Source organism: Gordonia polyisoprenivorans NBRC 16320 = JCM 10675, from assembly GCF_000241325.1.
GTDB lineage: Bacteria > Actinomycetota > Actinomycetes > Mycobacteriales > Mycobacteriaceae > Gordonia > Gordonia polyisoprenivorans.
Genome location: NZ_BAEI01000031.1, coordinates 172,593 through 287,935 on the forward strand (window position 1 = coordinate 172,593; position 115,343 = coordinate 287,935).

96 protein-coding genes and 1 pseudogene (2 of these 97 cut by a window edge) are annotated in these 115,343 nt (G+C 66.6%); 54 read left to right on the top strand and 43 right to left on the bottom strand.

All coding sequences use genetic code 11. From position 1 onward, the window contains the following. The 5 genes from GOPIP_RS08255 to GOPIP_RS08275 form a co-directional block, all read left to right on the top strand. Positions 1-282, top strand: the 3' portion of a protein-coding gene (locus tag GOPIP_RS08255) for a S49 family peptidase (protein ID WP_006369164.1). The gene continues 567 nt to the left of window position 1, outside the view; 282 of the gene's 849 nt are visible here — the last part of the coding sequence; the start codon falls outside the window, past its left edge; the stop codon is at positions 280-282. 468 nt (positions 283-750) lie between these two features. Next, positions 751-1,083, top strand: coding sequence for a rhodanese-like domain-containing protein (locus GOPIP_RS08260; protein WP_006369165.1), 333 nt, complete (start codon positions 751-753; stop codon positions 1,081-1,083). 92 nt (positions 1,084-1,175) lie between these two features. Further along, positions 1,176-2,123, top strand: coding sequence for a DUF4328 domain-containing protein (locus tag GOPIP_RS08265; protein ID WP_231386808.1), 948 nt, complete (start codon positions 1,176-1,178; stop codon positions 2,121-2,123). Continuing rightward, positions 2,120-2,911: a glycerophosphodiester phosphodiesterase gene (locus GOPIP_RS08270; RefSeq protein WP_006369167.1), complete on the top strand. Its 792-nt coding sequence runs from the start codon at positions 2,120-2,122 to the stop codon at positions 2,909-2,911. Before GOPIP_RS08265 ends, GOPIP_RS08270 begins: the two co-directional genes overlap by 4 nt. Before the next feature lie 53 nt (positions 2,912-2,964). Further along, entirely contained in the window at positions 2,965-3,957 is a 993-nt protein-coding gene (locus tag GOPIP_RS08275; protein ID WP_006369168.1) for a DUF5926 family protein, read from the top strand. Positions 3,958-3,997: 40 nt separating this feature from the next. On the opposite strand, the gene GOPIP_RS08280 is transcribed toward GOPIP_RS08275, so the two are convergent. The 5 genes from GOPIP_RS08280 to GOPIP_RS29410 all read right to left on the bottom strand — a co-directional run bounded on the left by GOPIP_RS08280 (position 3,998) and on the right by GOPIP_RS29410 (position 8,220). Further along, positions 3,998-4,312: a hypothetical protein gene (locus GOPIP_RS08280; RefSeq protein ID WP_133092131.1), complete on the bottom strand. Its 315-nt coding sequence runs from the start codon at positions 4,310-4,312 to the stop codon at positions 3,998-4,000. A gap of 115 nt (positions 4,313-4,427) precedes the next feature. Beyond that, entirely contained in the window at positions 4,428-4,970 is a 543-nt protein-coding gene (locus GOPIP_RS08285; protein WP_006369170.1) for a ferritin, read from the bottom strand. A 94-nt stretch (positions 4,971-5,064) separates the two neighbouring features. After that, positions 5,065-6,429, bottom strand: a complete 1,365-nt coding sequence (locus GOPIP_RS08290; RefSeq protein ID WP_006369171.1) for an LCP family protein — start codon at positions 6,427-6,429, stop codon at positions 5,065-5,067. Between the two features lie 160 nt (positions 6,430-6,589). Continuing rightward, on the bottom strand, positions 6,590-7,387 hold the full coding sequence (locus GOPIP_RS08295) for a CPBP family intramembrane glutamic endopeptidase (RefSeq protein ID WP_006369172.1): 798 nt from the start codon (positions 7,385-7,387) through the stop codon (positions 6,590-6,592). Positions 7,388-7,614: 227 nt separating this feature from the next. Beyond that, complete coding sequence (locus tag GOPIP_RS29410) at positions 7,615-8,220, bottom strand: cold-shock protein (protein WP_035727493.1); 606 nt, start codon at positions 8,218-8,220, stop codon at positions 7,615-7,617. Between the two features lie 871 nt (positions 8,221-9,091). Here GOPIP_RS29410 and GOPIP_RS08305 point away from each other — a divergent pair. The 3 genes from GOPIP_RS08305 (at position 9,092) to GOPIP_RS08310 (ending at position 12,249) form a co-directional block, all read left to right on the top strand. Next, a complete protein-coding gene (locus tag GOPIP_RS08305) occupies positions 9,092-9,817 on the top strand; it encodes a hypothetical protein (RefSeq protein WP_240524073.1) in 726 nt (241 codons plus the stop codon). A gap of 990 nt (positions 9,818-10,807) precedes the next feature. Continuing rightward, the gene (locus GOPIP_RS28695) at positions 10,808-11,392 is read left to right on the top strand and encodes a hypothetical protein (protein WP_006369177.1); all 585 of its coding nucleotides are present in this window, start codon (positions 10,808-10,810) and stop codon (positions 11,390-11,392) included. A gap of 239 nt (positions 11,393-11,631) precedes the next feature. Further along, the gene (locus GOPIP_RS08310; protein ID WP_006369178.1) at positions 11,632-12,249 is read left to right on the top strand and encodes a hypothetical protein; all 618 of its coding nucleotides are present in this window, start codon (positions 11,632-11,634) and stop codon (positions 12,247-12,249) included. On the opposite strand, the gene GOPIP_RS28700 is transcribed toward GOPIP_RS08310, so the two are convergent. The 6 genes from GOPIP_RS28700 to GOPIP_RS08340 all read right to left on the bottom strand — a co-directional run bounded on the left by GOPIP_RS28700 (position 12,190) and on the right by GOPIP_RS08340 (position 16,650). Continuing rightward, the gene (locus tag GOPIP_RS28700; RefSeq protein ID WP_006369179.1) at positions 12,190-12,624 is read right to left on the bottom strand and encodes a hypothetical protein; all 435 of its coding nucleotides are present in this window, start codon (positions 12,622-12,624) and stop codon (positions 12,190-12,192) included. The two genes, GOPIP_RS08310 and GOPIP_RS28700, sit on opposite strands and share 60 nt — an antisense overlap. 294 nt (positions 12,625-12,918) lie before the next feature. Next, positions 12,919-13,215 (bottom strand): hypothetical protein, encoded by a 297-nt coding sequence (locus GOPIP_RS08315; RefSeq protein ID WP_006369180.1) that lies wholly within the window; start codon positions 13,213-13,215, stop codon positions 12,919-12,921. A 917-nt stretch (positions 13,216-14,132) separates the two neighbouring features. Next, positions 14,133-14,522 (bottom strand): DUF6924 domain-containing protein, encoded by a 390-nt coding sequence (locus GOPIP_RS08325; protein WP_006369182.1) that lies wholly within the window; start codon positions 14,520-14,522, stop codon positions 14,133-14,135. 151 nt (positions 14,523-14,673) lie between these two features. Next, the gene (locus tag GOPIP_RS29415) at positions 14,674-15,204 is read right to left on the bottom strand and encodes a hypothetical protein (protein ID WP_035727498.1); all 531 of its coding nucleotides are present in this window, start codon (positions 15,202-15,204) and stop codon (positions 14,674-14,676) included. 30 nt (positions 15,205-15,234) lie between these two features. After that, entirely contained in the window at positions 15,235-15,906 is a 672-nt protein-coding gene (locus GOPIP_RS29420; RefSeq protein ID WP_006369184.1) for a DUF6461 domain-containing protein, read from the bottom strand. Between the two features lie 348 nt (positions 15,907-16,254). After that, positions 16,255-16,650 (bottom strand): hypothetical protein, encoded by a 396-nt coding sequence (locus GOPIP_RS08340; RefSeq protein ID WP_244421124.1) that lies wholly within the window; start codon positions 16,648-16,650, stop codon positions 16,255-16,257. Positions 16,651-17,337: 687 nt separating this feature from the next. On the opposite strand from GOPIP_RS08340, the gene GOPIP_RS08345 reads away from it, so the two are divergent. Continuing rightward, positions 17,338-17,622 carry a hypothetical protein gene (locus GOPIP_RS08345; RefSeq protein WP_006369187.1) on the top strand — a complete coding sequence of 95 codons (285 nt, stop codon included), beginning with the start codon at positions 17,338-17,340 and terminating at the stop codon, positions 17,620-17,622. 612 nt (positions 17,623-18,234) lie between these two features. Here GOPIP_RS08345 and GOPIP_RS08350 read toward each other — a convergent pair. Further along, the gene (locus GOPIP_RS08350) at positions 18,235-18,624 is read right to left on the bottom strand and encodes a winged helix-turn-helix transcriptional regulator (protein ID WP_006369188.1); all 390 of its coding nucleotides are present in this window, start codon (positions 18,622-18,624) and stop codon (positions 18,235-18,237) included. A gap of 31 nt (positions 18,625-18,655) precedes the next feature. Between GOPIP_RS08350 and GOPIP_RS08355 the strand changes: the two genes are divergently transcribed. The 5 genes from GOPIP_RS08355 (at position 18,656) to GOPIP_RS28570 (ending at position 23,798) form a co-directional block, all read left to right on the top strand. Next, on the top strand, positions 18,656-19,489 hold the full coding sequence (locus GOPIP_RS08355; protein WP_238534825.1) for an NAD(P)H-dependent oxidoreductase: 834 nt from the start codon (positions 18,656-18,658) through the stop codon (positions 19,487-19,489). 133 nt (positions 19,490-19,622) lie between these two features. Continuing rightward, positions 19,623-19,973: a cupin domain-containing protein gene (locus tag GOPIP_RS08360; protein ID WP_006369190.1), complete on the top strand. Its 351-nt coding sequence runs from the start codon at positions 19,623-19,625 to the stop codon at positions 19,971-19,973. Positions 19,974-20,138: 165 nt separating this feature from the next. After that, complete coding sequence (locus tag GOPIP_RS08365) at positions 20,139-21,674, top strand: hypothetical protein (RefSeq protein ID WP_035727500.1); 1,536 nt, start codon at positions 20,139-20,141, stop codon at positions 21,672-21,674. Continuing rightward, on the top strand, positions 21,665-22,234 hold the full coding sequence (locus GOPIP_RS08370; RefSeq protein ID WP_244421125.1) for a hypothetical protein: 570 nt from the start codon (positions 21,665-21,667) through the stop codon (positions 22,232-22,234). The genes GOPIP_RS08365 and GOPIP_RS08370 overlap by 10 nt, the downstream gene beginning before the upstream one ends. An 898-nt stretch (positions 22,235-23,132) precedes the next feature. Continuing rightward, the gene (locus GOPIP_RS28570; RefSeq protein WP_138944092.1) at positions 23,133-23,798 is read left to right on the top strand and encodes a hypothetical protein; all 666 of its coding nucleotides are present in this window, start codon (positions 23,133-23,135) and stop codon (positions 23,796-23,798) included. Between the two features lie 21 nt (positions 23,799-23,819). Here GOPIP_RS28570 and GOPIP_RS08385 read toward each other — a convergent pair whose 3' ends face one another. The 3 genes from GOPIP_RS08385 to GOPIP_RS08395 form a co-directional block, all read right to left on the bottom strand. Then, on the bottom strand, positions 23,820-24,446 hold the full coding sequence (locus tag GOPIP_RS08385) for a winged helix-turn-helix transcriptional regulator (RefSeq protein WP_006369198.1): 627 nt from the start codon (positions 24,444-24,446) through the stop codon (positions 23,820-23,822). Between the two features lie 183 nt (positions 24,447-24,629). Then, positions 24,630-25,334: a hypothetical protein gene (locus tag GOPIP_RS08390; protein ID WP_244421126.1), complete on the bottom strand. Its 705-nt coding sequence runs from the start codon at positions 25,332-25,334 to the stop codon at positions 24,630-24,632. A 224-nt stretch (positions 25,335-25,558) separates the two neighbouring features. Then, positions 25,559-26,332, bottom strand: a complete 774-nt coding sequence (locus GOPIP_RS08395; RefSeq protein ID WP_006369201.1) for a DUF2470 domain-containing protein — start codon at positions 26,330-26,332, stop codon at positions 25,559-25,561. Between the two features lie 153 nt (positions 26,333-26,485). Between GOPIP_RS08395 and pheA the strand changes: the two genes are divergently transcribed. Continuing rightward, on the top strand, positions 26,486-27,454 hold the full coding sequence (gene pheA / locus GOPIP_RS08400; protein ID WP_006369202.1) for a prephenate dehydratase: 969 nt from the start codon (positions 26,486-26,488) through the stop codon (positions 27,452-27,454). Continuing rightward, entirely contained in the window at positions 27,454-28,155 is a 702-nt protein-coding gene (locus tag GOPIP_RS08405; RefSeq protein ID WP_006369203.1) for a histidine phosphatase family protein, read from the top strand. Before pheA ends, GOPIP_RS08405 begins: the two co-directional genes overlap by 1 nt. A 24-nt stretch (positions 28,156-28,179) precedes the next feature. On the opposite strand, the gene GOPIP_RS08410 is transcribed toward GOPIP_RS08405, so the two are convergent. Both GOPIP_RS08410 and GOPIP_RS08415 read right to left on the bottom strand, forming a co-directional pair. After that, the gene (locus GOPIP_RS08410; RefSeq protein ID WP_006369204.1) at positions 28,180-28,530 is read right to left on the bottom strand and encodes a metallopeptidase family protein; all 351 of its coding nucleotides are present in this window, start codon (positions 28,528-28,530) and stop codon (positions 28,180-28,182) included. Positions 28,531-28,536: 6 nt separating this feature from the next. Next, complete coding sequence (locus GOPIP_RS08415) at positions 28,537-29,871, bottom strand: septum formation family protein (RefSeq protein ID WP_006369205.1); 1,335 nt, start codon at positions 29,869-29,871, stop codon at positions 28,537-28,539. Between the two features lie 63 nt (positions 29,872-29,934). Here GOPIP_RS08415 and GOPIP_RS08420 point away from each other — a divergent pair, with 63 nt between their 5' ends. From GOPIP_RS08420 to GOPIP_RS08440, 5 genes are all read left to right on the top strand, one after another. Next, complete coding sequence (locus tag GOPIP_RS08420; protein WP_006369206.1) at positions 29,935-30,333, top strand: ankyrin repeat domain-containing protein; 399 nt, start codon at positions 29,935-29,937, stop codon at positions 30,331-30,333. A 65-nt stretch (positions 30,334-30,398) separates the two neighbouring features. Beyond that, on the top strand, positions 30,399-31,655 hold the full coding sequence (serS, locus tag GOPIP_RS08425; RefSeq protein ID WP_006369207.1) for a serine--tRNA ligase: 1,257 nt from the start codon (positions 30,399-30,401) through the stop codon (positions 31,653-31,655). 99 nt (positions 31,656-31,754) lie between these two features. Continuing rightward, positions 31,755-32,780, top strand: coding sequence for a DMT family transporter (locus GOPIP_RS08430; RefSeq protein WP_006369208.1), 1,026 nt, complete (start codon positions 31,755-31,757; stop codon positions 32,778-32,780). A gap of 3 nt (positions 32,781-32,783) precedes the next feature. After that, complete coding sequence (locus GOPIP_RS08435) at positions 32,784-33,644, top strand: DMT family transporter (RefSeq protein ID WP_006369209.1); 861 nt, start codon at positions 32,784-32,786, stop codon at positions 33,642-33,644. A gap of 37 nt (positions 33,645-33,681) precedes the next feature. After that, positions 33,682-34,929, top strand: a complete 1,248-nt coding sequence (locus tag GOPIP_RS08440) for a lipase family protein (RefSeq protein ID WP_425558230.1) — start codon at positions 33,682-33,684, stop codon at positions 34,927-34,929. Between the two features lie 41 nt (positions 34,930-34,970). On the opposite strand, the gene GOPIP_RS08445 is transcribed toward GOPIP_RS08440, so the two are convergent. Next, the gene (locus GOPIP_RS08445; RefSeq protein ID WP_035727504.1) at positions 34,971-35,906 is read right to left on the bottom strand and encodes an AraC family transcriptional regulator; all 936 of its coding nucleotides are present in this window, start codon (positions 35,904-35,906) and stop codon (positions 34,971-34,973) included. A 189-nt stretch (positions 35,907-36,095) separates the two neighbouring features. On the opposite strand from GOPIP_RS08445, the gene GOPIP_RS08450 reads away from it, so the two are divergent. Then, a complete protein-coding gene (locus tag GOPIP_RS08450) occupies positions 36,096-37,034 on the top strand; it encodes an NADP-dependent oxidoreductase (protein WP_006369212.1) in 939 nt (312 codons plus the stop codon). Positions 37,035-37,075: 41 nt separating this feature from the next. Here GOPIP_RS08450 and GOPIP_RS08455 read toward each other — a convergent pair whose 3' ends face one another. Both GOPIP_RS08455 and GOPIP_RS08460 read right to left on the bottom strand, forming a co-directional pair. Beyond that, entirely contained in the window at positions 37,076-37,723 is a 648-nt protein-coding gene (locus GOPIP_RS08455; RefSeq protein ID WP_006369213.1) for a response regulator, read from the bottom strand. Next, positions 37,720-38,946, bottom strand: coding sequence for a sensor histidine kinase (locus GOPIP_RS08460; RefSeq protein ID WP_006369214.1), 1,227 nt, complete (start codon positions 38,944-38,946; stop codon positions 37,720-37,722). Before GOPIP_RS08460 ends, GOPIP_RS08455 begins: the two co-directional genes overlap by 4 nt. 74 nt (positions 38,947-39,020) lie before the next feature. On the opposite strand from GOPIP_RS08460, the gene GOPIP_RS08465 reads away from it, so the two are divergent. Both GOPIP_RS08465 and GOPIP_RS08470 read left to right on the top strand, forming a co-directional pair. Then, positions 39,021-39,644 carry a hypothetical protein gene (locus GOPIP_RS08465; RefSeq protein ID WP_006369215.1) on the top strand — a complete coding sequence of 208 codons (624 nt, stop codon included), beginning with the start codon at positions 39,021-39,023 and terminating at the stop codon, positions 39,642-39,644. Between the two features lie 295 nt (positions 39,645-39,939). Beyond that, positions 39,940-41,230, top strand: a pseudogene (locus GOPIP_RS08470) (HNH endonuclease). A 616-nt stretch (positions 41,231-41,846) separates the two neighbouring features. On the opposite strand, the gene GOPIP_RS08475 reads toward GOPIP_RS08470, so the two are convergent. After that, positions 41,847-43,442: a Rieske 2Fe-2S domain-containing protein gene (locus tag GOPIP_RS08475; protein ID WP_006369218.1), complete on the bottom strand. Its 1,596-nt coding sequence runs from the start codon at positions 43,440-43,442 to the stop codon at positions 41,847-41,849. A gap of 118 nt (positions 43,443-43,560) precedes the next feature. Beyond that, the gene (locus tag GOPIP_RS08480) at positions 43,561-44,295 is read right to left on the bottom strand and encodes a YoaK family protein (protein WP_006369219.1); all 735 of its coding nucleotides are present in this window, start codon (positions 44,293-44,295) and stop codon (positions 43,561-43,563) included. Between the two features lie 231 nt (positions 44,296-44,526). Between GOPIP_RS08480 and GOPIP_RS08485 the strand changes: the two genes are divergently transcribed. The 3 genes from GOPIP_RS08485 to GOPIP_RS08495 are packed head-to-tail and all read left to right on the top strand — an operon-like array spanning position 44,527 to position 47,003. After that, on the top strand, positions 44,527-45,306 hold the full coding sequence (locus GOPIP_RS08485) for a lysophospholipid acyltransferase family protein (RefSeq protein ID WP_006369220.1): 780 nt from the start codon (positions 44,527-44,529) through the stop codon (positions 45,304-45,306). A gap of 48 nt (positions 45,307-45,354) precedes the next feature. After that, positions 45,355-46,149: a lysophospholipid acyltransferase family protein gene (locus tag GOPIP_RS08490; protein ID WP_006369221.1), complete on the top strand. Its 795-nt coding sequence runs from the start codon at positions 45,355-45,357 to the stop codon at positions 46,147-46,149. Positions 46,150-46,169: 20 nt separating this feature from the next. Further along, on the top strand, positions 46,170-47,003 hold the full coding sequence (locus tag GOPIP_RS08495; RefSeq protein ID WP_170320185.1) for an HAD family hydrolase: 834 nt from the start codon (positions 46,170-46,172) through the stop codon (positions 47,001-47,003). 30 nt (positions 47,004-47,033) lie between these two features. Here GOPIP_RS08495 and GOPIP_RS08500 read toward each other — a convergent pair whose 3' ends face one another. Beyond that, on the bottom strand, positions 47,034-48,500 hold the full coding sequence (locus GOPIP_RS08500) for a peptidoglycan recognition protein family protein (protein WP_050955243.1): 1,467 nt from the start codon (positions 48,498-48,500) through the stop codon (positions 47,034-47,036). Positions 48,501-48,714: 214 nt separating this feature from the next. Here GOPIP_RS08500 and GOPIP_RS08505 point away from each other — a divergent pair, with 214 nt between their 5' ends. After that, positions 48,715-50,289 (top strand): SpoIID/LytB domain-containing protein, encoded by a 1,575-nt coding sequence (locus GOPIP_RS08505; protein ID WP_035727507.1) that lies wholly within the window; start codon positions 48,715-48,717, stop codon positions 50,287-50,289. A gap of 19 nt (positions 50,290-50,308) precedes the next feature. Here the strand turns inward: GOPIP_RS08505 and GOPIP_RS08510 are convergent, their stop codons facing one another. The 5 genes from GOPIP_RS08510 to GOPIP_RS08530 form a co-directional block, all read right to left on the bottom strand. Beyond that, on the bottom strand, positions 50,309-50,986 hold the full coding sequence (locus GOPIP_RS08510) for a GAF and ANTAR domain-containing protein (protein WP_006369225.1): 678 nt from the start codon (positions 50,984-50,986) through the stop codon (positions 50,309-50,311). A 107-nt stretch (positions 50,987-51,093) separates the two neighbouring features. Further along, a complete protein-coding gene (locus tag GOPIP_RS08515; RefSeq protein WP_006369226.1) occupies positions 51,094-51,735 on the bottom strand; it encodes a class I SAM-dependent DNA methyltransferase in 642 nt (213 codons plus the stop codon). Then, the gene (locus GOPIP_RS08520) at positions 51,735-52,517 is read right to left on the bottom strand and encodes a PIG-L deacetylase family protein (protein WP_006369227.1); all 783 of its coding nucleotides are present in this window, start codon (positions 52,515-52,517) and stop codon (positions 51,735-51,737) included. Before GOPIP_RS08520 ends, GOPIP_RS08515 begins: the two co-directional genes overlap by 1 nt. Beyond that, complete coding sequence (locus GOPIP_RS08525) at positions 52,514-53,545, bottom strand: acyl-CoA dehydrogenase family protein (protein ID WP_006369228.1); 1,032 nt, start codon at positions 53,543-53,545, stop codon at positions 52,514-52,516. Before GOPIP_RS08525 ends, GOPIP_RS08520 begins: the two co-directional genes overlap by 4 nt. Continuing rightward, positions 53,542-54,279 carry a glycosyltransferase family 2 protein gene (locus tag GOPIP_RS08530; RefSeq protein ID WP_006369229.1) on the bottom strand — a complete coding sequence of 246 codons (738 nt, stop codon included), beginning with the start codon at positions 54,277-54,279 and terminating at the stop codon, positions 53,542-53,544. Before GOPIP_RS08530 ends, GOPIP_RS08525 begins: the two co-directional genes overlap by 4 nt. A 225-nt stretch (positions 54,280-54,504) precedes the next feature. On the opposite strand from GOPIP_RS08530, the gene glf reads away from it, so the two are divergent. The 13 genes from glf to GOPIP_RS08595 all read left to right on the top strand — a co-directional run bounded on the left by glf (position 54,505) and on the right by GOPIP_RS08595 (position 77,110). Beyond that, the gene (gene glf, locus GOPIP_RS08535) at positions 54,505-55,728 is read left to right on the top strand and encodes a UDP-galactopyranose mutase (protein ID WP_006369230.1); all 1,224 of its coding nucleotides are present in this window, start codon (positions 54,505-54,507) and stop codon (positions 55,726-55,728) included. A gap of 57 nt (positions 55,729-55,785) precedes the next feature. After that, the gene (locus GOPIP_RS08540; RefSeq protein ID WP_035727510.1) at positions 55,786-57,732 is read left to right on the top strand and encodes a glycosyltransferase; all 1,947 of its coding nucleotides are present in this window, start codon (positions 55,786-55,788) and stop codon (positions 57,730-57,732) included. After that, positions 57,713-58,450: a phosphatase PAP2 family protein gene (locus GOPIP_RS08545; RefSeq protein WP_006369232.1), complete on the top strand. Its 738-nt coding sequence runs from the start codon at positions 57,713-57,715 to the stop codon at positions 58,448-58,450. The genes GOPIP_RS08540 and GOPIP_RS08545 overlap by 20 nt, the downstream gene beginning before the upstream one ends. Further along, positions 58,447-59,373 (top strand): decaprenyl-phosphate phosphoribosyltransferase, encoded by a 927-nt coding sequence (locus tag GOPIP_RS08550; protein WP_006369233.1) that lies wholly within the window; start codon positions 58,447-58,449, stop codon positions 59,371-59,373. Before GOPIP_RS08545 ends, GOPIP_RS08550 begins: the two co-directional genes overlap by 4 nt. A 46-nt stretch (positions 59,374-59,419) precedes the next feature. Then, positions 59,420-61,708 (top strand): arabinofuranosyltransferase AftB family protein, encoded by a 2,289-nt coding sequence (locus GOPIP_RS08555; RefSeq protein WP_006369234.1) that lies wholly within the window; start codon positions 59,420-59,422, stop codon positions 61,706-61,708. 335 nt (positions 61,709-62,043) lie between these two features. After that, positions 62,044-63,066 carry an alpha/beta hydrolase gene (locus tag GOPIP_RS08560; protein ID WP_006369235.1) on the top strand — a complete coding sequence of 341 codons (1,023 nt, stop codon included), beginning with the start codon at positions 62,044-62,046 and terminating at the stop codon, positions 63,064-63,066. 399 nt (positions 63,067-63,465) lie between these two features. After that, the gene (locus GOPIP_RS08565; RefSeq protein WP_006369236.1) at positions 63,466-64,890 is read left to right on the top strand and encodes an alpha/beta hydrolase-fold protein; all 1,425 of its coding nucleotides are present in this window, start codon (positions 63,466-63,468) and stop codon (positions 64,888-64,890) included. 247 nt (positions 64,891-65,137) lie between these two features. Next, positions 65,138-65,680, top strand: a complete 543-nt coding sequence (locus GOPIP_RS08570) for a hypothetical protein (RefSeq protein ID WP_026920402.1) — start codon at positions 65,138-65,140, stop codon at positions 65,678-65,680. Between the two features lie 13 nt (positions 65,681-65,693). Then, the gene (locus GOPIP_RS08575) at positions 65,694-66,698 is read left to right on the top strand and encodes a cutinase family protein (RefSeq protein ID WP_006369238.1); all 1,005 of its coding nucleotides are present in this window, start codon (positions 65,694-65,696) and stop codon (positions 66,696-66,698) included. Between the two features lie 190 nt (positions 66,699-66,888). Then, entirely contained in the window at positions 66,889-67,902 is a 1,014-nt protein-coding gene (locus GOPIP_RS08580) for an LLM class F420-dependent oxidoreductase (RefSeq protein ID WP_006369239.1), read from the top strand. A gap of 320 nt (positions 67,903-68,222) precedes the next feature. Continuing rightward, positions 68,223-70,145: a long-chain-fatty-acid--AMP ligase FadD32 gene (gene fadD32, locus GOPIP_RS08585; protein ID WP_006369240.1), complete on the top strand. Its 1,923-nt coding sequence runs from the start codon at positions 68,223-68,225 to the stop codon at positions 70,143-70,145. Positions 70,146-70,241: 96 nt separating this feature from the next. Further along, positions 70,242-75,527, top strand: coding sequence for a polyketide synthase Pks13 (gene pks13, locus GOPIP_RS08590; protein WP_006369241.1), 5,286 nt, complete (start codon positions 70,242-70,244; stop codon positions 75,525-75,527). Between the two features lie 35 nt (positions 75,528-75,562). Then, positions 75,563-77,110 carry an acyl-CoA carboxylase subunit beta gene (locus tag GOPIP_RS08595; protein ID WP_006369242.1) on the top strand — a complete coding sequence of 516 codons (1,548 nt, stop codon included), beginning with the start codon at positions 75,563-75,565 and terminating at the stop codon, positions 77,108-77,110. 225 nt (positions 77,111-77,335) lie between these two features. On the opposite strand, the gene GOPIP_RS08600 is transcribed toward GOPIP_RS08595, so the two are convergent. From GOPIP_RS08600 to GOPIP_RS08625, 6 genes are all read right to left on the bottom strand, one after another. Then, positions 77,336-78,094, bottom strand: a complete 759-nt coding sequence (locus GOPIP_RS08600) for a VIT1/CCC1 transporter family protein (protein ID WP_006369243.1) — start codon at positions 78,092-78,094, stop codon at positions 77,336-77,338. 86 nt (positions 78,095-78,180) lie between these two features. After that, positions 78,181-79,425: a DICT sensory domain-containing protein gene (locus GOPIP_RS08605; RefSeq protein ID WP_006369244.1), complete on the bottom strand. Its 1,245-nt coding sequence runs from the start codon at positions 79,423-79,425 to the stop codon at positions 78,181-78,183. 197 nt (positions 79,426-79,622) lie between these two features. Further along, on the bottom strand, positions 79,623-79,898 hold the full coding sequence (locus tag GOPIP_RS08610; RefSeq protein ID WP_244421127.1) for a hypothetical protein: 276 nt from the start codon (positions 79,896-79,898) through the stop codon (positions 79,623-79,625). Positions 79,899-79,908: 10 nt separating this feature from the next. Next, complete coding sequence (locus tag GOPIP_RS08615) at positions 79,909-80,451, bottom strand: Dps family protein (RefSeq protein WP_006369246.1); 543 nt, start codon at positions 80,449-80,451, stop codon at positions 79,909-79,911. A gap of 137 nt (positions 80,452-80,588) precedes the next feature. Beyond that, positions 80,589-83,870: an arabinosyltransferase domain-containing protein gene (locus GOPIP_RS08620; protein WP_006369247.1), complete on the bottom strand. Its 3,282-nt coding sequence runs from the start codon at positions 83,868-83,870 to the stop codon at positions 80,589-80,591. Positions 83,871-83,946: 76 nt separating this feature from the next. Then, on the bottom strand, positions 83,947-87,306 hold the full coding sequence (locus GOPIP_RS08625; RefSeq protein WP_006369248.1) for an arabinosyltransferase domain-containing protein: 3,360 nt from the start codon (positions 87,304-87,306) through the stop codon (positions 83,947-83,949). 113 nt (positions 87,307-87,419) lie between these two features. Here GOPIP_RS08625 and GOPIP_RS08630 point away from each other — a divergent pair, with 113 nt between their 5' ends. Both GOPIP_RS08630 and GOPIP_RS08635 read left to right on the top strand, forming a co-directional pair. Beyond that, positions 87,420-90,764 (top strand): arabinosyltransferase domain-containing protein, encoded by a 3,345-nt coding sequence (locus GOPIP_RS08630; RefSeq protein ID WP_006369249.1) that lies wholly within the window; start codon positions 87,420-87,422, stop codon positions 90,762-90,764. Continuing rightward, positions 90,757-94,170, top strand: coding sequence for an arabinosyltransferase domain-containing protein (locus tag GOPIP_RS08635; RefSeq protein WP_006369250.1), 3,414 nt, complete (start codon positions 90,757-90,759; stop codon positions 94,168-94,170). The genes GOPIP_RS08630 and GOPIP_RS08635 overlap by 8 nt, the downstream gene beginning before the upstream one ends. A 403-nt stretch (positions 94,171-94,573) precedes the next feature. Here the strand turns inward: GOPIP_RS08635 and GOPIP_RS08640 are convergent, their stop codons facing one another. Together GOPIP_RS08640 and GOPIP_RS08645 are read right to left on the bottom strand one after the other, a co-directional pair. Next, a complete protein-coding gene (locus tag GOPIP_RS08640; RefSeq protein ID WP_006369251.1) occupies positions 94,574-95,848 on the bottom strand; it encodes an HNH endonuclease in 1,275 nt (424 codons plus the stop codon). Between the two features lie 537 nt (positions 95,849-96,385). Continuing rightward, positions 96,386-99,721 (bottom strand): arabinosyltransferase domain-containing protein, encoded by a 3,336-nt coding sequence (locus tag GOPIP_RS08645; RefSeq protein ID WP_020172660.1) that lies wholly within the window; start codon positions 99,719-99,721, stop codon positions 96,386-96,388. A 57-nt stretch (positions 99,722-99,778) separates the two neighbouring features. On the opposite strand from GOPIP_RS08645, the gene aroQ reads away from it, so the two are divergent. The 3 genes from aroQ to GOPIP_RS08660 all read left to right on the top strand — a co-directional run bounded on the left by aroQ (position 99,779) and on the right by GOPIP_RS08660 (position 101,138). Continuing rightward, a complete protein-coding gene (aroQ, locus tag GOPIP_RS08650) occupies positions 99,779-100,255 on the top strand; it encodes a type II 3-dehydroquinate dehydratase (RefSeq protein ID WP_020172659.1) in 477 nt (158 codons plus the stop codon). A gap of 78 nt (positions 100,256-100,333) precedes the next feature. After that, complete coding sequence (locus tag GOPIP_RS08655; RefSeq protein ID WP_006369254.1) at positions 100,334-100,786, top strand: SRPBCC domain-containing protein; 453 nt, start codon at positions 100,334-100,336, stop codon at positions 100,784-100,786. Continuing rightward, positions 100,779-101,138 (top strand): ArsR/SmtB family transcription factor, encoded by a 360-nt coding sequence (locus GOPIP_RS08660; RefSeq protein ID WP_006369255.1) that lies wholly within the window; start codon positions 100,779-100,781, stop codon positions 101,136-101,138. The genes GOPIP_RS08655 and GOPIP_RS08660 overlap by 8 nt, the downstream gene beginning before the upstream one ends. Here GOPIP_RS08660 and GOPIP_RS08665 read toward each other — a convergent pair. Continuing rightward, a complete protein-coding gene (locus GOPIP_RS08665; protein ID WP_006369256.1) occupies positions 101,135-101,911 on the bottom strand; it encodes an MBL fold metallo-hydrolase in 777 nt (258 codons plus the stop codon). The genes GOPIP_RS08660 and GOPIP_RS08665 overlap by 4 nt on opposite strands. A 4-nt stretch (positions 101,912-101,915) precedes the next feature. Beyond that, the gene (locus GOPIP_RS08670) at positions 101,916-103,910 is read right to left on the bottom strand and encodes a galactan 5-O-arabinofuranosyltransferase (RefSeq protein ID WP_006369257.1); all 1,995 of its coding nucleotides are present in this window, start codon (positions 103,908-103,910) and stop codon (positions 101,916-101,918) included. Between the two features lie 108 nt (positions 103,911-104,018). Between GOPIP_RS08670 and GOPIP_RS08675 the strand changes: the two genes are divergently transcribed. The 3 genes from GOPIP_RS08675 (at position 104,019) to GOPIP_RS08685 (ending at position 105,898) form a co-directional block, all read left to right on the top strand. After that, positions 104,019-104,852 carry a MerR family transcriptional regulator gene (locus tag GOPIP_RS08675; protein WP_006369258.1) on the top strand — a complete coding sequence of 278 codons (834 nt, stop codon included), beginning with the start codon at positions 104,019-104,021 and terminating at the stop codon, positions 104,850-104,852. Beyond that, on the top strand, positions 104,849-105,154 hold the full coding sequence (locus GOPIP_RS08680) for an MmcQ/YjbR family DNA-binding protein (protein ID WP_006369259.1): 306 nt from the start codon (positions 104,849-104,851) through the stop codon (positions 105,152-105,154). The genes GOPIP_RS08675 and GOPIP_RS08680 overlap by 4 nt, the downstream gene beginning before the upstream one ends. Positions 105,155-105,307: 153 nt before the next feature. Further along, positions 105,308-105,898: a hypothetical protein gene (locus GOPIP_RS08685; RefSeq protein WP_006369260.1), complete on the top strand. Its 591-nt coding sequence runs from the start codon at positions 105,308-105,310 to the stop codon at positions 105,896-105,898. Positions 105,899-105,917: 19 nt separating this feature from the next. Here GOPIP_RS08685 and GOPIP_RS08690 read toward each other — a convergent pair whose 3' ends face one another. Beyond that, positions 105,918-106,538, bottom strand: a complete 621-nt coding sequence (locus tag GOPIP_RS08690; RefSeq protein WP_006369261.1) for a TetR/AcrR family transcriptional regulator — start codon at positions 106,536-106,538, stop codon at positions 105,918-105,920. Between the two features lie 73 nt (positions 106,539-106,611). On the opposite strand from GOPIP_RS08690, the gene GOPIP_RS08695 reads away from it, so the two are divergent. Both GOPIP_RS08695 and GOPIP_RS08700 read left to right on the top strand, forming a co-directional pair. Then, positions 106,612-107,241 (top strand): NADPH-dependent FMN reductase, encoded by a 630-nt coding sequence (locus tag GOPIP_RS08695; protein WP_006369262.1) that lies wholly within the window; start codon positions 106,612-106,614, stop codon positions 107,239-107,241. Further along, positions 107,238-108,647, top strand: a complete 1,410-nt coding sequence (locus tag GOPIP_RS08700) for a DHA2 family efflux MFS transporter permease subunit (protein ID WP_231386796.1) — start codon at positions 107,238-107,240, stop codon at positions 108,645-108,647. Before GOPIP_RS08695 ends, GOPIP_RS08700 begins: the two co-directional genes overlap by 4 nt. Position 108,648: 1 nt before the next feature. On the opposite strand, the gene dprE2 is transcribed toward GOPIP_RS08700, so the two are convergent. From dprE2 to GOPIP_RS08720, 4 genes are read right to left on the bottom strand one after another with little or no spacing between them, the layout of a single operon-like run. Further along, a complete protein-coding gene (gene dprE2, locus GOPIP_RS08705; protein WP_006369264.1) occupies positions 108,649-109,410 on the bottom strand; it encodes a decaprenylphospho-beta-D-erythro-pentofuranosid-2-ulose 2-reductase in 762 nt (253 codons plus the stop codon). A gap of 54 nt (positions 109,411-109,464) precedes the next feature. Next, complete coding sequence (gene dprE1, locus GOPIP_RS08710) at positions 109,465-110,907, bottom strand: decaprenylphosphoryl-beta-D-ribose oxidase (protein ID WP_006369265.1); 1,443 nt, start codon at positions 110,905-110,907, stop codon at positions 109,465-109,467. A gap of 60 nt (positions 110,908-110,967) precedes the next feature. After that, on the bottom strand, positions 110,968-112,560 hold the full coding sequence (locus GOPIP_RS08715; RefSeq protein ID WP_006369266.1) for a phytoene desaturase family protein: 1,593 nt from the start codon (positions 112,558-112,560) through the stop codon (positions 110,968-110,970). A gap of 6 nt (positions 112,561-112,566) precedes the next feature. Then, the gene (locus GOPIP_RS08720) at positions 112,567-113,778 is read right to left on the bottom strand and encodes an alpha/beta hydrolase family protein (protein WP_006369267.1); all 1,212 of its coding nucleotides are present in this window, start codon (positions 113,776-113,778) and stop codon (positions 112,567-112,569) included. 128 nt (positions 113,779-113,906) lie between these two features. On the opposite strand from GOPIP_RS08720, the gene GOPIP_RS08725 reads away from it, so the two are divergent. The 3 genes in view from GOPIP_RS08725 to GOPIP_RS08735 are tightly spaced (at most 34 nt apart) and all read left to right on the top strand, a layout consistent with a single transcriptional unit that may run on beyond the window. Next, the gene (locus GOPIP_RS08725; RefSeq protein WP_006369268.1) at positions 113,907-114,737 is read left to right on the top strand and encodes an aldo/keto reductase; all 831 of its coding nucleotides are present in this window, start codon (positions 113,907-113,909) and stop codon (positions 114,735-114,737) included. 34 nt (positions 114,738-114,771) lie between these two features. Further along, on the top strand, positions 114,772-115,296 hold the full coding sequence (locus GOPIP_RS08730; protein WP_006369270.1) for a GtrA family protein: 525 nt from the start codon (positions 114,772-114,774) through the stop codon (positions 115,294-115,296). Continuing rightward, positions 115,293-115,343: the beginning of a phytoene desaturase family protein gene (locus GOPIP_RS08735; RefSeq protein ID WP_006369272.1), read on the top strand. It continues 1,365 nt past the right edge of the window; only the first 51 of its 1,416 coding nucleotides appear in the window; it begins with the start codon at positions 115,293-115,295; its stop codon lies beyond the right edge, outside the window. Before GOPIP_RS08730 ends, GOPIP_RS08735 begins: the two co-directional genes overlap by 4 nt.

Genomic DNA, 115,343 nt, shown 5'->3' on the forward strand with positions numbered 1-115,343 from the left:
CGCCGCGGCAAACGACTTGCCGCCGACGACGAGGTCCTTTTCACGGGGGACGTGTGGATCGGCGAGCGGGCCGCCGAACTAGGACTCGTCGACGGCGTCGGGGTCATGCGATCGGTGGTGGCCGAGCACTATCCCGACGCCGAGATCACCGTCGTCGACGCCCCCAAACCGTTGCTCGCGCGGATCGTCGGGGATCAGGTCCGGGCATCGGTGGTCGCCGAGGAGTTGATCGGCGGCGCCGTGAGTGCGCTCGAACGCGCCAGCGCGGTGCGTCTGCGCTGACCGGGCCGGACGCCCCGCTGGTGCGACATCGGGCCGTAACACGCGCTGATGTGATGCGAATCATTCGTCCGGCCGACTGTTGTCCCCACGTTATCCACAGGTGATGGGGATGAATGTGAACTCCGCATTTCGCTCATGCGCTGCACTGTCGTGAACTGTTTGACGCGCTGCTGTTGCGAACTCGTGACCGTCGTCACACTGGGTCGGTTGACCGTGTCCAATTCTCCACAGATTCCACAGTCTCATCCACACCTTGATGGTCTGCTGTGCTGCAGGTCACAGCGGGAGTGGACGCGCATGTGGATAGCGTTATGTAGACCTACATAGAGGGCCGGTCGGGTTTGGACTGATGTCAAGTCGGGGTGTAGTGCGTCGACTCGACGGCCGGACCGGTCCCTCGGAGGTGACCACCTTCGTGCGGCGGCGCGGTCGGCATCGCCGCGCCTGTGCGACGATGGATCGGTGAGCATGGGCGAGATTCCACAGGTTCCCGTGACCGAGCTGCCGGATGACTTCAGCACCGCCACCGACAAGGTACTGCTCGATGTCCGCGAGGACGACGAGTGGGCCGACGGCCACGTCCGCGGCGCCGTGCACATCCCCCTCGGAGAGGTCCCCGGCCGACTCGACGAGATCGATCCCGACACCGACCTCTACGTCATCTGTCACTCCAGTGGGCGGTCGATGCGCGTCCTGCAGTACCTGCTGCAGGTCGGCTATGACGGCAGCTGTGTGCGTGGCGGGATGCTGGCCTGGCGCGAGAACGGCAAGCCGGTGGAGTCCGGATCGGGGCCGGTCTGAGGATGCTCGACCTCTGCCCGCGTTGCCGCATCCAGGCTCCGCACCGCGACGGACGTGACCGCTGTCCCCGGTGCGGCGGTCCGCTGACCCTCGTGGCCTCCGACGTCGAGGCCGCCGCGGTCGTCGCCGCCTACCAGCAGTCGCCGAGCACGCCGCCGCTTCCCGCCGCCTACAGTCCTCCGGCCCGCCCGCCGTCCGGTGCGCGACCACCGTCCGGTCCGCCGCGGATGTACGGCGGCCGTCGAGTGCGATGGGTGGCCCGCCGCCCGGCCGACACCCTGCCGCCGCCGCGACCGCCACGGAGCACCGGCCCGCGGCTGATCCCGCGGTACGTCTACCTCCCTCGGTGGGGTCTCGTCGACACCCCGGTCACCGAGAACGAACCGCGGAACTCTCCCGCCCGCCTGGGGATGGCGCTGACCGGCGCCCTGCAGCTCGCCGGGGCCGCGTTCGTTGCGTCGATGTGCGCGCACCTGCTCCGTTATCTCCTGCTGGTGATCAACCGATCGACGACGCTGCCCGGTTGGCTGATCGGCCTCAGCACGGTGCTGGTGTTGGCCGCCGGACTGCTGGCGCTCGCCGGATTCGTCTATGCGACCGTCGTCTTCGTCCGGTGGTTGCTGGCTGTGCGAACCGAAACCTACGGCGCGCGAGGGTTTTTCGATCCGCGCCCGCGGTGGCAGAGCATCCCGCTGGCCGCGATCCCGCTCGTCAACGTCGCCGGTGCCGCGTTGCTGTTACGTGAACCCGCCGAGATGCTCGACGACGTCGCCCGCAGCGCCGCACGTACCCGGCTGCACAAGCTTTGGGTGGGTTGGACGGTGGTCAACGTGATCGCCGTGCTCACCGGGATCACTTGGTGGGTGGGCGCGGCGTCCGGCTCCATCCAGACCGGCGCCAACGCCCTGTTCATGGTCGTGCTCACCGCGGCGGTCTCGGCGGCGTTCGCCCTCTGGGCCGCACATCGGTTGCCCGCGGTGTTCTCGGGGAGCTCCGCCGACCAGAAAGTCCCCGCACACCGATGGGTGGTGGTCGCATGAACCTCGCCGAGCAGGTCTCGCGGTCGGGTAAACCGGCCGTCGTCGCGCATCGCGGTGCGTCTGCGGATGTGGCCGAACACACCTTGGCCGCTTACGAACTCGCGCTCGAACAAGGTGCCGACGGACTCGAGTGCGACGTCCGCCTGACCGCCGACCACGAGTTGGTCTGCATTCACGACCGCACGGTGGACCGCACCTCCGACGGCACCGGCATCGTCAGCGAGATGCCGCTGGCGCAACTGCGTGAACTCGACTTCGGTAGCTGGCACGCCGGGGGTGGTCCGGCCAAGGTCCTGACCCTCGCCGAATTGCTGACCCTGACCCTCGACTGGCGTCGCCCGGTCCGGTTGTTCATCGAGACCAAGCATCCGGTGCGCTTCGGCAGCCTCGTCGAACAACAACTGCTGTCGACCCTGCACGACTTCGGTGTGGCGACCCCACCGTCGGCGGATCACAGTCGGGCCGTGGTCATCTCGTTCTCTTCGGCGGGGGTGTGGCGAATCCGCCGGCACGCGCCGATCCTGCCGACCATCCTGCTCGGCGAGACCGCGCGCGTCCTCGGCGGCAGCGCCGCGACCGCCGTCGGCGCCACCGGCATCGGCCCGTCGGTGGAGACGCTGCGGATGCATCCCGAACTCGTCGACAAGGCTGCCGCCGCGGGCCGCGTCACCTACTGCTGGACCGTCGACGAGGCGGCCGACGTCCAGCTGTGTGCCGACCTCGGCGTCCGCTGGATCGCCACCAACCACCCGCAGAAGGTGCGCGACTGGCTCGTCACCGTCGACTGACGTGCAGCAGGCGCACGCGTCGGCGCCGTCGGCGTCCGTGAGAGGGTGGTCCCATGGGCAAGAAGAGCAAACGCGGTAGCGGGCCGCGTCCGGGAAGTAATCGAGCCGAGCGGGTGGCCGCACGCAAGGCGCGGGCGGCGGCAGCGCTCGCGCCGTCGCCGCGTCCGTTCGCCGGCCTCGCCGCCGAGTGCGACCTGGTGGCGTTGCGCGCCTTCGTCCCGTCGGCGACCGCGGTGCTCGACCTCATCGAGCCGGGACCACCGCAACCGGAGTTGACGTCGGTGATGCCCGACGACACCACGCCAATTCCGCCGGCACCGGACGCGACGCGCAACAACGTCGTGCTGGCCACCATCCTGCCCGGCGCGGTCGCGGCGATCACCCGTGAAGTACGCGGCGCCACAGAGGGTTTGGCGGCGCTACAGACCGATCCCGACCCCGACGACCTGAATCGGGCGCTCGCGGCCGCCATCGAATGGGCCGCACACACCGGTCCCGGCAACGAGTACCGGCACATCGGGGAGGAGGCCGACGGCCCCGAGCTCGCCGACATCCTCGACGTCGATGCGCAGTTGCCGATCATCGTGCACAACGACTTCTCGTGGTGGTTCCCGCCGGGCAACGAGGTGCCGCCGGAGATCGCGGCGATGCTCGAGCGCGCCAACGAGACCGTGCTGCCCACCGCACGCATGCACGTCGACAGCGGCAACGGGGCGCCCTGGTGGGTCGACGCCGGAGAACGAGCCCACCTGCGCTGGGTCCGACCCGAACCGGAGGACGACGTCATGACCGCCCTCGCGCGTCTGCACGCCGCGGGGCGGCTGACCCTGGGTGAGGGCTCGCGGTTCGCCGGATCGTTCCGTACCCACGGACTGCTGGTGCCGGTGTTCGACCTCGACAACGAGCGTCATCACGAGGAGTGGTACGACGCGCTGGATCAGTTCGACGGGTGGCTCACCGATGCGCTCGCCGAGACCACTGAGCTGACCATCGAGGAACGCAGTTCGCGCGACGGCATCCGCGGTCGGCAGGTCACGCTGCGCTGATCAGATCACGCTGCGCCGATGCGCAACGCGCTTCGTGTTGTCAGACGCGTGGCAAGCGCGCCCGCGCGCGGGTGCGGCGTCGACGCGAGGCGGCGGCACCGAAGGTGACCAGGACGATCGCCACGATCGCCGCGGCCAGGCTCGCCGATGGCCACCAGCGGGCGAAGCCGTCGGCGATGGCACTGCCGCTGGCCGAATGCGACCACGTACTCGCCCCCAGCAGGAACGCCACGGCCAGGAAGGTCACGGCCGTTCCGTACACCGCTGCCATGGCGGCGAACCAGCGTGGCACCGTGGTGCGTCGGTCGGCTCGGGAGCTGATGCCTCTCTGAGGGTTCATACGCGATGAAGCCATGGGCCCACCCTGCCCGACGCTGCTGAAGAATGGCTGAATATCGGCAGAGTTTCTTTCCGATCAGGGAACGAAACCGACTATTCGGACTTCGGGCAGGGTGGATGACGGCGGATCGTCAGAGGTTGCCGCCGGCCGCGGTGGGGGCCGTGGCATCGGGTGCGGCCGGGCCGTTCACCTCGCGCTCGACGAAGTTCTCCATATCGAACAGGTTGCCGTTGGCGCGCTCGGCGATGGTCTGCAGCGTCGTCATCGTGGCGACCTCCTCGACCTGCTCCTTGAGGAACCACTGCATGAACTGCTCGCCGAGGTAGTCGCCGCTGTCGCGGGCCGACTTGGCCAGGTCGACGATCTGCTGCGTCACCCGGCGTTCCTGCTCGAGAGCCAGGTCGATGGGTGACCGGTAGTCAGCGAAATCGTTTCGCGGAGCATCGATTCCGGGGATCTCCACCTCCATGTCGCGGTCGAGGAAGTACTGCACGACCATCATCGCGTGGTTGCGTTCTTCGACGGCCTGCGCATAGAAGTGCTTGGCCAGCTGCGGCATGTCGTGGTTGTCGTAGTAGACCGCGACGGCGATGTACTGCTGCGACGCGGCGAACTCATTGCCGATCTGATCGTGCAGCAACTGGTGGAACTTGGTGCGTTCGGGAGTGCTCATAGCGGACAGGGTAGAGTGCGTGAGCAGGGCATTTCATCCCAGTGAAGCCTTAGAAAGGCAAGTCTCGCCTACCTTTTGGGCTTCCCTGATCGGGTCAGCCGGCTGGTTGGTTGAGATATTCCTGGGGGATCTGCCGGCCCTGACGCAGAGCGTCGAAGAACTGTTTTGTCGTGTCGTCGACGGCCAACGAACTGCCGTCGTCGGTGTCGACGGGACCTCCGTTGGGGGTGGTGATCGTCTGCGGTGAACTGCGTAGCCACCACGCGAGCCGGGCGAGATCCCAGATGTGCGTGCCGTTGTCGACGGTCAGGGTGTCGACCGTGCCGTTGACGAACGGGAACAACCGGAACGGATTCAACAGCACCGACGGGCTGGTCGCCTTGGCCATCAACGCCGCCAAGAACTTTCGTTGGTTCTGCACGCGCATGAGGTCGGCGTCGGCGAAGGCGCGGGTGCGCACGAAGCCCAATGCCTGTGTGCCGTTCAGGGTCTGGCAGCCGGCCTTCAGGTTCAACCCGGCCTTGGGGTCTCGCAGTGGGGTGTCGATGCACATGTGTACGCCGCCGACGGCGTCGACGAGGGTGTCGAAGCCGCCGAATCCGATCTCGGCGTAGTGGTCGATGTGCACCCCGGACAGTCCTTCGACGGTCTGTATCAACAGTGTCGGGCCGCCGAAGTTGAAGGCGGCGTTGATCTTGTGGCTGCCCTGCCCGGGAACCGGGACGTAGAGATCACGCGGGATGCTGATGATCGTCGCCTTCCCCGACGGGGGCTTGTAGATCAACATCATGGTGTCGGTGCGCGCTCCCGAGTCGTCACCGGTGGACAACTGTTTGCGTTGCTCCTCGGTGAGGCCGCTGCGCGCATCGGTGCCGACGATCAGCCAGGTGGTCCCCGGGGTGCTCGCGGGCTTGCCGGCGTACGGGGCGAGTGCGTCGACCCGGTGCAGTTTGGAGTCGTAGTAGAACATCAACGCCACCGGTGTGATCACCAGGACGAGCAGCAGCACCAGCAGGATGGTTCCGACCCTGCGGCGGGTCAATCGTCGAGTGCCACGCGGACGACGCAGCGCGCGTTTGCGGCGTTCGGGTTCCTTGGGGGCGACCGGACGTGGGGCGTCGGGACGCGGCCTGCGCGGCGGCGCGTCGGAGGCCGAACGGCTCTGCGCCGGCACCGGCTTGCGGGTCGGGCGCTCGCGCCCGGGGATCGGCTCGGGCTGTTGTGGTGGCGCGTACCCGGGGACACCCGAATAGGCCTTCGGTGGTTCGTAGACATCACCGCGCGGACGGTTCGGTGGCGCGACCCGGCGCGTCGGGTCGGCGGCATCGGGTGCTGGAGGTGTGGAGCGTCCGGACGGTCGCGGGTTCTGTGGGATCGGGGGTCGGCGATCGGCGCCGCGCGGGAATTGGCCCGGCGCGTACGGACCCCGGGGGCCCTGGTGCGGTGGGGGCGGGCCCATCGGTGCCGGATTCCGCCGCGGCGGGGCGGGCGGAGGACCGCCGCGTCGTCCCGCATTCGGCGGTTCTGGCTGGTTCACCTCATTGAATGTACCGACGGCTCAGGCGTGTCCGTGTCATTCGTGCGGTTGTGTTCGGGGTCGACGACGCAGCGGGCGCAGCTCACCCCACCCACGACAGGTGGTTGTGCAGCAGCGCATATCCGACAAATGCGACGACGTCGATGACCGCGTGCGCGATGACCAGCGGCCACACCCGGTTGGTGAGCTGGTAGTACCGGCCGAAGATCACTCCCATCACGACGTTTCCGATGCCCGCGCCGACGCCCTGGTACAGGTGATATCCGCCACGCAGTATCGCGCTGGCGGCCAGCGACCCGTTCTCCGACAGTCCGAGTTGGCGCAGGCGGGTGATGAAGTACGCGACGACGACGATCTCCTCGGCGGCCGCGTTCCCGATCGCGAGCAGGATGTAGAGCGCCCAATGCCACCATGGGCCCGGCTCGCTGGGGATGAGGTGGGCGTTGATTCCCAGTGCGCGGGCGGCCGCCACCAATCCGAGGCCAGGCAGGCCGATGACCGCGGCCAGTAGCAGGCCGGGCGGGATGTCGGGGGTGCGAATGCGGCCGAGGCCCACACGGCCGAGGATGACACCGCCGCGCCACAGCAGATACGCGCCGAGAGCGGCGATCGCATACAGACGGATGGCGCTCATGAGTTGTCGGAGGAAGTCGATCGCGCCGACCGTGGACTGGCTGGGATTGAGTGCCACCGTCGCGTTGCCGACGCCGCTGGTCAACTGCAGCTCGATCAGCGACAGGATCGCCGAGATCGCCGAGAAGCCGAAGGTGAGGATGCCGACGATCACCAACTCGATGGTCAGCCCGCGGCGCTCGCGCTGGTCGGTGACCACGTCGACGACCTGCTGGGCCGCAGGACGCACGAGGGACGAGAGTCGCATGAGACGTCAGCCTACGGGGCGGGTCTGTGAGGCGCGGAGATCCGGCGGGTGGGGTGCGGATAGGGCGTTGTGTGCGGTCGGTCGCCTGTTTTCAGTCATCGGGTGAGGTATCCGAGCGCCGCGACCTGGGGTTTTGCGCCGAGGCTACTTCGGGAATGACTGAAAACAGGCGAAGGAGTCGCGTGTCGGCCGGGCGGGCTCGCCCTTTCGGCCTCAGGTGGCCGTGGCTATCGCCCTCGAATGTTGTTCGCCCGGTACGGGTACTCGTCGACGGCACGTTCTTCGTACTCGAACTCCACCTCCTGTCCGGGTGTCAATGACCGGAATCCGTCACCGACGACCTCGCTGAAGTGCGCCCACGCACCACCCGGTGTGGCCTCGGAATCGAGCACACCCCAACCGTCCTCGCTATGCCAGACGCGAACGGTACCCACGGTGCTGGGCAGACTCGGCTTCTCTACGCGCGGAACCTGCGAGTCGTCGATAACGGCTTCGCGCATCGTCGTCAAGCCGTCGGGCCCGGCCTTGCCGACGCTGTTCCACAGCGCTCCTGAGTAGGGAGAGGGAGAACGCTTCCGCGGGGTAACGCCAACCGGCCACACGGAGTGGATCAGGAAATCGCATCCGTTCACCGGGGATTCGGCACGTGAGTATTCGAACTCGACCTCGGTTCCCGGCCGGAGACCCAACAGGGGCCCGACGCTGTGGTCGGCGACAGCTTCGCCCCTGATGCCGAAAACGTCTGCCGAGGCAGCACCCGGCAGGGAAGGGGATTCGACGATGCCCCAGCCCTCGGCCTGGTGCCAGACGGTCACGACTCCTGTTGTCGACATGCCCTCACGCTAAAGGGCGGAATGGTTCGGCGAAAGTGATTTTCGGCTGGGCGCGGATACGGAACTTCATTGCCCATACGGATTCCAGGGCAACATGATTCATGTGCCGTTGTCGGGGTTGAATGGTGGGGGCGCTGTGTCTCCGCCTCCACCTGTTGATTTGGCATCGCGCTGCTGGGCGGGGATGGCGCGGACGATGGCAGTAGTCGTCAGAGTTGGCACTATTCAGGGCTGGAAGATCCTTTCTCCTTCTGGTCGATGCCGATGAGTGCTGATCGTGTTGACACTGTGCAACAGTGGGGTGTACGAAACGCAGGGGTGTGGATTCCGTTGGCAGTGGCTGCAGTCGTCCTCGCTTTCGTCGCCGTCGCAGGGTGGCTGGCGTTTCGGTGGTTCGAGGACGGAATGTCCGGCGTGTATGTCACCGAGGACGCCGGCGAGGCCGTACGCATCGCAGGAGTGATGGGTGTGCGGCTGGATATCAGCGATGTCGAGTACGGCGAGGTGACCTCGCAGTTTCAGGGATGGCCAATGGCATTTCTCATTGTCAAAGCCGATAACGCCTCTGCGCGAGACACGATCATTCGGGACTCTCGGACTCGGTGCCATGCCGGCAGTCCTGAAGATTTTGCGAAACTGCGTGCACCTACTCGACATGGTCCATTGCCCTCAGCGAGCCTGAGGACCTGCACGCGAGCAACAGATAGTTTGAACCCGCCGCCGACTGGTGAGCGAGCAGGCAATCTCAGCATGTGGTTCGATCCGGAGTCACGTGATCGTGGTGCGTGGCTCTATATGTCCGTCGTGCCATATTGATGGTGTTGACTCGCACCGTCATTGCACGTGTGGCCGACGGACCCAGGGTGTCAGTATGACGATGCGACCGCAAACTGTTGCAGTGGAACCTGGTTGGAGAGATCGTCGGAAGCGGATCGATATGGAGCAGAACTGGCGAACTATCGCAAAACTAGTCCTGTCAGTAGTGCTCGTCGCACTGGCGACGACGGTGGCGACCGGATGCGCTCAGACATTGGTCAATGAAGGAATTCCACCCACTGAGCCGGCGACCGCAACCGTCACTGTCCATCCCGACTCGGCCATTCGCATCACCGATCTGCGCGGCCTCATGGCCAACTCGACTCACGTCTTCACCGGACGGGTGGAATCGACCGCTGGCACCATCGCACTCGACGACACCCCTCAGACCCAGTACAGCGCCATGGTTGGGATCGCGCTCAAAGGCGATGTTCCCCAGAGCGTGATCGTGAATCAACAAGGCGGTACACGAGATGGCGTCTACACGTCCGTCGGCGGAGACAAACCACTGACGATCGGTCAGTGGTATCTATTCGCCACCCGCTACCTGGGCACTCGCGCGTGGTACACCGTCATCCCGGTGCCCGGCCGTGAACCCATGACCGAACAGCAGGCCCGAGATACCCACTCCGAACCGCTGGCCGCTGCGCGTAATGCGTTGCGTGCCAGCCCACAGAGCAACGTCGCACCACCCGAGACGCCAAGCCCGACGATGACGTTTCCGATTCCATCCCCGGGCGACCAGCACCCGCCACCCCCGTCGACACCGCACCAGCGCTGACATGAGTGGTCGCTCAGCGAGCTCGACATGAAGGCCGCTGGTACAGACTCGTCCCACGCGGTGTATCCGTCGGGAGTGGCGTCGTCACCATCCGGAACGGCAGTCCGTGCAGAGGTGACCTATGCGAGCGACCGGGCGGGTGCGGTCGCGAGTCGCCACCCATACAGCCGTGTCATCGATTACTTTGGCGTGCAGCACGTCCCAGCCTGCTGAGGGCCAATCGATCCGTGCGTGTCCGGTGAGGTCTCCTTGGAGCTCATCGGCGAGAGATGCGGTCGTTCGCGTGGCCGATAGATTCGCATCGAGAGGGTACCCAGTCGAGAGGAATCCATTCCATCCCGACTGATCGCGGTGGCGAAGCAGGACATGCACGAGACCAACCTCGCCGACGATCAGCACATCCCACTCGCAGTCGGCGAAGTCAGGCAACGGTCCTCTGTCAATCCAGCAGCCCAGATCGCGCTCAATAGCTGCCACCGCGCTCGACCAGGCGGGCGAGATCTCGGATGGACCTTGCCACATCTGTGTGTGCCAACGCCGTGTCCACTTGGCCGTGACGTCGAAAGGGAACTCACTCATCGCTCGGAGCTGCCTGGTCCGAGGGCATGGTACGCCCAGTGGACACTGAGGTGATTCGACAGTTGACTAACGATAAGCCCGCCGGTTCCATTCAGCTGTCGCCATGTGGGAGTGGTTGCAGCGTTGGGTAACATGGGTCTCATTGTCACATCTCGATGCAGTTGGCAAGAACTGTTATCCGATGTCTGGCTGATACGGCACGGCATCACAAGAAGGCGACGCACATTTTTGGAGAAGTGAATTGAGCTTCCGCAATAGCTGGGCCGGTGAGTGGAACGTCAATGAGGGTGGCCGGCCAACGGAGGAGGTAATCGTGAGCGGCGTCCGCATGGCCATGCCACGGAATGGCACCGTCGGCGTCGCGCAAGGCGCTTTCGCCGTCGAGCCAGCGGACTGAACGGTTTCGGATTCATGGCTACAGCGATTCTCGGCGACGACCAGCGCCGCCCACACGCAACTCTGACCTTTGCGTCTTCGCTGACTATATGTCTGCTCGTCCGGCAGTGGGCGCTGCCGGCAGCTGATCGTCCTGGTGGCGGACATGCGGCGCCAACCACGCCGCTGGACCAGATGCGGGTTACCAATCCGTGCGAACGTCCGGCCGATCCGCTGTGGTCAGAGTTTCCGCCCTCAGTAGTAGCGGTGGCATGGCAGCATTGGTGGGACCTTATGGTCGGAATGGCTCTGCAGCGCAGTATTTTTGATCCGTCTGTTACGCCACGAATCGATACCAGGTTGACCGATCTGTCCGAACGTCCGTATGTGCAACGGTGGGTTGCGCGGGAGAAGCGGGCGTTCACCCGGACCCGTCCGCGAGTCCTTCCGCCTGGAATGACGGGGCGGCTGACCGGCCCGCTCTCGATTCATGTTGTGGCGGCATCCGGGGTGCAGTTGTTACCGCTCGCTGCCGACAACTTTTTGGCCACAGCCGATCTCGTTGCCGACCCTGACGAGTACTCTCGGCAGCTATCTGCATATATCGATAACCTGCACTGACCCAACCGAACTGACCCGGAGGACGAAGCCTCCTCACTGCTTGCCGACTCGCAGCTTGCTGATTCGCATCTGTACCCATCCGCCTGGCACGCTATACGAAACGCAGCACACCGGCGTCTGCGTCGACTGCTAGAAGTTGTCGGTGGTTGCGGGCACAATCAGACTACGACCGGTCGGCCCCGGAAGAGAAGAGCCGCGGCGGCGATAACGCTGCTTGTCAGTGACTTACGGAGGTCCGTATGGCGATAACACTCGAAGACACGTTGGTCGCGATCAGCCTGCTCCAGAACGCCGAAGTGTGTTCACGAGTATCTGGGACCGCCCAATACCGCCAGTGGGGTAAGAACGACTTGACCGGTCCGCCAAGAAATATTCAGACCGTGCACTTTTCTCTCGACAACGAATCCGGCCGTTGGACTGAAGATATCGTCAAGTATGAAGAAAGAAGTCGACACTCGACAGAATCCGGGCAAGAGGACGCCGATCAAGGGGAAGTTGTCGACCATCTTTCCGAAATCTCGGAATATCCAAGACTGATCAAGATGTTGCGGCCGAGCAAGTTCGAGATCTGGGGACGGCCTGGAGACAAATGGAAGATGGTAGGTGCCGAATCCATCGAGCACGGCTACCTTCTCCACCTAATTCGCGACACGTCGTCGGCAGAGGCTGAGTTGTTCATAGATACCACCTTTTCGTTACCGATCCGCTGGACGGAGGTTCATCCCATGGAGCCTGCTGCCGGAGCGAAGATAGAGGTGGAGATCCTTGGCCTGCACATACCTCTAGAATGGAAGCAACTAACGGGTATGGACCTGTCCGAAGTCGGCGTAGATATGGCCATGGTCGAAGGACAATAAGGCGGCGGGGCGCGGCTGATGGTTCACCCCGGGCGTCTGCGAGTCGGGTAGCGCGGTAGGCATTGGGTGACTGTAACGCTGCATTTCCTCGTTTCTCAGGTCATTGGTTAACCAGAGGATCGGATTCGTCTGTCGGTCTAGGATGTCAAGCTGCGATTTCTGTTGGGGTGGCGGCGAACTCTGCGAGCATCCGGGCACGCTCATCGTCGAGGGTGTTTCACCACGGTCAGCAACGGCGAGCGCGGCTTTGTCTTTGTCGGTCAGCCGCATTTGGGCCATGGTGTGGCCGGCGTCGACCGCGGCGATGATCCGTTCGGTCGAGCGATGAACGAGCGCATCGCGAATCTCCTGGCGGCGGGTGGTGATGTCACCCATTGTGCGTGCCTCTTCGGGTGGGTGTTCTCAGAGTTGGGGTGTGCTCAGAGCCGGGATGTCGGAGTGGCAGTTCGGGTTATGGGGGCGGTAGTGCCTTGACGCCGTCGCGCATTGCGTCGGCGAGGAGGGCGTAGACGCGCGGGACGAGGCTTCGACCGGGGGGGCTGCCAGGCCGGGGGAGAACCGCACCGAGGTGACTGACGCTACTCGGGTTGTCCAGCGGTTCATCTTCTTCTCCTAGTGGTGGTTGGGACAAGCCTCGGAAGGTGGGCGGAGCGGGGGAGTCTCGCCGATTTATGCGGGGCGCCAGTGCAGTTGTCCGTCAGCGGTGATGCTCGAGCGCCAGCCGAGGAACGTGGTGCCGGTGGTGAGGGACTCTGTCAGGGCGGTGACCAGGTCGGCGAGGCTGGCCCATCCGGTGGTCGTGTCGTCGGCGTCGACCTTGCTGAACAGCCGTATCGCACCGCGGGCCGACCCGACGCGGGTGTCGATGACCAGGGCGGTGCCGTCACGCTCGAAGATCGGCACGTAGTCGGGGATGAACGTGTAGGTGGGGTCACCGGCGCGCAAGGGGAAGCCCTCGGGGTACATCTGGGCCGTTCACACGCCTCGATGATTATCGATCGCACAGCGCCGGCGGCGTCGGAGCGCAGCAGATCCAGCCCGGGGGGATGAGTAGGATCTCGTGCCATGGCTATCGCTTCAAGAATGTACGGATAGATGGCGCGCCTTCCGAGGTCTGTTATCCCAGCTGAAGCGGGCGTTTCGGGGATACTCAACGATTCCGAGAACTGGGCCATCGTTCTTGTGTCGACGTGGGTGTATCCGACGCTGGTGCGATTCGACTTGGAGCTCTTCAGAAGGCCGACCCCCGACACCCTTGACCTCATGATGGGTGTCAACGGGTTCGGGCGCCCGCTGCCGAGCGAACGGACTAGTGACCCATTTCAGCTTGCGTTCGAGTGGAGCGATGGAAGCGTCTCGTCAAATCTCCCTCAAATCTCCCTTCGCGGCGGCCTCAGCCAGTTGATCGCTGCCGGTGATGGAGAGCATATGAGCGTGCCTCTCGTGCTTGATCACCTACCGCCAGCTGGCGAGTTCTCGGTCTACACGGCCTGGCCGTACTTTGGGCTCGATGAGCGAAAGGTGACGTTTGACGCCGATCGGATTGCCGAATCTGCTGGTTATGCAGTCACCCTTTGGCCAGAATCGCCACCACGCACCGAGTTTCCGTCGCTCGACCAGCGAGCTCCGCGACCGGACCCGGTCCGCACGGCTGGGCCGCCGGAGAGTTGGCTCGAGCAATTGATGGCGAACGCCCCGGAACCTCTCATGCCGCCGCGAGAGTCGCGGGGGCATGAGTTCAGGCTGTCAGAGGGCCGGGACTAGCGGTGTGGGTTGGTCCAGCTGAGATCGCGGCGACTCGTTCATCACCGATGGGCGCTCGGGGCTGGGGCAATCGGGGTGTCGACATCATCAACGGTAGATGCCGTCGGTGGAAAACTCCATCATTTCATCGAACCCGAGATGCCTTGGAATAGATTGTTCCACATCACGAATGCAAGTTCAGGTAGAAGCCTGAGTGTCTGGCCTGTCCGAATATGAACAGCCACGATGTCTCGCTCAGGACTTGAGAAGGTGGTTGCATCGGCAGCGAAAACGACGGCTTGATAGACACCGTCCGGTACCGCGTGGCGCAACTCGTCGGTCGTCGCGCCGTTGTACTCGCGATCGTCGACGAAGATGAATAGCTCGGGTGGGTCGTCGTCCAGCGCTGCGAGATCGTCCTCGGCTCCCTCCGTGATGAGGTCCTTGACCTGATGCCACGTCTCGTTGGCGGTGAAGTCTGTCCGTACCACGGCCGGGATACCTTCGTTCTCGACATCGAGCTTGCGCATAGGAACCTCTCTCGAAAAAGTTGCGGGACTGCGCTGTTAGGTTGCTTGGGTCGTGACTCCACTCCGACTGTGACGGTGCAGTGTCGCCGCTGGGTCAGGCATACTCGGTTCTGGGGGTTGTTCGGTGGGTGGCGGTGAGCGTAGCGCGCGGTCATACGGGGATTTCGAATAGCTCCTCGCTGAATTCTTCATCCAGCGTCACATTGCTGAGCTCTTCTGTCCGGTCTCGGGTTTCCGCGCGCAGCGGGATGCCGGAGTAGGCGTCGAACGCAACCGCGACTGGGCTGTCGCCATAGAACACGGGAGGGAAGACGAACTCCCAGGCGCGGCGACCATTGACATCGGTGGCCGTCGCCGCACTGTTGGGGTCGATCATGAGGCGAAACGGTTTCTGCTGATCCCATCGGCGATGAATGGCGATCAAGTTATCGGGCCACGTACTGGGGGCGTACGGACCTCGGTGCCAATGATCGCCATCGGAATTGCGCACCGAGAGTAGTCCTTCGCCGTCAGCCTGGCGTGTTCCCTCCAATGGTGAGTACCAAAACTCGACCTCGTGGCGTTCCTCACCGTCGCCTTGCCCAGGGGAGAGCACCATGGTGGCATGGACGGTTGTCTCCCTGGACGAACGATAAAGCTGGTGCACCTCGCTCCATGTCGCCCGATCGTCCAGCAGCGGCACTCGTGGTGGCAGTTCATGGGCGTCACGGTCTTAGGGCTCGGTGGTGGGCACCAGGGCAACGGTGAACTCCGCGGACTGCATCATTCGCTTGGTGACTTCGATGCCCGTGAGTCGCTCGGCAAGCGCGAAACACGCCTCGATATGGAAGAAATCGGTGCGTGGTTCGTCGCTCTCCTCGAGCGGAAAACCCCCGACGTCGGCCATCAGGCCAAACAGTGTCTCGCCTCCGGTAGTCGGTGTCAATCGGATGCGGTCGAGATCCCCTATCGGCGACATCGGTTCGAATGAGATTTGTTGCTGTCCGTCGCGCCACCACACGAACTGCGAGAAGGCGTTGACGTTGCTGAAATGGCTGACGACCTCGTGGTTGTCGATGACGGGTTTGAACAGTTGCTCTGTCACGCCGAGGAACTCGCTGTTGTGCTGGATCAGCAGCACCCATCCGTCACCGATGTCGGCAACCCCCACGGTTTGAACGTCCCGCGTCATCGGCTCCACCAGGCCCAGTTCCTCGAACTCCATCGCCCGTTTGCCGAATCCCGCCAGCCCGATTCCGCGGGTTCGTCTGCTGTAGGCGCTCAGTGCATCGAGAATGCCGCCAGCGGTGGCGTGTCGAATGAGACTGACCAGATGACCTGTCGCCTGCCAACCTCTGAACTCATCGTCGTTGAACCACAAGTAATCTCGATAGTCAGTCGCCACCTTCTCACTATTTCATAGCCCGGTATTACACGAAAGCTCGAGTGCACGTTGATGTTGTGGTAGCGGGCTCCTTGCGACGTCTTCGAGTCGCATCGCCCTGAAGCCGTTCGATGCCGGTGGGCCGTGCCCGTCACCCGTACTTCGCCGCGATAGTCGCCGTCGGAGCAGTCGGCGAAATTGCAATTGCATCCAACCCGGGATCTGTCCCCTCGGCGAATCCTCTGCAACTACACGGTACTGATTCCCCCGGCTGGCGACACGCGATCGGCTCGCCCATATCCGCGGAGGAGGCGCCTGGTGTAGCAGGCGTGAAGTCCTGTCCTCCCCCGTCGTTCGACTACTAGCGGGCTACAGGCTGCCGATCGGCACGAGGGTATCGCCCTTGCACCACGTTGCGACGTGAGCGACGAGGTGTGGGGCCAGGAATCCGCCGTCGTCGCTCCACGGCCATGCCACGTGGGCGCGGGCCACCTGATCCTGGACGAGATCGGCAATCGTGGTCAGAACGGTTTCGACGTCGTCGTCGATTCTCACGCCGGAGCCGGACATCCCGAGACCTTGCCGGCCACGGCCCGCCACCGAGACATCGCTGAGAAGAAACACCCATCCGTCAATGCCGTCGTACTTCGCGACCCAGTCTATTCTCTGGATTTCTCCGTTGTACTGGCGTACGTGCAGGTCGTGTCCCAATCGATTCAGCGACTGAGTCCACACATCAGGAAGGTCCGAGTCGGTGATCTCCACACCGCGCGCAGGTGTCCATGCCGCGGTGAGTACTTGCTCGTGGGCATCGAGATAGCTCAACGCATCGCTCCTTCGGGCGTCGACGTTCGGTGCGACAGCGGCTTATGCAACGCTCCGGAACGGGTGATTAGGTCCTACTCCCTCGCATCCTGTTCTCAATCTATTCGGGCCTGTTCTAGGTGCAATCAGGGATAAATTCTTCTCCTGAGCAAATGCGGGCTTGGATAAGGGTAATTCGATCGGGATCGATAACGCCCTCATAGAGGGAGTACCCCTGTCTCGACGTAATCAGGTCCTCAGGATCGACGTCTTCTACGCGCCACACATCCACGGGTCCGCCTGTGTTATTCATGTGGACGAACAATCGGCACTCATATTCTCCGAGCGCAAGAAAGCAGCCTTCCGCCTCAGGTTCTCTACTGCCTGCGATCCCCGGCGCCGCACCCATACGGCGCCAGTCTAAGCCACGCTCCCTGATTGACTCCCGATTGAGGGACGAGCTGACGTGATAGGCACTTATAGCCATAATCTCAGTTAAACAGACGGATGGGGGCGCGATTCGCGGCACGTTCGATTCTCTATCAGCTCCTGCGGGCAGGGCTCCTTTTGATCGAGCCTTCCGGGAGCCGAGGCCGGCGCTCAGGTCCTGGGGTCGATGCCCGACGATGGCCGGTACTCTCGAACGCTATGAACAGCACCATCAATCTGGCTGACTGTGCGGATATCGTCAACTGCGAGAACAGAATGTCTGGAATCGGAACCGCGGATGTCCTGTTGGTGGTCGTTGGCATGGGGCTGATAGCTGTCTGGATGGTGATGCTGCCGATCGCTCTGTGGTCCGTAGTTGCTGAGCCAACAGGCACGGCGGTCGGAGTTGTATGGGCTCTCGTCATTGTTGGGTTGCCGTTCATTGGAGCGATAGCCTTCTGGGTCCGCAACCGCCGCAAGTTCGGCCTGCCAGCGGTGCGGTAGTCGGAGAGAAGAGCTCTGCGCTCGCGGGTCGAGTCAAGTCCTGACGCCGATATCGTCGAACGACTACCGAATTGTTGCGACTGATCCGATATGGAGTTCCCTATTGCGTCTGGCAGGACTACACCAGTCATCCTATGAACGACCACTCTGACGATGGAGGACGCTCACTACGCAATACGACCGACTATCGGTCGTATTCTGTCGCGGAGCCGCTCGTGTACTGAGCAGTGGCTGCGTGTTGACTCGGCCGGGCGTGCGAAGATGGTGATATGTCGCCTCCGAGGTGAAACCCCCGTCGACCACGACGGGATGTCTGACGGACGATCTTGGCCTGCTCGTCGGGCAGTGGTCGGCGTCTCGGTTCCCTTTCCGTTGGCGTTGTTTGTGCGCCATTGGTTGAACCTTCCGGACGTCAACTCGAGCCTGGGCGAGAAGGGCCTGGCCGTCACCTATTGGCTGCCCTGGACCTCTAGTTGGCTGGCAGTGAATCTTGTAGGTGTAGCCCTGATCCTGTGGCCGGGAACACGCCGCGCAGGCCGCTGGTTTCTTGTTGCATCCGTGGTGACCAGTACACCGATCTCATGGTTCTACTTCGGACTCGAATATCACCCTTTATGGCCCAATTGATGGTGAAGACCGCTCTTCGAGATCAGTCACCGACTCGGCATCGAGCCGCATCTCGCGGCTGAATTCTGCTCCCCAGTGCTCCATCGCGGTGACGATGTCCTCTAGACGCTCGCCAAGCGGTGTCAGAGAGTATTCAACCTTCGGCGGAACCTCCGCGTACACGGTTCGGAGTACGATGCCGTCCTCTTCGAGTTCGCGGAGCTGGCGGGTCAACGTCTTGGTGTTCGCCAACGGCACCTGGCGACCAAGCTCGTTGAAGCGATGAGGCCGATTCTGGAGGTGCTTGATGAAGGTCAGTTTCCAGGTGCCACCAAGGACCGAGACCGCTACCTCGACCGGGCAAACCCTGACTGCTCGCTGTACAGGCAACCGCATCCAAGTGTCCCTTTCACGGCAGGCGACAGAAATGTCCGTACTAGACGATACTGCCCTCGGCGCCGACGATGAAGTGATGGACGATGGCAATAGCAGACGAACGGTGCTTTGGCTCAGTGCTCACCCGAGCTCCGGCTCACTCAACGCGGCTTTGCGTAGGAGCGGGGTCGAGCGATTGCACCAATTGGGGAACCACGTCATCGAATCAGACCTTTACTCGATGGGCTGGGACCCCGTGGTGCGTGCAAGAGATGGTGGACGTGCCGAGCAGGTGCCGACTGACCAGTTTCGGGTGAGCCGCGACACGCGCCGAGCGTTTCTGTCTGATACGCAGCCCATCGAAGTGCAAGTCGAGCAGCAGAAGGTGTGCGACGCGGATGCGTTGATCATCCAGTTTCCGTTGTGGTGGTATGGCGTGCCCGCAATTCTCAAAGGCTGGTTCGATCGCGTTTTCATCAGCGGCTTTGCATTCGGTATCAACCCGGAAACAGGGCGCAAGATGCGTTTCGAACAAGGTCCCTTCGTCGGTAAGCGAGCCTTTGTCGTCACGACCCTCGGCGACCGCGAGTCCGCTATTGGGCCACGGGGAAAATCCGGCGAGCTGACTCAGATGCTCTTCGGCCTTCTCCACGGAACCCTCGCTTACACCGGCATGAGCGTCCTGACACCGTGGGCACTGGCGAGTTCTGATTTTGTGAAAGATATCGTTCCCGTCCAACAATCCCTGTGGAACAGGCTCGACAATCTCTTCACCGACGACCCCATCCAATATCGCCCACAGTTCACCGGCCAGTACACTGACCTGTGGGAGCTGAAAGAACACATACGGCCAGGCGAGAGTGGGCTCGACATCCACCGCGGGTAGTGTCGCCGAAAGAGAGTCGGCCGCCGGTTCGAACGGTCGCCACCGGCCGACCCGCGATTACAGCAGCAGTCCGATCTATCGGTACCGATCCGTGATTCGATCCCAATGACCACCTATAGCGAAGAGGGAAACAATGGTCTACAAAGTCGTCCGAGCTGCCGAGGTATCGGCAGGGCACGGGCCGCACCCGGCCGGAAGCCCCTACGACAAGCGCATCAGTGACGCGCTGGGTCTGTCCCTCTTTGAGGTATATCAGGTAGAGCTGCCTGCAGGCGTCGAAACCGTTCAACACGATCATCTTGATGACGGCAACGAGGACATGTACGCCGTTATCCGCGGTAGCGGCTGGGCGGTGGTTGACGGGAAAGAGGTCCCGGTGCAGCCGGGTCAGTATGTGTCCGTGTCAGTTGAATCGCGGCGTTTCATGCGTGCCGGCAATGAAGGGATGATCTTCATCGCGGTATGTGCCGGGGTACGGACCTGATGAGATTCGCAGAGTGTGCATGAGTGCGGCGATCTGGATCGGGATTCGAAGGGTGTGCCCGACCTAGGGTTCGTGCTAGGGGGTTCGTGCTAGCCTGCGTTCCATGTCGATTCTGCAGAAAGGCTCATGAGGCGCCACCGAACTCTCCTGGTGCACGTTGCTGAAATGTCCGTCATGGACAAGGCGATGCCCCCTCCGCGGGTCGGCGCGGTCACCGAGTTCCCGTTGTGCTTCAGCGAGATTCGATCGTCACCGTCGGATGCTCCGAAACGCGATGTCGTGACAGTGCGCGGTGTGCTCGATCTGGACGCGCGCGGGCCGTCTCACGTCGCCGACTCGACAGCATCTGAGGGCCGGTGGTGGTGGACCGGTGTGCTGCGCGGTGACGGTTGGTCGGCGACGTGGCACGGCGAGCGGCCGAGAACCGGCTACGTCGAGGTCAGCGGCCAGTTCTCCTCAGGTCTGCATCTGGACACCGGACGCGTGCGCGGACGGATCACCCGAGTTCAACTGATCACCGTGGCGTATCGGCAGACTGCTGACGGTGGCTGGGAAACGGCGACCGAGGTGCCGTGGTCCTATCGTGATGTCGATGTCATGCCACAAGGCTTCGACAACGATCCCACCCCGAATTCCGACGGGCTCTGCATTTGGGACACCGCCGGTCTGATCGAACTGGACCTCGATGACGTTCCGCCTGCGCAGCTACGGCCCCGCATCGTCCCGAGTTCGCTGTCGGCCGTCGGGGATTCGGTGTGGGTTGTCGATGCCGAGTTACCGGTCGTCGTACGCTACGAGCCGGCACGCGCACAGGCAACGGAGTATCTGTTGCCTGCACCTTCGGAAGCCTTCCACTCGGTCGCGGCGGCATCGTTCGGGTGTTGGTTCTTTGGCGAATCGGGTCTGTTCTGGATACCGATAGCCGGTGCGGGGCAGTTGATTGACAGCCGTCGTGTCGTACACATCGCCGCTCATGGTGACGTGGTGCTCATCCAGACAGACGATGACGTGTGGACGATCCATCACGTGGATTCAGCGCCGATCACGGTTGATCTAGCTGTTGCGAGCGACGCCGTCACTTCGATCGGGATCGATGATGCAGTGTCCCCGGGATGGATCGTCGCACTACATATGTGGGATAAGACATCCGCAGCAACTCAGCTCTTCCGCGTCTCGACGACGGGCATGGTGACAGAGGGGCCGAGATTACCGTCGCCAACGAGTTACGCGCCAATGTTTCTGGCGGGCAGACCGTTACGTCTCTTCCTCGGTCGACTGGTGGCCACCGTGAACAACGATCTCAGCCTCGCACCCGCCGAAGAACTCGCCGATGAACCGCTGTACGGCGGATGCGTCGGCGACGAAGCCTGGATCTCGGCGGTGGTCAGCGGATTCGATGGTGACGCCTCGCGGGACTATGTGCGCAGTCATGCGCTGTCTGGTGGTCCTCAGGAGCGACGGGTGGTGGTGACCGTCATCGATCCGCGCACCCTGGTGACTCTTCATCGTTGGTACGTCGACCGAATCCCTATACAGGTCGCCCGTAGCAATCAGGGATTCTGGCTCTGCGAGAACCGACGATTGATCCGCCTGCCCGACTCGCCCGCACAGGCGCAGCAGGTCGTCGACGTCGCTGAAATAGTCCGTGACTCAGTACTTCCCGCACGACCGGGCGCCGATGGCGACAACGGATGGCAATGATCCTGCCGGTGTACGTCGATTACCGCGCGTATCGGAAACTGGGACAGCCTCGCTTGGGCCAACGCATTCACTGGCGCCTGTTCTGGAACAGCGAATTCGCCAATTGGTGGTCGGGTCTTCGGCCGGGATGGCGGGTGGTGACGACTCTCTACCCAACGCCGGCGGCGCCGCCGATCCGGATGTTCGGACTGAAACGCGCGACGGTCAGCGGGATCGCCGTACGCGGCGGGGCGCGGATTGATTGCCGTGGGTATGACGTCTTTCCGGACCCACTGGTTCTGACCGGGGCAGTGAAAGCCCTTGGCACCTCCGCGCCGTCGGACACTGTGATGGCTGCCGTGACTTCCGGGACGGTGATTCGCATGCAGCTCGTGTCGGTCGTCATGGATTGGCGAACTTCGGAGAATCTGGCTATGGCGGGATTTCGCGGATACTGCCAAACCATCCAGCCGATAGCGGGAACAGAGACTTTCACTGAACTCGATGTCGCCCCCGAGGTTCTCGCCGCAGGAGCAGCCAGTCAGGAGGTACTCGTTGTCGATCTGGAGGTGGATGAGTGAGCACGATCGTCTCGAGTGAAGTGAGCCGACCAGGCAACGAACGGTGACACCGAGGAGGCTAATGACGACCTGGCGATACGACCGCGGCGACAAGCGTGCCGTCGCCGGCGCAGCAGAGATGATCGTCATCGGTCGCGTGCTCGCCCAGATCGATGCGGTACCACAGCAGTTGGGGCGCCGGTCGATTCCTCGGACACAGTTCAGCGTCGAGGTCATCAGATGTCTCAAAGGTGATCGGACGGGCCGAATGGTCGTGAGCCAGATGGGTGGCCGCTCACCCGACGGGAGCCTCCACGTGTTCGACAAGGACAGGCTCTTACGCGTCGGTCACGTGCATCTATTGGCCGGACGTTATTCCGAGCCAGATGGCTGGTACGCACTCATCGCCCGCGCCGGTACCCGGTACTTGGGAGGAGATCCAGACTCTGCCGCTCTCGACTCTGTTACAGCGGAGTGGCGCGAGCCCATCGCGAACCCCACGCCCCTACGTCGGCGGACGAAAGGGCCTGATGCGCCGAAAGAGTCGCCAGAATGAGCCCTGTGGATATCCTGGCCTCGCCGCGCGGCAGGCGTTTCTGTGCCAACGTCGTGTACCTCTGCAACAGCGATGGCGATGTTCTGCAGGCCGAGCGGAGGCGAGCTGATACTCCGACCGAGGCCTGTGCGGAGATCGCGGCCATGGACATCCCGCGAGTATCGGCGTTCTCCGAATTGGACCTCCTCTGGGCGTTGGGAATGGCGGTGGACTTCGCCCGCTACTGGCAGCCGCCCGATGACGAGGACGTGCTACTCGCCGATCCGGAGGTCGTTGCTGCGCTCCGACCGATTGCCGACACCGTAATGACTGCACCCCCCCGCCGCGTGGTGGGCGGAACCGATAGACCTCGACGGGCAGCGATTGGCCCACTTCAAGTCGTCCTCCGAGTCCTGGCCGCAATGGACACGCCCACAGCTCGATGCCACCGCCGAACTCGACGAGTGGCGCCGTCACGTCACGGCGACGGAAGCACGTCATCGTGCTCGGCGGCCCAGTCATGCCAGTTCCGGAACTTCTGGTCAATGGTGGTCGATCCCGGGATGGCCCAGCAAAACGGTGGAAACAACCCGGGCCCTCCCCGAGCTCGGGGCCACTCTCCTCGCCCTGGACGAGGATTCGTTGTCGAAAGACGAAGCCCGCGCGTGGAAGGTTGCTGTGACCCCATCTCCACGGGTCTGCGAAATCGCCTCACCCGGGGACTGGGCCGACCTGGTCGATGCCTATCCGCTCGAGGTGACCGCTTCGAAGCGAACGGATTGGTACCACACCACTGGACGCGATGGTCGCTGGTTCATTCCGGACTGGTCCGAGGTTGTCACCGAGTATGACGCTGTGCACTTCAGCGTTCACGGATACCTTTCGACCCCCGGGATCGCAATTCCTTTGGGCGACAACGACTGCGCCACCGTGCTCGCAGGGTGGAACCCCGATGCCACGCGGTGGCTTGATCTCGCTGCCATTGCTGTTGACGGCGATCCCGTGGAGTGGAGCTGGGACGGTGACCGTTGGCTTCCGGCACCGAGCTGAGCAATGAGTCGAAATCGCATCTCACGCAGCAAACGCGGCGCGCACCGCCGACTCGTCGCCGTCGATCTCGATCAGCGACAGCGCCAGTGCGTCGTCGAGAGTGAAGGCGCCTGCGGCCAGCCCGAGGACGTAAGCAGGCTCGGCGCGCACCGTGGCGACGAGGTCGCGACCGTCGTGCGGCAAGACCTCGAATCCGTAACGCGTCGTTCGCAATTGCAGCGGTTCGTCACCCACGTCAAGCCCGATCGTCGGGGCCGAGCGGTCGGTCACGCGCCTGTCGAGCAACGCTGGAACGGCGAGGGCCAGCCATTCGAGCCGGAACTCGTCGCCCTCCGGGCCGCGGATCATCAACGGAGTAGACCAGCGGATGAAGCCCTCGATGGGTTCGCGTAGCTGCGCGCCCCACGGCGTCAACGCGTACTCGACGGTGCTGCCCGTGCCCGTCAGACGGCGTTCGAGAACGCCGGCGGTCTCGAGATCGCGGAGTCGACCGGCGAGCAGGTTGGTCGCAATGCCGGGAAGCCGGTCGAGAAGGTCGCGATAGCGAGCCGGGGACATCAGAAGTTCGCGCACGATCAGCAGGTTCCATCGGTCGCCGACCACTTCGAGCGATCGAGCGAGCCCGCAGTACTGGCCGTAGCTACGCATGCGCTTGATATTCGCAAGTGAAGAATAGTTAGTCAAGTGATTTCGCTGGATCGAACGTCGTAGCCACCGCTCCATCCCGTCGATCGCCTGTTTTCAGTCATTTCGAAAGTAGACGCGAGATCTGACCTGGGCTTTTGTGCCGCAGCCACTTCGGGAATGACTGAAAACAGGTCAGCGGGTCGGTCACAGGGCTGGCTGCGGAGAATCCTGGTCGGATGCGGCGCTTCCGGTCGGCCCCGACCGTAGTGCCCAGCCACGGGCGAGGGCGAAGGTCGCGGCGACGACCGCGGTGGCGGCGAGAACGGTCGCGACCCAGGTCGTCATATCGGTGGTGTAGCCGAGATGGCGGGCGACGGCGACACCGGAGCCGGTGGCGGCGGCCGCACCGAGAGGCAATGCGACCGCGGTCGCCAATGCTGTTGTCTCCCTGCGGGAATCCTTCGACATTCGCAGGACCAGGTAGACGGCGGCGACGCCGAGGACGTAGGCGAGGACGGCACTGATCCCGTAGGCGGCCAGCTGCGTGGTCACGTCGTAGTCCACGCGTCCGGCGAAGGCAGTGCCAACGATGACAAGCGCCGGCGACAACCCGACGATCACGCCGAGCAGACCTGCGCACACCACGCGGCCGAGGCGATTGTCGGTCGCTCCGGAGACGCGCACGCCTGCCCACCACAGCACCGCTCCGAGGATGAAGCCGAGGAATGCGCCGACCGCTGCTGTGATGGTCAGGGACCTCCAGATGCCGGAGTCGCCGAAGCTCACGCACAACCCCGACCCCCACATCACCGAGCAGCCCATTCCGGGGAAGCCCTGTCCGCTGATCGACGCGACGAAGACCGACAACGCTCCGGCGAACACCGCAAAACCGACGAGTTGGCGCCACATGGCAGCCATCATGCAGGACGCGGGGAGGTCGGGAGCGGTGAACGGGGGTGGTGTTTCGTTGTCGGCTTACCGGGGTCTCGAGGCTCGGCGCCTGGGGCGCCTCGCACCTCGACCATCGGAGATGGGCTGGCGCCGCGGGGTTGGTTTGGCGTCGCGGAGATGGGCTGGCACCGCGGGGTTGGGTTGGCGTCGCGGCTGGTGCCCGACACCGGCACCGGGAACGGTCAGTCCGGCAGGCTGTTCATGAACGGGCAGCCGGCCAGGGAGCGCAGCGCTCGGGAGAGTTCGCCGACGTCGGTGACCGGGCGGGGGAAGGGGAGGCGGACGTCGGCGTCGCCGTCGGCGCCCTCAACGCGGAAGCGGATGCCGAAGCGGTCGAGCCCGAGCGGACGCACGCGGCCCTTGCGCAGGTCGCGGGGAAGTTTGCGGGCGAGCTGGCCGACGACGTCGGCGTGGTCGGCGTCGAGGTGGGCGATCCACTCGCCCTCGTACTCCCAGAACGGGTCGGGATCGGCGACGGCGAGTTCGCCGGCCGCGACGGCCGCGGCACCAGAACTGCTGGCGACGACGGCGCGATCGACCTGCAGTCGGATCATCGACCGGCCGTGACCGATGTCGAGCAGGCCGCCGTTGGGGTGCTCGGTCGCGATCTCGACGGCCAGGTCACGCTCGAGGTTGCGGGGCACTGCGTGGGCGGTGCCGTTCAGCCAGACCAGTGACCGGACGCGTTCGCGCAGGTCGATGGGCGCGCAGTCAGTGATCTCGACCATCGCCGGCACTCCGTCGGCGGCATCGCCGGCCATGACGATCGCCTCGCAGTCGGTGGGGACGAGGAGGAACGCCTGCGACTCGAACAGATGCACCAGATCCACCGGAGTCGGCTCGCTGCTCGATGTGTGCGTCGGATCCTCCATGGCGAGCATGGCCGCATCGGCCCGCCGGCAGGCCGTCGCGATCACCTCGGCGTCCGACGGGCGGTCGGTGATGGCACGTGTCATGGCGATCCTCACTGGTCGTGCGGTGGTACTCGCGGCTCGTCGCCGAACCGATTGAAATGAAGGGAACCCTAACCTAAATCTCGATCCGTCTGTCGTCAATGGTGAGACTCGCGCTGAGGCGATCTCGACAGCGTTCTCGATTAGGCTCTTGTCGTGACACAGTTCGCGTACTTCGGCCCGCCCGGAACCTTCACCGAGATGGCCCTCGACAAGTTCCTCGCCGACGCGTCACTTCTGTCTGCGCTGACCGGTGCCACCGCGAGCGACATAGAGAAGCTGCCTGAGAAGAGTCCGGTCGCCACCATCGAGGCGGTCCGATCCGGTCGCGCCGAGTTCGCATGCGTGCCGATCGAGAGCTCGCTGGAGGGGTCGGTGCCGGCAACGATGGACGCGCTGGTGCCCGACCCCCGCGCCGTGGTGCCGCGCGTGCAGGTCTTCGCCGAATGCGACCTCGACATCGCCTTCACCATCGCCGCCCGTCCGGGCACCGCAGCCACCGATGTGCGCACCATCGCCGCCTACCCGGTGGCCTCGGCGCAGGTGCGCGAAAGCGTCGAAAAGCTGTTCCCGGGAGCCGAATTCGTCACCGCGACGTCCAACGCGGCGGCCGCGGTCGACGCTGCCGATGGCCGCGCCGATGCGGCGGTGTCCACCCGGCTCGCCGCGGAGTCCTCGGGGCTGGGGGTGCTGGCCGATGGGGTGTGTGATGCCGCCGACGCCGTCACTCGATTCCTGCTCATCGGGCGGCCGTCCGCACCGTTGCCCCGCACCGGGGCGGACCGCTCGTCGGTGATCCTCGAACTCGCCAACGAGCCCGGCAGCCTGATGTCGGCGATGAACGAATTCGCTTCGCGAGGAATCGATCTCACCCGAATCCAGTCCCGCCCGCGGCGCGACCTCGAACGCGGGGTGACGATGCCCGGGCAGTATCGGTTCTTCCTCGATGCGGTCGGACACGTCGACGACGCCGCCATCGCCGAGGCGTTGCAGGCCCTGCACCGGCGCTCCGAGCGGATAACGTTTCTCGGTTCGTGGCCGATGGGCAGTGGTGGCGGCACCCCGCCGCCCGACCACGACGCCGACGCGCAGTGGTTGGCCCGGATACGCAGAGGAGAGGACTGATGGCCCGGTTGCACCTGGTACGGCACGGCGAGACGACGTCGAATGTGATGCGTCGCCTCGATACCGCGTTACCGGGAGCCGCGCTCACCGATTTCGGTGTCCGCCAGGGTGTTCGATACGGATTGGAGAACCGCGGCATCATCGCCGAACACCCGCAGCGCCCGGCCGTCCTGGTCAGCTCACTGGCGCGGCGCGCCCAGCAGACCGCCGAACTGATCAGCTCGGTGTGGGAGGTGGAGCCGCGCATCGTCGAGGGCATCCACGAGGTGCAGGCCGGTGAACTGGAAGACCGCAGCGACGACGAGGCGCACGGGGTGTTCCGGGATGTCCTCGACGCCTGGTACTCCGGCGCCCCCGACACCCGCATCCCGGGCGGCGAATCGCTGCAGATGGTCTACGACCGCTACCTGCCGGCCATCGATCAACTCGCCGCCACCTACCTGAGTGGTCCGGACGCCACCGACGTGGTCGTCGTCAGCCACGGTGCGGCCATCCGACTCGTCGCCGCACGGTTGGCGGGGATCGACGGGAAGTTCGCCGCCGCAACGCATCTGCCGAACACCGGCAGCGTCGAACTCGAGTATCGCGACGGTCTGTGGGTGTGCCATCGGTGGGGCGCCACCCGGGCGCCGTTCGGCGAGGCCGTCGACGAGCCGCTCGTCGTCACCGGCGACTCGGTGGGCGACAACCCGATGGGCTGAACCGCCGGCAACTTCGGGCGGCCCTCAGCCCCACCCGTTGGCGTGCAGCCACTCGTCGTCGATGCCGAAGTGGTGCCCGACCTCGTGCATCACGGTGATCGCCACCTCCCGCACCACCTGCTCGCGGGTGTGGCACATGGCGAGGATCGGCTCCCGGTAGATGTGGATCGTGTCGGGCAGGAACCCGCCGTAGTCGTGGGTCCGTTTGGTCAGTGCCACACCGGAATACAGTCCCAGGATGTTCGGGGATTCGGGGTTGCGCGGCTCGATCAGGATGACCACGTTGCTCATCGCGTCGGTGAGTTCGGATGGGATCGCGTCGAGGGCGTCGCCGACGAGTTCCTCGAATTCCTCGTCGCGCATGTGTACGGTCATGGGTCCCTACCCGGCCGGAGCCGCGGTCTCGAACGGGTTGGGGGTGACCCCCGGCGGCAGCGGGACCGGCGTCGGGGTGGCGCGCCCGGACGGGCCCGGCGCGGGCGGCTGCGGGACCTTGCCGTTGACCAGGACGGTGCCGCGCGCGTCGCCGACGAGGGTTGCGAAGCCGCCGCGGTCGGGAAGCCCCAAGAAGCACACGACCTTTCGGCTTCCCGACAGCCATCGGGGTTCGCTGATCACCGACCACTGGGTGTTGAGGGTGGTGGCATCGAGTTTCTGTTTGCCGCCGACGAATCGCTCGGCCTGACCGGGGCAGATCGTCGTCAGATATTCGTTCTGCGCCTTCTCGCCCGGCCACGGCTTGCCCGAGGTGGCGTCACCGAAACGCTGTGCGAGATCGACGATGCCGGTGGTCTGGAAGGCATGCGGCTCCGAACAATTGACGACCGTCGGCGGCGACGCCACGCGACGTGTCGCGGCATCGATGCCGATGCAGGTGCCGGCCGGCCACTGGAAGGACTGGTCCTGCTCGCCGACCTTGCCGGAGAACAATTGGGGCGTGCCGTCGGCGCCGGTGATCTGCAGACCGCAGCGCAACTCGCGAGCGCCCTTGGCCCACTGCTGATCCGACGGATACATCAGTCCCACCGAGAACCGGCCATCGGGGTCGAGTCGACCGTTGAGGTAGCGGTTGACGATCACCGGGCACTGCTCGTCGCGGATCTGACCGAATCGCTCGGGCCCGGGCCACGGCGCGGAGTCGCCGAACTCCGACCCCGGCAGCAGCGCGGTGTTCAGGGCGCCGGCCACCTCGAACCGATGCTCGGTGGCGCAGTCGACCTTCGCCGGATCGCCCGGCCGGTTCTCCGGCCAGGTCAGGCAGTCCCCGGCGACCGATTGGGTGAAGGCGTTCTCCGCGAGGCGTTCACTCTGCCCGATGTCGGTGCCACCCACGCTGCCGCGATCGTTGAACGTGCCCATCGCGAACGCCACCCCGGCGGCAACGAGGGCACCGACGACGATCGCGGCGAGCCCGACCCGCACCGCATTGCGCTGCAGCCACCCGCGGGAATCGGCGGGGGGCGGATCGGAGTCCTCATCGGCGGGCTCGACCCCGGTGGTGTCCCCGAAACCAGCGGTGTCCCCGAAACCGGTGGCGTCCGAGTCATCGCTCGCCCCGGCCGCCGACCACGCCTGTGGTCGGGTCGCGGTGTCGTCGGCGATCGGCGCGAACCGGGTGGTCTGCTCGTTCGCCGCCCGATCGCCGGACTTGCTCAGGTCGACGGTCTCGTTCGCCTGGTCCTCGTCCGCCTCGTCGCGGTGGGCTTCGTCACTCATCGTCCTCCATGATGCCTGGTGACCCGGCGATCACCGAGGGCCCCACGCCCTACACTCGGCCGGGTGAGCCCCGAACCCGACGAGATCGATCCGGAGGTCGTCGCCTTGGCGACCCGACTGTTCGACCTGGCACGCCGTGGTGTGACCGCCGATCTCGCGGCCTATCTGGACGCCGGAGTGCCCGTCGACCTGCGCAATCAGTCCGGTGATTCGCTGTTGATGCTCGCGGCCTACCACGGCCACGCCGACACCGTCGCCGCGATCGCCGCCCACGGCGCCGACGTGAACCTCGCCAACGATCGCGGTCAGAGCCCGCTGGCCGGCGCGGTGTTCAAGGGGTACGACGACGTCGTCGCGAGTTTGCTCGAGGCGGGTGCCGACCCGCACGCCGGCACACCCACCGCCCACGACACGGCCGTCATGTTCGGGCGCGACGATTATCTCGCCCTGTGGAACCGCTGAGCCGGCGCTGAGCGCCGCACTCCTGATCCGGGCGGGCCCGGCCTGCTCAAGTAGGGTTTGACATCGTGATCGACCTCAAGATTGTGCGCGAAGATCCCGACCGTGTCCGCGCCTCGCAGCAGGCTCGTGGCGAAGACGCGGGTCTGGTGGACCAACTCCTCGACGCCGACGCCACGCGACGTGCGGCGATCGTCGAGGCCGACTCCCTGCGTTCGGAACAGAAGGCGTTGGGCAAGCAGGTCGGCAAGGCTTCGGGCGAGGAGAAGACCGCGCTGCTGGCCAAGGGCAAGGAACTCGCCGAGCAGGTCAAGGCCGCAGTCGCGCGTCAGAACGAGGCCGACGAACGGTCGCAGGCGGCACACATCGCGATCTCCAACATCGTCGAGGGCGCCCCGGCCGGCGGCGAGGACGACTACGTGGTGCTCGAGCACGTCGGTGAGCCGCCGACCATCGAGAACCCGAAGGACCACCTCGAACTCGGCGAGTCGCTCGGTCTGATCGACATGGAGCGCGGCGCGAAGGTGTCGGGGTCGCGGTTCTACTTCCTCACCGGTCAGGGCGCACTGCTGCAGCTCGGCCTGCTCACCATGGCCGCACAGAAGGCCACCGCCAACGGCTTCACGTTGATGGTCCCGCCGGTGCTGGTGCGCCCGGAGGTCATGGGCGGCACCGGATTCCTCGGCGCCCACGCCGACGAGGTCTATCACCTCGACAAGGAGGACGACCTGTACCTCGTCGGCACCTCGGAGGTGCCGTTGGCCGGCTATCACATGAACGAGATCCTCGACCTGTCCGACGGGCCGAAGCGCTACGCCGGCTGGTCGACGTGCTTCCGCCGCGAAGCCGGCTCCTACGGCAAGGACACCCGGGGCATCATCCGCGTGCACCAGTTCGACAAGGTCGAGGGCTTCATCTACTGCAAACCCGAGGACGCCGAGGCAGAACACCAGAAACTGCTGGCGTGGGAGAAGGAGATGCTCGCCGCGATCGACGTGCCCTACCGCGTCATCGACGTCGCCGGTGGTGACCTGGGATCCTCGGCAGCCCGCAAGTTCGACTGTGAGGCATGGGTTCCGACGCAGAACACCTATCGCGAGCTGACCTCGACGTCGAACTGCACGACGTTCCAGGCACGTCGGCTCTCGATCCGTTACCGCGACGAATCCGGCAAACCGCAGACCGCTGCGACCCTCAACGGCACGCTGGCGACCACCCGCTGGCTCGTCGCAATCCTGGAGAACCATCAACAGGCCGACGGCTCGGTACGTCTGCCCGAGGAGTTGGCCCGGTTTGTCGGCACGGAGGTGCTGACCCCGGCATGATGGCGGGATCGGCAGCGCACAGATGGGCATGACATGACGGTCGCGCAGAGATGACAGTCGCGTGGAAACGGCAGGGCGAGAGATGGCGGTGAGTGCGCGATGATGCCCGGTGTCATCGCCGCGGTCATCGGCTCGGTGGCGTTCGCGTTGGCCGCGGTCCTGCAGTCGATGGCCGCCGAATGGACCGCACGACGAGAGGCCGCCGAACAGCGCGCCGCCGCCCCGGCGAATGCCGGTGGCACGGCGACCGCGACGACGACCAAGGCCGCCAAACGGGCGCACCCGAGTCTGCGATCCACGGCCCGCACCATGATCAAGTGGCCGTTTCTGCTGGGTCTGTTCTTCGACGTGATCGGTTTCGGCGCAACGATTCTCTCCGCGCGCCTCATTCCGTTGTTCCTCTCGCAGTCGATCATCGCCGCGCGGCTGGTGGTCACCGCGGTGCTCGCCATGGTGATCCTGCATGTGTCGTTGCGGACGCGCGACTGGATCGCGGGCACGGTCGTCATCGCCGCGCTCGTCCTGCTCGCCGTCGGCGCCGGACCCGAGGGAACGCGCAACGAGCAATGGATGCACTGGGCGACGCTGGTCGCGACGTTCCTGCTGTTCGGCCTCGGACTGGTACTGATGCGTGTGCTGCACAAGCACATCGCCTCGGCCACCGGGCTCGTCGCCGGTGCGATGTTCGGCGTCATGGCGGTGGCTTCGCGTGTCCTACACGGCCTCTCGCCGTTCTCTGCGACGCATCTGCTCACCGACCCGGCGCTCTACGGACTCGCCTTCAGTGGCATCCTCGGCTTCTATCTGTTCACCGTTGCGCTGCAAACCGGATCGGTCAACGGTGCCGCCGCCGCACTCGTCGTCGGCGAGACGGTGATCCCGGGTGCGATCGGCATCCTGCTGCTCGGCGACACCATCACCAATGGCTGGGAGATCCCCACCACCATCGCGTTCATCGCCGCGGTCATCGGCGGTGTCATCGTGTCGTCGTCGAGCGCGGTGCAGGCCGTCGAGCACGCGGAGGCGGCGGCCTACCACCACGAGCATCGCCCGCGTCCGCTCGAATCCGCGACGCCGCGTACGGCATTGGAATCGGGCTCCGACCACGGCACCGGCAAGGACTGAGGCGTGATCGTCGGGTTCGTCGCCGCCGTCCTCGCCGCCTTGGCCTACGGCACCGCGTCGGTACTACAGGCCCGTGGCGCCGCCGAGGTCGACGACGGTGCACAGCAAGACGAGGTGCCGAGCGCAGCCTCGACATTCGCGGCGATGATCACCGTCTCCTTCCTGATCGGCTTCGTTCTCGACGCTCTCGGATTCATCGGGAACATGGTTGCGGCGCGCACCATGCCATTGTTCGTCGCGCAACCGATCATCGCGGCGAACCTGGTGGTCACCGCATTGTTGGCGATGGTGGTGTTGCACGCGCGGTTGTCGGTGCGTGACTGGATGGGAATCGTGCTGGTGATCGCCGCGCTCACCGTTCTCGGTATCGCGGCCGGCGAGGAGGGCCACGACGACGCCGGACGATCCCTGCACTGGGGTGTGCTGATCGCCGGTGCCGTGCTGATCGGATTCGGTCTGGTGGTGATGCGGTTCTCCGGAGCGCGTGTCGCCGTCGGGGCCGGACTGCTCGGTGGCGTGCTGTTCGGGATTCTCGCGATCGCCGTGCGCGTCGTCGACGGCGTCTCCCCGTTCGACCTCGGCCGGTTGTTGACCGATCCGGCCGCCTACGCGGTTGTGGTGTGCGGGGTGGGCGGGTTCTATTTGTTCACCGTCGCTCTGCAGACCGGGTCGGTGAGCGCCGCCGCGGCGTCGTTGGTGGTCGGGGAGACCGTGGTGCCCGGTGTGGCGGGAATCGTGTTGCTCGGCGACACCGTCCGGCACGGCTGGGCGGTGGTGGCCGGCGTCGCGTTCTTGGTGGCGATCGCCGGCGCCATCATCGTCGCCATGTCGTCGGCGGTGGCGAATGTGGAGGCGGCGGGCTGAGGCGTTCACTGCACGCTGTCGGCGCCCGCGCGACACAATGACTGGCATGTCGACCCCCGGACGTGCGCGGCGCCGCGCTCTCGTAGTGATCGTGTTCCTCGCACTGTGCGCATTGGTGACGGGGGGACTGTCGGCCGGGCCGGCCCACGCTGCGCCGCCGGCCCCGCCGAGTGCCGACCCGTTCTACACACCGACTGCCGGGCTCTCGTCGGCACGGCCGGGCGCCATCCTGCGCCAGCGTGAGGTTGCCCTCGGCTACGCCGGAACGGGCCTGCCGGCGCAGGCGACCCAGCTGTTGTATCGGACGACCGACACGTTCGGCAGACCGTCCTCGACGGTGACCACCATCATCTCCCCGCCTGGTGCTGCGCCCGGGTCGGCGCGAAAGATCGTGTCCTATCACGAGTTCTACGATGCGCTCGGCAGTCAATGCGATCCGTCGTACACGCTCCGGGGCGGATCGTCACAAGCGGCGCCCATCGATCTCGCGATGATCACCACGATGGTCGCCGCGGGATACACCGTCGTGGTGCCGGATTATGAAGGGCCGCAACTGCGGTGGACGATCGGCCGGGGATCGGCGTATGCGGCGCTCGACAGCATCCGTGCCGCCGAGCGTCATCTGGGTGTCCCGGCGTCCACGCCGGTCGGTCTGTTCGGCTATTCCGGCGGCTCCATCCCCACCGGCTTCGGCGCCGAACTCGCCCCGGCCTACGCCCCCGAGCTGAATCTGGTCGGTGCCGCGGCCGGCGGAGTGCTCGTGAACCCGGCCCACAACCTTCCCTACGTCAACGGCACGCCGCGGTGGTCGGCGGTCATCCCCGCGCTGATGAACGTCTACGACCGCACCTACGACATCGGCATCGGACAGTATTTGTCTCCCAAGGGAACACAGGTTCTCAATGAGATTCGCGGGGAGTGCATCAACGACTTCCTCGGTAAGTACCCGGGATTGACCGACGCGTCATTGCTCAAGCCGCAATACCCGTCCCTACTCGACGTTCCCGGAATCCCGGCGGCCATCGACGCCAACATCATGGGATCGGTCGGGACACCGCGCACACCGATGATGCTCGGCATCGGCGACGCCGACGGCCGCGGCGACGGGGTGATGCTGGTCGGCGACGTCGTCGGACTTGCGAGAAGCTATTGCAGCCGTGGGCTTTCCACGGCGGTGCACGTCTACCGAGGTGACGATCACCTCCGTGCCTTCGGGCCATTCACCGCCGACGCGTGGACCTTCTTGCAGGGCCGGTTCGCCGGGCGGCCGGCGGGTGGGTGCTGAGGCGGTACCGCGATGCACTGCGCCGGGCAGCGGGGCAGTGGTCACGCTCGGTCGGCGGCGTCGACCCGGGCACGGAATCGGCCCGGTGCTTCGCCCACCTCGCGTTTGAACGCAGTGGCGAAAGAGAATTCGTCGGCATAGCCGACCTGTCCGGCGATCGCGGCCAATGATGCGGGAGACGAGGCGAGGGCCTCCTTGGCGAGTGTCATCCGCCAGGTGGTGAGGTAAGACAGCGGCGGTACGCCGGTGACCGTGGTGAAGCGGCGGGCGAATGCCGCGCGACTGAGCTTCGCTTCCGCGGCGAGGTCGGCGACTGTCCACGCACGCGCCGGGTCGGCGTGCATCGCCCGCAATGCGGCCCCGGCGACCGGGTCGGCCAACGCGGAATACCACTGCGGTGCAGACGTATCGCCCCGCGTCCACAGCGCCCGAAGCGTTGCGACGAGGAGGAGGTCGATGAGCCGGTCGAGAACCGTCTGTTGGCCGGGTTCAGTAGCGCGGATCTCGTCGGCGAGCAATGTGATCAGTGCACCCAGTCGACGATCACCCGCGCTCGACACCACCGCGAGGTCCGGCAGTGACGTGAGTAGTGTCGTACACAATCCACCTTCGAATCGATAAGCACCACAGAGTATTTCGGTGCATGACCCGTGGCTGTCCGGTCCCAGGGCAAATGTTCGGGAGGTGCCGGGCACAGGTCCTGCCGCCTGTGCCCGTGTCAGGCTCATCGCCGGCGCGCCAGGGGTGGAGACGAACCGCGTACGACCACCCCGGATGACGATCAGATCGCCCTGGCGTACCCGCTCGGGCGGCTTCCCGTCGCGTTCGACGGTGAGATCGCCGCCGATCACGGTATGTATCGACAAGGGGTTGGCGCCCTCGTCGAACTCCAGGCCCCACTCGCCGGTGAGTTGCCAATGCCCGAACATGGCACCGCGAGCATGAGCGCGGGACAGCAGGTCGGCGAGGACGTCCACACCGTCGAATCTAGCGTTGCATGCACTGAGCGTCCATACGATGAGACGTTCGGACATGTGGGACGAGCGCCTCGGCCATGGTGGTCGGCAGCCACCTCGGGGTGTACTGACTGCGGTGTGCTCCGGCGGTGTCGGCGTCGATGGCGCACCGACCCACAGAACCAACGACCCCCAGAAAGAGGACGCGTCATGTCTCACGCAGACAAGCTCTCCAAGGCAGTGCGATTCGACACCTACGGCGGTGTGGACGTGCTCTACGTCGCCGAGGTGCCGACGCCGACCCCGGGTGCCGGTCAGGTGTTGGTGAATGTGCGCGCCGCAGGGATCAATCCCGGTGAGGTAGCGATCCGCGAGGGTGTGTTCCACGAACGTTGGCCCGCGACCTTTCCCTCCGGTGAGGGCACCGACTTCGCCGGCGTGGTCGCCGATGTCGGTTCCGGAGTCACCGGTGTGGCTGTGGGGGACGAGGTGATCGGGTGGACCGACGACCGGGCCAGTCATGCCGAGTACGTCGTCGTCGACGCCGAGCAACTGGCCGTGAAACCGGCCGAAGTCGGATGGGAGGTGGCCGGCGGTCTGGCCGTCGTCGGATTCACCGCGACCGCTGCAGTCGCCGCGGTCGCATCGACTCGTGGTGAAGTGGTGGTCATTGCCGGTGCGGCGGGTGGCGTGGGAACCGTTGCGGTGCAACTTGTGGTGGCGACCGGCGCCACGGTGATAGGCCTCGCGAGTGAGGCCAACCACGCCTGGCTGGCCTCGCTGGGGGCGATTCCGGTGACCTACGGCCCTGGTCAGCGCGAACGTATCGAGGCCGCAGCAGGCGGTGGTATCGACGCCTTCATCGACCTTTTCGGCGGCGGATACGTCGCATTGGCGATCGAACTCGGTGTGGCTCCCGATCGGATCAATACGATCATCGATTTCGCGGCCGTCGAGGAATTCGGCGTCAAGAGCGACGGCCAGGCGCAGGCACAGAATGGGGCTACGCTGGGCCGGCTCGCGTCGTCGATCGCGACCGGAGAGCTCGTGATCCCCGTCGCCGCAACATACCCATTGACTCAGGTGCGCGAGGCCTACCGAGAGCTGGCGAAGCGCCATACGCACGGAAAGATCGTGCTGATCCCGTGACGGCGCACGCTCGTCGACCGCCGGAGGCCAGGATCTGACGCTCACACCCCGCCCAAGTCGCGTACCAAGATGGCAGCCTGCACCCGCGATTCCAGGCCGAGTTTCATCAGCACCCGCGACACGTGCGTCTTCACCGTCGCCTCGGTGATGAACAGGGTTGAAGCGATCTCCGCGTTGGCCAAACCCTCACCGAGGCAACGCAGCACATCTCTTTCGCGGGCGGTGAGATCGTCGAGAGCGGTGGGTGGTGGGGGAGTGGGTGAGCCGCCGGGCGTGGTCCGGACCGCGTCGACAACGCGGCGGGTGATCTCCGGCGACAATGCCGCGTCACCACGCACCACGGCGCGGACGGCATCGATGATGACCTCCGCCGACGCCGTCTTCAGCAGAAATCCACTCGCCCCGGCCCGCAGCGCGCCGAAGACATACTCGTCGAGGTCGAACGTCGTGAGGACGACGACCGGGCAGATTCCCTCGCCGACAATCACTTCGGTGGCGCGGATGCCGTCGGTCCCGGGCATCCGGACGTCCATCAGGACGACGTCGGGGCGCAGGTCGCGGGCGCCGGTGATCGCCTGGTCGCCGTCGGTGGCCTCCCCGATGACGTCGATCCCCTCGGCCGGCTCGAGCATCATCCGCAGACCGGCCCTGATGGCAGCGTGGTCGTCGGCGATCAGGATCGTCGTCACGGGTGAATCCTCGGTGCATCGGAGGAGGTTGTCGGAAGTGTTGCGGTGACCCGGAATTCGTCGGTGCCGCGCTCGACGCAGAGCCTTCCGCCGACCGCGTGGGCGCGAGTGCGCATGTTGACCAGGCCGCGTCCGGTGTGACGATCGCCGGTCGGATGGTGATCGTGGTGAGCGGCGAGTCGATTACAGATGTCGAGGACCAGCGTGTCGTCCGCATGGGTGATCCGCACCCGGATCGGTTGTCCCGGTGCATGTGTGGCGGCATTCGTCAACGCTTCGGCGACGATGCGGAACGCGGCGATGTCGACGACCGGCGGTAACGCATCGATGCCGTCGGCGGCGGTGATCGTGGCAGGTATCTCCACGGCGATGTCGGTGCCGGACTCGGCGATCGGTTCGGTCAACCGATCGATACGTCGCAGACCGGCAGTGGTGTGTCGGCCGTCGGTGCTGTGCTCGCTGCCGTCGGAGAGCAGATCGATCAGCCCGCGCATCTCGGTCAGCGCTTCCACGCTGCTCGCCCGGACCGCGGCCAAAGCCTTCCCCGCGAGGGCGGTGTTCTCCGGATATTGCAGCGCCGCAGCCGATTGCACCGCAATCGCCGACAACCGACCGGCGATCACGTCGTGCAGTTCGCGGGCCAGGCGACGCCGTTCGTCGGCGACGGCCTCGATCTGCTCGTGCTCGCCGAGTTCGGCCATCGCCCGCGAGTGTTCGCGTTCCAGGGACAACGCGCTGCGGTGTTCGCGCACGGCCAGCCCGTACGCGAGCGGCGAGCCGATCAGTGCGAGCAACCACAGCACACATACGAAGAGCAACCGCCAGTCATCGTGGGCGACCACGGAGACCAGCAAGAACGTCGCGACCGCCACGACGGCGGCCAGCCCGTACAGCACGCGGACCAGGCGAGCACCGCCGTAGACACACGTGGAGTAGACGATGTCGGAGAACACCAACCACACCCCGATGGACGGGACGGTCAGTGAGTCCAGCGCCAGCGCCGCATTCACCCCGGTGAGTGCGATGGCCGGATGCCGCGAACGGAACAGCTGAGAGCACGACGCGAAACCCAGGGAGACAAGGCATAACCACGTGGGTAGCGGGCTCGCGTTCTCGTCGAGCACCCCGAGGCCGGTCGCGTACAGGCTGACGCCCAGGGCCAGGAACAGCAGCGTGAGGCCGACGTCGTTGAGCAGCTCGCGGGACACCGGAAGTCGCCACATGCACCCATCGTCGCACGAGCCGACATTCCGGTCATCCGACGAAAGGATGACTTCTCCCGACCCAGGAGTGCTCGATGGGATGGCCGATGCGGTCGGGTTGGTATGCGCGCCACCGTGGTGACATGACAGATGAAGTGTTGCGGTCACCGGTCCTGTGGGTCATCGTCGGGTGCGAGATCGGGTTCTGGGTGCTGGTGTGCGCGGGGATGTCGATTCGCTACATCCTGCGCAGGCGCCGGGCGTCGACGGTGGTGTTGGCGCTGGTGCCGTTGGTGGACCTGTTCTTGCTCGCCGCTGTGGCCGTTGATCTTTCGCATGGCACCGAGGTGACGACGGTGCACCGGCTGGCCGGGATCTACCTCGGTGTCACCGTGGCCTTCGGCCATTCGATCATCACCTGGGCGGACGCACGTTTCGCTCACTGGTTTGCCGGTGCACCGGCGCCGGCCCGACCACCTCGCGGTGGCGCTGCCGCGATGCGCCACGAACTGGTGCTGTTCGGGCTGTGGCTGATCGCGGCAGCGATCGCCGCGGGCGCGGTGCTACTCCTGTCGGTCACCGTGGCCGACGATCAGCAAGCCGCCGACCTCCGTGGGACATTCGGGATGCTCGGGGTGGTCACCGTCATCTGGTTGGTGACCGGCCCGGTGTGGCAACTGTTCTCGACGGCCGACGACCGGCGTGGGGTGAAGCGGTGAGGTCGGGGGTACCTGATACTCGAACACCTCCCATCCGATGGCGGAGGCCTTTCCCCCGATGGTCGAGGTGCGAGCCGCGTGCGGCGAGCCTCGAGACCTGGCGAGACAACAAGCCCCCCAACCACATCCAAAGCAAGACAAACGAAACGCACGCCCCCTACCACACCCCACCGACAGAAAATCAGCGCCGAAACACGTTGTCCACAAGCAGAATTGACCAAGACATCCCTTGCATCAAACACCCTGGCGAGGTACACTGAACCCATCACACCGATCAGCCACCGGGGAGGGGCCCATGATCGAATCCACTGCCATTCTTGACGCGGAAACCGTTGACGCCGAAGCAGTCTTCGCCACCATCGCCACCCAACTCAGCGACCTGCAATGGAATCCGGATATGACCGGACCCCCAGGCTTTCGGCGCGATGAAACAAGTCCTGTTGTTGCGCAACCTGGTTGATCACCACGCCACCACCCTCACCGGTGAGATGGATCGTCTGGGGGTGGCCGACCACAAGACGACCCGACTGCGGGAGTTGTTGATCAGCATGGGTTTCGCGCCCGCCGTCGCAGGTCGGTACGTGCGGACCTCGGCCACCACCGATGCGGATCTGTTGTTGGCGCATGCTGCGGATGGGTCTATCTCTTCCGAACACGTCGATGCCATCGTGCGTGGGTTGGCGCACATTGACACCCGGTCCCCCGAACCTTTGGACACCGTTCAACGGTGTGAATACCTGCGGAAACTGCTGTCGCACTACTTCGCGGGATTCACTCCCGCCGAGATCAACCTCTACGCACGGCAGTTGGGTAACGAGCTCGCCGCGGAGACTCCGGGTGGATTACCGGCCGCCGAGGACAAGACGATCAACTCCTACACGGACCGCATCATCGACGACGGCCGGTTGGAAATCTCGGCGAACCTCGACATCATCGCCGGCGAAAAAACCCGCACTCTGATGGAAACCTTGTCGACACCGAAACCTCAGCCCGATGGGTCCCCGGATCCGCGGACGCCCGAACAGATCTGCGCTGCCGCGTTCGAGACGATCGTGGAGTTGGCGGCACAAGGTTTGGCCGACACCACCTTCTCGGCCAAACCGACCAACGGTTTGTTGTGGACGTGGTCAGCGGACAACCCGGCGGTCGGTGGGGACCTGCAGAATATGGGCGCGATCACCGAAGCCACCTCGCGGATGTTGTCGTGTGATACGACGATCACCAAAATCATCCTCAACACCGACGGCGTACCCCTCGACGTCGGACTCAAAGAACGATTGTTCACCCCAGGACAACGCAAAGCACTACTCGTCCGCGACCGCGGGTGCATCAAATGCGGAGCACACGCCGGACGCTGCCAAGCACACCACGTGCAGCACTGGGCCGACGGTGGGCCCACCGACCTCGACAACGGCTGCCTCCTCTGCACCAGCTGCCACGACGACGTCCACCACCACGGCTGGGACATCATCATCGGATTCGACCGACACCCCTGGCTCATCCCACCCGCCAGCATCGACCCGAAACGACAACCCGTACCGTCCTACCACCGCAGAACCATGCGACTCGACGACGCAGCAGCCTGATTCCCGCACCCGGCCTGGCCGGGACCGCATCCGATCTTTGAAAACTCCATAGAGACAAACCCCACCCGATGTTCGAGGTGTGGTGCCGCCAGTGGACCGGACTCCTTTCGGCACAAGGGGTCTCGAAGCTAGTCGCTAGCGCTCCTTGGCACCTCGACCATCGGGATGGGTCGGTTCCTCCGATGGCCGAGGTGCGAGCCGCGTGCGGAGAGCCTCAAGACCACCAGCGCCAGCACTGGATTCGAACCACCGTGGACCGGAAGCCTGTCAGCACAAGGGGTCTCGAGGCTCGTCGCTGGCGCTCCTCGGCACCTCGACCATCGGAGTGGGAAGGGCTGGACATTCCCGCACGGGAAGGCTTCGACCACCGGATGGACGGCTCCCCTCCGCTGGTCGAGGTGCGAGCCGCGTGCGGCGAGCCTCGAGACCGCCTGCAGCAGAGCTGGAACTGAACCACCGTGGACCGGAAGCCTGTCGGCACAAGGGGTCTCGAGGCCCGGCGCCTGGGGCGCCGTGCACCTCGACCACCGGGTGGGGAGGGCCGAGCACGCAACCATCGGGCGGGAAGGGCCCGTCCATCCAACGGGGGTAGGGCGGTCGTCACCGAGTGGCGCCGCTACTCCAGTCGACTGGCCCGCAACTCGTGGCCCTTCGATGTCAGGCAGCGGCCGGTCGGCAGATCCCATTGCCAGCCATGGAGATTGCACGTCAGCTTCTCACCCTCGATCACGCCGAACTTACTCAGGTCGGCCTTGAGGTGTGGGCACCGACGCTGGATCTCCCAGCCGTCCTTGGTGATCGACGCCGAGTCGTCATGCGCCTCGGAGAACCAGCCGTCGGCGTAGGCGATCCGCTCGTCGGTGAGGCACTTGAAGAACGTGTAGAGGAATTCGTTGTAGCCGCCGATGCGCCACGTGGTGAAACGCGTGGAGAGGAAGATCGTGTTGACCCAGTCCGGTTCGTCGTCGCGCAGCACGGTTCGTACGATCTCCGGGGCGATCCGGAAACCGTAGCGGTACTTGCCCTCTCCCTCCTTGGGTTCCCGCACGATGCGGTTGGGAAAGTCCAGGACGACGGTCTCCTCGCCCATCACGAGGCCGACCGGATAGCCGATGCCGTCGCAGATCAGATCTGAGGCGGCCATGATCGGTTCGAACAGCTCCTTGAGTTCGGGGAGCAGCGGGTCGCCTTCGGCAGGGGCCCAGGTGGCCTTCTCCGCGGCGATGACCGGGGCGAACTTCTCCTTCATCCGCTCGAGATAGGCCTGCTTGTTCTCGCCGAAAACCTCATGCGGCGCATAGGGATGGCTGATCTCGTTGAGTGTCGACCCGGTGAAATCGGCGACCGACCCGGAGACCATCATCAGCCCGCGGTGCTTCTCCCCGTCGTCGGTGCCGTGGATGCGCATCTGTTCCAGGAACGTCTCCTGATCCGGGAAGATCGACGTCACGTCGCCCGGGCGCGGGTTGTCGGCACCCTCGATCCCCGACCCGAAGTCGTTGAGCGAGAACAGGTCCTCGTCGAGGAACATCGGCGGACCGGCCGAGGGCACCACCCAGGTCGCACCGACCTGCTCGATGTAGGAGCGGGCACGATCCATGCCACGCTGGCGTTTCTGCGCGGCGAAATTGGCCTTGGACCGGCGCGGGATGTCGTAGACCATCGGATACCAGATCGCCCCGGAATACTGCAGCAGGTGCACGTCGACGTGCCCGAACTGCTCACCGATGACGTCGAGATCGATGGGCCGGGCGTCGTTCATGTTGAACACCGTCGTCTCGCCGTCGGAGACGATCAGTCCCGAGTCGCCGATGGGCCCGTCGGCCGGTGCACGCAGCGCGATGATCATCACGTCGAGCGAGCCCTTCGGGCCGTCGACGGTGATCTTCTGCGAGTCGGTGGTCTCGACGAACTTGGTGAAGCCGAGCTTCTCCAGCTCACGCTTGAGGTCGGGGACCGGGTAGTCGGGCAGCAGGACCGTCGCGTCCTTGCTGACGTTGTCGCGCAGGTTCTGCTCGTCGAAATGGTCGCGATGCAGATGCGAGACGTAGAGGTAGTCGCATTGCCCGAGACTCTTCCAATCCAGCTCCGAGTTGTCGGGGAAGGGCACCCAGGACGCGAAGTAGGCGGGATTGGTCCACGGATCGCAAAGGATCGACCCGGCGGTGGTCTGGATGTGGAATCCGGCGTGACCGATGCTGGTGATCTGCACGTTTGGCCTTTCGGAGGGGGTGCGCGGGGCTGCGCGCGGTGACGCGTTGCCCATCCAATCTATCGACCCGCGCCGAACCCGTCGTGGGCCCTCGGTACCTGGTTGGGTCTCCGGTGGCTCAGTGGCCGTCGCGTACCAGGAACTTCGGGTGGTCCAACCGCCATGTCACGACTGCGATGATCGCGGTCACCACCGCGAGCGTGGCCAGCGAATTGTTCTCCCCGAACACCGTGAACAGCGCCCCGCCGATCGCGGCACCGGCCAGGAAGCCCGCGTAGGTGGTGGCGTGGGCCACCCAGCCCCATCGTTTGACGCCCGCGAGGTGCAGGCCGGCGCCTTGGCCGATCTTCACCAGGGTCCCGGTGACGTACGACAGCGGCATCACCACCTCGCCCTTGCGGCTGATGGAGGTGTTGAGAGCGCCGAGGCCGAAGGCCAGACACAGCACCGGGCCCGCACCGTAGTCCTGGTCGGTGGTGTTGATCGCCGAATCCCACACGTAAGCGGTCGTCGTGGAGGCGGCGGTCAACACAGTTGCTCCATGACGTGCCTTGCGCCACAAGCCGATTCGAGCGAGGGTTGCGACCACGACGCCGCAGCAGAAGGCGACGACGGTGGCCAATGCGGTGAATCCCAGTTGGTGGGCGCCGCGATAGTGCTCGAGAACCATTCGCTCGGTGTTGCCGGTCATGAACGTCACGTACCAACCGGCCGAATAGAGCCAGGCCGCTGCGCCGGTGGCGCCGGCGAGTGCGGCGAGCACTGCGGCCAGGATCATTTCGCGGAAGTCGTAGAACGGGCCGAGTACCGCGCGGGTGGTCGCGACGGTCGATTGCAGTTCGGTGGTGGGCATGAACCTCTCCGGGGCAGGCTGGGCGTGCGTCGGGCGGGGGTGTCGTCGTGCTGTGAACACCGTCGAGCTGAGAGCAGGGACAGCGCAGGTGGACGTGCCTTCTCGCATGGACTTCGGTTCGGCCGGACCCGCGGATGCGCGAGATGGCCATGAGTTCGGTCACCGCGGCGTGCCACGGCGGCGAGTTGCCTGGTGTGACCGCGGCGTCGGCGCGACCACTAAGCTCGACCCATGGAACCCGTGTACTCCACCGTGATCACCACGGCGCGGTTGTTGTGGCTGGCCGAAGGACTGAAGTTCAGCATCTCCGGTGTCGAGAACGTGCCCAAGTCGGGTCCGGGCGTGGTTGCGATCAATCACACCGGCTACCTGGACTTCACCTACGCCGGCATCCCCGCGTATCTCCAGGGTAAGCGGTATGTGCGGTTCATGGCCAAGAAAGAGGTCTTCGACAACCGGTACTCGGGCCCGATCATGCGGGCGCTCAAGCACATTCCCGTCGACCGGGCCAACGGGGCGCAGAGCTATCACGACGCCGTCAGCTATCTCAAGAGCGGTGAACTCGTCGGTGTGTACCCGGAGGCGACGATCAGTCGCAGCTTCGAGCTCAAGGAGTTCAAGTCCGGGGCCGCGCGCATGGCCCTCGAGGCCGACGCCCCGATCATCCCGACCGTCATCTGGGGTGCCCAGCGGGTGTGGACCAAGGGCCATCCCAAGCGTCTGGGTCGGACCGGCTACAAGATCGCGATCGGCGTGGCCGAACCGATCGAGCCCGTCGGCGACGCCGAGGCGATCACCGCGCAGTTGCACAAGGTGATGGGCGAGAAGTTGCTGGAACTGCAGGATGCCTACGGCGAGCACCCGAAGGGTGAGTTCTGGGTGCCCGCCCGGCTCGGCGGGTCGGCGCCTACGCTCGAGGAGGCCAACCGGATGGATGCGCAGGACCAGGCGGCCAAGGCTGCGCGGCGGGCCGAGCGCGACCAGCAGGGTGGGGAGCAGCGGGGCGAGTAGTGGCGAATCGAGTCCGACCGTGTCCGGCCCGCCGGATACCCTGACCGCATGACCAACGCGGATCGGGAGCCGGTGTTCCGGGCCCTGGAGATCATCGCGAACACCCTCGTCCGCGCGCAGAAGGTGGATCTGCGGTTCACCGGGCTCGACAACATCCCCACCCGGGGCGGCGCGGTGCTGGTGGTGAATCACACCGCCTACGTCGATTTCCTACCCGCGGCGCTCGGTCTGTACCGGGTCGGGCGGCGGGCGCGGTTCATGATCAAGTCCGAGGTCATGGACGTGGCCATCATGCGATTCCTGGTCAACCACACCCGCACGATCCCCGTCGACCGCTCGCAGGGCACCGACGCCTATCGCGCGGCCGTCGAATCGCTGCGCTCCGGTGAGATCGTCGTGGTGTACCCGGAAGCGACGATCAGTCGCAGCTTCGAGCTCAAGGAATTCAAGACCGGCGCGGTGCGCATGGCGCTCGAGGCGCAGGTCCCGATGATCCCGACGATCGTGTGGGGAGCGCAGCGGCAGTGGACCAAGGGCGGCAAGCGTCGGATGGGGCGGGCGGGTATCCCGATCGCCGTCGGCTACGGGGCGCCGATCCACGTGCCCGCCGACGCCGACGTCGAGGAACAGACCGCGCGGTTGCGCGCGCAGATGACCGAGGTGCTGCACGAGGTGCAGGACGCCTACCCGCATCCCGCCGGTGAGTTCTGGGTGCCGACGCGACTCGGCGGCACCGCACCCACCCCGGAGCAGGCTGCGGTGATCGAGGACGAGGAAGCGCAACGCAAGGCGGCGGCACGGGCGGCGAAAGCGGCACAGCGAGAAGGGAAGTCGCGTAGGTGAAGCTCGAAGGCAAGGAGCCGGTGACCCTCTCACGACCAACGCTGATCGCCAGCGACGTCGACGGTACGCTGATCGACGACGAGAACCGGGTGTCGGAGTACACCAAGACGATCCTGGCCAACGCGTGTGCCGCCGGAGCCGAGTTCGTCCTCGCCACCGGCCGTCCGCCCCGGTGGATCGCCGAGATCACCGACCAGTTCGACCGGTCGCGTATCCCGGTGCGACATGCGGTGTGCGCCAACGGTGCCATCCTCTACGACGTCGAGCACGATCGCATCATCTCCTCGGCGACACTGTCGCCGGAGATTCTCGTCGAACTCGGCAAGATCGCCCAGGCGCAGATCCCCGGGTGCGGTATCGCCGCCGAACGTGTGGGTCGATCCGCGCACGACGCCGCCACCGCGCCGTTCGTGGCCACCGCGGGCTATCAGCACGCGTGGCTCAACCCCGACCATGTCGAGGTCGGTGACGAGGAGATCTACACCGAACCCGCCGTCAAACTCCTCGTCCGTGCCCCCGGCATGCCGAGTTCGGAGATTGCGCAACGACTTTCCGGAACCATAGGCGATCTGGCGCAGATCACCTTCTCCACTGACAACGGACTCGTCGAGCTGTCGCTTCCGGACACCCACAAAGCCTCCGGGCTCCGAAAGTTGCTGGACCACAACGGAGGTGACGGGTCGACGACCGTCGCGTTCGGTGACATGCCCAACGATGTCGAGATGCTCACGTGGGCGTCGCACGGTGTCGCCATGGGCCACGCACACCCGGCCGCGCTCGCCGCGGCCGACGAGATCACCGTCGGCAACAACGAGGACGGGGTTGCCCGCGTGCTGGCTCGGTGGTTCGGTTAGGTGTGATGTCCAGCCGGGCCGCGTCATTCACTACTGCGCGGGTGCCGGTGCCGCCGCCTCGGGGGCCGGGGAGTCGGGGGCGGGGGATTCGGGTGCGGTCGGCGCCACCGCACCGGCGAGTGCCCGGATCTGATCGAGGGCCGGATATCCCTGAATACCAGGACAACTGGTGTTGTTGTAATCGCGATGACCGGCGATCACCGGAAGACGCGTCTGCGTTCCGGGCGGAAACTTGCTGTCGGAGAAGTACTCCGACGTCAGGGTGGCCGTCGCGCCGGGGTTGAGGCCGGCCCGGTTCAGACGCCACTTGAGGAATCGGCCGACCGCGGCGAGCATCTGGCCACTCGGCGCGACCTCGTCGAGGTTGCCGATCATCGAGACGCCGACGGTGTTCTTGTTGAAGCCGCCGGTGTGGGTGCCCTCGACGTTGCGGTCGAGGCCGCCGAACGCGCCCTCGAAGATCTGCCCGTATTTGTCGACGAGCACGTTGTAGCCGATGTCGCACCAGTTCAGGGTTCGTGCGTGGTAGGCGTAGATGCCGCGCACGATCTCCGCCGACTGCTGCGGGGTGTAGTCGTTGCTGCCCGCGGTGTGGTGGACGATCGCGCCGCTCAGCGTGGGGGAGACCGTCGGCTGCGAGCAACGGATGCTCTCGTCGGCACCCCACGCCGCACGTGAGATCACCTGCGGACCACCCGAGAGGGTCGTCAGCATCGACGACCCCAGTGAGAGCAGACTGTCGGGGCTCAACAGGGTCGCCGTCAGTTCCGGCAGCACGGTGCTCGCGAGGTTCTTCAGAACCTCTCCGGCAGAGCCGACCACGAGATCGGCCAGGCCGGCACCGGTGGAATCGGCGGCCGGAATGGCGCTCTGGCCGTCGGTGAGCGCGACCTGGATCTCCTTGGCGGCCCCGACCCACACGGGTTCGGTGCCGCCGGGGTGATCGGCCGAGGGGTCGGTGGAGGTCTGGATGGGCTCGAGTTCCACCCAGTCACCCCACCCGCGGACCGGGTCCTTGGCCCGCAGCATCATCGTCGCGTCCTCGGCCTCGTCCCAAACCGGCTTGTTCCACGTGAATCCGACTATCTTGAACGGGGTGTCCCGCACGAGATGCTTCACGAGGGCGCCGACGGGTTGGCGGCCGGGCGCTGTGGGCGACGTAGAGGGCGCTGTCGCGGCGGGCAGGGGGAGCGCGGACAGATCGACCTCGGGCAGCCGGATACCGGCACGCGCCAGGCCGGACCGCGCGAGTTCGACCACCGCATTCGGGACCTCGCGGAGGTCGACGGTGTCGATGGAGGTGGGGTCGGTGGCGGTGGCGTCGGTGGCGGTGGGGTCGATCGCGCCGGCGTCGCCGGGCCCGGTCGAGCGATGGGTGTCGACCGGTCGCACCGACGGCGCCGAGCGCTCGGCGCCGAGATCGATGAACAACGCCGCGCCGAGGGTCATCGCCACGGCGGCAAGGACCACCGAGGGCTTTCGTCGTGGATACCGCACTGGTCTTCTCAGCTCCCTCGGGTCGGTGGTGCGTGCGCGCCGATCGTGTCGTGGTCGGCGCACTGCAGCCGTGCGCCCACGCCGCACCGAGGCAACTCGTGATGCGGTTGTTATCTCCTGTGGTTGGTGATATTCAAGTGACTTGTCTATCGTCACATGAGTCCCACTATTCACATACGTAACATTCGATCATGAGAAACGAGACCTCGTGGCTGTGACGTCCCTGGTCGGCCGAGTCCTGACCATCCGCACCCGACCGGGCCACGCCCGGCGTCGTCGGTTGTCGACGGTCATCGGTGCCGTGTCGGCCACCGCGCTCGTGGGCGGCGTCGGTCTCGTCGGCGTCACCGCGTCGGATCGTGTCGAGATCGGCCTGACCGCCGGCTCGGAGATCACCCTGATCGGTCATGGCTTCGGTCACGGCCGCGGGATGGGACAGTACGGCGCGTACGGCTACGCCAAGCAGGGCTGGTCGTACCGGCAGATCCTGCAACACTTCTACGGCGGGACGACGTTCGGCCGCCCGGCCAACCCGATCGTCAACGTCGCCCTGTCGAACAAGAGCGGCGGCGTGAGTGTGCGCTCGGACGCGGGCATGTCCGTCGGTGGGCAACCGGTCGCGCCGAACCAAGCGGTCACCGTCAGCGGCAGCACCGCCTCGATCACCGCCGGATGTGGCGGTCCAGTCGTACGCACCGTCAACGCCGCATTCGCCGATCCGGTCAACACCGCCCCGAACCGGCCGGCCAACGAATTCCTCAAGTTCTGCGGATCCAACGAACCGTTCCGCGGGTCCCTCGGCCTCGACGGCGGACGGGTCACCAACCGGCTCAACGTCGACGACTACGTCAAAGGCGTCATCGCCAAGGAGAGCGTGCCCGGGTGGGCGACCTCCGGCGGCATGGAGGCGCTGAAGGCCCAGGCCGTCGCCGCCCGCACCTACGCCCTGGCCGCGATCGCGAGCGGCAAGAAGATCGACGACACCCAGAACTCGCAGGTCTACGGCGGCGTCACCGGCGAGGACCCGGGCGGCGACCAGGCCGCCGACGCGACGGCAGGGCAGATCCTGCTGCAGAACGGCCAGCCGGCATTCACCGAATTCTCCTCGTCCACAGGTGGATACACCGCGGGCGGCCGGTTCCCGGCGGTCGTCGACGACGGAGACGCCGCGTCACCGAACCACAACTGGACCACCACGATCAGCCCCAGCGCCATCGCGAGCGCGTTCGGTCTGCCGAGTCTGGACAGCTTCGAGGTGATCCAGGCCAACGGGCTCGGCGCCGAGAACGGGCGTGCACTCAAGGTGCGGGCCACCGGCGGCGGCCGCAGCGTCGAGGCGTCCGGCGAGGACGCACGCATGAAGCTGGGCCTCAAGTCCGACTGGTTCGCCGTGCAGGGCCAGCGCACCCCGCCGCAGATCGTGAAGCCACCGACCGGCCCGGCCGGCGGGCTGGGCTCCCTGGACCTCGGATCCCTGGACGCGGGATCACTGGGCGGGATCGCCGATCAGGTGGTGCCCGGAGCCGGTGATCTGGTGAGCACCGCGGCCGCGGCGTTCCAGGGCCTGCTCGGCAGCCTCGGCGACGTTCCCGGAACGCTCGGGACGGCACTCGGGGTACCGACCCTGACACCCGACGGCGCCGGGGTCACCCAACTCTTCCAGCAGGGGATGCTGTTCTTCTCCAAGCAGACCGGAGCGCATGTGCTCGCCGGAAGCGGCTACAAGAACTTCCGGGCACGCGGTGGCATCCCGGTCCTCGGATTCCCGAAGGCCAACGTCCTGCGCTAGGTGGAAGGGTCGGGGCCGGTCAGGTGCCGGGGCCGGCGACGACGACGTTGGCGGCCACGTCGACGAGCTTGGTGTTCGACTCCTGCGACAGGCGCGCGAGGAGCAGGAACGCGGCGTCGGCGTCGATCCGGTAGCGCTCCATCAGCATGCCCTTGGCCTGACCGATCAGATCGCGCGACCCGAGCGCATTGCGCAGTTGCTCCTTCTCGCGGACGGCCCCGAAGGTGGTGGCGCAATGCGCGGCGAACAACTCGGCCAGCGAGCACGTCTCATCGTCGAAGGCGAAGGGGGTGGTGCTGTGCAGGTTGAGCGCGCCGAAGTCGTTGCCGTCGATGTAGAGGCAGAAGCACGCCATCGACGCAACGCCCAATGCGCTTGCCGCAGCGGCGAACCGGGGCCATCGCGGGTCGTTGGCGAGGTCGTCGATGCGCACGGTGGTGTCGTCGACGGCGGCACGGACACACGGGCCCTCACCGAGCTCACGCTGGAGATCGTCACACTTGCCCGCGAGATCGCCGAACATCACCGGTGTCTCGATACGACCGCGGGTGACCAGCGTGACACTCGCATACTCTGCGTTGTCGATCGTGTCGACGGCGGCCTTCGAGATCGCGCGCAGCACGGCCTCCTGGTCGTTGCTCTCAACGCGTAGATCGTTGATCACCTCGGTGATCCGGGTGGTGATTTCCGGCGTCATCCCCTCAACTCCTTGCTGCCGACAACTGATGGTCCGTGGACGACTGTGCGCGCATCCGGCGACGCAACTCCTGAGATTACCGCGCACCTCGACCGCGGTGCGCCCGGTCAGTCGGGAGTGAGGCCCTCACGCTGCGCGACGCTGTCGCGTGGACCGCGATGGAACACATCAAGGCAGAGATCTCTGTCCCGATAGCCCGAATAGTGCAGCAACGGCGAGTGCAGCAGCCGGTCGTGGACCGCGTCGCCGGACTGTGGATAGTCGGCGACCGGCCACCGCCAGTGGACCGCGATCACCTCGCCGTCGTCGGTCAACGCCCCGGGTAGTCGCTCGACGACGGCGTCGAGGTCGGCGTCACCGAGGTAGTAGAGCACCTCGCTGAGCACGATGAGGTCGAAGGTGCCCGGCGGCCACGGACCGGTCAGATCCCCGGTGGACACGCTGACCCGGGCGTCGGTGGTGGCCAGCCGGCGCACGGCGAGTTCCACCGCCCGCGCACTGACGTCGATACATGCGATCTCCTCGCTGCGGTCGGCGAGCGCGGCGCTCAGAACGCCGATGGAACACCCGGGTTCGAAGATCCGCCGGTACCGCGGAGCGGTCAGCGACGCCAGCGTCAGCGCGTACTTGCGTTGTTCGTACCAGCGGTCGGTGAACCCCCACGGGTCGTCGGTGTCGCGGTAGACGTCGTCGAAGTAGTTCTCCGGCAACGTCTTCGGGCCGTCGTCGGGGTGTCGTGGGGTGGTCATCAGGTGAACACGTATTCGGTGGGCCGGGTGAGATGGGCCAGCACGTGCGGCGGCAGGATCGCCTTGTCGGCCGGGTCGTCGGACAGTGGCCGGACCTGCGAGGCAAAGGCATGCACGGCGGCGTGCTTGACGGCAACCTCCAACGGGGACAACGGCGCCCGGCGCAGACGATCCCACGGCACGGCATCGTCGCCGGGAGTTGCCCAGTGCCACATCCAGATCGGGTACATCCAGAGCGACACACCGCGGCGTGTGCAGACCTCGCGGGCGCAGTTTCCGAGTGCCTCGTGATCGGGGTGGCCGTCACCGGACCAGACCGCGAGCACGGCCACCGACTCATCGCCGCAGGCGTCGAGGTAGTCGTCGACGATGCGGCACATCGCGTCGTGATGGGCGGCGAGCTCGCCGTCGGGCAGGCCGTGCCACCGTGGCCGGTCGAGTCCGAGAAGGGTTGCAGCCGTGTCGAGTTCGAGATGGCGACGCATCACCAGTCGCTCGGGTGAGACCGTCGCCGACCCGGGGTGGGATCCCGAACCGTCCGACATGCACACCACCGTGACCGCGACGCCCGCACGAGCGGCGATCGACATGATCCCGCCGACCCCGAGCACCTCGTCGTCGGGGTGGGCGCCGAGGACGATCAGCCGGTCGACCGTCACCTCCAGATCGGTCGGAGTGCGACCCGAAAGCCATTCGCGCCATCGCGATTCGGGGGTGCCGGGGATGTCGATAGGTCGCTCGGCGAAGCGCAACTGGGTGGGTGAGGGGCCGATGGCGGTCATCGTCTACCTGCTCCGGACTCGAGGGTGATGCCGTCGCGGCCGGCACTGCGACCGAACAGCGGGGCTTCGGTGAGCCGTCCGAGGTCGATCAGGTCGCGCTCGGCATGGGACTGCCGGAGATAGACCTCGAGATCGGCGACGGCCTGCGCGTGCTCGGCGTCACGCACCAACGGTGTCGGGCCGAGAGCCCGCGCGACCCGGTCGATGACCTCGGTGGCCACCTGCTCGACCGACCAGCGGACCGACAGCGCAAGGCGGCGCGCCCCGTCGAGATCGTCGGGGTGTGCATCGACGATGCCCGCCACCTGCTCGAGCAGGGTGAATCCGGCCAGCAGGCGGGCGTCGATCGCGCCGAGGTGCATCGCGGCCACGTCGTCGGCCGGGGACGTGCGGTAGATCGCGTCGGCGACCTTGCGCGCCCCGCCCCACCAGCACGCGGCCACGCCGATGCCGCCGTGGAAGAACCCGGGACGCTCGAGGTAGGCGCCGGGTGAACCGATCGGTCGGGCCGGTACGTCATCGAGATGCACGGTGCCGGTCTCGGTGGCACTCATCCCCGTCGCGGCCCACTCCGTGGTCTCCCGACGCACGCCTTCCTCATCGAGGTCGACGGCGAACAGGGCGCGGGCGCCGTCGTCGACGTCGGCGGTCACCAGGGCGTGCGTGCACGTCTGTACACCCGAACACCACGGCTTCGCGCCGCGCAGCCGCCACCCGCGATCGGTGCGGCTCGCCTCGATTCGAGGATGCGGCGGCTCCGCCGCCCACACGCCCCAGAAGGACCCGGGTTCGGTTGTACCGGAATCGATTTCGTGAAGGATCGTGCGCGCGTCGAGGTGCGCCTCGACGAGCCGGCCGACGGCGATGTCGGCGTGGGTGAGGTCTGCAAGCAGACGCCAGCGTGCGGCGGTGTCGCCCTCACCCGGATGCGGCACCCGATCGGCGAGATCGTCGGCGATCCGGCGGGCCCGGGATGCAGGTGTGGCAGGCGGGGAAATCTCAGGCGGGGGAGTGGCGGAAGCGGTCATGCCGAGCGCCGTCCGGTCGTGGAGAGAGAGCGCAGATGCGCGGCGAAGCCCTCGGGAGCGCGGCCGTGCCGACGTGTCGAGGTCGCCACCGGGGCCTGCGCGCACCAGGCGATCGAGACGCCCGCCGACTCCAGACGTTCGATCAGGTCGACGTCCTCGTCGTGCGGCAGCTCGCCGAATCCGCCGACTGCCAGGTAGGCATCGGCGCGTACCCCCAGGTTCGCCCCGTGGATGTGACGGTGGCCATCGTGATCGCGGTAGCGCCGCCGGTAGCGATCTGCCAGCGCCGCAGGCCAGCGCGTCCAATCCTTGGGTGTCACCGTGCCGGCGTAGGCGTCCGCACCGTCGGCTGCACGCATCAGGTGGTGCTGCAGCCAGTTGCCGGGAACCTCGGAATCGGCGTCGGTGGTGGCCACCCAGGTCCGCTCGGGGTCGGTCTCGGAGGAGGCGTCGTGAAGCAACGCCGCGATGCCGGCGGCCCGCGCCGCACCGACCGCCCCGAACTCGCCGACGATCGGGGCGACCTCGGCGCCGATCACCTCGGCGGACCCGTCGGTGCAGGTGTCGAGGACCACCCCGACATGCACCGGGATCCGCACCGCCTCCGCCGCGATCCGCACCGCGCGCAGACATGCCGGCAGCAGGTCGCGTTCGTTGTGGGCGGGAATCACCACGACAACACGATCGATGGCGACACGATCGGAGTCGTGAGAGGAATGCGATGCGTTCGGCACGGGCGGCCCCTGAACTCGTTCGCGTGGTCGGGGTGATGATCCCCGGACAGCGATATCGGGAGTTGCAGGCCCAATGGCTGAAGGCCGGTGTGAAACTCTCAGGTTACCGGACTCGCAGGTGAACGTCGCTCCTGCGGACGGACGACATCGGCCGCGCATCCCGACCCGCCACATCGCCGCCCGGCTTTGGGATTCCCTCGGTCGGGTCGGTTACCCTGAACACCCGTGGCATCCAATACCAGCGCCGATTCGCCCCGCTCCGGCCCCTATGACCTGATCGTCGTCGGCTCCGGTTTCTTCGGTCTCACCATCGCCGAGCGCGCCGCCGCCGAACTGGGCAAACGCGTCCTGGTGATCGAGCGTCGAGGCCACCTCGGCGGCAACGCCTATTCCGAGGCCGAACCGACCACCGGCATCGAGATCCACAAGTACGGTGCGCACCTGTTCCACACCTCCAACCAGAAGGTGTGGGACTACGTCAACCGCTTCACCGACTTCACCGGCTATCAGCACCGTGTGTTCGCGATGCACAACGGTCAGGCCTACCAGTTCCCGATGGGGTTGGGCCTGGTCAGCCAGTTCTTCGGGCGGTATTTCAGCCCCGACGAGGCACGTGCGCTCATCGCCGAACAGGCCGCCGAGATCGATACGAAGAACGCGGCGAACTTCGAGGAGAAGGCGATCAGCCTGATCGGACGTCCGCTGTACGAGGCGTTCATCAAGCACTACACCGCCAAGCAATGGGAGACCGACCCGAAGAACCTCCCGGCCGCCAACATCACCCGACTGCCGGTGCGCTACACCTTCGACAACCGGTACTTCAACGACACCTATGAGGGCCTCCCCGTCAACGGTTACACCGCGTGGCTGGAGAACATGGCCGCCGATGAGCGCATCGAGGTGCGCCTGGACACCGACTGGTTCGACGTGCGCGACGAGCTACGCGCGCAGAGCCCCGACGCGCCCGTCGTCTACACCGGCCCGCTCGATCGCTACTTCGACTACTCCGCCGGACGCCTCGGCTGGCGCACCCTCGACTTCGAGACCGAGGTGTTGCCCACCGGCGACTTCCAGGGCACCCCGGTGATGAACTACAACGACGCCGACGTGCCCTACACGCGTATCCACGAATTCCGGCACTTCCACCCCGAACGCGATACCTACCCCACCGACAAGACGGTCATCATGCGGGAGTACGGGCGTTTCGCGAAGGACGACGACGAGCCGTACTACCCGATCAACACCCCCGAGGACCGAGAGATGCTCGCGTCCTACCGAGCCCTGGCCAAGACCGAGACCACCGACTCCAAGGTGCTCTTCGGCGGACGGCTGGGCACCTACCAGTACCTGGACATGCACATGGCCATCGCCAGTGCGCTCACGATGTTCGAGAACACCCTGGCGCCGCACCTGCGAGATGGTGCGGCGCTGGTGGGTCCCGACGCGTGACGCCCGGGCCCGATCACCGGCGATGACAGCAGTGCAGTCGCAGACCAGAGCGGAGTATTGAGTGTGACCCCTGCCCAACAGGAGAACGTGACCGCGTCGTCGACGGTCGAACCCGACTCCACGGCGGTCGAACTGCTGCAGCGGGTCATCTTCCCCCGGCCCGGCGAACCCATCGACGTCCGTTCGCTCTACCTCGTCGAATCCGCGAGCAATGCGCGGCGTGCGCACGCCCCGAGCCGCACCTCGGTGGTCCTCGGCGCGGAGTCCGAGGTCAGCTTCGAGAGCTACTTCAATGCCTTCGCCGCGGCCTACTGGCGACGCTGGTCGATCCTCACCTCGGTGGTGCTGCGGGTCGAGGTGATCGGCACCTGCCGCGTCGATCTCTACCGCTCCAAGGTCGACGGCTCCCGCATCGGCATCGGTGGCGACCTGGTCCCCATCGACGAGAACGGCCGCGGCACCATCGAATTCGAGCTCGACCTCGGGCCGTTCGAGGACGGCGGCTGGATCTGGTTCGACGTCACCACCGACACCGAGACCGAAATCGTCTCTGCCGGCTGGTATTCGGCGATCCCGGTGCCCAGCGGTCCGGACACCAAACGCGTCACCGTCGGCATCCCGACCTTCAACCGGCCCACCGACGCGGTCAACGCTCTCGCCGCACTCACCTCGGATCCGTTGGTGGACGAGGTGATCGACGCGGTGCTGATGCCCGATCAGGGCACGCGCAAGGTCGTCGACGAGTCCGGTTACTCGCAAGCCGCTGCGGCACTGGGCGATCGGCTGCACATCTTCGATCAGGGCAACCTCGGTGGTTCCGGTGGTTACTCCCGCATCATGTACGAGGCGTTGCGGCTCACCGACTCCCCTTACGTCCTGTACATGGACGACGACATCGCGATCGAGCCCGACTCGATCCTGCGCGCGCTGGCGATGTCACGGTTCGCCCGCACCCCCATGCTGGTCGGTGGGCAGATGCTGAACCTGCAGGACCGCAGTCACCTGCACTGCATGGGTGAGGTCATCAATCACCACACCTTCATGTGGACCGCGGCGCCGTTCGTGGAATACGACCACGACTTCGCCGAGTATCCGCTGCGTGACCGGGAGAACTCGAAAAACCTGCACCGCCGGATCGACGTCGAGGGCAACGGCTGGTGGATGTGCATGATCCCGCGTGTCTGCGCCGAGGAGATCGGCCTGCCGATGCCGCTGTTCATCAAGTGGGACGACTGGGAATTCGCCTTGCGCGCAGGCAAGGCCGGATACCCGACGGCAACGGTTCCCGGCATCGCGATCTGGCACATGGCGTGGAGCGACAAGGACGACGCCATCGACTGGCAGGCGTACTTCCACCTGCGCAACCGGCTCGTCGTCGCTGCGATCCACCACGACGGCCCGATCAAGGGCATCCTGCAGTCGATGGTCAAGGCGACCGCCAAACATCTTCTCTGCCTTGAATATTCGACGGTGGCGATCCAGAACGAGGCGATCCGCGACTTCCTCGCCGGCCCCGATCACATCCGTTCGCTGCTGCCGACCGCGCTGCCCAAGATCGCCGCCATGCGCAAGGAGTACCCGGATGCCGTGGTCCTGCCGTCGGCGACCGAGTTGCCCCGAACCAGTGGTGAAGCAACACATCTCGGGACGACGGTGCCGAGCAACCCGGTCACCAAGCTGCGGGCGCTGGCCGGGGCGATCGTCAACAACATGCGTCCGGCCGATCCGCGGCATCACGAAGTGCCCCAGGCCAACTACCCGCCGATCGAGGCCCGATGGTTCTCTCTCGGCCGGGTCGACGGCGTCACCGTCACCACCGCCGACGGCCGCGGCGTGGTGTATCGCCAGCGCGACCGCGACAAGATGATCGCCCTCGCGCGTGAATCCGCGGCGCTGGTACGTGAACTCAACGAGAGGTTCCCCGAGTTGACGGAGCGCTACCGCGCCCAACACCGGGACCTGACCAGTAAGGAGAGCTGGGCGCGTGTCTTCGGAATCGACTGATCGGGGCCCATCGCCGGCCGCCACGGCGCAGACCGCGGAGCCGACGGGTGAGGTCGCCGCACTGATCGGTGTCCAGGGTGTGCTGCTCGAGGCGCCCGGCGTCGTGCCCGCCGCCCGTGGTCTTTCACACTTCGGCGAGCACTCCCTCGGCTGGCTGGCGATCAGCGCCGTCGGCTGGGGGCTGGCCGTGCGACGCGACGACGCCACCGCACAACGCCGCTGGCTCGAGGCCGGCGCGGGGGCCTTCGGCGCACACGCGGCATCGGTGATCATCAAGCGCATCGTCCGGCGCAAGCGCCCACACGATCCGCGGATCCGGGTCGGGGTGTCCACGCCGAGTCGACTGAGTTTCCCGTCGTCTCACGCCACGTCGACGACGGCCGCGGCGATCCTCATCGGTAGGGCAGCGGGTTTGCCGCCCTACCTGCTTCCGGCGGTGCTGGTGCCGCCTATGCTCACCTCGCGACTGGTTCTCGGGGTGCACTATCCGAGCGATGTCGCCGCCGGAGCCGCGATCGGCGCACTGAGCGCCGGTGCCGTCGTCGTCGGCGATCAGTTCATCGAGCGTGCCGCCGACACCGCGGCCCGCCACCCGCGATCCACCCGGCTCGCCGGTGTTGCTGCCCGCGTCGGTGCAGTGGCGCTGATGCCGGGGTCGACAGCACGCCTCCTCGTGGGGCGGGTCGTCGGCGGCGAGTCCACTAAGGAGAAGGCATGAGCGAGGAGCCGATCGAGCACGGAAAGGTCAAGGGCCCGCCCAAGAACCTGGCCACCGGGCTGATCAAGGCGGTCCGGCCACGTCAGTGGGTGAAGAACGTCCTCGTCCTCGCCGCTCCGCTGGCCGCGGGTAGCGATGCCCTGACCAACGCCGGTGCGATGGGACGCGTCGGCCTGGCGTTCATCGCGTTCTGCCTCGTCGCCTCCTGCATCTACCTGGTCAACGACGCCATGGACGTCGAATCGGACCGTAATCATCCCACCAAGCGGTTCCGGCCGATCGCCGCGGGCGTGGTGCCGGTATCGCTGGCCTACGGCCTCGCGCTGGTGCTGGGTGCGGGATCGATCGGGGTGGCGCTCATCGCCAACTGGCAGACCGCCGTCGTCATCGCCATCTACCTGGTGATCCAGCTCGGTTACTGCTTCGGGCTGAAGAACCAGGCCGTCATCGACATCTGCATCGTCTCGTCGGGCTTCCTGTTGCGCGCCATCGCCGGTGGTGTGGCCGCCGAGATCCGACTCTCGCAGTGGTTCCTGCTGGTGATGGCCTTCGGGTCGCTGTTCATGGCGGCCGGCAAACGCTACGCCGAATTGCAACTCGCCGAGCGCACCGGCGCCAAGATCCGCAAGGCGCTGCAGTACTACACCACCAGCTACCTGCGCTTCGTGTGGACATTGGCGGCCACGGCCGTCGTGCTGTTCTACGGACTGTGGGCCTTCGACAAGAACTCCGGCCACGACACCAACGTTGCCTATGCCCTGTCGATGGTGCCGTTCACCATCGCGATCCTGCGCTACGCCGTCGACATCGACGGTGGTCAGGCCGGAGAACCCGAGGAGATCGCCCTCGGCGACCGTGTGCTGCAGGTCCTGGCGGTGGCCTGGATAGTATGCGTGGGTGTCGCGGTCTATGCAGTCTCCTGATCGAGGGCAGTCTCCTGATCACGGGCAGTCACCTGATCGAGGGCAATTGCCCGAGGACGACGCGCCCACTCAGTGGCTGCGTCTGAATCTCGGCGGCGACGAGCCCGACGTGGAGCGCCCGGCCGATGGGAACGAGCGCCCGGTCGGCGAGGATGAGCGCCCGATCGACGTCAAGAAGCGCCCGATCGATGAGGATGAGCGCCCGATCGGCAAGAAGAAGCGCACGGTCGACGTCGGCGCGTGGCGGCGTTGGGGTGGCCGCGAGTGGACCGCCATCATCAGTTTCCTGATCGGTGCCATCACCGTCACCACCTTCTTCGCGATCGGCGCATGGCAGCGGCGCTGGATCGCCGACGACGGACTCATCGTCCTGCGCACCCTGCGCAACCTGTTCGCGGGCAACGGGCCGGTGTTCAACGCAGGGGAACGGGTCGAGGCCAACACCTCCACGGCGTGGACCTATCTGCTGTGGTTCTGGGCGTGGGTGACCGACGGCCAACTCGAGTACGTCGCCCTGTGGGTGGCGCTGGTGTTGTCGGTGTCGGCGGTGCCCATCGCGATGTACGGGACAGCCCGCCTGTTGCGTCGGCGCCTCGGTGGGATCACCGGCGATGGCTACACCCTGCTGCTTCCGCTCGGCCCGATCATCTACATCGCGTTGCCGCCGGCACGCGACTTCGCGACCAGCGGCCTGGAGAACGGGCTCTGTATCTTCTGGGCCGCGGTGCTGTGGTGTCTGCTGATCTCGTGGTGTCGGCGATCGTCCGGGGCCGAGGCCACCCGCGCCGGTTCGGCGGCCACACTGTTCCTCGCCTTCTGGGCGGGCCTGGCGCCGTTGGTTCGGCCCGAGCTCACGGTCATCGGCGGGATCGCCCTGGTGCTGGTGTTCCTGGCGCCCCAGACATGGAAGATGCGTGTCGGCATCGTCGTCGCCGCCGCGATTCTCCCCGTGGGCTACCAGATCTTCCGGATGGGGTACTACGCCCTGTTGGTCCCCAACCCGGCCGTCGCCAAGGACGCCAGCGGCTCCAAGTGGCATCAGGGGTTCATCTATCTGGCCAACCTCTTCGGGCCCTACACGCTGCTGTTGCCGGTGGTCCTCGCGCTCGTGGCGGGCATCCTGCTCGCCGTCGGGGTGCGCGCACGCAAGCTCAGCCCCACCGAGCCGTCATCGCAGGCCCCGACGACGGTGCGTGGCCGGTTGGCGTCGTGGTCGCGGCGTCTGCAGACGCCGGGCGCGGTGGTCACCGCGATGGTGCTCGCCGGCCTCATCGTCGGTCTGTACTGGCTGCGTCAGGGTGGCGACTTCATGCACGGCCGCGTCCTGCTGACACCACTGTTCGTGATGTTGTTGCCGCTCATGGTGATTCCGGTGACCATCCCGGTGCGCGGTGTCGCCGCAGCCTTCCGCCGTCGCCGCATGCCCGCCCCCGCTGACGCTGACAGCGCCCTCGCTGACGCTGACAGCGCCCTCGCCGACGCCGACGCCGACGGCGCCCTCGCCACCGCCGACAGCGCCCCAGCCACCGCTGACAGCGCGCCCGCCGACACCGACGGCGCTCTGCGCGCCCGCCGTACACGCCTGCAGCTGGTCGGCTCGACCGTCCTCGCGGCGATGTGGATCACCACCATCGCGTGGGCGGCGATCGTCCATGAGGATGTCCTGCCCAACGCCGGCATCGACATCGGCCGCAGCGGCATCGTCGACGAGCGACGCTTCTACGTCACCAACATGGGCATCGAGAACCCAGTCACCGCCAAGGATTACCTCGACTATCCGCGCATGAAGGCGATGGTCGAGGACATCGAGCAGTATCAGAAGGAGGGCGGCGTGCTGATCGCGTCCTTCGACTACGACCAGTGGTACATCGCCCGCCTCCCCGCCAGCACCCCGCAGGACAAGCGCCAGCTGACGGTGTTCTTCCTCAATCTCGGCATGACCAGCATGAATGCTCCGCTCAACGTGCGGGTCATCGACCAGATGGGGCTGGCGTATCCGATCGCCGCGCACACCGAGCGACTCGACGACGGCCGCATCGGGCACGACAAGGTACTGCCGACCGAGTGGGTGGTCGCCGAGGCCGGAGCCGTGGCGCGAGCCCCGATCCTGCCCGGGTTCCTCGACGAGGACGTCGTACGTCAGGCGCAGGTCGCCCTGACGTGTCCGGCCACCCGGGACCGGATCGCCTCGTACGAGGCGCCGTGGACGTGGCAGCGGTTCAAGAGCAACCTGATCCAGTCGTTCACGTTCACCGACTACCGCATCGACCGCAACCCCGAGTACGAGATCCAGCACTGCGGTCTGAGGATGCCGCCGCGCATCCACCCGCGCTGACCCGGAACCGGGGACGCTGTGAGGAACCTTCGCGCAGCATCGGAGGAACTTGCGAGAAATTATCTCGAATCGGTAACGTGCCGCGGAGTGCGACCGATAGACCGACCGTGAGAATTGCGGTGGGACCGATCCGTCCGCACCAACCTGAGAGAGCTGTGAGAGACGTCACAGAGTTTGTCAGGCTTCGGTGGCTGCAATAGGCTGCCGGGGGTTCCTCGTGTGCACGATGCACGAGGGTTCGGTGTGGGGGATCGGACGTCGCAGAGGTGTAGTCCGGAGTTCGACGCAATGACTGTTTCGTGTCGGAACCGGTGACAGAGGGAGAATGCAGGTCGATGGGTGTAGGTGAACTGGAACCGAAGGCGTCCACGGGACTCAGTGCACGGCTCGTGGCGATTGTGGTCGCCGTGATGACCGTCGCGGGTCTGATCGGAGCAGTGGTCGGAACGGGCCAGGCCGACGCGCGCATCAACGGCACCGGCTTCCGCAAGACGCTGTGGATCGACGCCTGCGGCATGCCCACCAACGGCGCCTTCGGCAACAAGTCCATGGCTCCCGGCAAGGTCCAGGTTCGTACCTGGTTCAAGCCGCAGAACAAGCGCACCGTCATCCTGCTCGACGGCATGCGCGCCCAGTACGACTTCTCCGGCTGGGAGATCAACACCAACGTCCAGGAACTGGTCAATCGCGGCGTCAACGTCGTCGAGCCGATCGGCGGACCGGCCAGCTTCTACACCGACTGGAATGCGCCCAGTAACTTCAACGGCCAGCAGAGCCGTTACATGTGGGAGTGCGTGATCAACAACCGCCTCCCGCAGGCACTGCGGGCCAACGGATTCCAGGGCAAGAACGGCAAGTACGCCATCATGGGCGTGTCCATGGGTGGTAACGCCGCACTGGTCCTCGCCTCCAAGCGTCGCGACCTCTACTACGCCGCCGGCTCGCTGTCGGGCTACAACTTCCTCAGTGCCCCCGGCATGCACACGATGATCCGTCTGGCGATGCTCGACGTCGCACCGCAGCCGTGGAACGTCGACGCCATGTGGGGCCCGCCGTGGGACGGCCGCTGGTATGACAACGACCCGTCGCTGCGCATCAACCGCATGCAGGGCCTGAAACTCTTCGTCGGTTCCGGTAACGGACTCTTCGGCAAGTACAACGCGCTGCCGAACGTCTTCGACGACCTGTTCAAGGGTTCGACGCTGGAGTTCCTCGCGTTCACCCAGGCCAAGGCCTTCGAAGGACTCGCCTTCATCAACGGCCTGCCGATCATGAGTTACTACGCCAACGGCACCCACGCCTGGGGCTACTGGCAGGACATGGTCTGGAACGCCTACTCGCGAGGCTTCTTCAACTGATCGAGTAGCGCACTGCTCGACTGAGCAACGATCAACTGAGCACCGGGACAGCCCCGGCCGCCACCACACGGTGTCGGCCGGGGTTGTCTCATTGGTCCGGCATGACCGGCTATCCGCGCAACTCACATCACAGAAGTCACAAAAATCTCACCCGCCACAGCGTGGCGTCGCGCCAACCTGCGCCACGACGTGTAAGAAACACCTGAGGCGTAATGACACCAGTGAGATTTCTGTGATTTGAGGGGCCACTGAGTCGACGCGGTCGCCGACCGCGATGCGTCGACCATCAGGGGTGCGAAGGAGCGCGAGGGTATGCGAACAGTGAGTGCGGGGCGAACGAGTGGGCGTACGGCCACTCGCGGTGCGACGAGCCGGCGAACGCCACGAGTCGTCATCACGATGGTGGTGGTCGTGCTGGTGGCGCTTGGCTGGGCCCTGATCGGTCAGCAGGACGCCGTCGGTGCCCCCGCCCCGGCCCCGGCCCCGGCCCCGGCCCCGGCGAGTCCGGCCCCGGCAGCCCCGGCGAGTCCGGCAGCCCCGGCGAGCCCGGCTGCCCCGGCTCCGGCGGCCACTCCCGCGGCCTCCCCGGCGCCCACCCAGCCCGCCCGCGTCACCAAGGTGTTCTGGTACACCGACCGTCGCGTTGCGCTCTGGGTGTTCTCCCCGTCGATGAACACCGAGATCCAAGTCCAGATCCTGCTGGCCCGTGATTGGTGGGCCAATCCGACCGCGCGGTTCCCGCAGCTGACCATGCTCGACGGTCTGCGCGCACAGGACGATCAGAGCGGCTGGGTCATCAACACCGACGTCGTCGACTTCTACAAGGACAAGAACGTCAACGTCATCCTGCCCATCGGTGGCGAGTCGAGTTTCTACACCGACTGGAAGGAAACCGACAAGGGCAAGAACTACAAGTGGGAAACCTTCCTCATGCACGAGCTGCCGCCCATCATCGAAGGTGATTGGCGCTCAACGGATGTCCGTGGCATCGAGGGACTCTCGATGGGTGGTTCGGCGGCCATGATGCTCGCCGCACGAAACCCCGGCTACTACAAGTTCGCCGCGTCGTTCTCCGGCATCCTGCAGCTCACCTCCTACGGGATGCCGCAGGCCATCCAGTTCGCCCTTCGGGACGGCGGCGGCTACGACGCGATGAAGATGTTCGGCCCGCCCAGCGACCCGGAGTGGAAGGCCCACGATCCGTACCTGCTCGCCGACAAACTGCGGGGCACCAGTCTCTACATCTCGTCGGGCAACGGCATGGTCGGCCCGTACGACAAGCCGTCCGACATCCCGATGCTGGCGACCAACTACTCCGGTGTGGGACTCGAGCTGCTCTCCCGGGTCACCTCGCAGCAGTTCGCAATCAAGTTGAACCAGTTGGGAATTCCCGGACAAGCCGTCTACCGGGCGTCGGGTACCCACACCTGGCCCTACTGGGAATTCGAGATGCATCAGGCCTGGCCGCAGGCGGCGGCAGCGCTCGGCCTCAGCGGTGACAAGGTGGCCTGCGGGGTCAGCCCGGCGTTCAAGAAGGTCGCCGGTCCGGCCCGGCTGGGAGTGTGCCTGACGCCGGAGTACGGCGTACCCGGCGGACGCGCCCAGGACTTCGCCGAAGGGCGGATCATCACCGGGCCGAAGGGTCCGCAGGTGGTCGGTGGCGCGATCGGCGGCGCGTATGTCGGCGCGGGCGGACCCGGCGGCAAACTCGGTCTGCCGACCAGCGGTGAGATGCCGTGGGGTCGCGACGGCGGCAAGACGCAGACCTTCGAACACGGCCGGATCAACTGGTCACCGAAGGGCGGCGCGCAACTCGCGCGATAGATCCAGCTCACACACGCGGCGCCCCACATCGGGTGCCGCGTGTGTGCGTCCTGAGATCTGACTGTGGAATCGCGATGTTTGCGCAGGTGAGGTGGCTCCGGTGGCGAATGTTGTCCGCCTTGTTGGGTAGCCTTGCTGGCGGTTGGGACAAACCACCACGTGTGTGTACGTGGTCACCGGCGCGCCTCTCGTCGAACCAGGGGTCGGAGGGTTCGAGGCGGCATCGGTGATGCGTGACGAGGAAGTGATGATGACGAAGTACTTGAGGCTGGGTGTGCTGATGACCGGCGTGGTGTTCGCGCTGGGTTCGCTGGCGGCATGTTCGGACGACTCCACGGCGAGCGCCCCGATCACCAGCAATCCGGTCACCACGACGTCGCTGTACTCCGCGCCGTCGAGTGCCTCGGCGTCGAGCGCACCGGAGTCCGGTCAGACCTCGGCCGGTGCCACCCCGACCACCGGCGGGTCCACGCTGCCGGCGACCACCCCTGGCTCGACGGCACCGGCATCGGGACAACTCACCGCACCGGACGGGGCGCCGCTCGATGACAAGGCCAAGCGATACCTGCAGGCCCTGCGCAGCCAGAACGTCACGCTGCTCGGTGATACCGACAACGGTGTCGCGCTGTCGCTGGCCACCTACGTCTGCGACGCGCAGAAGAAGAACACCGACCCGGTGACCACCAAGGCCTACGTCACCGCACTGGTCGCTCCTGGCACCCAGAACACCGCGGAGGCCAATGCCAAGGCCGACAAGGTGATCAAGGCCGCCCAGGACAACTATTGCTAGCGGCAACCGACCTGTGAACGCCCGGAAGAAACGCTCACGGACCTCCCGTGCGCTGCGCCTGTTGATGGTTGCGGTCGCGCTGATCGCCGTCATCGCGATCGTGCTGATCGCGATCTGGATCAAGGGCATCGTCGAGGGTCCGCCTGCACCGCCGCGTGGTGGCGGCCCGTCGTCGACGACGACGACCCCGCCGAACCGGCCGGAGGCCCAGCCCGCCGACTGCGCCGACGTGTTGACGCTGGTGATCCCGGGTACCTGGGAGTCCACGCCGAACGACGACCCGCTGAACCCGACGTCCAAGCCGGCGTCGCTGCTGCTGCGCGTCTCCAAGGCGATCAAGAGTGAATTCCCCGAGTCGCGCACCGAGGTCTACACGGTGCCCTACATCGCCGAGTTCCGGAACCCCACGATCCTCAACGATCGGCAGAGCAGCTACAACGACTCGCGCACCCAGGGCTACAAGCGGGCCGCGGGCAAGATCATCTCCACCCACGAGCACTGTCCGCTGACGCGCTACGTCATCGTCGGCTTCTCGCAGGGTGCGGTCATCGGCGGGGACCTCGCCTCGGCCATCGGCAACGGCCGTGGAAACGTGTTGCCGCAGTCCGACGCCGATCTCGTCCTCGGGGTCGGACTCATCGCCGACGGCCGCCGGCAGCCCGGCGATCAGCGTGACATCGGACCCAACCCGCCCGGCGTCGGTGCCGAGATCGCACTTGCCGGGATGGGATCGCTGGTGCCGGGGACCACGATGACCGGCCCGCGTCCCGGCGGCTTCGGGGATCTGCAGAGCAAGGTCGTATCCATCTGTGCCCCAGGCGATCTCATCTGCGATGCGCCGACGGCGTCGAATCCGTTGAGTGCCGTGAGTCAGCTGGCGAGCGCCATCAACAACCCGGTGCACGCGATGTATGCGACGCCGCGGTACTGGTCTCTGGACGGTGCGACCGCGACCCAGTGGATGCGCGGCTGGGTCAACGGACTCATCGACGAGGCCCCGCGTCCGGCGCACAACTGAGCACCCACGTCGTGGCGTCGCGTGCTGCGGGGTGGCTGGGAAGGCCCTGAGCGGGGACCGATCCGTTTGGGCGGCGCCGACCTGCTGCATTAACGTTGTGGGCTGGCTCGGCGGTGTCCTGCGGAATGGGGACGCCCCCGCACGGCCACGAGAACTCATGACGACGCCGCGAACGCGACGAGGAGAACCAATGACCCAGGGCGAGACCACCGGGACCGGTGGCGGCGAGACCACGCTGCGCGCGTTCCGGTTCGGCGCCGGTGGTGAGGGCAACAAGGACGAGGGCGGCGCCCGCAAGTTCGTGAAGTTGGCCCAGACCGCCGAAGAATACGGATACGACACCTTTGCCGTCCCCGATCACCTCGGCAACCAGGTCGGCCCGCTGGCCGCACTGGGAGCGTTGAGCCAGGCCACCGACCGCATCAGGCTCGCGACGTCGGTTCTCGCGAACGGCTTCCGACATCCGGCGCTGTTGGTCAAGGAGGCCAACACCATCGACGTCCTGAGCAAGGGCCGCCTGGAACTCGGGATCGGTGCGGGCTGGCTGAAGGAGGAGTTCGACAAGGCGGGTATCGAGTTCGAATCCCCCGGTGTACGCATCCGGCGGCTCGATGAATCGCTGACGATCCTCGACAAGCTCATGCGCGGCGAGACCGTCGACTTCGACGGTGAGTTCTACCAGATCAAGGGACTCGAGGGCAGCCCGCGACCGCGTCAGGGGCCGCGCCCGCCGATCGCCGTCGGCGGTGGCGGGCCCAAGATGCTCGCCCTGGCCGCCAAACACGCCGACATCATTTCCGTGGCGCCGGGCACCACCTCCGACGGGCGGATGAAGTTGTCGGACATGACCATCGAGAAGACCGCCGAGCGGGTCGACCGCATCCGCCAGGCCGCAGGCGACCGGTTCGCCGAGATCGAACTCAACTGGACGATCGCGGTCATCGTCATCACCGACGACCGGCAGTCCACGGCCGAGATGGCGCTCAAGGCACTCGAACAGGGGTATCCGCCGAACATCGAACGCGACACCGAGTTCACCGTCGATGACGTGCTGAACTCGCCGTACATCGCGATCGGATCGTTCGAGGAGATCGCCGACCAGATCCGGGCGGTGCGGCGGCGCACCTCGATGTCCTACGTCGGGGTGTTCCCGACGCAGATGGATGCCTTCGCGCCGGTCATTTCGCTCCTCAAGGGAGAGTAAAGTGTGTCCTCGGTCCGGGGGCGGAAAGCCGCACGACAACCGCCGGCGAAGGACCGCTGCAGTGGCGTGATCACACTGCGGTGGAGTCAAGGTGGACATGACGATCATGAAGTGAGCGAAAGGGTTGGGAAGAGTCGTGCGACCGCGACCAACGCGGTCCACGGACGAATGGGTACCGACACGACCGCCGGTGCACGGCAAGGGACGACTCGAGGGTCACACTGAACCGAGCAGCGCGGTCGGGCGCCGCGGGGTGTGCCACGAGGTACGCACGATATGCCCATTTGGGGGCAGGAACGTGGGGGCCACAGGAGTAATGAATGCTGAAGACTGAATTTGAGCAATTCCTCGACGAGAACGGTCAGCTGCACTTCACCGAGGACGCAACACTCGTCGACTACGTCGAGCGCAACGTCCGCGACGCGGCCGACACACTCGCCTACCGCTACATCGACTACAGCCGGGAGCGCGAGGGCGAACGTCAGGACCTCACCTGGGCGCAGTTCGGCAAACGACTCCGTGCGGTGGCGGCACGGCTGCAGCAGGTCACCAAACACGGCGACCGCGTCGCGATCCTCGCCCCGCAGTCGCTGGAGTACGTGATCGGCTTCTTCGCCGCGCTCTACGCGAGCAACGTCGCGGTTCCGCTGTTCAGCCCCGACGAGCCCGGTCACACCGACCGGTTGACCGCGGTGCTCTCCGACTGCGAGCCGACCGCGATCCTCACCTCCACCAAATCCGCCGAGGCGGTGCGCAACTTCTTCGCCGACCGCCCGGCCAAGGAACGTCCCCGCGTCATCGCCGTCGACGCGGTGCCCGACTCCGTCGGCTCGAGCTGGGTCGCACCGATCGCCGGTAAGGACCACAACAAGGACACCGTCGCCTACCTGCAGTACACGTCGGGATCGACGCGCGTGCCCGCCGGTGTCGAGATCACCTACCAGGCGGTGGCCGCCAACGTCCTGCAGATCTATGACTGCATCGAGATCGACCGCAACGCCCGCGGCGTCACCTGGCTGCCGATGTTCCACGACATGGGCCTGCTCACGGTGATCCTGCCCGCACTCGGCGGAAAATACATCACGATCATGAGCCCGCAGGCGTTCGTGCGCAGGCCCGGTCGCTGGATTCGCGAACTCGCCGCCGACGACGACAACGCACCCACCTACGCCGCGGCGCCCAACTTCGCCTACGAGCACGCCGCCGCCCGCGGCCTGCCGAAAGAGGGCGAGAAACTCGACCTCTCCAACGTCATCGGCCTGATCAACGGCTCCGAACCGGTGACCGTCAGCTCGATGAAGAAATTCAACGAGGCATTCGGCCCGTACGGGCTGCCCAAGACCGCGATCAAGCCGTGCTACGGCATGGCCGAGGCCACCCTGTTCGTGTCGGCCACCCAACGCGACAACGAGGCCAAGGTCATCTACGTCGACCGCGAAGAACTCAACGCCGGGCGGATGAAGGTCATCGACTCCGACGCGCCCAACGCCGTCGCGCAGGTCTCCTGCGGACAGGTCGCGCTCAGCCAGTGGGCCGCCATCGTCGACGCCGCCGAATACGACGAGACCGGCGTCGGCATCGAGAAAGCCGACGGCGAGGTCGGCGAGATCTGGCTGCACGGCCTCAACATCGGCGCCGGCTACTGGAACAAGCCGCAGGAAACCAAGGACACCTTCGAGAACACCATCACCACACCGCTCACGCAGAACAGCCACACCGAGGGTGCTCCCGCCGACGCGACCTGGATGCGCACCGGCGACTACGGTGTGTGGCTCGACGGTGAGCTCTACATCACCGGCCGCGTCAAGGACCTGGTGATCGTCGACGGCCGCAACCACTACCCGCAGGACCTCGAATTCAGTGCGCAAGAAGCCAGCCCGGCCCTGCGCCCCGGCTTCGTCGCAGCGTTCGCGGTCCCGGCCAACGAATTGCCCAAGGTGGTCTTCGAACAATCCACCAGCGGACTGACCTTCGACCCCGACGACGCCTCCGAGCAACTGGTCATCGTCGCCGAACGCGGACCGGGCAAACGCCACGACCCGCAAGAAGTCGCCGACACCGTGCGCGCCGCCATCGCCGGACGCCACGGCGTCATGGCCCGCGACATCCTGCTCGTCCCCGCCGGGTCCATCCCACGCACCTCCAGCGGCAAGATCGCCCGCCGCGCGACCAAGGCCGCCTACATCGACGGCAGCCTGCGAGGTGGGTATAAGCAGACGGCCTTCCCAGATGCGGGCGTGTAGCGCAGCGAAGCCTTTCGCCGCACACCCTCCGCGTCGGCCGGCCGCCGTCACGAACCCGCGCGGCCATCGAGCCGTCGCCAAGTACCCTGAGAAACGATGTCTGAACTGAATAACGACGAGCCGAACAACCAGGTCGACGCCACCAGCACCGACGGGGAGACCGCCGGTGGGCTGACCGTCTCCGAACTACGGGACTGGTTGCGTGACTGGGTGGCGCAGGCCACCGGTGTACCGGCCGATCAGATCTCCGATGACCGCCCGATGGAGGAGTTCGGTCTGTCCTCGCGGGACGCGGTGGCGCTGGCCGCCGACGTCGAGGACAAGACCGGCGTCATCCTCACCGCGACGGTCGCCTATAACCATCCGACGATCGCCATGCTGGCGACGCGCATCATCGAGGGCGATCCCGACGAGGGCATCGACGCCGACGACGACCGCTTCTGGGAGCGCGAGCGCAGCGACGCCGACGACATCGCCATCGTCGGGCTCTCCACGCGATTCCCGAAGGCCGGTCAGTCGCCGGAGTCGACGTGGGAGGCCCTGATCGAGGGCCGTGACGGCATCTCCGACCTCCCCGACGATCGCTGGACCGAGTTCAAGGCCGACCCGCGGATGGCCGAGGTCCTCGAGAAGCGCAATCTGCGCGGCGGATACCTCGACGACGTCAAGTCCTTCGACGCCGACTTCTTCCAGATGAGCCCCCGCGAGGTCGAGATGGTCGATCCGCAGCAGCGGCTCGCGCTGGAACTGACCTGGGAGGCGCTCGAACACGCACGCATCCCGGCCAGCGATCTCAAGGGCGGCAGCGTCGGCGTTTTCGTCGGCACCTCGACCAACGACTACCAGCTGATGGCCGCGCTCGGTCTCGGTGAGGGCTCCGACGAGACCGCGGCCTACGCCCTGACCGGCACCGCCACCTCCATCATCGCCAACCGCGTTTCCTACTTCTTCGACTTCCACGGGCCGTCGGTCGCCATCGACACCGCGTGCTCGTCGTCGTTGGTGGCCGTCCACCAGGCCGTGCAGAGCCTGCGTTCGGGCGAGTCCGAGGTCGCCCTGGCCGGTGGCGTCAACATGATCCTCACCCCGGCGGCCACCGTCGGCTTCGACACGATCGGCGCGGTCGCCAAGGACGGGCACATCAAGGCCTTCTCCGCCGACGCCGACGGTATGGTTCGCTCCGAGGGCGGCGGTCTGTTCGTCCTCAAACGACTCGCCGACGCCCGCCGCGACGGCGACCAGGTGCTCGCGGTGATCTCCGGTACCGCGGTCAACTCCGACGGTCGTTCCAACGGCATCTTCGCTCCCAATCCCGAAGCGCAGGTGGAGGTTCTGCGATCGGCGTATGCCGACGCCGCACTCGATCCGCGTCAGGTCGACTACGTCGAGGCACACGGCACCGGCACCATCCTCGGTGATCCGATCGAGGCCGACGCGCTGGGCCGGGTGGTTGGTCGCGGACGCGTCGTCGGCGCCCCCGCGCTGCTCGGATCGGCCAAGACGAACTTCGGACACATGGAGTCCGCAGCCGGTGCCGGCGCACTGGCCAAGGTCGTGTTGTCCATGGGTCACAACAAGATTCCGGCCTCCCTGAACTACGCCGGACCCAACCCCTACATCCAGTTCGAGGCGACCGGCCTCAAGGTCACCGACGAGATCACCGAATGGCCGCGCTACTCCGGGCATGCCATCGCCGGGGTATCCGGATTCGGTTTCGGCGGTACCAACGCCCACATCATCGTCCGCGAGGTACTCCCGGGCGACCTCGAGGAACCGGCCGCCGTCGCCGATCTGACCGACGCGGCCGCCGCCGAGACGCCGGCCGCCGACCTCGACGACGACGAGGACTTCCTCACCGAGGCCGAACGTGCGGTACTCGCCGCACAGTCGGCCGCCCCCGAGGCGGACGCCGTTGTCGCCGAACGTGATCCGGCCGACGATTTCGCGCCCTGCGCGGTCGACGGGGCGGTGGTGCCGCTGGTGATATCGGCGTTCCTGCCCTCACGGCGCCGCAAGGCGGCCGCCGATCTGCTCGAATGGCTCGAATCCGATGCCGGACAAGCCACCCCGCTCGCCGACATCGGCCGTGCGCTTGCCCACCGCAACCACGGACGGTCGCGCGCCGTCGTGATGGCCCGCTCCCACGAGGACGCCGTCAAGGGTGTGCGTGCGGTGGCCGAGGGCAAGGCCAATCCGCTTGTGTACTCGGCAGATTCGCCCGACGCCGCATCGGCGGTGTGGTTGTTGAGCGGCTTCGGGTCGCAGCACCGCAAGATGGCCAAGCAGCTTTACACCGAGAACCCGGTCTTCGCCAAGTACGCCGACCGCGTCGATCACCTCGTGCAGCGTGAACTCGGATACTCCATCGTCGAGATGTTCCTCGACGACGAACAGACCTACGGCATCGAGACCAGCCAGGTCGGCATCTACACCATCCAGGTCGCCCTCGCCGACACGTTGCGCCACTTCGGCGCGCAACCCGGTGTGCTGGTACCGCATTCGATGGGTGAGGCCTCGGCCGCCTACATCAGTGGTGGTCTCTCGCTCGAGGATGCGACACGGGTGATCTGTCAGCGCTCGCGTCTCATGGGTGAGGGCGAGTCGATGCTCACCGGCGACGATATCCGGCTGATGGCCCTCGTCGAATACTCCGCCGAGGACATCAACGACGTCCTCGTCGACTACCCGGACCTCGAGATCTGCGTCTACGCTGCGCCGACCCACACCGTCATCGGTGGTCCCGAGCCGCAGGTCGACGCCATCGTCGAGCGCGCCGAGAAGGAGGGCAAACTCGGCCGCAAACTGCAGACCAAGGGTGCGAGCCACACCTCGCAAATGGATCCGCTTCTCGGCGAATTGGCCTACGAGCTCACCGGAATCGAACCACTGCGCCCGACCGTCGGCTTCTACAGTTCGGTGGACCGCGAGACCTTCTATCGTCCCGGGCACGAGCCGGTGCACACCATCGACTACTTCCTCAAGGGACTGCGCCACAGCGTGTGGTTCTCGCAGGCCATCGCGAAGTCGGTGGAGAACGGTCACCGCACCTTCCTCGAACTCTCCCCCAACCCGGCGGTCCTGATCTCCGTTGCGGCGGTGACGTTCTCGGCCGGACTCCAGAACGCCGAGCTGATCGAGACGCTGCGCCGCAAGGAAGACGAGAGCTTCGGCGTCATCAACGCCCTGATGAAGCTGTACGTGCATGGTCACGCCGTGGACGTCGCGTCGCTGTTCGGCACCGGCGTTGGCCGGGGGTTCGCCGACATCCCGCGCACCCGTTTCGAGCGAAAGCCGTACTGGCTCAAGGCCACCGTGAATTCCGGTGGGGGCAGCGGATCGATCCCCGGTGCACACGTGGCGTTGCCCGACGGCCGGCATGCCTGGGAGGTCAACGCCGGCGCGGTCACCGACCTGCGTGAGCTGGTCCGTGCCGCGGCCGCGCAGGTCCTCACCGAGGCGACGGTCGGTGCCGCGGTGGCCCACGGCGAGATCGGTGCTGGCGAGGGCACGCTCACGACGACGCTGAGCCCGCATCCGGGCGGTGCGTCGGTGACCGTGCATGCCAAGCACGACAAGAACTTCGGCCTGCTGTTCGAGGCGGTCGTCACCGGCGCCGCCGTCGCCGGTACTGCCGAGGGCGCCCCCCAACCCGCCGACAGCGCCCCCCAGCCCGCCGACAGCGCTCGTCAGAACGCCGACGGCGCCATCGATCCGCGCAAGGTCGGCTACATCGACAACTCGGTGGTCGTCGAGGACGAGATCATCGACGACATCGGCAACAAGTGGGACCCGCAGTCCGGTGAGTCGATCGACGACCGGCTCGCGATCATCGTCGGCGAATCCATGGGCTATGACCCGGAAGATCTGCCCCGCGAGATCCCGCTCGTCGAGTTGGGCCTGGATTCGTTGATGGCCGTGCGCATCAAGAATCGCGTCGAATTCGAGTTCGACATCCCGCAGCTGCAACTTCAGGCGATGCGGCAGGCGAATCTCTCCGATGTCTCCAAGTTCGTGAACTATGCGGTCCATCACCGTGACGAACTCGACGACCTCGCCGAGAATGCCGCCGGCGGAGGCGAACTCGATACCGCCGCGCTCAACGCCTACATCGACGAGCAGAACGCCAAACGCGCCGACAGCGCTTCTGCTGCCGCTGACAGCGCTCCGGCTCCCGCCGACAGCGCTCCCGCCGTCGCCGACAGCGCCCCGACTGCCGCCGACAGCGCCCAGAAGCCCGCCGACCTCACCTCGCAGGCCGCGGTCGCCGAGGCCGCGGGCTCCGATGTCCCGCCGCGTGACGCCGCCGAACGGCTCACGTTCGGGGTGTATGCGGTGGTCACCAAACGCTCGGCCGGCGGCATCTTCAACAAGCTGCCGGTCCTCGAAGAGGATGTGGCACAAGCGCTCACCGACAAGCTCAACGAGCGCACCGGTGGTGACATCGACGTCGAGGACATCCTCGATTCGGAGACCATCGAGGAAATGTCGAACTATGTTCGCGAGTTCCTCGACGCGGCCGCCGACACCGACGGGTTCGTGCGCTACCTGCGACTGATCGACGGGAAGAAGACCTACGACCCGCAGGCCGGTGATCCGACGCCGGTGCTGCTGTTCCATCCCGCCGGTGGTAACACCTCTGCGTACGAGGCGCTGCTCAAGCGGCTGCCGGATTCGGTGCCGGTCATCGGTTTCGACAGGGTCGAGGGCAGCATCGAAGAGCGTGTGCGGCACTACATGCCACGCCTGCGCGAGGTGCAGCCGCACGGCCCGTACGTTCTGGTCGGCTGGTCGCTCGGCGGCGCGCTCGCCTATGGCGCCGCCCAGGTGTTGCGCGACGAGGGCGAGGAGGTCGACTTCGTCGGTCTCATCGACGTCGTCCGTCCCCGCCACGATGTCGTCGAGACACCCGACACCAAGCGGGCCCGACTGGAGCGCTGGAAGGACTTCGCGATCCGCAACTACGATCTCGACGCCGACATCCCGATCCCGATGGATCGGCTCGTCGAGGCCGACGACGAGGGGCAGTTCGCGATCATCACGGAGATGATGTCGATGTCGGGCACCAAGATCCCCGGCGGCATCATCGAGCACCAGCGCACCTCGTTCATCGACAACCGCGCACTCACCAACATCGCTCCGACGCCCTACGGCGGCAAGGTCGTGTTGTACCGCGCCGACAAGATGCACGACGGCGCAATCGAACTCGAGCCGCAGTGGGCGGAGATCGACGAAGACGGTCGGTGGGGCGAGGTGGTCGACGACCTCGAGATCATCCACATCGGCGGCGATCACCTGTCGATCGTCGACGAGCCGTATATCGGCAGGATCGGTGCCGACCTGACCCGCCGACTCGGTACCGTCGGTTCCACCACCAGCAAGTGACAGACCGCGACACCGCGGACCACGCAGAGGATCACATGGACACCACCGCAGCCAAACTCGCCGACCTGAGGGCCAAGCTCGAACTCGCCAAGGAGCCGGCCGGGGAGAAGGCGGTCGCCAAGCGTGCGAAGAAGGGCATCTTCTCCCCGCGCGAGCGGCTGGCGATGCTCTTCGACCCGGGTACCTTCATCGAGATCGGGGCCCTGGCCAAGATGCCCGGCGCCGCCGAGACCGGATACGGCGACGGCGTGGTGACCGGTCACGGCCTGGTACACGGGCGTCCGGTCGCGGCGTTCTCCCACGACCAGTCGGTGCATGGCGGCACCGTCGGAGAGATGTTCGGCCGCAAGGTGTCTGCGCTGATGGAGTGGGCCGGCAAGATCGGGTGCCCGATGGTCGGCATCAACGACTCGGCCGGCGCGCGCATCCAGGATGCGGTGACCTCGCTGGCCTGGTACGCCGAGATGGGCCGGCGCAACGACCTGCTGTCCGGACTCGCCCCGCAGATCTCGATCATCCTCGGCAAGTGCGCCGGCGGCGCGGTGTACACCCCCGCCAACACCGACATCCTCGTCGCCGTCGAGGACAAGTCGTACATGTTCGTCACGGGCCCCGACATCATCAAACAGACCACCGGAGAAGAGATCTCGGCCGAGGACCTCGGCAGCGCGCACAACCAGGCACGGTGGGGCAACATCCACCACGTCGCCGCCGACGAGAAGGCCGCGTTCGAGTGGGTCCGCGAGTATCTGCAGTACATGCCGTCGAGCTGTTATGAGAAACCGCCGGTGATCAATCCCGGACTCGAGCCCGAGATCACCGACTCCGATCTCTCACTGAACTCGTTCATGCCGGACTACGACAACGCCGGCTACGACATGCACGACATCATCATCAAGCTGTTCGACGACGGCGCCTTTCTCGAGGTCGGAGAGTTGTTCGCGCCCAACATCATCACCGGATACGCGCGCGTCGACGGTCATGCCGTCGGGGTGGTCGCCAACCAGCCGAGCGTGATGGCAGGCACCCTCGACACCGACTCGTCGGAGAAGGCGGCGCGATTCGTCCGCATCTGCAACGCGTTCGGCATCCCGCTGATCTTCCTCGTCGACACCCCGGGCATCCTCCCTGGCCTCGCCGAGGAGCAGAAGGCGACGATCCGACGTTCGGGCCGATTCCTCTACGCCTACGTCGAGGCGGACGTCCCCAAGATCACCGTGGTGCTGCGCAAGGCCTACGGCGGTGCGTACGCGGTGATGGGCTCCAAGCAACTCGGCGCCGACCTCAACTTCGCGTGGCCCTCGGCCAAGATCGCGGTGATGGGTGCCGAGTCGGCGGCAGCGGTACTCACCCGTCGCCAGACCGAGGGCATGTCGGCGGCCGAGGCCGATAAGGTACGCCGCGATTTCATCGACTTCTACAACACGATGATGGCCACGCCGTACCTCGCCGCCGAGCGCGGCTACATCGATGCCGTCATCGAACCCGCCGAAACCCGCCTTCAGCTACGAAAGGCGTTGGCGCAGTTGCGGGACAAGCAGACGATCCGCACCCCGCGCAAGCACTTCCTGATGCCGATCTGACGGTTCCCGTCGTCGCTTGTCGCTCGGGGTGTGGTGGTTCGGATCCAGCACCGTGGCAGGCGGTCTCGAGGCTCGTCGCTATCGCTCCTCGCACCTCGACCATCGGACTTGGTGGAGGTCCATCCATCGGTGTGGGGGAGATCCTTCCCCCGCTGGTCGAGGTGCCCGGCGCCCCAGGCGCCGGGCCTCGAGACCCCTTGCTCTGGTGCTGGTTCCGCCCGCCGCTCACCCCACCGCATGCCCGACGAGGCGACCGATCGCGAACGTCACGATCATCGCTATCGCGCCACCGACCACGACGCGGCACACCGGTCGCCAGGGTGACGAGCCGCCGAGCCGAGCGCCGGTGAATCCGGTGATCGCCAGCGCGGCGACGACCGCGGCGAAGGTGATCGGGATGCGCAGCGACGCGGACGGGATCAGGATCGCGAGCATCGGCAGCAGCGCCCCGCTGAGAAACGACACCGCCGACGACGCGGCCGCCTGCCACGGACTGGTCAGTTCGTGAGGATCGATGCCGAGCTCGACGTCGACGTGGGCCTCGAAGGCATCGCGGGCGGTGAGCTCGGTGGCCACCCGGCATGCGGTCTCGTGCGTGAGTCCCTTCTCCTCGTACAAACCGACGAGCTCGTCGAATTCTGCCTGCGGCTGCTCCCGGAGCTCGCGGCTCTCCTTGGCCAACAACGCTTCCTCGGTGTCACGCTGGGTGCTCACCGACACGTACTCGCCGAGCGCCATCGACACCGCCCCGGCCGCGAGCCCGGCGATTCCGGCAGTGAAGATCGGTCCACGGTCGGTGGTCGCGGCGGCCACGCCGATCACGATTCCCGCGGTCGAGACGATTCCGTCGTTCGCCCCGAGCACGCCGGCGCGTAACCAGTTGAGACGATTCGACAACGATCCCCCGGCATGGGGTTCGCCCCAATGCTGGTGTGGCGGCTCTGCGGAATCATGCTCGGCAGCCGCGCCGTCGAGAGGGGTCATGGACTCACCCAAACACCGAAAGCCGCTCCGCGCAAGCAAGGTGAGGCTGAGCATCACCGCTGTGTGCCGACGCGGCGAGACCGGATTCAGGCGAAGCGTTGCAGGATCGAGTGCACCGCCTGCGTGACGGTGAGCCGGTCGTAGCTCTGGACGAAGTCGAAGGTGCGGTCCAGATCGTCGGCGCCGCAATGTTGATCGCGCGCCGAGAGCAGAGCGGCGAAGTGTGGCCCGAGCACGGCGACGTTCCATTCCTCGACCAGGTCGTCGTCGGGGGCCAGTGGCGCGCGATGCACGTTGCCGTCGCGGATGTCGACGAGGTCGACCCCGTACACACCGGCCAGGCCGGTCCGTTCGGACATGGCCCGCCAGCGTGCCGCGGTGCGCTCGGTGAAATGCCGGGCGTGCTGAAAGGTCCCGACGACGATGGCGGCACCACCGATCGCGGCCTGCTCTTCGAGCGCCTTGCTCATCTCGATCAGGAGGCGCTTGTTGCCCAGTCGCGGCGTGAGCGATGCCGAGGCGATGGCGTACGGCGTGGCCGCCTCGGGCGGCGGGGTCGACCACACGGGCAGTTCGGGCAGCGCGACGACGGTCGTGGCGTGCAGTGCCGCCGGCGACTCGACGGACGGATACAGCGCGCCTGTCCCGAACGATGCGCCCAGGGTCATCGCGGCGACGCGTTTGGCCTCGGTGTCGACGCCGTCGGCGATGACGACGGCGTGGGAGCGCTCGGTGTGCGCGGCAAGGGTGTGCGCCAGTCGCGCCGGATCGGGGTTGGTGCCGTCGGGTGCGATGACGGCCTCGAGTAGCTCGGCGCCGGTGATCACGATGTCGGGTTCGACGAGAGACAGCAGCGTCGCCGCCTGATCGCTGCTGGACAGGCCGTCGACACAGACGATGCGCCCTTCCCGTCGTGCCCGGGCCACACGCGCCAGAGTGCGCTGGGGACTGCGTTCGACGGCGTCGGGCAGCACGACGAGGACTCGCTGTTCGAGCCGTTCGCAGGTGCCGTCATCGAGGCCGTCGATGAGTTCGAGATCCATCGGCACGAGCAGCGGCAGGATCTTCGCGATCGATTGCGCCGTCGGGGTGGCCGCGTACTCGCTCTTGCGCCGGTCGAGGATCTGATGTTGTTCCATCAGACGAGCGGCGCGACGCAGGGCGCGAGCGGTTCCCAGGCGCGTTCCGGTGGGACCACGCAAGGTGAGTTCGACCGCGGCGACGGCGCCGTCGTGCAATCGACACACCGGCGCGAATTGCATGTGGAGCTCCAGATCATCGAAGAGGGTGAAGCCGCTCTCCGCTGCGATCTGACCAGGCTGGGTTGTCATCGATGACCACGTCCATCTGCCTCTCGTGGCCTCAAGGTGCGGACAATCACTGGTGACTGTCGTTCGACTACCTGCGGCCAGGCGGTGGGATGCGGTTGGCTTCACATCCGGTGTATCGGCAGAGGATTCTCCCCGGTACTCCGTGAATCACCCCGGGGGCGGATCTCAGAGGGCAGATCTTTCGGAGGGCGGATCGCTCAGAGCCGGGACAGTGCGAACACCGTGCCTGCGGCCAGGATAACAAAGAACCCGACGAGGGCCAGGGCGAGCAGGATCGAGCCGACGAAGCCCACGGCCATCACGGTCATCCAGATGATGACCGCCACGGTCATGGCCCACCACCAGAAGCCGACGCGGGACTCCCCGGAGTCCGGTGACGCCGGGGTCGCGGAGACCTCGGCATCACCGGCGGCGGGGTGGATCATCGCCCGGTGGTGGGCATCGGCAGCCGCTGGGGCGGAATCGGTTGGCATGGGCGGAGTTTCAGCTGCGCGCCGCAGCTGCTGCGTCGGCCTCGGTGGTCGTGCCGGCCGTGGCGAGTTCACCGGTGTAGCTCTCGAGGTGCGCGCGGACGAACCACTGGAACTTCTCCAGCTCGGCGGTCTGGCCGATCAGGATGTCCTCGGTCACCGGGTCGAGTTCGCCGGTGGTGGCGATCGCATCGCGCTGGGAGGTGATGAAACCGTCATACACCAGGTTCAGTGCGCCGAGGTGCGCCTGCGCGGTGTCGCGACCGATCGAGTAGTCGTCCCACGAACGGTCGGCCTCGATCGCCTTGGCCGTGCCGTGCGGGGATTCGCCGAGGGTGGCGATGCGCTCGGCGATGGTGTCGGCGTAGCCACGGACCAACTCGACCTGCGGATCGATCATCTCGTGCACGCCGATGAAGTTCGCGCCGACGACGTTCCAGTGCACATGCTTGAGGGTGAGGTGCAGATCGTTGAGCGCACTGAGACGCTCCTGCAGGATCTTCGTGACGGTAGAAGCGGTTTCGCTGCTGAGTCCGGGAGCGGTGAATGTGGTCATGCCGCAACGCTATGGCCGGCGCGAGGTGTGCCCAAGCCGGCTCCGTCATGCGTCACGGAACCGAAATGGTCGGTAACGATCGGATAACGCCGCGGGTTTGGCGTCGAGCGGCGCCGGCAGTGGTCAGCCGGCGGTGGTCAATATCCGCTCGAGCGCATCGGTGCCGGGTTGTAGAGCCCCGACCTCCGGGCGGTACCGAGATCGAGCCGTGCCGGGGGTGCCGGATCGATCTCGGTGAATCGTTGCAGACCACCCCAGTCACGCGCCCAGTTGTTGCGCAGATACGTCGGCAACAGGGTGGGGGTGAGCATGGCCTCGGTGATGCCGAGTGGTCCACCTGCCGTACCGGCCATCCAGGTCTGGCTGTTCTTGCGGGTGGCGTCGGCGTCGGGCATGATCCGCCACTTGGGTACCTGCAGCACACCGTTTTTCACGGCCATCGGCTGCTGGCAGGGGAATACCATGCCGGGCAGCCAGTCGATGAACACCCGATCGGTGCGTCCGACGACGTCGTTGAGGGTGGCCATGGTGGTGATCCGCGGCGGGGTGAGTGCCACCCATTCGGCGGGGGCGCCCGCAGTGTCGCGGACCTCGATGCGCACGAGGTCGGCTCGTGCCGGTGAGTTCGCCAGAGGGAAGCGCAGATTGCGCCAGGTCGGCGCCTCGCCGATGTCGAGTGGTGTCATCGTGCCCAGCGGTATCACGCGTCCGTCGGCGCCGAGCCGGCCGAATCGGGCGATCACCTGCTGGCCGGGATGGACGACGCCGACCCCGTCGGTGGCCTGCACCGATCCGGCGACCGCGATCGTCAACAACGGCGCGGCATCTGACCGTGCCGGCATCGAATACCAGGATGTGGTCAGGCTTGCGGTCCCGGTCGGCGACCCGTAGGTGCCCAGAACCGGGGTCTGTGACGGGCTCAATCCGAAGGGCAACTGCACCGTCGACCCGTTGATACCTCGTGCGCCCTGTCCGCCTGCGGTGCCGCCCTGTGCGGAGTCGTCCGACGACGAGGACTCATTGGCGCCGGCCCCCGATTGCGCACTGTTGGTCGCCGACGACGCGCTGTCGTCCTCGGTGGTGTCGACACTGAGCTGGTTCGGAATACCGTTGGGGGAGAATCCATTCGGTGGCGCACCGGTCGGGGTGCCGGCCAGCGCGGCGGAGGTGTCGGGCGCCGGACGGCCGTCGACGGCAGCCGGGCGCAGCAGACCGGTGTTCGGGTTCGCCTCCACGAGCACGTCGTCGGCCAGACCGCACGAGTTGCCGGTGAGCGCGCGCACGTTGGAGTTCAGCCAGGAGAACGAATCGCGCTGCGCGTAGGCGCCCTTGGCGAAGGTGGCGACGGTGAACACGATGACGAAGCACGAGATGACCGGTAGCGGTGAGAATTTCAGCCGCGAGTACCAGTGGTCGGAGTGGCCCGTGCGGGTCGGCTCGTCGACGTAGTCGTCGCGGAAGTGGAACCACAGCCCGACCGCCGCGGTGATCACCGCGAGGACCAGGAACACCCAGCCGAACTGCACGCCGCCCAACGACGGCGGCCGATCCCACCACGGGACCCCGTAACTACCGACGAACCACCACCCGTTGGTGCCGGTGAAAGAAATGCCGGTCACTGCGAGAAGCGCTGCGGCGAAGAAGGTTCGGTTGCGGCGTGAGCGCAGGATGGCCGGCGCCATCATGGCCCCGGCCGCGGCGGCCAGACCACCGGCGATGCCGGCGTACACACCGAAGTGGTGGGTCCACTTGGTGGGTGTGAACGAGATGAAGAACATGGTGCCCAGGGTTACGGCGATCAGCCGCCAGATCGGTGCGCGGGCAACGCCGTTCGGATGAACACGGCGCAACAGCCGCAGTAGCACGACCACCAGGCACAGGATCATCACCAGAATTCCGAAGCGCCGGGTCAACGTACCGTCGGCGGTGGGCAGGATCAGGTAGTAGTACCGGACCGGCTCTTCCCACCACTCCAGGGTCGGGCCGACGTCGGTGGCGACCTGATTCCCGACGAGCAGCGGCATCAGCGGCTGTGCAGCAAAGATCTCGAACAGCACCGCGGTACCCGCGGCGAGGATCGGCGCCAGCATCGGCACCAGACCGTCACGGCGTCGTCGGGTCACCACGGCCTTGACCATCGGCCGGACGCCGGCGAGCAGGGCCGCCACCGCCATCAGGCCACCGGGCGCGAGTGCCAGGGTGAACGCCGCGGTGATCACCGCGACCGCGTACGGCAGCAACCGGCGCGTGGCGATCGCACGCTCGACGCAACACCACGTCAGCAGCGCGCCCACCGCCTCGCCGGGTTCGGGACGCAGACCGTTGTTGTACGGCAACCAGATCGCGAGGTAGACGAAGGCCGCCGACCACACCGCAGGGGTGCTGTGACGCACCGCGCGACCCAACCGCGGAATCACCTCACGCGAGATCAACCACCAACCGAGCAGGCCGAGAGCGAACGCGGGCAACCGCATCCACGGCGCCGCGAGACTGACATGGGTCATCGCGGCGATGACCTGGAAGTGCCAGCCGAACGGGTCCTGCGGTACCCCGAAGTAGCGGAAGTAATTGTCGGCGTACCCGGCGGCACCGGTGATCCGGCCGACCGTGAGGTTGTAGCCGTCGTCGGAGGTGTTGGCGCCGGCGATCCACCAGAACGCCAGGATCACGAACACCACGACGTCGGGCGGGCGAATCGTCCACCACCCCGACGGCAGGAAACGCTTGTGCCCCCGACCATCCCGATGGTCGAGAACGCCCAGGAACACCAACGACGCGATCGTCAGAACGATACCTGCGACGATGGCGAGGATCTTGAGTGTGGTCGGGGAGTTCACATACCGGGTGTCGATGGTGGCGTGCAGGCGTAGACCCTCGCGGGGTGCCGTCGCCGGGAGATCGGTGTAGACGCCGACGATCTGCGGGCGCATCTGCTGATCGGGTACCGAGAAGGTGTGCTGGCCGTCGCCGGGCAAGGCCGGCGCCGATGACGCCGACCCGGGACCGTCGGCGAAGCGCGCCGAGACACCGGTGCCGTCGGCATGGAAGAGGATGCGGCAGTTCGGATTCGACTGTGCAGCCGCACGCGGGGTGGTCAACAGGACCACGTCGCGGTCGGTGACCACCAGGGCATCGGGGGTCGCCCGGATGAACAGCGCTCGCGCCGACGCCTGTTGCCCGCCCTCGGGCAGCGTCGAGAGCAACACCCCGCCCGACGCCGGCAACTCGGCGGCCGGCGAGCACGGCACCGCGACGTCCATGTCGATCGGGACGAAGGCCACCAGCGGCGCGGCGACGTTGCCGACCGCCGATCCCTGCGGCCAATTCAGTTCGGCCGTGGACTGGTTCACCGGTAGCAGCGGGGTGAGGACCGCGAGCAGAAAGCCCAGAAGTCCGGTGACCGCTGCGGCGATCCGCACACCGTGACCACCGGGTATCCGAGTACCCCAGGTCCGAATACCCGGTGTCCCTTCGACGACATCGGTCTGCCGATCCTCACTGGTCATCCGACGACTCCACCCTGATCGATCCCGTTCGAGCCCAGCCCCACCGCGTGCTCGTGCCGACGGTCAGCGCGGCGGCGGGCGCTCCGGCGACCAGCGGTGTGAGTTTCTCCAGTGCTCCCCAACCCTGGTACCAGTCGCCGGACAGATATGTCGGCACCGTCTGCGCCGACGTCGTGCCCTCCGAAATCGCCAGGAGACCACCGTCATCGCCGTCTTCCCAGGTCTTCGACTGCGAGTTCGCGGTCACGAAGTCGGGTTGGATGCGCCATCGCGGCACCTGCGCGACCCCGTGGGTGACCTGCAACGGCTGCTGGCACGGGAAGTGCGCGGCCACACTGAAGTCGATCAGCGTCGGCGCATCGGAACCGACAAGCTGTTGCAGCGTCGCCAGCTTCGGCGCCCGCGGAGGGGTGATCACCAAGAACTGATCCTCGCCGAGATTGTCGTCGAGCAGTGACAGCCGCATCACCGTGGCCGCCGGCGGTGCCGCCGCCATCGGCACCCGGAGATTGCGCCACGGCCGATTCGCGATCACCGGCCCGGGATCGATCGGCAACGCGTCGGGACCGACCTGCTCGAAGGAGCCGTCCGGTCCCGGCCTGCCGAACTGCACCACCACCTGCCGGCCGAAGATGTACACCCCGAACATGTCGATGCTCGCCACCGATCCGGCGGCCGAGAACACCAGCAGCGGAGTCGAATTGCGCTCCGGCAGGTCGTACCAGTCGGTGGTCAGCCGGGCTTCGCCGTTGTAACCGTAACTGCCGAGCACCGGCGTCGTCGCGGGGTCGAGACCATACGGGAGCGCGGCGGTGGAGCCGTTGACCGTCCGCGGTCCGCGCCCGCCGGTGGTCCCCGCTCCGAGCCCGCCGGTGATGGCGAACGGCTGGGAGAAGGGTGCGGCCACATTCATCTGACCGGGACGAGCACTACCGGGCTTGGGTGAGAGATCGTCAGGAACACCGTCGGGGGAGAAGCCGACCGACGTCGCACCGGATCGCGTGCCCGACAACGCCGCCGACGCCGTCTCACCGCCCGCCGGGCGCAACATGTTCGCGTTGGGGTCCGACTCCACCAGAACCTTGTCGGCCATGCCACAACTGTCGCCGCGCACCGTGTTCAGATTCTCGCCGAACACCGTGAACGCGGGATACCGGACCGCCACCGCCTTGGCGAACACCATCACCTCGGAGATCACCATCAGCGTCGCGATGATGGCGATCGGCGACGACGCGACAACCAGGCGCCGGCGATCGGCGCGGCTGTGCCCGTCGCCGTGCGCGAGTCCGCGATTGGCGACGTAATCCAGACGCAGGTGTTGCCACACCGCAAGTGCCGCAGCGACAACCGCGAGCACCAGGAAGATCGTCGACACCCCGATACCGGCCACCACCGGCGCCCGATCGAACCACGAGATGCCGTACTCGTAGGCATACGGCCAGGCGTTCTTGCCGGCCATCGCCGCAGCGAGCGCGAAGAACAATCCGGAGACGAACACCGTCAGGTTGCGCGTGGAGCGCGCCGCCGACTGGGCGACCGCCACCGTCGCGGTGGCGGCCAGCGCCGCACCGAGACCGGCGAAGATCCCGAACTGGATGGTCCACTTGGTCGGGGTGAACGCCAGCAACAGCAAGCTCACCCCGACGGCCCCGATCAACCGCCACGCGGGACCCGGCGCCACCCCACTGATCCGGCTGCGCCGCAACATGACCGCCACCGTCACGATCAACGCCGCCAGCAACAACAGCACCGGCACCCGCCGCGTCAGGGCGCCGTCCTTGGTGTTGACCGTCAAGAAGTAGTAGCGCAGATACTCCTGATTCCAGTCGATCACCGGCCCGGTCGCATACCGGACCTTGATCGCCTCGATCACCGTCGCCACTGTCTGATCACGGAAGACGACGACGAGCACCAGCACCCCGGCCGCGACGATCGGCGCGACCAACGGCGCCAGACCCTCCTCGCGCCGCCGGACCAGCAGGATGTGCAGCAACGGCCGTGCCGCGACGATCAGGATGGCCACCCCGATGAGGCCCTGCGGGGCCAGCGCGAGGGTGAACCCGGCGGCGATGGCGGCGAGTGCGGCCGGGAGCAGAGCCCGTGTGGCGATGGCCTTCTCGGCGGCCCACCAGCTCACCAGCGATCCCAGAACGATTACCGACTCGCTGCGCAACCCACTGCAGAACGGCAGCCAGAATGCTGCGAACACCAACGCCGCCGACCACATCGCCCACCGAGAACGGCTCACGGCGCCACCGAGTCGCGGCAACAACACCCGACTCAGGACGAACCAACTCGCCAGTCCCGCAACGAGTTGCGGCACCAACATCCACAACAGTGCAGGCGAGAGCGCCGACCAATGCCCCAGGAAGGCGTAATACCAGTCGAACGGCGCCTCCGGGATCCCGTAGAAACGGTAGTAATCCGAGAGGTAACCGAACGAACCCGCGGTGCGCCCCATGTTCAGGATGTAACCGTCGTCGGGTGTCCCCGCACCCAACAACGTCCACACGCCCAACACCGCGGTCACCACGAGATCGATCGGCGATGGACGCAGCCGCCGCGCCCATCGGGTGCGGGCACCGACCCGCCTGCGATATCCGCCGAGTCGGTCCAACCAGAACAACGCCCCGAGGGACACCACGACGCAGAGCACCGCGAGGATCATCACCAACAGCTTCAGCACCGACGGCGTGCTCTCGTACCGATTGTCGATCTGCACGTGCGCCCGCACCCCCGACCCGGCGGCCAGCACCTGCGCGGTGGACAGATCGGTGAACATCCCGTCGATCTGCGGTCGAGCGTCGGCGCCGAGATCGCCGGCTGCGTTGCCGACACGTGCGCCGCCCGGCCCGACGAACTGCGCTCCCGTCGCGGTCGCCGAGGAGAACGCATGGAGCCGAGCGCACGCGGCCAGCTCGGCGCGCGGGATCGAGGCGGCCGCCACGTTGCGGAACGTCACCGACACCGCATCCCGGCTCGCCGTCACATACAGGGCCTTGGCCTTCGAATCGGGAGCGGTCGTCGGCATCGTCGCGAGCACCACGCCGCCGGCGGCAGGCAGGCCGCGCAGCACGGCGCAGTCGATCGTGACGTCGAGGGACTCGGCCGTCTGCGCGATCAGCGGCGCCGTCACCGACGGCGTCGGCGCCTCCGCGCTCACCGAATGCTGCGGCCAGTCGAAGGACGCCTGCGTCACGCTCACCGGCAACAGCGGGGTGATGACGCACAGCACCGCGCCCACGACACCCGCGATGACGGCGATCAACGTGATCGGTGCAGAACGGACCGTCGGCGACCCCGTCGGCCGGTCCGCGTCGGACAGTGAAGACGGCGCTGTCGCAGGCACGATGACTGATGCTATGTGACGGAGGCATGCCGGGCGAAGCGCTGCGGCGGGCCCGGTGAACGAGCACTACTGAGACGGCTCTCAGTAAGCGTCCACTACTGTGTCGGTCTGAGATGACTGAGCCCGCGACGCCGACGTCCACCACGCCCGATCGGCGTGGCGATCGACGCACCCTGCACATCGGGGGGATCGCGATCCCGTCGAATCCACGCACCTGGTCGATCGTGGCCGTGGTGGCCGGACTGGTCGCCGTCGTCGCCGCGGTCCTGACGCCGTTCCTGCCGGTCACCGCCCACACCGCGACCATCACGTGGCCGCAACCGCAGTCACTGTCGGTGACCGCCCCGCTGGTCGCGCAGACGCCGTCGAACCTCGATGTGACCGTCGACTGCCGCGTGCTCGCCGAGGCCGTCGGGAAGACGGCGACCGGATCGACGGTCGTCGTGTCGACGATGCCGCGCGGTGCGCAGAAGGCCACCGATTCCGGTCTGTTCATCACCGCAGGCTCCGGCGGTGTGACGGCCGCGGTGCGCAACTCCCAGCTGGCGAGCGCCACGCCCGAACAACTCGCCACCTGCCAACGCCTGCACGTGTGGGTCTCGCGGACCGACACCGGCGGGATCACCCACGCACGCTTCGTCGGGGTGCCTGGACCCGCCGCGCAGGGCACCGCCGAAGCCGCCGACCAGCCCCAGGTCGCGGGACTGTTCACCGACCTGGACTCGACATCGGGAATGGCCGCCCGCATCGCCGTCGACAACCGCTTCGACACCACCCCGTCGGCGATCAAGCTGACCGTGATGATCCTCGGTGTGCTCGCCGCACTCGTCGCGGCCGTCGCCGTCGCGGCCCTCGACATCCTCGGCGGCTATCACCGGCGCATCGGCCTACCCGACGTCCGCCGACTGCTGATGCCGCGCGCCGTCGACCTCGCGGTCACCGCAGTGCTGGTCGTGTGGCACTTCCTGGGGGCAGGCAGCCCCGACGACGGCTACATCCTGGAGATGGGCCGCAACAGCGTCGACGCCGGATACCTCGCCGACTACTACCGCTTCTACGGCATCCCCGAGGCACCGTTCGACTGGTACTACTCGTTCCTCGCGCATTGGTCGCAGATCTCGACGGCGGGCATCTGGATGCGCCTGCCCGCGCTGGTCGCCGGACTGCTCGGCTGGTTCATCCTGAGTCGGGTGCTGCTGCCACGACTCGGTGGCGCTGTGCGCCGCTCACAGTGGGCGATGTTCACCGCCGCAGCGGTGTTCGTCGCGTTCTGGATGCCGCTCGACAGCGGCCTGCGCTCCGAACCGATCATCGTGCTCGGCTCGCTGCTGACCTGGTGGGGTGTCGAGCAGGCGATCGCCACCCGACGGATGTTGCCCGCCCTCGGTGCGACGCTGGCCGCCGGGATGACCCTCGCCGCCGCGCCGCAGGGGCTTATCGCAGTCGCGATCCTGGTGGCCGGTTCGCGGCCGATGCTGCGCAACGTGCGCCGTCGCGCCGCCGAACACGGTCTGCTCGCGACGCTCGCCCCGGTCGCGGCGATGGCCGGAGTGGTCGTCATCATCGTCTTCCGCGACCAGACGCTGGCCGCCATCGCCGAGGCGATCCGGGTGCGCTACACCGTCGGTCCGGTGCTGTCGTGGTATCAGGAATTCCTGCGCTACTACTACCTGACGCTCAGCAGCCAGGACGGCACCCTCGTACGCCGCGTGCCGGTTGTGCTGCTGTTGGCCGCGGTCTTTGTCACCATCGCTGTCATGTTGCGCCGCAAGCATGTTCGTGGCGTCGACCCGGCACCGGTGTGGCGCCTGATCGGCACCTTCGGGCTGTCGATGCTGTTGCTGTCGTTCACCCCCACCAAATGGACGATGCAGTTCGGTGTGTACGCCGGCGTCGCGGCCGCATTGGCGGCCGTCGCCGCGGTGGCCGTGGCCGAATCGGCGCGCCGCTCACCCCGCAACCTCTGCGTCTACATCGCCGGCCTGCTGTTCGCCTGCGCGGTCGCCGCCGCCGGCCAGAATGCCTGGGGCTGGGCCTACGACTTCGGTATCTCGTGGTTCGACAAAGCCCCGGTGCTGGAAGGTCAACAACTCTCGAGCCTCTTCCTGGTGCTCACGGTGCTCGCGCTCGCCGCCGCGGTCTGGTTCCACCTGCGCATCGACGTCGACGCCGAACACGGCCGGATGCGGGAGAACTCGCGCACCCCGGGGTGGGTGAAAACCGCGATCGCCTCCTCGCCGATGGCGATCATCGCGACGCTGGTGGTGCTCATCGAGTTGCTGCTGTTCGCCAAGGCCGCTGTCGCCCGGTCGGATTCGTACACCACCGCCAGCGCCAACCTGCGCGCGCTGACCGGCAATCCGTGTGGGATGGCCGATCAGGTCCTCGTCGAACCCGACCCGAACACCGGCGCGTTGCGCCCGATCGGGACCGCAGACATCTCCCGGGCACTCGCCGGGAAGTCCGAGGGCTTCGACCCCAACGGGGTCGCCGGGGATCTCACGCCCGACTCGACGACGGTGAGCGCGGGCACCATCAACACCGGCGCCGATCCCTCCCGGCCGTTCGTGGTCACCGGTGCGCAACCGGGCACCACCGGCGGAGTCGGCCCCAAGGGTGTCAACGGCTCCACCGCGGCACTGCCGTTCGGGCTCGACCCGGCCCGCACCCCGGTCATGGGCAGCTACGGCCACGACAACGGCACCGCCACCCTCACCTCGATGCCGTACGCGCTGCCGGCCCGCACCTCCTCGCCGCTGATCGTCATCACCGCGGCCGGGCCGGTGTTCTCGGTCGATCAGGACGGTGTGGTCACCCCCGGCCGCTCGTTGACCGTCGAGTTCGGAACCTCCAGCGCCTCGGGTGATTTCCGGCAGATCGGGCCGTCGGTCGTGCCGCTCGATCCCGGACCGGACCGTCCCAACCGCCCGTGGCGCAACCTGCGGATCCCGATGTCGTCGGTGCCCGCGGGCGCCACCGCGATGCGGATCGTGGCCGTCGACGACAATCTCGCCAACGACCAGTGGCTGGCCTTCACGCCGCCACGCGCGCCGCGGCTGGAAACGCTGCAGAATCTCGTCGGTTCCACCGCGCCGGTGTTGCTGGATCTGTCGGTCGGTAGCCAGTTCCCGTGCCAACATCCGATCACCGTGACCAATGGGATCAGCCAGATCCCGCAGTGGCGGATCACCCCCGATCGCACCACGACGTTCTCCAAATCCAAGTCGTGGCAGTCGGCGACCTCCGGTGGCGGCATCCTCACCACCGCCGACGCGTTGACCTCGGCGAGCACGATGGCCACGTATCTGCAGGGTGACTGGTATCGGGATTGGGGTGCGCTGCAACAACTGACACCGTTGGTGCCCGATGCGCGACCGGCGACCGTGCGCACGGGCGACACGACGGAATGGGGTTGGAGCAGGAGCGGAGCTATCAGGGTGGTGAGTGAGAATGACTGAGACCTCCACGACACCCGCGCCCACCGACGCCACCGGCCGTAGCCGCCGAATCCGTATCGCGCGGATCGTCGCGGTCGTCGCCGGCCTGATCGGCATCGTGCTGGCGCTCGCGATGGCGGTGCTGCCGGTCACCTACACCAAGGTGCAGATCAAGTGGCCCCAGCCGACCTCACAGAATGCCTCCGGGGTCGAGAACATCTTGGCGCCCAACGTCTCCTACACGCCGACCAACCTCGACCTGAGCGTTCCGTGTCGGCTCGCCGCCGACCTGCCGGCCCGGGGCGGAGTGCTCGTCAGTACCGTCCCGGAGAACGGGGTCGAAGCGGGCAAGGTGGGGCTGTTCGTCCGCGCGACCACCGACCGGTTGCTGGTCGCCCAACGAAATGCCGTTCTGCTCAATGTCCCCCGGGCGCAGGCGCAGAGCACTCCGGACTGCACGATCGTCATCCACGCCGACACCTCCGGCATCCGCGGTGAGATCCAGGGCTTCTCGGCCGCCGACGGCGCATCGACCTCGTTCCGCCTCGACGATCCCAACGCGCGCCCGCAGATCATCGGTGTGTACACCGACCTGCCTTCCACCGTCGACACCACGGGATTGTCGTACTCCTCGACCGTCGACACCCGCTTCGTGTCGAGCCCCACGACACTGAAACTCGCTGCGGCGCTGGTCGGCATCGTCATGGCCATCGCCTCGATGATCGCGCTGGCGGTCCTCGACACCCAGGACGGACGCAGACGCCGCCGCCTGCTCCCAGGGCGGATGAAGCGGCCCCGGGGGGACGACGAGGACGAGGACGCACCCGCGCTGCCGCCCGGTCGTAAGCCGTGGTGGCATGTGAGCGTCCTTGATGCGCTGGTCGTCGCCGTGCTGATCATCTGGCTGTTCGTCGGCGGCAACACCGCTGACGACGGGTACCAGGTCACCGTCGGCCGGATCGCGCCCGGCGCAGGCTATCTCGACAACTACTACCGGTATTTCGGTGTGCCACAGGACCCGTTTGGCTGGCACTACCAGTATCTTGCGTTGTGGATGCAGGTCAGCACCGCCACCCCGTGGCTTCGGCTGCTGCCGTTGATCTTCGGCGTCCTGTGCTGGTTCATGCTCTCGCGCGGGGCGTTCGGCCGGATCGGCAGCGCGGTCCGCAATTCGCGTGCGGCCCGCTGGGCCGGTGCCTTCGCCTTCCTCGCGGTGTGGCTGGCCTTCAACAACGGTCTGCGAGTGGAACCGTTCCTCGCCGTCGGCATCCTCGCCACATGGTTGCTGGTGGAGCGTTCGGTGGCGACCGGCCGCCTCTTCCCGCTGACCCTGGCGATTGTCGTCGCGGCCTTCACGTTGACCGTCCACCCGGCCGGCGCCATCGCGGCGGTCGCCCTGATCGCGGCGCTGCGACCGATTTTCGTCCGCCTGCGCGTGCGGATTCGACGCGACGGTTGGTTCCCGACGCTGACCCCGATCCTCGCCTCAGGTCTGCTGGTGCTCTACGAGATCTTCGCCGACCAGCCCCTCGCCTCAATTCTCGAGGGTGTCAAGGTGCAGGGCATCGTCGGACCCACCAACAAATGGTGGACCGAGGCCATGCGGTACTACATCCTGCAGAACCCCACCACCGACGGCTCGATTGCCCGCCGGGTCGGGATCTTCATGACGCTCTTCGCGGTCATCTTGATCGTGCTGGTGCTGTTGAGCAGGCGTCGAGTGCCCGGCATCGCCACCGCGCCGCTGTGGCGAATCGTCGCGATCCTTGCCGGAGCCGTTGGGGTGCTGGCATTCTCGCCGACCAAGGCCACCCATCAGTACGGCGCGTTCGCCACCTTGACCGGTGTGCTCGTCGCCGCGGCGACCGCGTTCATCTCCCCGCAGGTGATCCGCCGACGATGCAATCGGACCTTCATCGCCGCGGCGGCCACCTACGTACTCGCCGTCGTCTTCACCGGCCGCAACCAATGGTGGTACGTCGGCAGCTACGGCATCCCGTGGGGCGACGACACCCCGAATGTGGCCGGAATCAAGCTCTATCAACCGATTCTGCTGATCGCCGTCATCATCACGCTGGTCGGTGCCTGGCAGTATTTCCGCGACGACCGCCGCGCCCAACTGGGTGAGCCGATCGTCGAGCCGACCTCCGGGGTCCGCGGATTCCTCGGCCGGATGCCCACCTACTCGCTGGCGATCGTGCTCGCGATCGTGCTCGTGTTCAACATGATCTCCTTCGCCAAAGCGATTCAGACCCAACGCGGTTCGTGGTCGTGGGCGAGTTCCAACGTCAATGCCCTGCGTGGCAATCCGTGTGCGTTGGCCGATGCGATCCTCGTCGAAGCCGACCCCAACAAGGGCCTGCTCTCCCCGGCACGAGTTGCCGGACAAGAGAACTCGTCGCCGGGTGCGGCGCTGGCAGGCAAGGGCATGGTCGGATTCACCCCCAACGGGGTGGCGACGGATCTGCAGACCACCTACGACGACGACAACGACGCCGACTCCGACCAGCAGGACCCCACCCAGACCGACCCCAGCGCGGCCACCGACACCGGCGAGAACTCCACCGGCACAGCCGATACCGCAGGTGGCACCACCTCGACGAAGGGTGTCAACGGCTCGTCGGTGAAGCTGCCCTTCGGTCTCGACCCGGGCAAGGTGCCGGTGCTCGGCAGTTACGGTGCCCCGGGCAGCCGTGCCTCGTTGACCTCCGAGTGGTATCAGCTGCCCAAGCGCAGCCCTGATGCGCCGTTGGTGACGATGTCGGTGGCGGGCACCGTCGGCTACGTCGACGACCTCGCTGTCACCCATCCGGGACCGGAGCTGCGGCTCGAGTTCGGTCGTGTCGAGCCCGACGGCTCGGTGACCACGGTTGCCTCGCAGGTGCCGCTGGGGATCGCCACCGACCCCGCATGGCGCAACATGCGGTTCCCGCTCGACAAGGCGCCGCCACGGGCGAGTGTCGTCCGCGTCGTCGCGGCCGACACGTCCTCGGATCCCTCGGGCTGGCTCGCGGTGACCCCGCCGCGGGTGACCTCGATGGTGACGCTGAACGACCTTGTCGGCAGCAAGGATCCGACGCTACTCGACTGGGAGGTCGCCCTGGCGTTCCCGTGCCAGCGGCCGGCCGAGGTGCACAACGGCATTTGGGAGATCCCGAAGTGGCGGATCACCCCCGACGCCGACGGCGAACGGGTCAACTCACGCAACTGGATGGCCGGTAACTACGGCGGTCCGCTCGGCATGGTCGACAACGATCTGTCGGCGACGGTGCTGCCGTCCTACCTGCGCAACTCGTGGGCCAAGGATTGGGGCAGCCTGCAGCGGCTCACCCCGCTGGTCGACCAGACGCCCGCCGATCTCGTCGTCACCCAGGACACCCACACCGGCCTGTGGACCCCGGGGCCGATGCGCGCGATCATGAACTGACGCCGATGGCGCCCACCAGTTCGCCGACAGCGCTCACTTAGATCGATGGTCGAGGTGCCGAGGAGCGCCAGCGACGAGCCTCGAGACCCCCTGTGCCGAACAGCTACCGGGCCACAGTGGTCCGAATCCAGCACCGGTGCAAGCGGTCTCGAGGCTCGCCGCACGCGGCTCGCACCTCGACCAGCGATTGATGAATCGGGCCGTTCCCCATCCCGGTGGTCGAGGTGCCGAGGAGCGCCAGCGACGAGCCTCGAGACCCCGTGTGCCGAAAGGATTCCGGGCCACGGTGGCACGCGCACCTCGACCATCGGGTGGGGATTATCTCTATGGAGTTGTCAAACAACAGATGCGGTCCCGGCCGGGCCGGGTGCGGGGAATCAGGCTGTAGTAGAGGCGCTTCGGGTCAGGCTGCTGCGTCGTCGAGTCTCATGGTGCGTCGGTGATAGGACGGTATCGGTCGTCGTTTCGGATCCACGCTGGCGGGTGGGATCAGCCAGGGGTGTCGGTCGAATCCCATGATGATGTCCCATCCGTGGTGGTGGACATCGTCGTGGCAGCTGCTGCAGAGGAGGCATCCGTTGTCGAGGTCGGTGGGACCACCGTCGGCCCAGTGGTGCGCGTGGTGTGCTTGGCAGCGGCCGGCGTGTGCTCCGCATTTGATGCACCCGCGATCCCGCACGAGCAGGGCTTTGCGTTGCCCGGGGGTGAACAATCGTTCCTGGCGTCCGACGTCGAGGGGTACGCCGTCGGTGTTGAGGATGATTTTGGTGATGGTGGTGTCACACGACAACATTTTCGCGGTGGCTTCGGTGATCGGACCCATGTTCTGCAAGTCGCCGCCGATTGCCGGGTTGTCCGCCGACCAGGTCCACAACAGTCCGTTGGTGGGTTTCGCCGACAATGTGGTGTCCGCCAATCCCTGTGCCGCGAGTTCGACAATCGTTTCAAACGCCGCGGCGCAGATCTGTTCGGGTGTCCGCGGATCCGGGGACCCGTCGGGCTGGGGCTTGGGCGCCGACAAGGTTTCCATCAGGGTGCGTGTCTTTTCGCCGGCGATGATGTCGAGGTTCGCCGAGATCTCCAGCCGTCCGTCGTCGGTGATGCGGTCGGTGTAGGAGTTGATTCTCTTGTCTTCGGCGGCAGGTAAACCGCCAGGAGTCTCCGCGGCCAGTTCGTTGCCCAACTGTCGTGCGTAGAGGTTGATCTCGGCGGGGGTGAAGCCGGCGAAGTAGTGCGACAGGAGTTTCCGCAGGTATTCACAACGTTGGACGGTGTCGAGGGGTTCGGGGCATCGGGTGTCGATGTGCGCCAACCCGCGCACGATGGCGTCGGTGTGTTCGGACGAGATGGACCCGTCCGCTGCATGCGCCAACAACAGGTCGACATCGGTGGTGGCGGCGACCCGCACATACCGACTTGCGACGGCGGGTGCGCAACCCATGCTGATCAACAACTCCCGCAGTCGGGTGGTCTTGTGGTCGGCGACGCCCAGCCGGTCCATTTCGCCGGTGAGGGTGGTGGCGTGGTGATCGATCAGGTTCCGCAACAACAGGACTTGTTTCATCGCGCTGAAGGCTTGGGGCCCGGTCATGTCCGGATTCCATTGCAGGTCGCTGAGTTGGCTGACGATGTCGGCGAAGATCGCCTCGGCGTCAAGAGCTTCGGTGGTGTCGATCATGGGCCCCTCCCCCGGTGGCTGATCGGTGTGATGGGTCCATCGTACTCGAACATATGGATCAAGGCAAGGGTGTTCGATGGTTCTGGGGAGGCAAAGGTGCTTGTGGACAACGGGTTTCGGTGGTGGGCTGGCGGAAGTTTTCTGTCGGTGGGGTGTGGTAGGGGGTGCGGCTTTCGCTGTGGGCCGGATCGATGTGGTTGGGAGGCTTGTTGTCTCACCGGGTCTCGAGGCCCGGCGCCTGGGGCGCCGTGCACCTCGACCATCGGAAGGGGGTCTCGAGGCCCGGCGCCTGGGGCGCCGTGCACCTCGACTATCGGGGAAAGGGGCTCGTTGCGCGGGCAGGGCGGGTTGCTCGACCATCTGGAGGGCAGGGTTTTCGATGATGGGGGGCGCCTGGACGGTCGGGATTACTGTGTACGCGGCGCCTACGAGTGGACGCGGCTGGTGCAGTGGGGGCGTCTGCGAATTCGGCTGGCGTAGAACGCTTCGGCGGTGGATCGCACACCTCGGCCATCGGGAAAGGCGCCGACGGTGACCTCAGTGCCGGATCGGCGCCGGAGCCCAGAGTCCGCTTCGGGTGGCGGTGCCGGTGGTGATCTCGGCGTGGCGGGTCACGTCGTCGTAGGGGACCAGCCGCTCCAGTGAGCCCCAGTCGCGGCCGACGTCACCCTTCAGATACGTTGCCAGAGCGGTCGGTTCGAGCAGTACCTGCTCCCAGCCGATCGGGCCACCGCCGAAGGCGTCCTGCCATGCCGAGACCGCCGCGGACAGGTCCGCGCCGGGCTCGATGCGCCACTGCGGTAGTTCGGCGACACCGTCGTGGTGGGTGAACGGCCGCTGGCACGGGAACACCAACCCTGAGGTCCAGTCGACGTGCACCGGGGCGGTGGACCCGACGACGTCCTGCAGGGTCCGCATCTGCGGCAGGCGTGGCGGCGTGACGATGATGTAGCGATCCGAGGCGAGATTGTCGTCGGTGGCGACGATGCGTACCGCGGTGATGTTGTCGGGCAGATCGGTGGTGGGCACCCGGACGTTGCGCCACGACGGCATGGGGCCGGGGTCGATCATGTTCACCGATCCGGTTGCCGACAGGTCGGCATCGCGGGTGGTCGACCCGATTTTGCCGGTGGTGTACTCCAGTACCAGATCCTGCGGATTGTCGAACTGCCCGGCGATGGAGAAGGTCACCAGCGGGCGATCCCGATAGTCCGTCGGCAGTGCGTACCAGCCCGACGTCAGATGTGCTGGGGTTTGATCGTCCTTCGAATAGCTGCCCAGCACGGGGGTTTTCGACGGATCGAGTTCGAAGGGCAGGGCGGCGTGGCTGCCGTTGACACCCGGTGTGCTCTCCTCGCCACCACCGGTGCCACCGGCGTTGGCGATCAACACATCTGGGTCGGCCGCGGCATCTCCGGCGAGCACTCCGAGTGCGCCCGCAGGGGTTTTGGTATCGAGTTCCTCGGGCACGGCGTCGGGACCGAAGCCACTCGTCGCAGGCTCCGTCGACGACGCCGGCTGGGTCGCGGGGCCGGCGAGCGGATCGGTGAGTGTCTTGTCGACCGGCGACAATTCGTAGTTGCTGGGGTTCTCCTCCACCCAGATCTTGTCGGCCATGCCGCACTGCTTGCCCGCCAGCGCCTCCAGGTTGGAGCGGGGTACCGAGTACGAATCACTCTGGTGGATACCGGCGAACGCGGCGGTGACGAGCTCGAAGACCACCACCAGTGCGGCCACCCAGGCCAACGGGGCCCCGGCGAGGGAGTGCCAGGTGCGCCGATACCAGGGATGCTTCTCGGCCTTCCACTGGTCGTCCGGTTCGGCGTCGGGATCGGTCCCGGTGAACGGTTCACGGAAGTGGAACCACAACGCCAGCAACAACAACAGCAGTGCGATCGCCAGGAACAACGTGCCCAGCCGCACGACGATGGTCGGCTGGTCGACGCCCCAGGGCATCCCCCACGCCGAGGAGTAGTAGTACGAGTTGGGGCCGGCGAACGCCAGTCCGACGATGAAGAACACGAGCGCCGCATACAGCGTGCGGTTGCGGCGGGAATGCATCGCGCTCTGGCTGGCGGCGATCGCGGCGATGGCGGCCAATGCCGCTGCGAGACCGGCGAACACGCCGAAGTGGTGGGTCCACTTGGTGGGCGTGAACATCAGGAACACCAACGACGCGAACGTGATTCCGACGATTCGCCGGGTCGGGCCGATCGCGGTGCCGGGGATGCGGGACTTGCGGATCAGCACCGCCGCCGAGACCACCATCCCGAGGATCATCGCCAGCACGGCGAAGCGTCGGGCGATGGAACCGTCCGCGGAGAACGCGAACAGCGAAGAGTAGCGGTCGATCTCGTTGTACCAGTGCAGCGACGGCCCGAGCGCCGACTTCATCTTCGACGAATCCAGGAAGGAACGCAGCGTCAGATTCGAGAACACCACGAAGATGACGAAGGTTCCCGCCGCGAGTATCGGGGCGAGCAACGCGAGGAATGATCGCCACCCGTTGCCGATCACGCGGGCGCGCTTGATGAGCGCAAGGATCATCGGTCTGGCGCCGGCGATCAACGCGGCGACGGCCAGCAGTCCGGTCGGTCCGGCGGCAAGGCTGAATGCGCCGAACAAACACGCCAGCGCCGCGGGTAGCAGCCGGCCCGTCGCGATCGACCGCTCGACCGAGCACCACGTGAGCAGCGCGCCGAGGCAGATGATGGGTTCGGGACGCAGACCGTTGTTGAACGGGAACCATGACGCGAGGAACACAAAGGCCGCGGTCCAGGCGACGCCGGGCCGGGTGATGGCCGCCCGGCCCAACCGCGGCAGCACCTCGTGGCTGATGATCAACCACGACACCACGCCGCACAACAAGGCCGGCAACCGCATCCACGGACTGGCCACCGACACGTGGCTGAGCAGGCCGAAGGCCTCGTAGTACCAACCGAAGGGCGCCTCGGGAGCGCCGTACCAGCGGAAGTAGTTGGCGGTGTACTCACTGTTCTGCGCGACGCGGGCCATCGTCATCAGATAGCCGTCGTCGGAGGTGTTGGGCCCGATGAAATGCCACACCAGCAGCGCGATCAACACCACGTAGTCGCGAACGTTGAGGCGCCACCAGCGCGCCGGGAAGATACGACGGTGCTTGCGCTCGTCGGTCGAATCCAGCGCGGCCAGAGCCATCAACGACAGCAGGGTGCACACGATGCCGACGATGAGGACCAGCCACTTGAGGATCGTCGGCGTTGAGGTGTAGCGCGAGTCGATGGTGACGTGGGCGTGCAGGCCGGGCAGCGAGGCGGCCGGCCCGGTCAGATCGGTGAACAGGCCGGTGACCTGCGGGCGCTGATCGGAGGTGTAGAGGTCACGGTCGCTGGTCGTGCCCGACAGTGACTCGCCCTTGTCGTTGGTCATCCCGACGAATTCGGCGGTCACCTCGTCGGAGTCCGCGTGCACGACGATGTCGCGGCAGCTCTGTGCGTCGATCTGCGCGACCGTCGCCGACACCAGCGGCACGTTGCGATTGACGACCTCGACGGTCTGCTTGTCGGCCGGATCGGTCGCGGCACCGGTCTTGCGGATGAACAGGCCACGCTCGGGTGACTTCTCGGCCCCCTTGGGCGTCGTCGACAACAGCACGGACTGCCCGCCGCGCAGTTCGCCGACCGCAGAACACGGCACGCTGACGTCGAGGTCGATCGGGACGTAGCTGATCAGGGGTGCGGTGACCGAATTGATCTGACCGTCCTGCGGCCAGGTGATCTGCGCGGTGGTCTGGTTGACCGGCATGAACGGGGTCGCGAGGGCGAGAAAGAGGCCGAGCAGCCCCGTGATGATTGCTACGAGCTTCGCTCGCCCGACCGTCAACGCTGCTGGCACAAAGAGTGATGGTAGTGGGTGGCCTGTGCGCGCCGAGACCGCACTAGGCTGACGCTCATGTCGACCGATTCCGCCTCTGACGCGCAACGACTGCCGATCCTGCTGCTCAACGGGCCCAACCTCAACACCCTCGGTTTGCGGCAACCGGACATCTACGGCGCCGACACCCTCGCCGACGTCGTCGCCCTCGCCGAGCGCACGGCCGCCGACGTGGGTTTCGGGTTACGGGCCGCGCAGACCAACCATGAGGGCGAGATGATCGACTGGATTCACGAGTCGCGCGGCCAGGTGTCGGGCATCGTGATCAACCCGGCCGGCTGGACCCACACGTCGGTGGCGCTGGCCGATGCGCTGGTGATCCCCGAGGTGCCGATCATGGAGGTGCACATCAGCAACGTGCACAAGCGGGAGGCCTTCCGCCATCACTCCTACGTCTCGCCGCTCGCGGCCGGGATCATCGTCGGCTACGGCATCCGCGGCTACGAGTTCGCCATCCGACGACTCGCCGAGATCGTCGCCGCCGACCGACCCTGACTGCAACCCAGGGGTTGCGCATCGGGATCATTGGTGCAACTATCGAGTTGCACATAATCCTCCGGCGAAAGGCCTCTCATGACCACCACCGACCTCGACCGCATCGAGCACCAGGTCCTCATCGACGCACCCGTGCAACGGGTCTGGGATCTCGTCAGCGAACCCGGCTGGTACATCAACGACAAGACCCTCACCGAGCATCGGATCGAGACCCGCGACGGCATCACCACCGTCGTCGACCCGGTGCACGGCAGTTTCTCGATGCTGATCGTCGAACTCGACGAGCCCCGCTACGCCGCATTCCGCTGGCTCATCGACGCCGACGATCCGTCGAGCACCTCCACGCTCGTCGAATTCTGGCTCACTCCCACCGATTCCGGTGTCGAGGTGAAGGTCGCCGAGAGTGGGTTCGCCTCGCTCGACGAGTCCGATGTCAATCGCCGGTCGCGGTGGGAGGATCACACCGAGGGTTGGCGACTCGAACTCGAGTTGGCCAGAGCCGCTCTCACCGAGGAACATTCGCGTGCCTGACCAGAGTTCAAGCCGGGCGGCTCCGGTCGAGGTGTTCGCGGCGCTCGCCGACGACACCCGCTGGCAGGTGCTCGTCGAACTCGGCCGGCGCCCGGCGTCGGCGTCGGCGCTGGCCACCCAACTCCCGATCTCGCGGCAGGCCATCGCCAAACACCTCAAGGTGCTCACCGACGCGGGGCTCGTCGAGCCGGTCAAGGTGGGCCGCGAGGTGCGCTACGAGGCCGTCGGTGCACGGCTCTCCGAGGTGGCCCGCAGCCTCGAGGTGATCGCCCGCGGATGGGAGCGCCGCCTGACGACGATCAAGGAGCTCGCCGAAGGCGGCCCCGACAATCCCTGGCGCGACAACCCCTAGCGCGACAATGCCTCTCGTGCCATCTCGGCCACCGAGCCGTCGACACGCGGTCCATGGCCGGGGAACAGCACTGTCGCATCGAGAGTGGTGAACGCCTCGACGCTGCGCCGGGCGGCGGCCACGTCGTGCTGGAAGACGTCGGGGATGCGCTGGCAGCCCGAGATTCCCGAGATCGGGTGGTCGCTGACCAGTGCATCCCCGGACACCAGTACCGCCCCGTCGGCGACGAGGTAGGCGCTGTGACCGTCGGTGTGCCCGTGCGACGCCACCGGCACCGGCGCGCCCGGCAGATCGAGCGGACGCGGTAGATCCGAGGTGTGCGCAAAGGGCTGTGTCGTCCCGATGCCCTTGCGGCTCAACACACCCAACGGTACGACCTCGGCCAGCCAGCGCCAGACGCGCGGCCGATGGGCGACCGACGCGATGCCGATCGGCGACGCCTGCTGCAAGTAGTCGCGGCGGGCGTGGCCCACCTCGTCCGGGTCGGCGTACACCGGAAAGCCATGACGCGCGGCGAGACTCACCAGCCCGCCGATGTGATCGACGTGGGCGTGGGTGAGCAGCGCGCCCCGGATGTCGGACGGGCTCGCACCGACCTTCGTGATCGACTCCTCGACCAGAGCCGCCTGACGTGGATACCCGCCGTCGATCAGGGTCACTCCGGAATCATCCTGCAGGACAACCCAGTTGACGGCTGCCGTGCCGACGAACCAGGCGGTCGACGACGCGCCGTCGACCCGGCTGATCACCATCTTCTCGGCCGGCATGATCATGGCCTCACTTCCGCACGACCAGCACGAAGGGCCCGACCTCGGTGACCTCGAACCGTGGGTCGGCGAAGGCCTTGGGGTCGAAGGTGACCGTGTAACGCTTGACGTTCGGGTCGTTGGGGTAGACGTCCTGCGCCAGCCGCAGCGTGTAGCCGCCCGCCGAATAGCGGAACAGGAAGACGTTGGGCGGCCGCCACGGCGAATGCTCGAGCTGGTGGATCATCTCGTCGGGAGTCGTTGCCTGCGTCCACTTCTCGATGGTCGTGGCGCGTTTGTCGAATTCGGCGAGCGGATTGGCGTAATGCGAGGTCAGCCCCTGGAATCCCCAGTACGGATAGACCGAGAGAAAGCCGTAGTCGGCGGTGAGCACCACGTTGTCGGTGGCCGGTCGCCCGGTCTGTTCGGTGATGAGCCGATCGATCTGCGGGAAGAACGATTCGGCGCCGGCCGGCCGCTGGTCGGCGCGTTGCCCGAAGCCGTCGGTGTCGGTGTATGCGGTATTGATCTCGTTGGAGAGATAGTCCGGAATCCCTTGCGCCATGGCCACCGCCGCGATCGCCGCCACCACGCCGATGACGACGCGGATGTCGCCGAAGCGCCCGACCGCCCAGCGCGAGAGATCGACGACGCCCAGCACGCCCGCGGCGGCGAGCACCGCGATCAGGATCGGCTCGAGGCGGAAGGAGAGCAGGGTGGAGCCGGTGGCGGTGCGCAGCATCGACAACAGGCAGAACAGGTAGATGCCGACGACAGTGATCCCGAAAGTCAGTGCCACCGTGCGCTGCCGGAACCGCAGCAGAATCCACAGCAGTCCGATCATCGTGATCGCGCCGGTCAGACTCAACTCGAACATCGGCAGCGGCAGCACCGACCCGCGACCGGGAAGATAGTGCTCGGCTGTGCCCCCACTCGACGGTTCGTTGCGCAGCCGCGCCAGCAGATACGGCGTCCACACCAGTAGCGCGATCAGGCCCGAGATCACCGCCATGACGATCAGCCGCACCGCCACCGCGATGACCAGGCTCCGCCTGGCCGCGGAAACCGCCTGTGCGGCAACGGCCTTGTTCGCCACCCCACGCCAACCGACGACGATCACCACCAGCGCCATGAGGACCGCAACCCCGGCGAACAGTCCGGCATAGAGCGTGTAGGAGGCGGCGCACAGTCCGAGGAACACCCCGCCCGCGACGACCGCCCACCAACTGGTCCCCGAACGCAGCCGCCCTGATGGGCCGTCGACGAGACGTCCATGTCCGCGCAACCCGTACATCATCGGGATCAGCAGTGGGATGCCGATCAGGATCAGCACCGCCGCATACGGTTCGGGGGAGGCCTGCATCAGGGTGGTCACCGTGACCGCCAATGCGACCGCCACGCCCCGGTCGGCGCCGAGCATCCGGTTCCACAGCACCACGCCGATCGCGGCGGCCACCGCGATCGTCAGGATCGCCCACGGCTTGTAGGCCTCCCATCCGGGCTGGCCCATCGCGTTGGCGAATCGCCCACCCCACCAGAACCAGCCGGCCGGGTAGTACGGCGGCAGGTCGACGTAGGTCATGTCCGCCAGATGCGGGCTCGAGGTCATGCGGGTCAGGTACTCGGTGCGGAACTGCTGATCGACCGAGAGGCCGAACAGGTAGAGCCGGGTCGCGCCGAGCGGCATGCCGAGGGTGGCGGTGACCAGCCCGGCGACGCCGACCGTGGACACCAGCGTGGTCAGCCATCGCGAGCGGCCGTAGCGATACAGGATCGCCGCGCCCACGAGCAGCAGCACCGCGATCACCTGACCGACGGTGGTCAACGCGCGCGTGACGTTCGACGAATTGAACGCGGGCCACTGGACGGCGTCGATCACCTTGAGTCCGACCATTGCGACGACTCCGCCGATCACGACGGCCACGACCAGTTCGATCACGGTGATGACGTGCGGATTCGCGTGGCGACGGGCCGCGGCCGCGGGCGGTCGGGGGGCGTCGGTGGCCGGGCTCTGCGTTGACGTCACGCCACCAGTTCTAGCAGTAGCGCCGGTACCCGGACGCCGACGGCGTCGGTAACTGCTCACCGTCGAGGCTTGCATCGGACGCGGCGTCAGCTTCTAGTCTTCGTATCCATGGCGACCACCCGCACGAACACCACCGGTTCGACGCCCCCCGGTGCAAGTGAGCACGGTTGGCGGGTCGGTGAACTCGCCGAGTTGACCGGCGTCACGGTGCGGACGTTGCGGCACTACGACCAGTCCGGACTGCTGCAGCCCTCCGGGCGGACCTCGGGCGGGCACCGACTCTACGACCCCGACAACGTCGCACGGTTGTACCGAATCCTGGCGCTGCGGCGGCTACGGTTCGGGCTCGCCGACATCCGGGCGCTGCTCGACGATCCCGAGTGGGACATGGCGGCGATGGTGTCCCGCCACGCTGCAGAGACCGAGCGTGCTCTTGCAGCCACCGCGCGCCTCAGCACACACCTGCGGGCGATCACGCACGTGATCGACAACTCAGGACACGCGTCGTCCGACGACCTGTTCACCATCATGGAGGAGATGACCATGCTCGATTCACCGGTTCGCGGCACCACCACGCTGCTCGTCTACGACGACCTGCCTGCTGCGCACGCCTTTCTGATCGAGACGTTCGGACTGACCGGGGGGCCGATCGAACGCTCTCCGGACGGGACGGCGGTACACGCGGAGGTCTACGCCGGAGACCAGGCGTTGGGGCTGCATCCCAGTGGTGAGGGCTATCGATCCCCGCGCGAGCTCGGTGCGGTCAGCAGCATGGTCGTCATCGCCGTCGACGACGTCGACGCGCACCACGAGCGGGCCCGCGAGCACGGCGCGACGATCGTCAAGGAGCCGACCGATCAGCGCTACGGTGTGCGCGAATACGGCGTGCGAGACCTCGAAGGGCACCTCTGGTACTTCCACACGCCGCTGGAGGGGTCGTGACCGCCGAGGACGTCGTTCGCGACCTCGCGCTCGCCCTCCCCGATGTGGTCGAGCGCGACCACCACGGCTTCCCGTCGTTCCGGTTCGGCGGCCGGATCATCGCCACCCTGCCGACGTCGAATCGTTTGCGCGTCATGCTCGACGAGCACGGTATCCGCTCGGAGGCGGTGAGTCATCCCGACTCCTGTCGCGAGTTCTATTGGGGCAAGAAGCTTTCCGCTCTCGAGGTCGATCTCGACGCCGCCGACGACGCGCTCGTCGACGACCTGCTGCATCAGGCATGGGAGCGGCGCGCGCCCTGAGAGCCCACTCCGTTGGGGTTTCGCGCGGGTCGGTCAACCGGCCGACGACGGTAACCGGCGTGGCCATGACGGCGATCACATCCTTGTCCGCAACTTTGCTCGGCCAAGGAATAGGGGTTCGTCATGCGCCACCGTTGGGTGTGGGTAGGAGTCGTGGCCGCCGTGGCGGCCTTACCGCTGGTGACCGGGTGTGCCGACACCGGCACCGGGGCGTCGGCGTCGAGTGTGGTCACCGTGACCGCGACACAGACCACGCGTGCGTCGGCACCGGTGACCGGTACCGTCGCGACGAGCACCGATGTGACCGGTACCGATGTGAGCACCACCGGGGACGCGCCGGTCTCGCCCGTTGGCACCCGACCGCCGACCACCAATCCCCTTCCGCCGGGTCACGGTATCGGTGCGTCGGCCTACCTCGGAGCCTGGCAACGTCACGAGAGTTCGTTGACGTTCAACGGCGACCACACCACCGGGTCGGTGTTCTTGGGTGCCAACGCCGTCGACGGCGAGAAATGGGGATTCACCTGGACCATCGACCGGGGCGTGATCACCGCGACGCTCACCGGGTTGATCGAGAGGTCGGGCGCCGGCGTCGGCGGTATGGCCACCGGCCAGACGTTCACCGCAACGCCGACAGTCGATTCCGCGGGCACGGAGATCCTGGTCACGACGGGTCTCGGTGAAACCGGCTCGGAGTTGACGTGGTGCCGCTCAGGTCACGGATCACCCGGCTGCGGCGCCTGATCGCGCAGATGTCTGTCTGCTAGGTCTGTGTCTCACCCGGCGGCCGGGCGGCGTAGGCCGCGAGGAACGTGCGGACCCCGGCACGGATGACGGTGTCCGGGTCGCCCCGACCGCGGACTGCCGGGAGTTCCTGCACGCTCCCCGCGGTGAGCATGATCAGCTGCAGCGCGGCGATCTCGGCGTCGTCGATGGCGAACATGCCGGCATCGGCGTGACGACGGAGGTGCTCGGCGATCGCGTGTCGGACCCGCAAGGGCCCGGCGTCACGCCAGGCGCGCAACGTCTCCGGCGCGATGTGCGCGGCGTCGGCGTTGATCTGGCGGACCATCGCGAAATGGGTCTCCACCGCGGGATCCGTCGTCGACCATTGGCGACCGAAGGCGATCAGATCTGCTTCCGGCTCGACGATCCGCCCCAGGAGACGGTCGGCCGTGGCGATCTGCAGTTCGGCAACCCGGGTGGCGCTGTCCAGGATCACCGCTTTGAACAGCGATTCCTTGTCGCCGTACTGGTTGTAGATGGTCCTCGTCGAGACCCCGGACTCGGCTGCGAGGTCGGTGATGCTCGCGCGGCTGTAACCATCACGGGCGAAGACGCGTAGCGCCCCGTCGAGAAGCGCCCGCTGCTTGTCTGCTCGCATCGGAACATGGTCCCACCGATCGAAAGTGCAATCAACATTGCACTAGGTGCAATGATCGTTGTACTTTGGGGTCATGACATCCTCACTCTCCACACAGCAGTCGGACTCGGAGCCGCTACGCCTGGCAGTTCTCGTCGGGAGCACGCGCCCGGGACGACGGTCGTATCTGGTCGCCGAATGGGCGGCGCATCTCGCCCGCGAGGCGCTGACCGGTCGTGCCGAGGTGTCGATCATCGACATCGCCGAGTTCGACCTGCCCCTCCTCGACGAGCCGCAACCCGCAGCGATCGGTGACTACCGGCACGAACACACCCGACGGTGGGCCGACGCGATCGCCGCGGCAGACGGGTTCATCATCGTCACCCCCGAGTACAACCACTCGCTGACCCCGGCGCTGAAGAATGCGATCGACTATCTGTACGCCGAATGGCACGACAAGGCCGCAGGTTTCGTGAGCTTCGGGCTCAACGGCGGGGTCCGGGCGGTCGAACATCTGCGGCTGACCCTGTCCGAGGTGAAGGTGGCGTGCGTGCGCAGCCAGGTCGCCCTCGATCTGTTCACCGACTTCGCCTTCGACGACGTCTCCGAGCCCGGAACGGTGCAGCCCGGCGAGCGGCACGTCCGCCTCTTCGAGCGCATGCTCGACGAACTCCTACAGTGGTCGGCGGCCCTGCGTCCATTGCGGGTGTCGGTGCCGGCATGAGACGTGGGTCAGACGGTGCGGCAACGCTTTCCGACTCCCGGCTCGACCGACGCACGAGGCGCCTGTGCGGGGTGATCGTGCTCGGTGCGTTCGCCACCGGCCTCGATGTGTCGGTGGTCAACGTCGGCCTGACCGACATCGGTGCCGATCTCGGTGCGCCGCTGTCACAGACGCAGTGGGTCGCGACCGCCTACCTTCTGGCACTGGCACTCTCGTTGCCGGTGGCCGGCTGGCTGGCCCGTCGCCACGGCACCGGCGTGATCTGGTTGAACGCGCTGACCGCCTTCACGGTGGCATCGGCGCTGTGCGCCCTGGCGCCCGGCATCGGCCTGCTCATCGCCGCGAGAGTGCTGCAGGGGCTCGCCGGTGGGGTGTTGATTCCCGCGGGTCAGACGATCCTCGGTCAAGCGGTCGGGCCCGAGCGGCTCGGCCGCGTGATGGGTGCCCTGGGGATCGTGGTGGGTGCCGCACCGGCCCTCGGCCCGTTCGTGGGTGGGCTGATCCTGACGGGATTGTCGTGGCATTGGTTGTTCGTGATCAACCTCCCGATCGGCGTGGTCGGGGTTGTGTTGGGGCGCAGGATGATTCCCCATGGAGTGGCCACACCGGCGGTTCGCCTGCACCGGTCCGGGGTGATTCTCGCGACGGCGGGTCTGCCCTTGGTGATGTTCGGGATGACGCAGTGGGGCGACGCCGGGAAGCTGACGCCGACCGTCGGTGCCGCGCTCGGCGCCGGGGTGGTGATCCTGGTGGCCTTCGTCGTCGTCAGCCGCCGCGCCGAGAATCCGTTGATGGATCTGTCGCTCTACGGCGTGCGGGGCTTCCGGGTGGGCAGCGTCGCCGCATTGTTCTCCGGCGCCCTGGTCTTCGGCAGCGGACTGGTGTTCACGCTGTACTTCCAATTGGCCCGAGACCTCGATGCGCTGGCCACGGGACTCAACCTGCTCGGCGCCGCGCTGGCGACCGCGGTGTGCGCGCCGTTCACCGGTCGCTGGATCGATCGATACGGTCCCGGGCCGGTCGCGCTGGCAGGCGGATTCCTTGCGATGGTCGGCAGTGGCGCGTTGACGGTGTTGCCGACGACCGCGCCGCTGGTCGTCGTGCAGCCCCTGCTCGTGGTGTTCGGTGCGGCCGTCTCGCTCACCGCGATGCCGGCCGGCGTGGCCGCGTACAAGGCGGTGCGCACCGATCAGCTTCCCGACGGGGTCACGCAGGTCAACGTGCTGCAACGGGTGGGTGGTTCGTTCGGCGGCGCGATCTTCGCCGTGCTCATCGCGACGCGAGTAGCCGACCCGCAGAACGCATTTCAGGTCGCCTTCGGCGCCTTGCTGGTGGTGTCGGGGTGCGCCGCGGTGGCAGGCTGGTACTTGATGCGGGCCACCGCGACCCGACGGGCCGACCCGTGAACTACACCGGCAGCTTGCGGAACACCTTCCGCGGCACATGGCGCAGCCCCATCATGATGAACCGGAACGGCCCCGGCACCCAGATGATCTCCTTGTGGGCATCGACGCCGGCGACGACGGCGCGTGCGACGTCCTCCTTGTTGACCGTGAGCGGAGCCTCGGCGACATTCGCCGACAGCCGCGTGCGGACCTGGCCGGGCCGAACCACCAGCACGTGGGCACCGGACGGGGCGAGCGCCTCACCGAGACCGAGGTAGAACCCGTCGAGTCCGGCCTTGGACGAGCCGTAGAGGAAGTTGGAGCGCCGAACCCGTTCGCCGGCAACCGAACTCATGGCGACGATCTGGCCGTGACCCTGCTGCTTGAACTTCTCGCCGAGCAGGACGCCGACGCTGACGGCGGCGGTGTAGTTGATCGTCACCTCGGTGACGGCCTTCTTGTGGTCCTGCCAGACGGCCTCGTCGTCGAACTGCACGCCCGCCGCCACGATCGCCAGGTCGATGTCGCCGCCGGCGAAGGCCTTGTCGATGACCTCGGGGTGGGTCTCGGGCTTCAGTGCGTCGAAGTCGATCACCTCGACCTCGGTGGCGCCGGCCGACTTCACGGTGGTGACGGCGGCGTCGGCGGCCGGGTCGCCGGGCACCACGGCCAGGACGACACGTGCCGGGCCGCGCGTGAGGAATTCACCCGCGATCGCCAGACCGATCTCGGAACTGCCACCGAGGACGAGGATGGATTGCGGGGCGCCAACGGCGTTGAACATGAACGAATCTCTCTGGTGTCGACAGCTACGGAAAGCTGTTGTGGGGGAGTGGGATCAGGCGAGTTCGAGGCGGCGCGCCATGTCGGACATGAACACGCCGTTCGGGTCGATCGCACGCCGGGTCGCGATCCACGAATCGATCTCGGGATACATCTTGTGGAAGCTCTCGGCCGAGGTCCGCGAATCCTTGGCGGTGTAGAGGCGTCCGCCCATCTCCATCACGCGGCGGTCGAGGTCGTTGAGGAACTCGGCGAGCCCCTTGCGCAGCGGGAAGTCGAGGCAGACGTTCCAGCCCCGGAACGGGAAGCTCAGCGGCGCGCGGTTGCCGTCGCCGAACAGCTTGATCACGTTGAGGAAGCTGACGTGCCCCGACGCCTGGATGTCGGTGATGATCTTCTTGAACTCGGCCTCGTTACCCGTCGGCACGATGAACTGGTACTGGGTGAAGCCACCGCCACGCGGGTAGCCGCCGCCGCGGCCATAGGCGTTGTTCCACTCCGCGATCAGATCCAGCGGGTGATAGAACTGCGGCAGGCTCTCGATGATGTTGCGTTTGTTGGAGCCGAGCCGGTAGTAGAACTCTCCCACCAGCGAGAAGTCGAGCTTGTTGTCGAGGTACCGCGGGAAGATGTTCGGCAGGGTGATCAGCGGCTTCGCGTCGAACCGGAGCGGGTCTTTCTTCAGCTTCGCGGGCAGATCGTCGACCTTCGCGAGGTTGCCTCTGCTGAATGTGCCGCGGCCCAGCTTCGGGGGCCCGCTGATGGTGTCGAACCAGCCCGACGCGTACTCGAAGCCGTCCTCGTAGCGCTGCCCGAGATGCAGGTCGATCGTCTCGTCGAGGCTGTTGGTGGTGAAGGTGTCGGCGAGGAAATATGCGGTCTCGGTGCGCTTGAGCGCGATCTTGGCGCGGAGCACGATGCCGGTGAGCCCGATCCCGCCGACCGTGGCCCAGAAGAGCGAACCGTCGGGATCGTCGGGGGAGCCGTCCGGCGTGATCACGAGGACCCGCCCGTCGGCGACGAGTAGATGCATCTCGACGACGGTGTTCCCGAAGCTGCCGGTGACGTGGTGACTCTTGCCGTGGATGTCATGCGCGATGGCTCCGCCGATGGTCACCTGTCGGGTCCCCGGCATCACCGGCACCCAGAAGCCGCGTGGGACGACCACCTTCATCAGGTGATCGATCGACAATCCGGCGTCGACGTCGACGATCCCGGTCTCCTCGTCGAGGGAGTGGATGCGCGTCAGCGGCGTCATGTCGATGGTGAGGCCGCCGGAGTTCTGGCCCGACTCGTTGTAGGAGCGGCCGAGCCCGCGCGCGATCACGCCACGCTTGAGGTAGTCGGGTTTGTCGGCGTTGTCGTCGGCGACCCGGGCCACTGCCTCGGCGATGACCTCGGGATACGGCGTCGAGAGGACATGCCCTTCGATGGGGGTGGTGCGCGACCATCCGACCAGCGTGCGGGTCGTGATCGGCAGCAATTCTTCAGTAGACATCGGGGTAGAGAGTACCCGCCCGCGTCGACGTGCCGGGCGGGTCGGCGGGCTCGGAGTGCCTCACCAGCCCAGTACGGCCGCCGCCGCATTGCGTCCCGGAATGCCGCTGACCCCGCCACCGCGGCGGGCTCCGGCGCCGCACAGCAGTAGCCGCGGGTGCCGCGTTTCGACGCCCCAGGTGCCGACGCCGGCGTCCTCGGGTGCCCACGGCCACTGCAGCGAGCGGTGGAAGATGTTGCCGCCGGGCAGGCCCACGGCATCCTCGAGATCGCGCGGCGTCTTGGCCTCGATGCAGGCGTTGCCGTGGACGTCGGTCGCGATCACCGACGCGATCGGCTCGGCGAGAACCGAATCCAGGGACGCCAGGGTGGCCTCGACGGCGTGGGTCGTCGCGCCGGGCGCGGCGAACACCTCGGGCGGCATGTGCAGGCCGAACAGGGTCAGGGTGTGTTTGCCGGCGAGGTCGGTGCCCAGGATCGACGTGTCCGACAGTGTGTGGCAATAGATTTCGCAGGGCGGTACGTCGGGTACCTCGTCGCGGCGGGCCTGCGCCCAGGCGGTGTGGAGTTGCCCGTAGGACTCGTTGATGTGGAAGGTGCCCGCGAACGCCGCCCGCGGGTCGACGTTCGGGTCCCGCAACTCCGGCAGCCGGTCGAGCAGCAGATTGATCTTGAGCTGGGCGCCGCGCGGCGCGTGCTCGGTGTCGATGGGGTCGTCGAGCATGGTGTTGAGCACCACGGGCGCGCACGCCGCGTGCACCATCGAGCCACGCACCCGACCGATGCGTTGCCGATGACCGCCGGCCTCGGTGGCGCTCGCCTCGGTGCGCACGAACTCGACGGTCCCGTCGGCCGGGTCAACGCCGACCACCCGGCAGTTCGTGTGGATCACCGTGCCGGCGGCCAGCGCCGCCTGATACAGCGCTCCCGACACCGCGCCCATCCCGCCGACCGGGACGTCCCAGTCGCCGGTGCCGCCGCCGATGAGGTGATAGAGGAAGCAGATATTCTGCCGCAGCGAGGGGTCGTGCAGGTCGGTGAAGGTGCCGATCAGCCCGTCGGTCGCGACGATCCCGCGCACGACGTCGTCGTCGAAGTACCGCTCGATGAGTTCGCCGAGCGGCCGGCAGGTGAGCAGCTCCCACAGTTCGGCAAGGGAGGAGTCGCCGTCGGTCACCCGTGCGCGGATCTCGTCGGCCGAACGCAGCGGCTCGATGAGGGTGGGGAACAGGCGCCGCGCGATCTCGCCCATCCGCTCGTACACCCATTGCCACGCCCCGAATTCGGTGTCGCTGCCGGTGGCGCGCGCGAAGGCGGCGGCGGTGGCCTGCTCGTCGGCGGTGTCGACGAGCAGGCCCTTCGCGGGATTCGACGGCAGTGGCGTGTAGGACGAATACCGTCGCCGGATCAGTTCGACGTCGAGTTCGAGGTCGGCGATGATCTCGCGCGGCATCAGCGACACCAGGTAGGAGTAGCGCGAAAGCCGTGCTGCGACACCGGGAAACGCCATTGCCGAGATGGCCGCGCCGCCCACATGGTCGGCGACCTCGAGTACCAGCACGGACCGGCCCGCCCGTGCCAGGTAGGCCGCCGCGGTCAGCCCGTTGTGCCCGGCGCCGATGATGACGTCGTCATAGGTCGCCGTGGCGGTCATGGTGGGCTACTTCATGATTCGCGCGACGAATGGGGTGGAGTCGGGTATCGAGGCGAGCACGGTCCCCGAGTGGTCCTGCGTCGGGTAGACGTGGAAGTCGACGGGCTGGCCCGCCGCGACCATCTGCGCGTACAACGACAACGCCGACGGGGCCGGCACATCGGTGTCGAGGAGTCCCTGCCCGAGGAAGATCGGCCGGTCGTACCCCGAGAACGGGGTGCCCATGTATTCGGTCAGCGCCGCACGCACATTCGGGATCGACGAGACCGGCTTGGCGAGGAACTCGCCGAGCGTGACGCCCTGGACCACCGGTTGCATCTCCGCGTAGCAGAGCGTGCGGGCCTTCGCGATGATCTGCCGTCCCTGCGGGGTGAGGATGCCCGGCACGTTCAGGTCGGGGCGGGCGTCGGCGAAGCCGGCGAGGATGTAGGCGGTGTAGATGTTCAGCGAGGTCGGCAGGGCGACCGGGGCCGGCGCGCCGAGCGCCACGACCTGCTCGATGTTGGCCGGGGTGCCGGTGGCGACCACCCCGCGGTAGTCCAGTCCGCTACCCGCCGAGAGTGCCGTCGCACGGCGCGCGGCGTTGAGTGCGGCGCCGGCGCCCTGGGACTGGCCGACGATCGCCCACTTCTTGGCCAGCGGTAGATCCATCTGCTGCGCCGCGCGGACCGAGTCGACCACCGACTGGGCTTCCGCGGTCCCGCTCAGGTAATTCATGAAGCCCGGTGTGCCGAGCCCGACGTAGTCGGTGGCGACGATCGCATACCCCTGATCGAGCCAATGGCCCAGGTAGGTGGCGTCGCGGTCACTGTGCGGCAGCACCGACGGCGCGCAATTGTCACCGAGGCCGGTGGTGCCGTGCGCCCACGCGATCACCGGATATCCACCGGCCGGTGCGGGCCGCTTGGGCAGGAGCACCTCGCCGGAGCTGACCGCCGGGCGTCCGTGGATGTCACGCGTCGAGTACAGGACGCGGTAGGCACGACCGGCTGCGGGGATGCTCACCGACGACGCCAACGGCACCTGCGTGATCAGGGCGCCGGGCGCACCGATCGGTCCGGAGTAGCCGGTGGCGTCGAGTCCGGAGGTGACCGGAGCGGGGGTGGCGTCGTCGTCGGCGTGGGCCGGAGCGATGGCCAGCGCCGGTAGTGAGATCAGGGTTGCGATGGCGACAGAGGCGAGGGTGAGACGGCGGGTGCGCCGGAGGCGGTGGAACATGGATCGAACCTATCGCCATCGGTTCCCCGCCGTGGCGGCTTGGTCTCGAAGTTGTCCGGCCATCCCGAGTTGTCGGGCCGTCTCCGGTTATCGGGCGCCGGCACCGTCTTGCCCCATATCCTGGGCAGATGGACATACCGTCGGTCACCCTCGCGTCCGGATTCGCGTTGCCGCTGGTCGGCCTCGGCACCTTCGACATGTTGGGAATGCCGTGCGCGCAGGCGGTTTCCCACGCGCTCGACTCCGGGTACCGGCTGCTCGACACCGCGTCGCGTTACTCCAACGAGCTCAGCGTGGGCATGGGGATCGAGGAGTCGCAGATCGACCGCTCCGAGGTGATCGTGCAGACCAAGCTCGGAGGTGGCGACCAGGGCTTCGACGAGGCGATCACTGCGGCCAAGGAGAGTGCGCGTCGGCTCGGGGTGTCCTGGATCGACGTCTACCTGATCCACTGGCCGTGCCCGAGCCTGGGCCGGATGGTCGACTCCTGGAAAGCGCTGCTCACGCTGGCCGACGAGGGGTTCATCCGGGTGCCCGGTGTCTCCAACTTCCGTGAACACCACCTGCAGGCGCTCTACGACGAGACCGGGCGATGGCCCGAGGTGAACCAGATCCAGTGCTCACCGGCGCTGGCCCGCGGCGATCTACGACAGTTTATGCAGGACAAGGGAATCCATGCGCAGGCGTGGCATCCGACCGGGCGTAAGGAGGGCATGCTCGGCGACGCCACGATCATCCGGTTGGCCCGCAAGTACGGCAAGTCGCCCACGCAGATCGCATTGCGGTGGGCGGTACAGCAGGAGATCGGCGTGGTGCCCAAGTCCTCACACAAGGGTCGCCAGCTCGAGAACATCGATCTGTTCGACTTCGAACTCGACGCGGGCGACCTCACCGATCTCGAAGAACTCGACCGCGGGGAGGGCGCCGCCCGCAACTCCGACATCGAAGAGGAGTTCTGAACGGGCGCGGTGTCCGAGGGTCTAGGGTGGCAGCGTGCCAGACCCCATCCCCGGTGAGCCGAACGGCCCGCACGAGACGAGCCCGCACGAGATCGGGCACGACGATTTCGCGACCCGGCATGCGCCGATGGTCCCCGAGCTGCCTCTCGACGATCAGGAGGCGTCCACCAACGTCCCGCTGGCGACGCAGATCTTCCGGTTCATCGTCACCGGCGTCGGTTCGGGCATCCTCGACTTCGGTCTGACCGCGATCCTGCAGTACGGGCTCGGGGTGCCGGCCGGATTCGCCAAGGCGGTCGGCTTCGTCTGCGGAACCACCACCGCCTACATCTTCAATCGGCGCTGGACCTTCCGCGCCGAACCCAGCATGGCCCGCTTCGTTGCCGTCGCCGTGCTCTATTGCGTGACGTTCGTCGTCAACGTCGGTGTCTACACCTTCCTGTCGCACCTGTGGCCGGAGGAACTGCTCTACAGCCTGCTCGCCTACGTCATCGCGCAAGGCTTGGCGACGATCATCAACTTCATCGTCCAGCACGCGGTGATCTTCAAGATCAAATGACTCGCGCGGTCGTCGTCGGTTCCGGCCCGAACGGGCTGGCCGCCGCC

Coding starts and splice junctions, on each gene's coding strand:
- GOPIP_RS08460 (WP_006369214.1), bottom strand. CDS start 38,946: ATGTGGCGACTTCCGGTGTCCCGCGAGCTGCTCAACGACGTCGGCCTC.
- GOPIP_RS08570 (WP_026920402.1), top strand. CDS start 65,138: ATGATGACGAAGTACTTGAGGCTGGGTGTGCTGATGACCGGCGTGGTG.
- GOPIP_RS08635 (WP_006369250.1), top strand. CDS start 90,757: ATGACTGAGACCTCCACGACACCCGCGCCCACCGACGCCACCGGCCGT.
- GOPIP_RS08560 (WP_006369235.1), top strand. CDS start 62,044: ATGGGTGTAGGTGAACTGGAACCGAAGGCGTCCACGGGACTCAGTGCA.
- GOPIP_RS08260 (WP_006369165.1), top strand. CDS start 751: ATGGGCGAGATTCCACAGGTTCCCGTGACCGAGCTGCCGGATGACTTC.
- GOPIP_RS08595 (WP_006369242.1), top strand. CDS start 75,563: ATGGACACCACCGCAGCCAAACTCGCCGACCTGAGGGCCAAGCTCGAA.
- GOPIP_RS29410 (WP_035727493.1), bottom strand. CDS start 8,220: ATGTCGACAACAGGAGTCGTGACCGTCTGGCACCAGGCCGAGGGCTGG.
- GOPIP_RS08700 (WP_231386796.1), top strand. CDS start 107,238: ATGAGACGTGGGTCAGACGGTGCGGCAACGCTTTCCGACTCCCGGCTC.
- GOPIP_RS08690 (WP_006369261.1), bottom strand. CDS start 106,538: ATGCGAGCAGACAAGCAGCGGGCGCTTCTCGACGGGGCGCTACGCGTC.
- GOPIP_RS08385 (WP_006369198.1), bottom strand. CDS start 24,446: ATGCGTAGCTACGGCCAGTACTGCGGGCTCGCTCGATCGCTCGAAGTG.
- GOPIP_RS08600 (WP_006369243.1), bottom strand. CDS start 78,094: ATGACCCCTCTCGACGGCGCGGCTGCCGAGCATGATTCCGCAGAGCCG.
- GOPIP_RS08715 (WP_006369266.1), bottom strand. CDS start 112,560: ATGACCGCCACGGCGACCTATGACGACGTCATCATCGGCGCCGGGCAC.
- GOPIP_RS08525 (WP_006369228.1), bottom strand. CDS start 53,545: ATGACCGCTTCCGCCACTCCCCCGCCTGAGATTTCCCCGCCTGCCACA.
- GOPIP_RS08310 (WP_006369178.1), top strand. CDS start 11,632: ATGGCGATAACACTCGAAGACACGTTGGTCGCGATCAGCCTGCTCCAG.
- GOPIP_RS08615 (WP_006369246.1), bottom strand. CDS start 80,451: ATGACCACATTCACCGCTCCCGGACTCAGCAGCGAAACCGCTTCTACC.
- GOPIP_RS08665 (WP_006369256.1), bottom strand. CDS start 101,911: ATGATCATGCCGGCCGAGAAGATGGTGATCAGCCGGGTCGACGGCGCG.
- GOPIP_RS08720 (WP_006369267.1), bottom strand. CDS start 113,778: ATGTTCCACCGCCTCCGGCGCACCCGCCGTCTCACCCTCGCCTCTGTC.
- GOPIP_RS28700 (WP_006369179.1), bottom strand. CDS start 12,624: ATGGGTGACATCACCACCCGCCGCCAGGAGATTCGCGATGCGCTCGTT.
- GOPIP_RS08565 (WP_006369236.1), top strand. CDS start 63,466: ATGGTGGTGGTCGTGCTGGTGGCGCTTGGCTGGGCCCTGATCGGTCAG.
- GOPIP_RS08605 (WP_006369244.1), bottom strand. CDS start 79,425: ATGACAACCCAGCCTGGTCAGATCGCAGCGGAGAGCGGCTTCACCCTC.
- GOPIP_RS08675 (WP_006369258.1), top strand. CDS start 104,019: ATGGCGACCACCCGCACGAACACCACCGGTTCGACGCCCCCCGGTGCA.
- GOPIP_RS08315 (WP_006369180.1), bottom strand. CDS start 13,215: ATGTACCCCGAGGGCTTCCCCTTGCGCGCCGGTGACCCCACCTACACG.
- GOPIP_RS08695 (WP_006369262.1), top strand. CDS start 106,612: ATGACATCCTCACTCTCCACACAGCAGTCGGACTCGGAGCCGCTACGC.
- GOPIP_RS08480 (WP_006369219.1), bottom strand. CDS start 44,295: ATGCCCACCACCGAACTGCAATCGACCGTCGCGACCACCCGCGCGGTA.
- GOPIP_RS08325 (WP_006369182.1), bottom strand. CDS start 14,522: ATGCGCAAGCTCGATGTCGAGAACGAAGGTATCCCGGCCGTGGTACGG.
- aroQ (WP_020172659.1), top strand. CDS start 99,779: ATGTCGACCGATTCCGCCTCTGACGCGCAACGACTGCCGATCCTGCTG.
- GOPIP_RS08580 (WP_006369239.1), top strand. CDS start 66,889: ATGACCCAGGGCGAGACCACCGGGACCGGTGGCGGCGAGACCACGCTG.
- GOPIP_RS08355 (WP_238534825.1), top strand. CDS start 18,656: ATGTCCGTACTAGACGATACTGCCCTCGGCGCCGACGATGAAGTGATG.
- GOPIP_RS08510 (WP_006369225.1), bottom strand. CDS start 50,986: ATGACGCCGGAAATCACCACCCGGATCACCGAGGTGATCAACGATCTA.
- GOPIP_RS08280 (WP_133092131.1), bottom strand. CDS start 4,312: ATGGCTTCATCGCGTATGAACCCTCAGAGAGGCATCAGCTCCCGAGCC.
- pks13 (WP_006369241.1), top strand. CDS start 70,242: ATGTCTGAACTGAATAACGACGAGCCGAACAACCAGGTCGACGCCACC.
- GOPIP_RS08465 (WP_006369215.1), top strand. CDS start 39,021: ATGGGATGGCCGATGCGGTCGGGTTGGTATGCGCGCCACCGTGGTGAC.
- GOPIP_RS08485 (WP_006369220.1), top strand. CDS start 44,527: ATGGAACCCGTGTACTCCACCGTGATCACCACGGCGCGGTTGTTGTGG.
- GOPIP_RS08410 (WP_006369204.1), bottom strand. CDS start 28,530: ATGACCGTACACATGCGCGACGAGGAATTCGAGGAACTCGTCGGCGAC.
- GOPIP_RS08450 (WP_006369212.1), top strand. CDS start 36,096: ATGTCTCACGCAGACAAGCTCTCCAAGGCAGTGCGATTCGACACCTAC.
- GOPIP_RS08395 (WP_006369201.1), bottom strand. CDS start 26,332: ATGACACGTGCCATCACCGACCGCCCGTCGGACGCCGAGGTGATCGCG.
- GOPIP_RS08305 (WP_240524073.1), top strand. CDS start 9,092: ATGACGATGCGACCGCAAACTGTTGCAGTGGAACCTGGTTGGAGAGAT.
- GOPIP_RS08360 (WP_006369190.1), top strand. CDS start 19,623: ATGGTCTACAAAGTCGTCCGAGCTGCCGAGGTATCGGCAGGGCACGGG.
- GOPIP_RS08655 (WP_006369254.1), top strand. CDS start 100,334: ATGACCACCACCGACCTCGACCGCATCGAGCACCAGGTCCTCATCGAC.
- GOPIP_RS08490 (WP_006369221.1), top strand. CDS start 45,355: ATGACCAACGCGGATCGGGAGCCGGTGTTCCGGGCCCTGGAGATCATC.
- GOPIP_RS08270 (WP_006369167.1), top strand. CDS start 2,120: ATGAACCTCGCCGAGCAGGTCTCGCGGTCGGGTAAACCGGCCGTCGTC.
- GOPIP_RS08350 (WP_006369188.1), bottom strand. CDS start 18,624: ATGCGGTTGCCTGTACAGCGAGCAGTCAGGGTTTGCCCGGTCGAGGTA.
- GOPIP_RS08550 (WP_006369233.1), top strand. CDS start 58,447: ATGAGCGAGGAGCCGATCGAGCACGGAAAGGTCAAGGGCCCGCCCAAG.
- GOPIP_RS08725 (WP_006369268.1), top strand. CDS start 113,907: ATGGACATACCGTCGGTCACCCTCGCGTCCGGATTCGCGTTGCCGCTG.
- GOPIP_RS08415 (WP_006369205.1), bottom strand. CDS start 29,871: ATGAGTGACGAAGCCCACCGCGACGAGGCGGACGAGGACCAGGCGAAC.
- GOPIP_RS08640 (WP_006369251.1), bottom strand. CDS start 95,848: ATGATCGACACCACCGAAGCTCTTGACGCCGAGGCGATCTTCGCCGAC.
- GOPIP_RS08630 (WP_006369249.1), top strand. CDS start 87,420: ATGACTGAGCCCGCGACGCCGACGTCCACCACGCCCGATCGGCGTGGC.
- GOPIP_RS08520 (WP_006369227.1), bottom strand. CDS start 52,517: ATGACCGCCATCGGCCCCTCACCCACCCAGTTGCGCTTCGCCGAGCGA.
- GOPIP_RS08390 (WP_244421126.1), bottom strand. CDS start 25,334: ATGTGGCGCCAACTCGTCGGTTTTGCGGTGTTCGCCGGAGCGTTGTCG.
- GOPIP_RS08440 (WP_425558230.1), top strand. CDS start 33,682: ATGACTGGCATGTCGACCCCCGGACGTGCGCGGCGCCGCGCTCTCGTA.
- GOPIP_RS08370 (WP_244421125.1), top strand. CDS start 21,665: ATGGCAATGATCCTGCCGGTGTACGTCGATTACCGCGCGTATCGGAAA.
- GOPIP_RS08365 (WP_035727500.1), top strand. CDS start 20,139: ATGTCCGTCATGGACAAGGCGATGCCCCCTCCGCGGGTCGGCGCGGTC.
- fadD32 (WP_006369240.1), top strand. CDS start 68,223: ATGCTGAAGACTGAATTTGAGCAATTCCTCGACGAGAACGGTCAGCTG.
- GOPIP_RS08405 (WP_006369203.1), top strand. CDS start 27,454: ATGGCCCGGTTGCACCTGGTACGGCACGGCGAGACGACGTCGAATGTG.
- dprE2 (WP_006369264.1), bottom strand. CDS start 109,410: ATGTTCAACGCCGTTGGCGCCCCGCAATCCATCCTCGTCCTCGGTGGC.
- GOPIP_RS08290 (WP_006369171.1), bottom strand. CDS start 6,429: ATGGGCCCGCCCCCACCGCACCAGGGCCCCCGGGGTCCGTACGCGCCG.
- GOPIP_RS08610 (WP_244421127.1), bottom strand. CDS start 79,898: ATGCCAACCGATTCCGCCCCAGCGGCTGCCGATGCCCACCACCGGGCG.
- GOPIP_RS08285 (WP_006369170.1), bottom strand. CDS start 4,970: ATGAGCACTCCCGAACGCACCAAGTTCCACCAGTTGCTGCACGATCAG.
- dprE1 (WP_006369265.1), bottom strand. CDS start 110,907: ATGTCTACTGAAGAATTGCTGCCGATCACGACCCGCACGCTGGTCGGA.
- GOPIP_RS08515 (WP_006369226.1), bottom strand. CDS start 51,735: ATGACCACCCCACGACACCCCGACGACGGCCCGAAGACGTTGCCGGAG.
- GOPIP_RS08275 (WP_006369168.1), top strand. CDS start 2,965: ATGGGCAAGAAGAGCAAACGCGGTAGCGGGCCGCGTCCGGGAAGTAAT.
- GOPIP_RS08430 (WP_006369208.1), top strand. CDS start 31,755: ATGATGCCCGGTGTCATCGCCGCGGTCATCGGCTCGGTGGCGTTCGCG.
- GOPIP_RS08345 (WP_006369187.1), top strand. CDS start 17,338: ATGAACAGCACCATCAATCTGGCTGACTGTGCGGATATCGTCAACTGC.
- GOPIP_RS08295 (WP_006369172.1), bottom strand. CDS start 7,387: ATGCGACTCTCGTCCCTCGTGCGTCCTGCGGCCCAGCAGGTCGTCGAC.
- GOPIP_RS28695 (WP_006369177.1), top strand. CDS start 10,808: ATGGCTACAGCGATTCTCGGCGACGACCAGCGCCGCCCACACGCAACT.